The organism is Pedobacter gandavensis (genome assembly GCF_032678745.1).
GTDB lineage: Bacteria > Bacteroidota > Bacteroidia > Sphingobacteriales > Sphingobacteriaceae > Pedobacter > Pedobacter gandavensis_C.
On sequence record NZ_JAVTST010000009.1, the window covers coordinates 57,672 to 173,014 of the forward strand.

The 115,343-nt window shown below is 40.1% G+C and carries 94 protein-coding genes and 1 tRNA gene (2 of these 95 cut by a window edge); 40 read left to right on the forward strand and 55 right to left on the reverse strand.

The window, feature by feature from the left end:
• The 10 genes from R2S10_RS21545 to R2S10_RS21590 all read right to left on the reverse strand — a co-directional run.
• Window positions 1–2,809 carry the 5' portion of a CusA/CzcA family heavy metal efflux RND transporter gene (locus R2S10_RS21545; protein WP_316842487.1) on the reverse strand. 1,577 nt of this gene lie to the left of the window's left edge, so the window shows 2,809 of its 4,386 coding nt (coding positions 1–2,809); its start codon is at window positions 2,807–2,809; the stop codon falls past the left edge of the window.
• Window positions 2,810–2,877: 68 nt separating this feature from the next.
• Window positions 2,878–3,198 carry a DUF6660 family protein gene (locus R2S10_RS21550; RefSeq protein WP_316842488.1) on the reverse strand — a complete coding sequence of 107 codons (321 nt, stop codon included), beginning with the start codon at window positions 3,196–3,198 and terminating at the stop codon, window positions 2,878–2,880.
• A 103-nt stretch (window positions 3,199–3,301) separates the two neighbouring features.
• A complete protein-coding gene (gene arsB / locus R2S10_RS21555) occupies window positions 3,302–4,420 on the reverse strand; it encodes an ACR3 family arsenite efflux transporter (RefSeq protein WP_316842489.1) in 1,119 nt (372 codons plus the stop codon).
• Window positions 4,421–4,440: 20 nt separating this feature from the next.
• A complete protein-coding gene (locus R2S10_RS21560) occupies window positions 4,441–4,857 on the reverse strand; it encodes an arsenate reductase ArsC (RefSeq protein ID WP_316842490.1) in 417 nt (138 codons plus the stop codon).
• Between the two features lie 26 nt (window positions 4,858–4,883).
• Window positions 4,884–5,453 (reverse strand): DUF6428 family protein, encoded by a 570-nt coding sequence (locus tag R2S10_RS21565; RefSeq protein WP_316842491.1) that lies wholly within the window; start codon window positions 5,451–5,453, stop codon window positions 4,884–4,886.
• A gap of 37 nt (window positions 5,454–5,490) precedes the next feature.
• Window positions 5,491–5,820 carry a metalloregulator ArsR/SmtB family transcription factor gene (locus R2S10_RS21570; RefSeq protein ID WP_316842492.1) on the reverse strand — a complete coding sequence of 110 codons (330 nt, stop codon included), beginning with the start codon at window positions 5,818–5,820 and terminating at the stop codon, window positions 5,491–5,493.
• A gap of 125 nt (window positions 5,821–5,945) precedes the next feature.
• A complete protein-coding gene (locus R2S10_RS21575) occupies window positions 5,946–7,508 on the reverse strand; it encodes a SulP family inorganic anion transporter (protein ID WP_316842493.1) in 1,563 nt (520 codons plus the stop codon).
• 80 nt (window positions 7,509–7,588) lie between these two features.
• On the reverse strand, window positions 7,589–8,263 hold the full coding sequence (locus tag R2S10_RS21580; RefSeq protein WP_316842494.1) for an SOS response-associated peptidase: 675 nt from the start codon (window positions 8,261–8,263) through the stop codon (window positions 7,589–7,591).
• 37 nt (window positions 8,264–8,300) lie between these two features.
• Complete coding sequence (locus R2S10_RS21585) at window positions 8,301–8,588, reverse strand: chaperone modulator CbpM (protein ID WP_316842495.1); 288 nt, start codon at window positions 8,586–8,588, stop codon at window positions 8,301–8,303.
• A gap of 10 nt (window positions 8,589–8,598) precedes the next feature.
• Window positions 8,599–9,501 (reverse strand): J domain-containing protein, encoded by a 903-nt coding sequence (locus tag R2S10_RS21590; protein ID WP_316842496.1) that lies wholly within the window; start codon window positions 9,499–9,501, stop codon window positions 8,599–8,601.
• A 282-nt stretch (window positions 9,502–9,783) separates the two neighbouring features.
• On the opposite strand from R2S10_RS21590, the gene R2S10_RS21595 reads away from it, so the two are divergent.
• The 8 genes from R2S10_RS21595 (at window position 9,784) to R2S10_RS21630 (ending at window position 22,139) form a co-directional block, all read left to right on the forward strand.
• Window positions 9,784–11,055: a Gfo/Idh/MocA family oxidoreductase gene (locus R2S10_RS21595; protein WP_316842497.1), complete on the forward strand. Its 1,272-nt coding sequence runs from the start codon at window positions 9,784–9,786 to the stop codon at window positions 11,053–11,055.
• A gap of 38 nt (window positions 11,056–11,093) precedes the next feature.
• On the forward strand, window positions 11,094–14,519 hold the full coding sequence (locus tag R2S10_RS21600; protein WP_316842498.1) for a DUF1080 domain-containing protein: 3,426 nt from the start codon (window positions 11,094–11,096) through the stop codon (window positions 14,517–14,519).
• Window positions 14,520–14,557: 38 nt separating this feature from the next.
• Entirely contained in the window at window positions 14,558–16,015 is a 1,458-nt protein-coding gene (locus tag R2S10_RS21605; RefSeq protein ID WP_316842499.1) for a Gfo/Idh/MocA family oxidoreductase, read from the forward strand.
• Window positions 16,016–16,026: 11 nt separating this feature from the next.
• The gene (locus R2S10_RS21610) at window positions 16,027–17,112 is read left to right on the forward strand and encodes a Gfo/Idh/MocA family oxidoreductase (RefSeq protein WP_316842500.1); all 1,086 of its coding nucleotides are present in this window, start codon (window positions 16,027–16,029) and stop codon (window positions 17,110–17,112) included.
• A gap of 397 nt (window positions 17,113–17,509) precedes the next feature.
• On the forward strand, window positions 17,510–18,373 hold the full coding sequence (locus R2S10_RS21615) for an RNA polymerase sigma factor RpoD/SigA (protein ID WP_316842501.1): 864 nt from the start codon (window positions 17,510–17,512) through the stop codon (window positions 18,371–18,373).
• Between the two features lie 225 nt (window positions 18,374–18,598).
• The gene (locus tag R2S10_RS21620; RefSeq protein ID WP_062547595.1) at window positions 18,599–18,775 is read left to right on the forward strand and encodes a hypothetical protein; all 177 of its coding nucleotides are present in this window, start codon (window positions 18,599–18,601) and stop codon (window positions 18,773–18,775) included.
• Window positions 18,776–18,872: 97 nt separating this feature from the next.
• A complete protein-coding gene (gene dinB, locus R2S10_RS21625; protein WP_316842502.1) occupies window positions 18,873–19,970 on the forward strand; it encodes a DNA polymerase IV in 1,098 nt (365 codons plus the stop codon).
• A gap of 141 nt (window positions 19,971–20,111) precedes the next feature.
• A complete protein-coding gene (locus R2S10_RS21630; protein ID WP_316842503.1) occupies window positions 20,112–22,139 on the forward strand; it encodes a response regulator in 2,028 nt (675 codons plus the stop codon).
• A 57-nt stretch (window positions 22,140–22,196) separates the two neighbouring features.
• Here R2S10_RS21630 and R2S10_RS21635 read toward each other — a convergent pair whose 3' ends face one another.
• Window positions 22,197–23,696: an acyl-CoA dehydrogenase gene (locus tag R2S10_RS21635; RefSeq protein WP_316842504.1), complete on the reverse strand. Its 1,500-nt coding sequence runs from the start codon at window positions 23,694–23,696 to the stop codon at window positions 22,197–22,199.
• A gap of 562 nt (window positions 23,697–24,258) precedes the next feature.
• Between R2S10_RS21635 and R2S10_RS21640 the strand changes: the two genes are divergently transcribed.
• Complete coding sequence (locus R2S10_RS21640) at window positions 24,259–24,861, forward strand: GNAT family protein (protein WP_316842505.1); 603 nt, start codon at window positions 24,259–24,261, stop codon at window positions 24,859–24,861.
• A 135-nt stretch (window positions 24,862–24,996) separates the two neighbouring features.
• Window positions 24,997–25,302 (forward strand): hypothetical protein, encoded by a 306-nt coding sequence (locus R2S10_RS21645; protein WP_316842506.1) that lies wholly within the window; start codon window positions 24,997–24,999, stop codon window positions 25,300–25,302.
• Window positions 25,303–25,450: 148 nt separating this feature from the next.
• Here R2S10_RS21645 and R2S10_RS21650 read toward each other — a convergent pair.
• Window positions 25,451–25,524, reverse strand: a tRNA-Arg gene (locus R2S10_RS21650).
• A 174-nt stretch (window positions 25,525–25,698) separates the two neighbouring features.
• Here R2S10_RS21650 and R2S10_RS21655 point away from each other — a divergent pair.
• Window positions 25,699–26,169, forward strand: coding sequence for a YciI family protein (locus R2S10_RS21655; RefSeq protein WP_316842507.1), 471 nt, complete (start codon window positions 25,699–25,701; stop codon window positions 26,167–26,169).
• On the opposite strand, the gene R2S10_RS21660 is transcribed toward R2S10_RS21655, so the two are convergent.
• Window positions 26,166–27,536: an exonuclease domain-containing protein gene (locus tag R2S10_RS21660; RefSeq protein ID WP_316842508.1), complete on the reverse strand. Its 1,371-nt coding sequence runs from the start codon at window positions 27,534–27,536 to the stop codon at window positions 26,166–26,168. The two genes, R2S10_RS21655 and R2S10_RS21660, sit on opposite strands and share 4 nt — an antisense overlap.
• A gap of 101 nt (window positions 27,537–27,637) precedes the next feature.
• Complete coding sequence (locus R2S10_RS21665; RefSeq protein WP_316842509.1) at window positions 27,638–28,042, reverse strand: OsmC family protein; 405 nt, start codon at window positions 28,040–28,042, stop codon at window positions 27,638–27,640.
• Between the two features lie 176 nt (window positions 28,043–28,218).
• Between R2S10_RS21665 and R2S10_RS21670 the strand changes: the two genes are divergently transcribed.
• The 3 genes from R2S10_RS21670 to R2S10_RS21680 all read left to right on the forward strand — a co-directional run bounded on the left by R2S10_RS21670 (window position 28,219) and on the right by R2S10_RS21680 (window position 33,262).
• A complete protein-coding gene (locus R2S10_RS21670) occupies window positions 28,219–28,455 on the forward strand; it encodes a hypothetical protein (RefSeq protein WP_316842510.1) in 237 nt (78 codons plus the stop codon).
• A 132-nt stretch (window positions 28,456–28,587) separates the two neighbouring features.
• Window positions 28,588–31,812 carry a SusC/RagA family TonB-linked outer membrane protein gene (locus R2S10_RS21675; protein ID WP_316842511.1) on the forward strand — a complete coding sequence of 1,075 codons (3,225 nt, stop codon included), beginning with the start codon at window positions 28,588–28,590 and terminating at the stop codon, window positions 31,810–31,812.
• Window positions 31,813–31,822: 10 nt separating this feature from the next.
• Window positions 31,823–33,262 carry a SusD/RagB family nutrient-binding outer membrane lipoprotein gene (locus R2S10_RS21680; RefSeq protein ID WP_316842512.1) on the forward strand — a complete coding sequence of 480 codons (1,440 nt, stop codon included), beginning with the start codon at window positions 31,823–31,825 and terminating at the stop codon, window positions 33,260–33,262.
• 92 nt (window positions 33,263–33,354) lie between these two features.
• On the opposite strand, the gene R2S10_RS21685 is transcribed toward R2S10_RS21680, so the two are convergent.
• From R2S10_RS21685 to trpS, 13 genes are all read right to left on the reverse strand, one after another.
• On the reverse strand, window positions 33,355–34,302 hold the full coding sequence (locus R2S10_RS21685) for a glycosyltransferase (protein ID WP_316842513.1): 948 nt from the start codon (window positions 34,300–34,302) through the stop codon (window positions 33,355–33,357).
• A gap of 3 nt (window positions 34,303–34,305) precedes the next feature.
• Window positions 34,306–35,820 (reverse strand): glycosyltransferase family 39 protein, encoded by a 1,515-nt coding sequence (locus R2S10_RS21690; RefSeq protein ID WP_316842514.1) that lies wholly within the window; start codon window positions 35,818–35,820, stop codon window positions 34,306–34,308.
• A 30-nt stretch (window positions 35,821–35,850) separates the two neighbouring features.
• Window positions 35,851–36,219: a GtrA family protein gene (locus R2S10_RS21695; RefSeq protein ID WP_316842515.1), complete on the reverse strand. Its 369-nt coding sequence runs from the start codon at window positions 36,217–36,219 to the stop codon at window positions 35,851–35,853.
• Window positions 36,220–36,350: 131 nt separating this feature from the next.
• Window positions 36,351–37,622, reverse strand: coding sequence for a nucleoside recognition domain-containing protein (locus R2S10_RS21700; protein ID WP_316842516.1), 1,272 nt, complete (start codon window positions 37,620–37,622; stop codon window positions 36,351–36,353).
• A 191-nt stretch (window positions 37,623–37,813) separates the two neighbouring features.
• Window positions 37,814–40,666, reverse strand: coding sequence for a prolyl oligopeptidase family serine peptidase (locus R2S10_RS21705; RefSeq protein ID WP_316842517.1), 2,853 nt, complete (start codon window positions 40,664–40,666; stop codon window positions 37,814–37,816).
• Window positions 40,667–40,816: 150 nt separating this feature from the next.
• Window positions 40,817–42,619, reverse strand: a complete 1,803-nt coding sequence (yidC, locus tag R2S10_RS21710; protein WP_316842518.1) for a membrane protein insertase YidC — start codon at window positions 42,617–42,619, stop codon at window positions 40,817–40,819.
• 20 nt (window positions 42,620–42,639) lie between these two features.
• Entirely contained in the window at window positions 42,640–44,256 is a 1,617-nt protein-coding gene (locus R2S10_RS21715) for a CTP synthase (protein ID WP_316842519.1), read from the reverse strand.
• A 158-nt stretch (window positions 44,257–44,414) separates the two neighbouring features.
• Entirely contained in the window at window positions 44,415–45,176 is a 762-nt protein-coding gene (locus tag R2S10_RS21720; RefSeq protein ID WP_316842520.1) for a GLPGLI family protein, read from the reverse strand.
• Between the two features lie 3 nt (window positions 45,177–45,179).
• Window positions 45,180–47,960 (reverse strand): outer membrane beta-barrel protein, encoded by a 2,781-nt coding sequence (locus R2S10_RS21725; RefSeq protein WP_316842521.1) that lies wholly within the window; start codon window positions 47,958–47,960, stop codon window positions 45,180–45,182.
• Window positions 47,961–48,663: 703 nt separating this feature from the next.
• The gene (locus R2S10_RS21730) at window positions 48,664–49,212 is read right to left on the reverse strand and encodes a hypothetical protein (RefSeq protein WP_316842522.1); all 549 of its coding nucleotides are present in this window, start codon (window positions 49,210–49,212) and stop codon (window positions 48,664–48,666) included.
• A gap of 13 nt (window positions 49,213–49,225) precedes the next feature.
• Window positions 49,226–49,957 carry a 3-deoxy-manno-octulosonate cytidylyltransferase gene (gene kdsB / locus R2S10_RS21735; protein ID WP_316842523.1) on the reverse strand — a complete coding sequence of 244 codons (732 nt, stop codon included), beginning with the start codon at window positions 49,955–49,957 and terminating at the stop codon, window positions 49,226–49,228.
• 1 nt (window position 49,958) lies between these two features.
• Window positions 49,959–50,573 (reverse strand): deoxynucleoside kinase, encoded by a 615-nt coding sequence (locus R2S10_RS21740; protein WP_182955057.1) that lies wholly within the window; start codon window positions 50,571–50,573, stop codon window positions 49,959–49,961.
• Window positions 50,574–50,622: 49 nt separating this feature from the next.
• A complete protein-coding gene (trpS, locus tag R2S10_RS21745; protein WP_316842524.1) occupies window positions 50,623–51,621 on the reverse strand; it encodes a tryptophan--tRNA ligase in 999 nt (332 codons plus the stop codon).
• A gap of 140 nt (window positions 51,622–51,761) precedes the next feature.
• Here trpS and R2S10_RS21750 point away from each other — a divergent pair, with 140 nt between their 5' ends.
• From R2S10_RS21750 to R2S10_RS21775, 6 genes are all read left to right on the forward strand, one after another.
• Window positions 51,762–52,496, forward strand: a complete 735-nt coding sequence (locus tag R2S10_RS21750; protein ID WP_316842526.1) for a lysophospholipid acyltransferase family protein — start codon at window positions 51,762–51,764, stop codon at window positions 52,494–52,496.
• The gene (gene gatC / locus R2S10_RS21755; RefSeq protein WP_187666921.1) at window positions 52,493–52,783 is read left to right on the forward strand and encodes an Asp-tRNA(Asn)/Glu-tRNA(Gln) amidotransferase subunit GatC; all 291 of its coding nucleotides are present in this window, start codon (window positions 52,493–52,495) and stop codon (window positions 52,781–52,783) included. Before R2S10_RS21750 ends, gatC begins: the two co-directional genes overlap by 4 nt.
• Window positions 52,784–52,848: 65 nt before the next feature.
• Window positions 52,849–53,607, forward strand: a complete 759-nt coding sequence (locus R2S10_RS21760) for an ABC transporter ATP-binding protein (protein WP_316842528.1) — start codon at window positions 52,849–52,851, stop codon at window positions 53,605–53,607.
• A gap of 9 nt (window positions 53,608–53,616) precedes the next feature.
• The gene (locus R2S10_RS21765) at window positions 53,617–54,165 is read left to right on the forward strand and encodes a cob(I)yrinic acid a,c-diamide adenosyltransferase (protein WP_316842529.1); all 549 of its coding nucleotides are present in this window, start codon (window positions 53,617–53,619) and stop codon (window positions 54,163–54,165) included.
• An 86-nt stretch (window positions 54,166–54,251) separates the two neighbouring features.
• On the forward strand, window positions 54,252–54,473 hold the full coding sequence (locus R2S10_RS21770; RefSeq protein WP_008240955.1) for a DUF2795 domain-containing protein: 222 nt from the start codon (window positions 54,252–54,254) through the stop codon (window positions 54,471–54,473).
• Window positions 54,474–54,638: 165 nt separating this feature from the next.
• Window positions 54,639–54,800 (forward strand): lmo0937 family membrane protein, encoded by a 162-nt coding sequence (locus R2S10_RS21775; protein WP_265840187.1) that lies wholly within the window; start codon window positions 54,639–54,641, stop codon window positions 54,798–54,800.
• Window positions 54,801–54,844: 44 nt separating this feature from the next.
• On the opposite strand, the gene R2S10_RS21780 is transcribed toward R2S10_RS21775, so the two are convergent.
• Both R2S10_RS21780 and queA read right to left on the reverse strand, forming a co-directional pair.
• Window positions 54,845–55,519: a 2-C-methyl-D-erythritol 4-phosphate cytidylyltransferase gene (locus R2S10_RS21780; protein ID WP_316842530.1), complete on the reverse strand. Its 675-nt coding sequence runs from the start codon at window positions 55,517–55,519 to the stop codon at window positions 54,845–54,847.
• Between the two features lie 99 nt (window positions 55,520–55,618).
• Window positions 55,619–56,668 (reverse strand): tRNA preQ1(34) S-adenosylmethionine ribosyltransferase-isomerase QueA, encoded by a 1,050-nt coding sequence (queA, locus tag R2S10_RS21785; protein WP_316842531.1) that lies wholly within the window; start codon window positions 56,666–56,668, stop codon window positions 55,619–55,621.
• 341 nt (window positions 56,669–57,009) lie between these two features.
• Between queA and R2S10_RS21790 the strand changes: the two genes are divergently transcribed.
• Window positions 57,010–58,251 (forward strand): ABC transporter permease, encoded by a 1,242-nt coding sequence (locus tag R2S10_RS21790; protein WP_316842532.1) that lies wholly within the window; start codon window positions 57,010–57,012, stop codon window positions 58,249–58,251.
• Between the two features lie 368 nt (window positions 58,252–58,619).
• Here the strand turns inward: R2S10_RS21790 and R2S10_RS21795 are convergent, their stop codons facing one another.
• The gene (locus R2S10_RS21795; RefSeq protein WP_316842533.1) at window positions 58,620–59,813 is read right to left on the reverse strand and encodes a pyridoxal phosphate-dependent aminotransferase; all 1,194 of its coding nucleotides are present in this window, start codon (window positions 59,811–59,813) and stop codon (window positions 58,620–58,622) included.
• 189 nt (window positions 59,814–60,002) lie between these two features.
• Between R2S10_RS21795 and R2S10_RS21800 the strand changes: the two genes are divergently transcribed.
• From R2S10_RS21800 to bioA, 3 genes are read left to right on the forward strand one after another with little or no spacing between them, the layout of a single operon-like run.
• Complete coding sequence (locus R2S10_RS21800; protein WP_410479016.1) at window positions 60,003–60,926, forward strand: cation diffusion facilitator family transporter; 924 nt, start codon at window positions 60,003–60,005, stop codon at window positions 60,924–60,926.
• Window positions 60,923–61,360, forward strand: coding sequence for an NUDIX domain-containing protein (locus tag R2S10_RS21805; protein WP_316842535.1), 438 nt, complete (start codon window positions 60,923–60,925; stop codon window positions 61,358–61,360). Before R2S10_RS21800 ends, R2S10_RS21805 begins: the two co-directional genes overlap by 4 nt.
• A gap of 2 nt (window positions 61,361–61,362) precedes the next feature.
• Window positions 61,363–62,631, forward strand: coding sequence for an adenosylmethionine--8-amino-7-oxononanoate transaminase (gene bioA / locus R2S10_RS21810; protein ID WP_316842536.1), 1,269 nt, complete (start codon window positions 61,363–61,365; stop codon window positions 62,629–62,631).
• Window positions 62,632–62,650: 19 nt separating this feature from the next.
• Here the strand turns inward: bioA and pdeM are convergent, their stop codons facing one another.
• Genes pdeM through R2S10_RS21830 form a run of 4 tightly spaced genes read right to left on the reverse strand, consistent with a single transcriptional unit; the run spans window position 62,651 to window position 68,422 of the window.
• Window positions 62,651–63,286 (reverse strand): ligase-associated DNA damage response endonuclease PdeM, encoded by a 636-nt coding sequence (gene pdeM / locus R2S10_RS21815; protein WP_316842537.1) that lies wholly within the window; start codon window positions 63,284–63,286, stop codon window positions 62,651–62,653.
• On the reverse strand, window positions 63,283–65,826 hold the full coding sequence (locus R2S10_RS21820; RefSeq protein ID WP_316842538.1) for a ligase-associated DNA damage response DEXH box helicase: 2,544 nt from the start codon (window positions 65,824–65,826) through the stop codon (window positions 63,283–63,285). The genes pdeM and R2S10_RS21820 overlap by 4 nt, the downstream gene beginning before the upstream one ends.
• A gap of 5 nt (window positions 65,827–65,831) precedes the next feature.
• Window positions 65,832–67,424 carry an ATP-dependent DNA ligase gene (locus R2S10_RS21825; protein WP_316842539.1) on the reverse strand — a complete coding sequence of 531 codons (1,593 nt, stop codon included), beginning with the start codon at window positions 67,422–67,424 and terminating at the stop codon, window positions 65,832–65,834.
• Entirely contained in the window at window positions 67,421–68,422 is a 1,002-nt protein-coding gene (locus tag R2S10_RS21830) for a ligase-associated DNA damage response exonuclease (RefSeq protein WP_316842540.1), read from the reverse strand. Before R2S10_RS21830 ends, R2S10_RS21825 begins: the two co-directional genes overlap by 4 nt.
• Window positions 68,423–68,558: 136 nt before the next feature.
• On the opposite strand from R2S10_RS21830, the gene R2S10_RS21835 reads away from it, so the two are divergent.
• From R2S10_RS21835 to R2S10_RS21845, 3 genes are all read left to right on the forward strand, one after another.
• Entirely contained in the window at window positions 68,559–70,886 is a 2,328-nt protein-coding gene (locus tag R2S10_RS21835; RefSeq protein WP_316842541.1) for a TonB-dependent receptor, read from the forward strand.
• A gap of 12 nt (window positions 70,887–70,898) precedes the next feature.
• Window positions 70,899–71,690, forward strand: coding sequence for a DUF4249 domain-containing protein (locus R2S10_RS21840; protein WP_316842542.1), 792 nt, complete (start codon window positions 70,899–70,901; stop codon window positions 71,688–71,690).
• A 233-nt stretch (window positions 71,691–71,923) separates the two neighbouring features.
• The gene (locus tag R2S10_RS21845) at window positions 71,924–73,120 is read left to right on the forward strand and encodes a GAF domain-containing sensor histidine kinase (protein ID WP_316842543.1); all 1,197 of its coding nucleotides are present in this window, start codon (window positions 71,924–71,926) and stop codon (window positions 73,118–73,120) included.
• 6 nt (window positions 73,121–73,126) lie between these two features.
• On the opposite strand, the gene R2S10_RS21850 is transcribed toward R2S10_RS21845, so the two are convergent.
• Complete coding sequence (locus R2S10_RS21850) at window positions 73,127–73,999, reverse strand: aldose 1-epimerase family protein (RefSeq protein WP_316842544.1); 873 nt, start codon at window positions 73,997–73,999, stop codon at window positions 73,127–73,129.
• Window positions 74,000–74,049: 50 nt separating this feature from the next.
• Between R2S10_RS21850 and R2S10_RS21855 the strand changes: the two genes are divergently transcribed.
• The gene (locus tag R2S10_RS21855; protein ID WP_316842545.1) at window positions 74,050–76,407 is read left to right on the forward strand and encodes a PAS domain S-box protein; all 2,358 of its coding nucleotides are present in this window, start codon (window positions 74,050–74,052) and stop codon (window positions 76,405–76,407) included.
• Window positions 76,408–76,466: 59 nt separating this feature from the next.
• Here R2S10_RS21855 and R2S10_RS21860 read toward each other — a convergent pair whose 3' ends face one another.
• From R2S10_RS21860 to R2S10_RS21935, 16 genes are all read right to left on the reverse strand, one after another.
• Entirely contained in the window at window positions 76,467–77,885 is a 1,419-nt protein-coding gene (locus R2S10_RS21860) for an efflux transporter outer membrane subunit (RefSeq protein ID WP_316842546.1), read from the reverse strand.
• Between the two features lie 2 nt (window positions 77,886–77,887).
• Complete coding sequence (locus tag R2S10_RS21865) at window positions 77,888–81,043, reverse strand: efflux RND transporter permease subunit (RefSeq protein ID WP_316842547.1); 3,156 nt, start codon at window positions 81,041–81,043, stop codon at window positions 77,888–77,890.
• Between the two features lie 25 nt (window positions 81,044–81,068).
• Complete coding sequence (locus R2S10_RS21870; protein ID WP_316842548.1) at window positions 81,069–82,253, reverse strand: efflux RND transporter periplasmic adaptor subunit; 1,185 nt, start codon at window positions 82,251–82,253, stop codon at window positions 81,069–81,071.
• A 133-nt stretch (window positions 82,254–82,386) separates the two neighbouring features.
• Window positions 82,387–83,145 carry a LytTR family DNA-binding domain-containing protein gene (locus R2S10_RS21875; protein WP_316842549.1) on the reverse strand — a complete coding sequence of 253 codons (759 nt, stop codon included), beginning with the start codon at window positions 83,143–83,145 and terminating at the stop codon, window positions 82,387–82,389.
• 11 nt (window positions 83,146–83,156) lie between these two features.
• On the reverse strand, window positions 83,157–84,251 hold the full coding sequence (locus R2S10_RS21880) for a sensor histidine kinase (protein WP_316842550.1): 1,095 nt from the start codon (window positions 84,249–84,251) through the stop codon (window positions 83,157–83,159).
• A 243-nt stretch (window positions 84,252–84,494) separates the two neighbouring features.
• Complete coding sequence (locus R2S10_RS21885; RefSeq protein ID WP_316842551.1) at window positions 84,495–84,692, reverse strand: YtxH domain-containing protein; 198 nt, start codon at window positions 84,690–84,692, stop codon at window positions 84,495–84,497.
• 140 nt (window positions 84,693–84,832) lie between these two features.
• Window positions 84,833–85,828: an MlaD family protein gene (locus tag R2S10_RS21890; protein WP_316842552.1), complete on the reverse strand. Its 996-nt coding sequence runs from the start codon at window positions 85,826–85,828 to the stop codon at window positions 84,833–84,835.
• Window positions 85,829–85,832: 4 nt separating this feature from the next.
• Window positions 85,833–86,606, reverse strand: a complete 774-nt coding sequence (locus R2S10_RS21895; RefSeq protein WP_316842553.1) for an ABC transporter ATP-binding protein — start codon at window positions 86,604–86,606, stop codon at window positions 85,833–85,835.
• 10 nt (window positions 86,607–86,616) lie between these two features.
• On the reverse strand, window positions 86,617–87,426 hold the full coding sequence (locus R2S10_RS21900; RefSeq protein WP_316842554.1) for an ABC transporter permease: 810 nt from the start codon (window positions 87,424–87,426) through the stop codon (window positions 86,617–86,619).
• A gap of 155 nt (window positions 87,427–87,581) precedes the next feature.
• Entirely contained in the window at window positions 87,582–89,756 is a 2,175-nt protein-coding gene (locus R2S10_RS21905) for a S9 family peptidase (RefSeq protein WP_316842555.1), read from the reverse strand.
• 2 nt (window positions 89,757–89,758) lie between these two features.
• A complete protein-coding gene (locus R2S10_RS21910; RefSeq protein ID WP_316842556.1) occupies window positions 89,759–91,519 on the reverse strand; it encodes an LTA synthase family protein in 1,761 nt (586 codons plus the stop codon).
• Window positions 91,520–91,635: 116 nt separating this feature from the next.
• Window positions 91,636–92,313 (reverse strand): DUF4412 domain-containing protein, encoded by a 678-nt coding sequence (locus R2S10_RS21915; RefSeq protein ID WP_316842557.1) that lies wholly within the window; start codon window positions 92,311–92,313, stop codon window positions 91,636–91,638.
• 54 nt (window positions 92,314–92,367) lie between these two features.
• Complete coding sequence (locus R2S10_RS21920; RefSeq protein WP_316842558.1) at window positions 92,368–93,147, reverse strand: enoyl-CoA hydratase/isomerase family protein; 780 nt, start codon at window positions 93,145–93,147, stop codon at window positions 92,368–92,370.
• Window positions 93,148–93,237: 90 nt separating this feature from the next.
• Window positions 93,238–95,052: a ComEC/Rec2 family competence protein gene (locus tag R2S10_RS21925; RefSeq protein WP_316842559.1), complete on the reverse strand. Its 1,815-nt coding sequence runs from the start codon at window positions 95,050–95,052 to the stop codon at window positions 93,238–93,240.
• A gap of 3 nt (window positions 95,053–95,055) precedes the next feature.
• A complete protein-coding gene (locus R2S10_RS21930) occupies window positions 95,056–97,089 on the reverse strand; it encodes a helix-hairpin-helix domain-containing protein (protein ID WP_316842560.1) in 2,034 nt (677 codons plus the stop codon).
• A gap of 53 nt (window positions 97,090–97,142) precedes the next feature.
• Window positions 97,143–97,478 carry a MerR family transcriptional regulator gene (locus R2S10_RS21935; RefSeq protein ID WP_062547648.1) on the reverse strand — a complete coding sequence of 112 codons (336 nt, stop codon included), beginning with the start codon at window positions 97,476–97,478 and terminating at the stop codon, window positions 97,143–97,145.
• Window positions 97,479–97,596: 118 nt separating this feature from the next.
• Between R2S10_RS21935 and alaS the strand changes: the two genes are divergently transcribed.
• Window positions 97,597–100,299: an alanine--tRNA ligase gene (gene alaS, locus R2S10_RS21940; protein ID WP_316842561.1), complete on the forward strand. Its 2,703-nt coding sequence runs from the start codon at window positions 97,597–97,599 to the stop codon at window positions 100,297–100,299.
• Window positions 100,300–100,600: 301 nt separating this feature from the next.
• On the forward strand, window positions 100,601–100,786 hold the full coding sequence (locus R2S10_RS21945; RefSeq protein WP_316842563.1) for a hypothetical protein: 186 nt from the start codon (window positions 100,601–100,603) through the stop codon (window positions 100,784–100,786).
• A 159-nt stretch (window positions 100,787–100,945) separates the two neighbouring features.
• Here R2S10_RS21945 and R2S10_RS21950 read toward each other — a convergent pair whose 3' ends face one another.
• Window positions 100,946–101,182, reverse strand: coding sequence for a hypothetical protein (locus tag R2S10_RS21950; protein ID WP_316842564.1), 237 nt, complete (start codon window positions 101,180–101,182; stop codon window positions 100,946–100,948).
• A gap of 77 nt (window positions 101,183–101,259) precedes the next feature.
• A complete protein-coding gene (locus tag R2S10_RS21955; protein WP_316842565.1) occupies window positions 101,260–101,691 on the reverse strand; it encodes a VOC family protein in 432 nt (143 codons plus the stop codon).
• A gap of 147 nt (window positions 101,692–101,838) precedes the next feature.
• Between R2S10_RS21955 and R2S10_RS21960 the strand changes: the two genes are divergently transcribed.
• On the forward strand, window positions 101,839–102,498 hold the full coding sequence (locus tag R2S10_RS21960) for a hypothetical protein (RefSeq protein ID WP_316842566.1): 660 nt from the start codon (window positions 101,839–101,841) through the stop codon (window positions 102,496–102,498).
• A gap of 11 nt (window positions 102,499–102,509) precedes the next feature.
• Here the strand turns inward: R2S10_RS21960 and R2S10_RS21965 are convergent, their stop codons facing one another.
• On the reverse strand, window positions 102,510–103,817 hold the full coding sequence (locus R2S10_RS21965) for a HAMP domain-containing sensor histidine kinase (protein ID WP_316842567.1): 1,308 nt from the start codon (window positions 103,815–103,817) through the stop codon (window positions 102,510–102,512).
• 119 nt (window positions 103,818–103,936) lie between these two features.
• Between R2S10_RS21965 and R2S10_RS21970 the strand changes: the two genes are divergently transcribed.
• Window positions 103,937–105,505 carry an ATP-binding protein gene (locus tag R2S10_RS21970; protein WP_316842568.1) on the forward strand — a complete coding sequence of 523 codons (1,569 nt, stop codon included), beginning with the start codon at window positions 103,937–103,939 and terminating at the stop codon, window positions 105,503–105,505.
• 12 nt (window positions 105,506–105,517) lie between these two features.
• Here the strand turns inward: R2S10_RS21970 and R2S10_RS21975 are convergent, their stop codons facing one another.
• Window positions 105,518–106,912 carry an MFS transporter gene (locus tag R2S10_RS21975; protein WP_316842569.1) on the reverse strand — a complete coding sequence of 465 codons (1,395 nt, stop codon included), beginning with the start codon at window positions 106,910–106,912 and terminating at the stop codon, window positions 105,518–105,520.
• Between the two features lie 132 nt (window positions 106,913–107,044).
• Between R2S10_RS21975 and R2S10_RS21980 the strand changes: the two genes are divergently transcribed.
• The 8 genes from R2S10_RS21980 to mgtA all read left to right on the forward strand — a co-directional run.
• Window positions 107,045–107,536 carry an Lrp/AsnC family transcriptional regulator gene (locus R2S10_RS21980; RefSeq protein WP_316842570.1) on the forward strand — a complete coding sequence of 164 codons (492 nt, stop codon included), beginning with the start codon at window positions 107,045–107,047 and terminating at the stop codon, window positions 107,534–107,536.
• Window positions 107,537–107,647: 111 nt separating this feature from the next.
• Window positions 107,648–108,085 carry a MarR family winged helix-turn-helix transcriptional regulator gene (locus R2S10_RS21985; protein ID WP_316842571.1) on the forward strand — a complete coding sequence of 146 codons (438 nt, stop codon included), beginning with the start codon at window positions 107,648–107,650 and terminating at the stop codon, window positions 108,083–108,085.
• Window positions 108,086–108,104: 19 nt separating this feature from the next.
• Window positions 108,105–109,100 carry an NADP-dependent oxidoreductase gene (locus R2S10_RS21990; RefSeq protein WP_316842572.1) on the forward strand — a complete coding sequence of 332 codons (996 nt, stop codon included), beginning with the start codon at window positions 108,105–108,107 and terminating at the stop codon, window positions 109,098–109,100.
• A gap of 62 nt (window positions 109,101–109,162) precedes the next feature.
• Window positions 109,163–110,323, forward strand: coding sequence for an iron-containing alcohol dehydrogenase (locus R2S10_RS21995; RefSeq protein ID WP_316842573.1), 1,161 nt, complete (start codon window positions 109,163–109,165; stop codon window positions 110,321–110,323).
• 193 nt (window positions 110,324–110,516) lie between these two features.
• On the forward strand, window positions 110,517–111,200 hold the full coding sequence (locus tag R2S10_RS22000; RefSeq protein WP_316842574.1) for a response regulator transcription factor: 684 nt from the start codon (window positions 110,517–110,519) through the stop codon (window positions 111,198–111,200).
• 22 nt (window positions 111,201–111,222) lie between these two features.
• Entirely contained in the window at window positions 111,223–112,590 is a 1,368-nt protein-coding gene (locus R2S10_RS22005) for a HAMP domain-containing sensor histidine kinase (RefSeq protein WP_316842575.1), read from the forward strand.
• A 206-nt stretch (window positions 112,591–112,796) separates the two neighbouring features.
• Window positions 112,797–113,507 (forward strand): MgtC/SapB family protein, encoded by a 711-nt coding sequence (locus R2S10_RS22010; protein ID WP_316842576.1) that lies wholly within the window; start codon window positions 112,797–112,799, stop codon window positions 113,505–113,507.
• A protein-coding gene (gene mgtA / locus R2S10_RS22015; RefSeq protein ID WP_316842577.1) for a magnesium-translocating P-type ATPase crosses the window boundary here: on the forward strand, window positions 113,504–115,343 show its 5' portion. 845 nt of this gene lie beyond the right edge of the window; only the first 1,840 of its 2,685 coding nucleotides appear in the window; it begins with the start codon at window positions 113,504–113,506; the stop codon falls past the right edge of the window. Before R2S10_RS22010 ends, mgtA begins: the two co-directional genes overlap by 4 nt.

Sequence of the window (115,343 nt, forward strand, 5' to 3'; positions counted from 1 at the left end):
CGATGAAGCCCACTCCGGCGGAAATGCTGAAAGGCATGTCTCTAAGAATCAAGGCAAAAACACCACCAATTGCTGAAAGAGGGATGGCCGTAAAGATCAGGAGGGTTTGGCTAAAGGACTTAAATGTCATATAAAGCAAGCCCATGATCAGTATTAAGGCGATAGGAACGGCAATAGACAGCCTGTCTTTTGCTTTCGTTAAGTTTTCAAACTGGCCACCATAGGTTAAGTAATATCCGGAAGGCAGCTTTAGCTTCTCATCGAGGATCCTTTGAATTTCTGCTACGGTACGCTCCACATCTCTGCCTTTGACATTAAATCCGACATAGATTCTACGTTTTCCATCTTCTCTGGAGATTTGTGCAGGTGCATTTTTTAAAGTAACGCTGGCGACCTGGTTGAGCGGTACTTTATTACCGGATGGCAAAGGAATGTAGAGGTTTTCAATGCTGGAGATGTTCTCACGGAGGTCTCTTTCTAAACGAACCACCATTTCAAATCTTTTTTCTCCTTCAAAGATTACACCTGCGGTATTACCTGCAAAAGCGGTTCTGAGCAGGGTATTTACCTCAGAAATACTCAGTCCATATTGTGCGATTTTATCACGATCGTATTCTACAACAACTTGTGGAAGACCGGTAACCTGTTCTACAAAAGGCTCATTGACACCTTGTACTGGCGCAATCAATTTGGCGATTTTATTTGCCTGTTGGGTCAGGATATCGAGATCTTCTCCATAGATTTTTATGGCTACATCCTGGCGGACACCCGTCATCAGTTCATTGAAGCGCATTTGCATCGGCTGGGTGATTTCTATGTTCACACCTGGCAGGATGGATAATGCTTCTTCCATTTTTTCGGACATTTCCTCTTTAGTTTTTGCGGAAGTCCATTCTTCTTTAGGCATCATGGCCACCATCATATCACCTCTTTCTACAGGCATAGGGTCGGTAGGAATTTCGGCACTACCAATACGGGTAACCACTTGTTTGACCTCTGGGAATTGATCTTTTAAGATTTTCTCGGCCTTGCCAAAGGTTTCTACTACCTGGCTTAGGGAAGTTCCCTGAGACATAGATATTTCTACGGCAAGGTCACCTTCTTCTAATTGCGGAAGGAATTCGCCACCCATGCTATTGAATACCCAAAGTGTGATTGCAAACATTAAAACAGCTGCAGCTACGGTTAGCTTTTTGAATTTCAATACTGCTTTTAAGGCGGGTTGATAGACGCTGAGCATAGCGTCCATGATTTTATCGGAGATATTGCGTTTATGCGTGGTGTTCTTGCTTAAGAATAGGGCGGCCATCATTGGAACGTAGGTCATGGATAAAATGAAAGCACCTACAATTGCGAACACGACCGTTTGTGCCATCGGTTTAAACATTTTACCTTCAATTCCTACCAATGTCAATAGGGGAAGGTATACGATAAGGATAATAATTTCGCCGAAAGCGGCGCTGTTTCTGATTTTTGAAGAGGCAGTATATACTTCTTTATCCATTTGTTCGCTGCTTAGCGGGAGGTTATCCTTGCCTTGATTTCTGGTGGTTAGTCGGAAGATAATTGCTTCAACAATAATCACGGCACCATCTACGATCAGTCCAAAATCTATGGCGCCAAGGCTCATTAGGTTCCCTGATACGCCAAAGAGACGCATCATCGCAAATGCGAACAGCATAGAAAGTGGGATCACAGAGGCTACTATTAATCCTGCTCTCCAGTTACCCAGTAGTAGTAGCAGGACAAAAATAACGATCAAAGCACCCTCTATCAGGTTTTTTTGAACGGTACTGATGGATCTGCCTACCAATTCGGTACGGTCAATGAAAGGTTCGATTACGACACCTTCAGGGAGGGATTTCTGAATTTGGGCAATGCGTTCTTTTACATTTTTAATCACTTCATTGAAATTCTCTCCTTTGAGCATGAGCGTGATACCGGCCACTACTTCGCCTTCTCCATCACGGGTTACGGCACCGTATCGTGTGGCTGAGCCAAACTGTACGGTGGCTACATCACGAATGAGGATGGGAACGCCACCCATGTTTTTTACGACGATCTTTTCAATATCGGCAAGGCTTTTCACTTGTCCGACACCACGGATGGTATAGGAATTACTTTGTTGTTCTATATAGGAACCTCCGGTATTTTCATTGTTGTTTTCTAAAGCTTTATAGATGTCCGCAATGGTAATGTTGAGGGAGTTTAGTTTATCATTATCGAGGGCGATTTCGTATTGTTTCACATATCCACCCCAGCCACTTACTTCGGCTACGCCTTTAGTACCTGCAAGTTGAGTTCTAACTACCCAGTCTTGTAAAGTCCTAAGGTCGGTGGCGTTGTATTTCTTTTCATATCCTTTTTTGGTATGCAATACATATTGGTAAATCTCTCCCAATCCAGTGGTGATGGGAGCGAGTGTAGGTTCGGCCAGTCCTTTTGGAATATTGGCTTCTGCTTCTTTTAGTTGGGCGCTGACTTGTTGACGTGCCCAGTAAATGTCGGTATCATCTTCAAAAACGATGGTGATAACGGAGATTCCAGATCTGGAGATCGAGCGTTTTTCGATCACCTGTGGAATGTTGGCCATGGCCAGTTCTATTGGTGCTGTAATGAATTGTTCTACTTCCTGGGCGCCTAAACTTGGGGCCTGGGTCATGATTTGTACCTGGTTATTGGTGATGTCGGGTACCGCATCTATGGGCAATCTGGTTAGTGAATAAATGCCCCAGATGACCAGGGAAAGTGTCATTAAACCAATGGCCAGTTTATTCTTTATAGAGAATAAAATAATCTTATCAAACATAAGGTTTTGTCTTGTTGCTAAAAATAATCAATACATGAATTCATCAATGTTGATGAAATGGGTGTAGATTATCCTAACTGAGGGGGTTGCCAGATATCACCGGCAAAGATGACAAGCGGGGTAGTAGGAAGTTCAGGATAGCTGACTTCTTTTTTAGAGAATAATGTGGTATTGATCAGATGACTTGGGCTAGGAATAGCGAAAGCCTGACAAGTACTGCAATGGAAGAAAGGGGAGCAAGTATGTGGACCTGGGTCCTGATCACAAGGGATTTCCTGTACTTCGCTGATGTGCGTTTGTTGGGTGCTGATTTTAGCTTCATCGTCGCAACATGGCCATACAGAAAGGGCCATGATGACAATCGTAAATATATAAGCTAAATACCTCACCTCGCAAACTTATTGATTTTTTTAAAATACTGGCTATCTTTTTGACTTTTTTTTACTTTAGAGAGATATCTGTTACTAAAGCTGTGACAGTTTTAAGGTTTTGTTATCTATTTAATTGCTGCTGTCTGTTTTCCTGAACCTGCCGAACAGGTGATGTGTTGCTGTTAAAGTATTTTTTCCTGAACCAGAAGGATACATTCACCAATGCAATTAGCGCAGGTACTTCTACTAATGGTCCGATTACTCCTGCGAAGGCTTGTCCGGAGTTAATTCCAAATACACCTATCGCCACTGCAATTGCCAGCTCAAAATTGTTTCCGGTAGCGGTGAAGGCAATCGCTGCACTTTTGGAATAATCTGCACCGAAATACTTGCCAGCGAAGAAGCTCAAAACGAACATTAAGGCGAAGTAAATGGCTAATGGGATGGCAATACGAATTACATCCAATGGTATCTGAACGATGAGTTCACCTTTTAGGCTAAACATAATTACTATGGTGAATAGCAAGGCAATCAGGGTAATGGGTGAAATGAAGGGAACAAATTTTTCCTGGAACCAGGCTTCACCTTTTAATTTGATGAGACTGTATCTGCTGATGATTCCCATGGCGAAAGGGATTCCTAAATAGATGGCTACGCTTTCCGCAATCTGGCCGATGGTAATGGAGACTTCCAGTCCTTTTAGTCCGAATAAAGGAGGGAGTACGGTGATGAAAACGTAAGCATAAACGCTGTACAATAAGACCTGAAAAATACTGTTTAGGGCGATTAGTCCAGCGCTATATTCCCGGTTTCCTTCCGCCAGTTCATTCCAAACGACTACCATGGCAATACATCTGGCCAGACCGATCAGGATCAATCCAATCATGTATTCCGGATAATCTCTTAGAAAAGTGATGGCTAAAAGGAACATCAACACTGGTCCTACGACCCAGTTGAGCAGTAATGAGGTACCGAGTACTTTGCTGTCTTTAAACACTGCGCCCATGTTTTCATATTTCACTTTTGCCAGTGGCGGATACATCATCAGGATCAGGCCGATGGCCAATGGTATATTGGTTGTTCCGCTGGAAAGGGAATTGATGATTCCAGCGGAGGCAGGCATAAAATAGCCCATGCTAATACCAATGGCCATGGCCAGGAAGATCCATAAAGTCAGGTAGCGGTCTAAAAAGCTGAGCTTTTTTCGCTCCGCTACAGGTGTACAGTGATTTGCAGACATTTTGTGGGCGTATTTTTTTGTTAGTGTAAGTTTTCCTGAACAAAGTTCTGGCAGTAGTTTTTGATCAGATCACGGACTTCTGCAAACGGTGCTTTGATTTCAGCTTCAGTCCCTGTGGCCTTTGCAGGATCTGGGAAATTGTAATGAAATTTTAGCGCGTTTGAAGGGAAAAATGGACAGCTTTCTTTGGCATTGTCGCATACTGTAATTACGAAATCGAAATCAATGTTTTTATACTCGTTGATGTTGTTCGAGGTATGTGAAGAAATGTCTATTCCATCTGCCTTCATTGTCTCAATAGCCCTTGGATTTACCCCATGAGTTTCTATCCCTGCACTATAAATTAGTGCTTTATTGTTTGCAAAATGTCTTAAATAACCTTCTGCAATCTGACTGCGACAGCTATTTCCTGTGCAGAGTACCAGTACTTTTTTCATCTGTTATTATTTTATAGAATGGGAGTTTAGCAGCATCCGGATCCTGGCGTACATACCTCGCCTTCAGCAGCAAAATTGATCAATTGAATTTTTGGTTTTTCTACAGTTGGGGCAGGGGTACAGCATTCTTTACCTTCATCATTGGTGCCACAACTGCCTCCACGATTGATGGCTTTACATTGTGTGGCATCTGGGATCAGGTTGACCACCAGATTCTCATCTACAATGTTGATTTCTCCCGGGTACATTTGTCTGGTATCAAACCCGGAGTTTCCGAACTCGATCTTTACGATTCCTATTGGGTTTAAAGGCAATGATTTCTCTACCAATTCTACAATGGAGAGGGCTTTTTTTACCTGCATTGCTCTTTCACTTTCTTCTTCTGAAGGCTCCCAAAGTTGTACAATGATTTCCGTCCAGGAGTTCATTACACCGCCACAATCAACAGATACGATTGGTGCCTGTTTAATTTCAGTGATGTGGTAGGAAGCATCTACCCATTTATCTGCAGCATATTGGAATTGTAATGTTAATTCCGGGTTTTCCTGAAGCTTTGTTTTAAAGCTTTCCCAGGTCATAAGTGTTGTAGTATTCATAATATTGCAATTTTACGATTGATGTAGACAATTTTTTTTAACAGCAGGGGATTTCACCTTTATAAGCGCCTAGGAATGCACCTAATTGGTTTTCCATCATTTTCCAGGTTTTAGGATTGATGCAATAGCATACGCTAACGCCTTCAATGGTACCCTGTATGAGTCCTGCGTTTTTTAACTCTTTCAAGTGTTGTGAGATGGTGGCTTGTGCCAGTCCTAATTCTTCTACCAGATCCCCACAAATACAAGTGTTGGAGGCCAGGATTCTTTGTAGGATGGCAATTCTTGCCGGATGTGCCATTGCCTTCAATAGTTGAGACAGCTGGTTTTGTTCATCGGTAAATATCTCTGATTTAGTAAGTCCCATAGTGGTATTGATTAATACATTGCAATAATACGATTGATGTTTTTATTTTCCAAATCTTTAGGATTAGAAATCGAAATTATGACAGTAGCTGGACTAGGGAAAGGGAAATGAAATGGTACCTGGAATTAAATAGTTGTTCCTTTTTCAGTAGCAACTTTGTAAATGGGGTCTTCCATAATATTAACTTCAATTATGGCTTCTGCATCCTTTAATAGGCTCCTACAATCTTCACTTAAATGGGTTAAATGAATGGTTTTGCCTGCTTTTCGGTAGCGTTCGGTCAATTTGTTGATGGCATCAATGCCAGACATATCAGCAATTCTACTGTCTTTGAAGTCAATGATTACTATTTCAGGATCTGTGGCTGGTTCAAACTTTTCCATGAAATTATGAGTCGAGCCAAAGAATAGCGGGCCGTAAATTTCGTAGTGTTTGGTGCCATTTTCATCGATGTATTTCTTTGCACGGATTCTTTTGGCACTTTCCCAGGCGAACATTAATGCCGAAACGATCACACCTATGAGTACAGCAAGCGCAAGGTTGTGTAGCCATACGGTAATTCCTGCTACGAGAATACCTACAAAAATATCTTTACCTGGCATTTTATTGATGACTTTGAAGCTCATCCATTCAAATGTTCCGATTGCGACCATGATCATGACACCTGTTAAGGCGGCCATAGGGACTTTTTCTATCAGCGGAGCGCCAAAAAGAACGATCACTAATATGGTAATGGCAGCTATAATTCCCGAAAGTCTGGCTCTGGCACCTGCGGAAAGATTAACTAATGTTTGCGCGATCATTGGGCACCCACCCATTCCGAAGAAAAAGCCGTTGAGCATATTTGCGGTTCCTTGTGCGATACATTCGCGGTTGCTGTTTCCTTTGCTTTCGGTGATTTCATCTACGAGGTTTAGGGTGAGCAGTCCTTCTGTTAATCCTACTGCTCCCATGATCAGGGCATAAGGTAAAATGATTTGCAGGGTTTCCAGGTTAAATGGAACCTGAGGTATATGAAAAGGCGGAAAACCACCGCTTACAGCAGCAATATCTCCCACGGTTTTGGTGTTGATGTTAAATCCTAAAACGATAAGGAAAACCACAATAATTGCGACTAATGAAGCCGGAATCGCTTTCGTGAATTTCGGTAATATCAGTACAATGGCAATGGTTAAGGCCACGAGGCCGGCCATCAGGTACAATGCAGGACCACTAAGCCAGACCATTTCTCCATTGACTACCGTTTTAAATTGTTCCAGTTGGGCCATAAATATGATAATTGCCAGTCCGTTTACAAAACCAAACATGACTGGTTGTGGTACCAGGCGGACAAATTTGCCTAGTTTAAACAAGCCAACGCTAATTTGGAAAATACCAGCGAGTACTACTGCTGCAAAGACATAATCTAGTCCGTGTGATTTCATTAAGGCGATCAGGACAATCACTGTGGCACCTGCTCCACCAGAAATTAGACCAGGTCTACCGCCAAATACTGCGGTAACCAATCCCATAATGAAGGCCGCATACAAACCTGTAAGTGGAGGGAATCCTGCCAGAATAGCAAAGGATAGTGATTCTGGCATCATTGTCATGGCTACTGTTAGCCCTGCAAGGATTTCAGTTTTATAATTAATCTTTTTAGAAAAGTCGAAAAGTTGAATAAAAGGTTTTTGGAGGTAGGGCTTCATTTGCCGGTAAAGTTACGCCAGAATTAGCTGGCTTTACAGGGAGGATATGAAAAATAATAGCTTTCCATCAGGGATCAGCTCTAGATAGGTAGGTAGTTGTTAATTGGTTTTATCAGACTTGGATCGTTGAGGCTGCGGTCGGCAATATCCTTGGTTACCTGAAATCTGGTCATAAGTTCTGTAGGATATATATTACAAAGCTCCATTATTTCCTCTTCTTCGATGGTTTTACTGAGCCATGCTTTTTCCGTTTCAGGTGTTAAAATGACTGGCATAGATTTGCCTATGCTTGTAATCAGGTCATTCCCAGGGATGGTGACCAGGCAGAAGGATTCGTAGCGTTCTTTGGTGATGGGGTCTATCCAGGCGGACCAGATTCCGGCCATGGAGAAAATTTTGCGGTCTTTTAAGGTAAAACGGAAGGGGTATTTTTCTGCATCGAATCTTTTCCAGAGGTAAAAACCATCTGCCAACACCAGACAGCGTTTATGCGTTACCATAAGTTTTCTAAATAGCTGTTTGGAGAAGATTTGTGTATGTCTGACGGTACACATGGTGGATTTACGGTCTTTAAAGAAAAAGGGAACCATGGAGAAGTGCATCTTTTTAATCAGCTGAGGTTGATCAGCAGTGATCACCAGACCGGGCATGTAAATACTGATGTTGTAGGTAGGAGTATAGGCTTCTTCCAATTCATACGGATAGTACTGTTGTATGACAGGGAGTGCTTCTGTAAGGGAAAAAGATAAACTCATAGGCTGAAAATAATGTTTCTTTTCCAATTGGGCAATATTACTTATGCAGGTGGAGTTCGTGTTGCAATTCTTTAATCTCCTCCTGCATATCGTGTACGCGTTGTAGCAGGTGTCTGATGGCATCAATACCTTCTATATTGATCTGGAGGTCGTAATGTAAATGAATATACTTATCCAGTTCTGCGAGTTGATCCGTGTGGATACATTTTTCTTTTTCAACGACTGGGAAGCGGACAATGTCTGATTCTTCCAGTGAGACCATAAAAGAAGGGTCTATGTGGTAATTGATACAATATTCAGTGATGGTGATGAATTCTGTTTCCATAGCTGTAGGGTTAACTCAGGTTTTGTAGTTCTCTAAACAGTTCTTTTTGTTTGTCAGATAAGTTCTCTGGAAGTTTAACATTGTAGGTAATGAAAAGGTTGCCAAATTCTCCATCTTTTTTATACAAAGGGAAGCCTTTGTTTTTTAAGCGGACTTTAGTTCCATTTTGTGTACCTGGCGGGATTTTAAGTTTTACTTTTCCGTCGAGGGTTTCCACCATTACTTCTCCACCTAAAACAGCGGTGTATAAATCAATATCTTGTTGCAGGTATAGGTCGTCATGAAGTCTTTTGAACGTTGGATCTTCCTGAACATTAATTGTAAGGTATAAATCACCTGCAGGACCACCGTTTACTCCGGCTGCACCAAGGCCTTTTAATTTTATGATCTGTTCATCAGCAATACCTGCGGGTATGGTAATTCTTATTTTTTTATCATTGATGGTGAGGGTTTGTTTGTGTGTAGTATAAGCATCTCTAAGACTGATGCTAAAACTTGCATTGTAATCTTGTCCTTTATATTTCATGCTGCCTCTTCCAGAGGATCTTCCGCCACCACCAAACATAGATTCAAAGAAGTCCGAGAAATCTCCGCCACCAAAGTCAGATGTACCTTGTCCTGATCTGCCACCAGCAAAGGGGTTTCCTGAATTTCTGGATTGTGACCTAGCCTGTTCAAACTGATCTGAATTTTTCCAGTGTTCTCCATACTCGTCGTATTTTTTTCGTTTTTCAGGGTCACTTAAGGCCTCATTTGCTTCATTGATCTCCTGAAATCTCTTGTTCGCTTCTTTGTCGTTTGGGTTCAGGTCAGGGTGATATTTTCTTGCGAGTTTCCTGTATGCTTTTTTTATATCCTCTTGTGAAGCTTTTTTGTCAACGCCCAGAATCTTATAATAGTCGATAAATGCCATGTCAATAATTGGTCTATCCTCAAATTTAAGCTATTATTTTTATCATTCCTCAATTTTCAGCCAATTGCGTTAAGTTAGTGTTACAATTACACCGATTTTCTCAATAATAATAATAAATTTGAGAATGAATCATTTACGGCTGACCACCTAAGTGATGACCCAAATGTAACCAGTTCCTGTAGGAGTCCATCTTTTTTATAGATGCGTACCTCCATGTGTCGTTTCGGATCGTTTTGAGTTGCGTTTGATTAGTGCTGAAATACATTAATACACAAACCATATATGAAACCAGATCAATCAAACTCTAGAAGAGATTTTATTAAAAAGGCTGCAGTGGGTGCCGCTGCATTCACAATTGTCCCCAGGTATGTGCTTGGTGGTACAGGATTTATTGCGCCCAGCGATCGATTGACTAAAGCAGTAATCGGTGTTGGTGGAATGGGAAGAGGCCATTTCGACTATGATGGAACACAGGTTGTGGCCATTTGTGATGTAGATAAAAGGCATTTGGATATAGCAAAGCCGATGTTGGATAAAGGTGTAAAAACTTTTAGTGATTATCGGGAGCTGATCAAATTGCCGGAAGTGGATATTGTACACATTGCGACACCTCCTCATTGGCATGGAATTATGTCTGTTGATGCAGCAAACGCTGGAAAAGACATTTGGTGTGAAAAGCCAATGACACATACTATCGGAGAGGGTAAGCGTGTAATGGAGGCTGTTCAAAAGCATGGTCGTATGTTCCGTCTGAATACCTGGTTCCGTTTCAAGGATAATTTCTATGGAATGGGGACTACCGTAAAACCGATTAAAAAATTAGTAGATAGTGGGATGTTGGGCTGGCCATTGAAGGTGACGGTTAGTAAGCATACCGGCTTTGACTGGAAATTTTATTGGGTGGGTAAGGACAATTTACCTGTTGAGCCTGTTCCGGCAGAATTGGATTATGATGCCTGGTTAGGTCCGGCGCCATTTAAACCATATAGTACGCACCGTGTACACCAGACTTTTAGAGGATACTGGGATTACGATGGTGGTGGTTTAAGTGATATGGGGCAACATTACCTGGATCCTATTCAATATTTCCTTGGAAAAGATGATACCAATCCTGTTTCTGTAGAAATCGATGCTCCGCAACAACATACTGATGCTGTGGGTATCTGGAGGAGGATTACCTATACTTATGCTGATGGTTGTCAGATTATACTTGATGGAGAAGGAAAAGATGAGAAGGCGGCTTATATTGAAGGCCCTAAAGGGAAACTTTATGCTGGATTTAAGTCGGATATTCCTGATTTGGAGCGTAAACTAGCTGCATTCCCTGATCCGGAACCACAAATGACGGATTTCATCACCTCTGTGAAAACCAGAACTCAGTTTGCTTTAAATGAGGAGAATGGACATCGTTCCTGCAACATCATCAATATTGGATTGGCGGCTTTACGTTTAGGTCGCTCGCTGAAATTTGACCCTGTGAAACAGGAGTTTATCGATGATGAGGGTGCAAACAGATTGATTAATCCGGTGATGCGCGCTCCTTACACCATTTAAAAAGCTAATTATAATCAATTCTCAAATTTATAGATATAATGATGAAAAAGATATTCTTTATCCTTTTGGCGAGCCTTGCCTTCCAGGGAATGGTGATTGCACAGGATAAAAAAGACCAGCGTACGCAGACCACTCGTATTGCTGATTTGCTGGCACAGATGCCTGCAAAAGATGCGGCCCAGGCGGGTATTAATGTAAATGATATTGCTGCTCTTGGTGAAAATGGTTACCTGGAGTTGATCGGGATGCTATCTCCGGCAGGAAAAGGTAATAATGCCCTGATTGAGTATGCTATTGGAGGATTTACTGCTGCATCTACAAAAGCAGGAAAAGAAAACTGGAGAAAAATGAGTGTAGCTGCGCTAGGTAAAGCTTTACAGAAGCTTAGCGATCCGCAAAATAAAGCCTTTATTATGAGTCAGCTGGATGGAGTAGCGCAGGATGATGCGGTTCCTTATCTGGTTGCTTCTTTGAAGGATGTACAACTTTCAGATCCGGCAGTTAGGGTGTTGGTGAAAATCAATACGCCGACAGCAAAACAAGCCTTATTGAATGCTTTGGCATCAACATCAGGAAAAAGCCGTTTATCGGTTGTAGAAGGTTTAGGTGATAGTCGTGTTAAGGCAGCGGTACAACCTATTGCTGCGTTAGCTACAGGTTCAGATCAGGATTTAACCAAAATGAGTCTTTATGCTTTAGCGAAAATCGCTGATCCTTCTTCGGAAGAGCTGATGGCTTCGGCGGCAGCAAAAAGTAATTTTAACTATGAAAATACAAATGCGGTTGCTGCTTATCTGGATTATGCTGCAAATCTTTTGTTAGCGGGTAATCCTGCTTTAGCACATAAAATTGCCCTTCAATTATTGGATAAAGCAACTGCTCCGGATTTGGTGTCTGTTCGTACAGGTGCATTGAAAATCCTTTCAGACGAGAATAAAGGACAGGATATTTCTATTCTTTTGGCAGCAGTAAAAGATCCTTCCATTGCCTATAGGGCAGCGGCTTTGAAGTTCGCTCTGCCTTATTTGAACCCAGCGACTACCACTTTGTGGTTACAACAATTGAATAAGGTAAAACCGGATGTACAGGCAGAAATGGTGACGATGCTTGGTGATGGAAAGTCTAAAGAGGCACTTCCAGCGGTATTGAAGTTAATAAACCATAAAAACCAAGACTTGAAGTTTGCTGCAATTGAGGCGGCCGCAAAAATTGGCGGGGTAGAGGTGTTGCAAGATTTGTTCAAAACTATGCAAAAAGGTGACGATGCGACTGTGCAAAAGGTGGCTGATGTGCTGTTGAGAATCAAAGGAGCCGGTTTGGCGGAGAACATTGCAAAGGTATTGCCAGCGATGCAGCCTAATGCACAGGTAGCTTTAATTGCTGTACTTGCTGCACGTGGTGGCCAAGGACAGATCAGTAGCATTTATGCTTTGCAAAAGAGCAAAAATCCATTGGTAAGAAAAGCAGCTTTTGCAGCTTTACGTGAGGTGGCTACTAAAGCAGATCTTCCGGAATTGTTTGCCTTGTTGAACAGTAAAGAGATCAGCGACGAAGAATCGGTAATGGTTCAGTCTGCATTAATTGCTGCTTTAAAAGGTACAGCAACGGAAAATGATACTGCAGTTGTTTTACAGAAAATGACAGATGCTAATCCTGAAAAGAAAAAGTTCTTTTATAAGGTGTTGGCAAGTCTGGGTGATGCTCAGGCATTAAAAGCTGTCAATAATGCTTTTAATACCGGTGATGAGGAAACAAAAAAACTGGCTTTGGAGGCTTTGTCTTCCTGGGCAAATATAAGTTCTTTAGAAAGCTTGCTTTCGATCGCAAGAACAACGACTAATGCTGCTTTCCAGCAGGAAGCAATTACTGGTTATTTACGCTTGGTACGTTCGGCTCCTGAACCTGCTGCACAAAGATTATTGATGTTGCGTGATGCGATGGATGTGGCTAAAACGGAACAACAACAGCAACAAATTTTAACGGATCTACAGGGCGCTAAAACATACAATGCGGCTGTGTTTGCCGGTAATTATATGGATAGTCCTGCCTTGCAACAAGCTGCGGCAAGAGCTGTGATGATGATTGTTTTGTCGGATAAATCTTATGAAGGAGAGCAGGTAAAAGGCTTGTTAAATAAGACCATTCAGGTGCTTAAAGGTGGTGACAGCGAGTACGAGAAACAAGCGATTCGTAAATATCTTGCGGAAATGAAGGGCGGTTCAGGATTTGTTTCCATGTTTAATGGAAAAGATTTGAAGGGTTGGAAAGGCCTGGTAGGAGATCCTTTGAAAAGAGCTAAGATGGACGCTAAAACTTTAGCTGGGGCTCAGGAGAAAGCAGATGCTGAGGCTTTGAAAAGCTGGGTGATAGATAATGGCGCTTTATTGTTTACCGGAAAAGGGGATAACCTGGCTACACTAAAAAAATATGGTGATTTCGAAATGCTGGTAGATTGGAAAATCTATGATGATGGTAATAAAAAAGGTGATGCAGGTATCTATCTACGTGGTAGTCCACAGGTACAAATCTGGGATACTTCAAGGGTAGAAGATGGTGCTCAAGTTGGATCTGGAGGTTTGTATAACAATCAAGTCAATGAAAGTAAACCTCTAAAAGCGGTAGATAATAAATTAGGGGAATGGAATAATTTCCACATCATTATGAAAGGTGATCGTGTAACCGTATACCTGAATGGGGTATTGGTGACCGACGATGTGATCCTTGAAAACTATTGGGATCGCAAGCTTCCGATTTTTGCAGAAGAGCAGATTGAATTGCAGGCGCATGGTTCGAGAATTGCCTACAGAGACATTTATATTAAAGAGTTGGAACGCCCGGCTCCTTTTGAGTTGAGTGCTACAGAGAAAAAAGAAGGTTATAAAGTGTTGTTTGATGGTACGAATATGCACCAATGGACAGGAAATACCTCTGCCTATACCGTTGCAAATGGAAACATGGAAATTAATCCTAAACCTGGTAAAGGTTCTGGCGGGAATTTATTTAGTAAAGATGATTACAGTGATTTTGTGTTTCGTTTTGAATTTCAATTGACTCCTGGGGCAAATAATGGTTTGGGAATTCGTGCCCCATTAACCGGAGATGCGGCTTATGAGGGCATGGAACTACAAATCCTGGATAATGATGCAGACATTTATAAAGACCTTCACGTGTATCAGTACCATGGTTCTATTTATGGTGTTCAAGCTGCGAAAAGAGGTTCTTTAAAACCATTAGGGGAATGGAATTATCAAGAGGTGACGGTAAAAGGACCAAAGATAAAAGTGGTGTTGAATGGGGATGTAATTCTGGATGGAGATATTACAGAGGCTCGTAAAAAAGGCGCTTTAGATGGGCAAAGTCACCCAGGTTTACAGCGTGATAAAGGCCGTGTTGGTTTCCTTGGTCACGGATCTGTAGTGCGTTTTAAAAATATCAGAATTAAAGACTTGAGCGTATCTAAATAAGCTCGAGTAATGGTGAAATTGAGTTAAAATTGTAAAATATGACTGAAGAAATTAAGGATTCAGCAGGAAATAGTTCAAGAAGAAACTTTCTAAAAACGACTGCACTTGCTGCTGCGGGATTTATGATTGTACCCAGACATGTATTGGGTGGTAAAGGATTTTTAGCACCTAGCGACCGCTTATTGGTTGCCGGAGTTGGTGTTGGCGGAAAAGGTCAAAGTAATTTAAGTAACATCTATAAAGGGGGGAAAGCGGATATTGCTTTCCTCTGTGATGTAGATGATCGTAGGGCTGCTTACTCGGTAAAGAATTTCCCGGCAGCTAAATACTATAAGGATTATAGGGAGATGTTGGATAAGGAGGCTAAGCATATTGATGGGGTAGTAGTTTCTACACCAGATCATAATCATGCGATCATTGCTATGGCTGCGATGCAACTTGGAAAGCATGTTTATGTAGAGAAGCCTTTATCGCATGATATTTTTGAAGCGAGAAAGCTGACTGAAGCTGCCAATAAATATCAGGTGGTGACTCAAATGGGAAATCAGGGCTCTTCAGGAGATGGTGTAAGACAATTGCAGGATTGGGTGGATGCTGGTGTAATTGGAAAAGTTGAGCGGGTGTATTGCTGGACGGATCGACCATCTTGGCCACAAGGAATAACCTGGCCTTCAGCAAACGGCTCGGTTCCTAAGGAGCTGGACTGGGATCTTTGGTTAGGAACGGCGCCTTATAAACCATTTGTCGATAAACTGGTGCCTTTTAATTGGCGTGGCTGGTGGGATTATGGAACGGGTGCGATAGGTGATATGGGTTGTCATTTGGTGGAGCCGCCTTTCCGCATCCTGGGACTGGATACTCCAATAGATGTACAATGTAGTGTAGGTAGTATTTATGTGGACGAATTTAAACGTGGGTATTTCCCGGATAGTTGTCCGCCTTCAAGCCATGTTATCATGACTTTCAAAAAGACAAAAAAGACAAAGGATGACCTTCAGATCCACTGGATGGATGGGGGAATTAAACCGGGTAGGCCAGCGGAATTGGGTCCTAATGAGTCTTTTGGTGCAAATGGGGTGCTGTTTGAGGGAACAAAAGGAAAGATGATGTGTGATGTATATGGTGCAAATCCGAGGTTATTACCTTTATCACGAAATGAAGAAGTTAAGATAAAACCTGGCGTAGAAAGGGTTATTGGCGGGGTAGATGGGCATTACTGGGATTGGGCGGAAGCATGTATCGCAGGTTATGGTAAGAAAAAACTGAGCTCTCCTTTTGAAATAGCCGGTCCGTTAACGGAGACCTTGTTGATTGCCAATCTGGCGATTAGAGGTACGGATATCCAAAAACCTAGGCAAAGTGGTAACGGATTTGATTATCCGGGTCGTGATATTAAACTGCTTTGGGATAAGGAGAATTTGAGGGTAACTAATTTTGATGATGTGAACCAGTTTGTGCGCAGAGAGTATCGTAGCGGTTGGAATCTGGGAGGATAATATTTATATAGATGAGTTTAGATCATAAAAAGATTAAAGTATTGGTGGTAGGCTGTGGGAATATGGGGAGTTCTCATGCTATGGCTTATCATCAGTTGGAAGGTTTTGAAATTTGTGGAATTGTCTCCAGAGGAGATAGTAAGGTGGTGTTGAATGAAAAGCTGGGTGGTGGTTATCCATTGTTCAGTGATTTTGAAACGGCCTTGGCGGCTAGCCGTCCGGATGCAGTATGTATTTCAACCTATCCGGATACCCATGAACCTTTTGCAATAAAAGCAATGGAACAGGGTTGTCATGTGTTTATAGAAAAGCCATTAGCAGATTCTTTAGCGGCAGCACAGCGTGTTGCTGATGCGGCCAAGCAATACGGTAAGAAGCTGTTGGTTGGGTATATTTTACGTTACCATCCTTCCTGGATGCGTTTTATTGAATTGTCTCAGGAAATGGGGAAACCATTGGTGATGCGCATGAATTTGAACCAACAAAGTCAGGGAGCAAAATGGAATGTGCATAAGAATTTAATGAATAGTTTGAGTCCGATTGTGGATTGCGGAGTTCATTATATTGATGTCATGTGCCAGATGACCCGATCTAAGCCAGTGCAGGTAAGCGCAATTGGAGCAAGATTGACAAATGATATTCCTGAGGATAATTATAACTATGGGCAACTTCAGATTCGTTTTGAGGATGGATCTGTGGGTTGGTATGAATCAGGATGGGGACCAATGATGAGTGAGACTGCATTTTTTGTAAAAGATGTGGTTGGACCAAAAGGGGCGGTATCTATTTTGGCAAAAGAAGCTTCGGCAGCAGGAAAGTCTGATTTGATTGATGCACATACGAAGACAGAATCTATTAAAATTCATTATGCAGACCTGGATCAGGATGGTCATTTTTCAAGAGCTGATGAATGGGTTGATTTGAATGATGAGCCTGATCATTTGGAGCTGTGTACGAGGGAGCAACGACATTTCCTTCAGGCTATTTTAGAAGATTTGGATCTGACGATACCTACTCAGGATGCGCTAAATAGTTTAAGGGTAGCTTTTGCGAGTGATGAATCTGTTCGGACAGGTGGAATCGTTAAGTTGCTCTAATATTTTTATAATTCATCTTATTTTTGAAAGCCTGCTCACAGCAGGCTTTCTTGTTTTACAAATTATTTTAATCTTGATCATAATTTTTACTTAGTGTATTTAATTTTTTTAATCTCCACTCTTAATTGCAGTTTATTTGGTGTTTTTGAAGGTTTTATCGGCAATAAATATTTTTATAATATGTGCTTAGTGTATATTATTTTAATATTTTTGTTGCTGAAGGTGTTGGTTTTTATTTGGGAGCCATCTTCTTTAACTTTATTTGCGATGCTGCTGGAGGATAGATTACGCTCTTAAAAAATGTAAGCTGTCTATAGGTTTTTTGGAACCTGAGCTTGTTCAGTTTTAACTCGCATTTGGTTAAAATCAATTATAAAATTAACTATTGATCCATTGTATGAGAGCTTTAAAGATATCACAAAGTATCACCAACAGAAAGAGTGATTCCCTGGAAAAGTATCTGAATGAACTTGGGAGATTCGAGCTATTGAAAGTCGAGGATGAAATTCAGTTGGCCATGCGTATTGCAGAGGGTGATGCAGCAGCATTAGAAAAATTAGTCAATGCGAATCTTCGTTTTGTGATTTCCGTTTCCAAGAAGTACCAGGATAAGGGGGTTCGGCTTTCCGATTTGATTAGTGAAGGGAATATTGGTTTAATAAAGGCTGCTAAGCGCTATGACCACACTAAAGGTTTCAAATTTATATCTTTTGCGGTGTGGTGGATTCGGCAGGCTATTTTATCTGCTATTTCTGATCAGCAAAGAATTGTTCGTCTGCCAGGCAATCAGATTGTTGGGAATACGGCTATAAATAAGGCAACAATGCGCTTGGAGCAAAAACTTGAGCGGATGCCTACTGCAGAAGAAATTGCGCTGGAAGTAGGGTATAGAGAGGACCGGGTTTTGGACTATCAGTCTAATGCTGCTTTGTCTATTTCTTTGGATAAGCCGATAAATGAAGAAACCGGATTCAGTTTATTAGATAAGATTGCCTCAACAAGTGTTGATGCAGTAGACGAGGAGCTGATGAAGCAATCTTTGTATGAGGATTTAAAAAGGTGTTTGATCATTTTACCTGAAAGGGAGCAGAAAATTTTGTCACTTTACTATGGATTGTATGATTGTTCTGAGACTACACTGGACGATATGGTTTGTATTTTTGACTTAAGTAAAGAAAGACTGCGGCAGTTAAAAGACAAAGCATTGAAGACTTTGCGCAACAGTCCAAAATCCCAAATGATCAGGGAATATTTGGGCTAATTGAGAAATGGAGGGGCTTTTTAAAATATGGTTTAGTCGTATTTTGTTTAAAGATTTAGGGGTTATATTTAAACGAAATAGCAGATTATAGGTATTTTATGCAGAAAAGGGCTTTTTTATTGAAAAAAAGAGCGGCATCCTTAAATATTCATTTGGTGGAAATCCAATAATTATTAACTTTAAAGCGTTATATCATATATTTAAAATCTTAAACGAAAGAAAAACATGGAAAAATTCTCGAAACTTAAAGAACTTATTGCAAGCGTTGAAGCTGATGCAGACAAATTTTATAATTCAGGTAACGGTGCAGCTGGTACAAGAGTACGTAAAGCAATGCAGGATTTAAAAGGCCTTGCTCAGGACATCCGTACTGAAGTGACTGAGAAGAAAAACACAAAGTAATCTACTTTGAATGTCATGAGAAGGGCCCGCTTAATGCGGGCCTTTGTCATTTATAGCTATTGAGGTTTTTATTTTTTAATTTTAAGGCCTCAGCCTTATGAACTCTCCAGAGCAACCATCACCTCGTAAGATCATTCACATAGATATGGATTCTTTTTATGCTTCAGTGGAGCAAAGGGATGATCCTTCGCTTGCAGGTAAGGCTGTTGCTGTGGGTGGCTCTCCTGACGGCAGAGGTGGCGTGGTTGCTACAGCGAATTATGAGGCAAGGAGATTTGGTGTACATTCTGCGATGTCTTCCAAAAAAGCACAGCGCTTATGTCCACATCTGATTTTTCTTTATCCTAGATTTGCGGTTTATAAAGAGATTTCCAAGCAAATTCGAGAGATATTTAGTAGGTATACAGACCTGATCGAACCTTTGTCGCTTGACGAAGCCTATCTGGATGTAACTGAAGATAAGTTAGGAATTGGTTCTGCGATTGATATTGCCAAAGAAATTAAGGCTGCTATAAAGGCTGAACTAAACTTAACTGCATCAGCTGGGGTTTCTATTAATAAATTTGTCGCAAAGGTGGCTTCCAATATGAATAAACCTGATGGTTTGACTTTTATTGGTCCATCGAAGGTGGAGCGATTTATTGCTGCATTGCCTGTAGAGAAGTTTCATGGTGTGGGAAAGGTAACAGCGGAGAAGATGAAAATTCGGGGCTTGCATAAAGGCGCAGATTTAAAAAAGCTTACTGAAGCTGAGTTGGTCTACCTTTTTGGAAAGAGTGGGCATTTCTTTTACCGGATAGTGCGTGGAATTGACCACCGTAAAGTAGAACCGAATCAGGAGACCAAGTCAATTGGTGCAGAAGATACTTTTTCATATGACCTCAGTGAGTTGGAAGAAATGAATTTGGAACTCGAACGCCTTTCGGGCATTGTGTTTAAAAGGATGAGTCTTTATCAATTGTTTGGGCGGACTTTAACCATTAAAATTAAGTTTAGTGATTTTAGGCAGATTACCAGAAGCAGGTCATTCCCGGCTGCACTGACGGAATTGGAAATGATGGTGGAAGTGGCAAAATCTCTATTGGATGCTGCACAGTTGGAGGGAGGGAAGGTCAGATTACTTGGGGTTTCGATCTCTAATTTTAACAGTACAAGGGAGCAGGGAGAGTGGTATCAAGCCCGACTTTTCCCTTAATTTCAAATATCGAGGGTATATGTTTTTTCTGGAGTTTTAACAGCTGAATTATTAAGTTGTTTAAAATATATGAGGGAATAGGAAATGATTTTGGGTTAATTATGTAAATTGACGCTAACATCCATCGTAAAGTATAGCCCTATGGAATCCTTATCAAAGTTTTTTGATCCTGATTTGCAGCAGCCTGATATGGCTTTTCTGAATAAACTATTTGAATTTCAACAAGCCTATTATTCTAGTGATGCTAAAATGAAAGCATTAGAAGGATTGCTTCAAGAATTATGTGTGAGGACACAAAGTTTGGCTGCAGGACTGTTTGATGTTGATATGACAACTGCTATTGAAGTAAAGAATGCTCCTGTTGATCTTGATATGCTGCGCGATTTTATATTAAGCAATCCTACTGTAATTTCTGCTCATTATGATGTAAATAGTGTTAAAGGCTATCAAGTCTTCATTTGTCCACTTAGCGATGATCTGGGGAAAGAAATGAGGTTGTGCCTGGTGAGGTCTACCGATGCTTATACGGTGAGAGACTACTATACGGTTAAACCGGCTTTGCCAATCTTAAATGGGATGCTCCTTTATCAAAATTTAGCAGGGGAAATTGCTGATCAGCATCGCGAAAGGGCTCGTTTACAATCGCTCATTGCTTCACTGGATGATATCATCATTGAACTGGATGAAAATATCGTGATCAAAAAGGTCTGGGTGAAAGATGCTACAAAGCTTTTTATGCCTCAGGAATTCTTTATTGATAAAACGATGGTAGAGGTGATGGGCACCTTTGCGAGTATTTTTGTGGACTGCATCGAGAAGTTACTTTTAACCGGCGAACGTCAGGAGTGTGTTTATCCGGATTTTAATCCAGATAAGAAATCCTGGTATAGTGCTAAATTTCAGAAAATTGACCCGGTTTCTGAGGAAGCTGAGGTACGCTTGATTTGTGTGATAGAGGATATCACGGCAAAAAAAATGATGAGTGATCAGTTGCAACATCAGACTTTAGAATTGATTGCAGCGAAGAATCTTGCAGAGCAAATTGCGAGAAAGAGGACAGAGATCCTTTCTATTATGAGTCATGAAATTCGGACTCCATTGAATGGGATTATAGGGATTTGTAATTTGCTTCATCAAGGTACTTATGCAGATCCACATATCCGGGAGTATATTGATCATTTGAATTTTTCTTCGAATCATTTATTGAATTTGGTGAATGATATTTTGGATCTGGAGAAGATTGAGAATAAGAAAATGGAGCTAATGGAGAGTGAGATTCGATTAGTGACTTTTGTTGGGAATATTCAAAAGCAGTTTCAGTCTCTCGCTAAAGCTAAAGGATTGGGCCTTAGTTTTTATCATGATGAGGATATTCCTGAACTCGTTAATGTTGATGATTTGAGGTTGGGGAGAATTCTGAATAACCTGATTGGGAATGCTATTAAATTCACGGATAGCGGTCATGTTTCCATCTTTTTGACAATAATAAGTCGGACTGCCGAAAAGGTGAGGTTGTGTTTTAAAGTTGAAGATACTGGGATTGGCATTCCTGAGCATTTACATAACCTGGTTTTTGATAAGTTTCATCAGGTTCAACAAGCTAGTCACCGACAGCAACAAGGAACCGGGCTTGGTTTAAGTATTACTAAAGGGCTTGTAGATCTTTTTAAAAGCGAAATCGTATTAAAAAGTAAAGTAGAAGAGGGGACGAGTTTTGAATTTGAAATTGACTTTAAAATTGTCTCGAAATCTGAGGATTATTTAAATCTGGTGGAGGTTGTTATTCCAAGCCGGGTATTGCCTGAGTTGAGGTTACTAGTGGTGGATGATAATCCGGTAAATTTATTAGTTGCAAAAAGGCAGCTGAGTCGTTTTGGGCTCAATGCGGAGCAGGCTGATAATGGAATTACGGCTTTGGATATTTTAAAAGATAGGGAGTTTGATGTGATTTTGATTGACCTCCATATGCCAGGTATGGATGGCTATGAATTGGCAAGAAGGGTGCAGGTTTCACACCCAGGTGTCAAGGTGATTGTTTTCACGGCAGATATTCTGGAAGAAGTTAGAACACGTTTATGGAATATGGGTATTAAACATGTCTTGTCAAAGCCTTTCAATCCTGATGAAATGCATCAGCTATTGCTTGAAGTAATTGGTGCTGATCATTAACATAAAAGGCATTCATCTATCGATGAATGCCTTTTATAAATGTTAGGATTTATTTGGTTATGCGAAATCTAACCAAGAGCTGTTCGTTGAATAATCATCGATAGCTGTTACATTATTTTCGAATTGAAGAGAAGCGATTAACGCTGAAACTTCTTGTTTAACCATTGTAATACAGTTTTCAACTAAATCTTTTCTGTATCCTTTTTCTTGTAATTTAAGGACGTATCCTACGCAGATTACTCTTGCTATTATTTTACCAAGATCTACCATTTTACGTTGAGAAAGGTTTTCCGACAGTTGGAAAGACAATTCCTTTTTAAAATAAGCAACAGGTTGAGCTGTAATTTTAAATTCAGCAAGGAAATCAAATAGGTTAGACTGTTTTTGTTTCTTCATTGAACGGGTGATCATATCTGCTGTCTGGTTATATAGCATTTCATTAGATCCTTCAAAAATCTGGAATGGGCGACTGTCCATGATTCCACGACCACCGATATGGCTGGTTCTGTAACCTTTGGCTCCTGAGAGTTGTACCAATAATTGTGCAGATTCCTGCATCAAATCGGTCACTACAGCTTTCATAGTATTAGCTTCCAGGCCTTCCATAGCTAAATTGTGCTCAATTCCACTAATTTCACTACTGTGCGCGCACATGGCAGAACAGATGGTGTAGGCAGATTGAATTCTTGACAGTTGGAATTGTACATTGTCTATAGCCATCAAATTACCGGTGCCCACGATGCGGGTACGGCAATGTTGCATTGCTTCATCTAACATTCTTTTGATGAATCCCATTCCCATTCCTGGGAATTGCATCCTACTTCTATGAAGAATATCCAACATCATTTTAATTCCGGTAGTTTCCGGTTTTAGTCTGAAGTTTTGTGGAACAACAAGGTCGAGTTGGTTTAATCCGTAAGGGATCATGTACAAACCTGGGTTGTCATAAAGCTCTTCTACTACAATGTGCTGTTTCGGTTTAGTGATGTCGCAAAGGAAAAAATCGATGTCTCGGCCTAAATCACCATTCTCATTTTCATTTCTTGCTGCGATGATCCAGTAATCAGCCATCCCAGTAAGTCCTTGCCAATGTTTTGTTCCTTTAATTTGGTAGCCCTCAGGAACAGCTTTACTAGCTGTTTTCATATTTAGCGCATCACTACCATAATCTGGTTCAGTGATCATCAGACCACCCATTTGTCCTTTTTCTAAAAAGTTATCGAAGATCCCTTTTTTAACGGAGTCATCTGCATATTTTGAAACAGGCTCTAAGAAAAGGGCGATATTGATTCCAAAAGTTAAAGATAGGGGCAGAGATTCATAAGAAGCTGCGGCTAAAAGGCCAAGGCATTCTTTAACGATGCTTCCACGTCCACCATATTCGGTAGGAATTGCAACAGAAAGTGGTTTTTGATCCATAATTCCCTTAAGAATTTCTGGTGGTAAGCCTCTTTCCAGGCTCAGTTGATCAATGTCGGCCTGCACATGAAATAAGTGTTTCAATGTTTGCTCGAAGTCTCTGATGTAATCAGAAAACTTGATGTCGGTTAATGTCATATATAGAATACAAGTATTTTAAAAAGATCGTTAAGCAAATAAGTGAATATTTATCTAGAATCTTTATAAATAATAAACAATTTTTGCTGAACATCGAATTCAAAATAATGACAATCCCGCGAAACATAAAATGATCACGGTCACATTGATTTGATTAATTATGGATGCGAAGGTCCCTCTTCCCTCTTACACAGCTGTTTAATCTAATTCGAGCAGGGATAAAAACGAAAAATCGTTTCGTTGTGCCCAAGATAGTACCGAAATATACGGTTTATGCCTATTTAATAGGTTAAAAATAAAAAAAATAACTGAATAGCAGTATGATTTTGGTTTTGGCTGTTAAAATCTGTGAAAATTATTTAGTTGCATGGTAACTTTATTGTCTTCTATTGAAGGTGCAGTGTTGAATTATGATGGGCTAATTAATAATTACTTATCCTTTGTTTGTCCTTTTGTTTTCTTTCTGCCGAAAGAGATTTCGGTGTAAACTATGCTCTTGCTGAGCAAAAACAATCAGTTCGTTTAGTAGTTTTCTGTAGCTTTATCCAATATTTATTTAAGTATGTTATATATTTTTGATTCTGAAACAGATTATATCCTGGAAGATGAATATGTCTTGTTACGTCCAGTACGGACTTCTGATTTTGAGTATTTGAAGACTTTTGCGATCAATGAACCCGATTTGTGGACTTATTCTTTGCAGAATGCGGGGACTGAAAGCGGAATGAAGCTGTATATCGAAAAGGCACTGAAAGCTAAAGATTTGGGTTCTGCTTATCCTTTTGTGGTATTTGATAAGGTAAAACAACAATATGCAGGGACAACCCGTTTGTACGATATTGATTTATCCAGTAAATGCTTGTCGCTTGGCTATACCTGGTATGGCAAAGAATTTCAGGGAACCGGGTTGAATAAACATTGTAAGTATTTGCTGTTTGAATTTGTATTCGAGCAGATGGGGATGGAAAGGGTAGAGTTTCGTTTAGATGCTCGAAATGAGAGAAGTATGCGTGCAATAAAAGGCTTAGGTTGCAGTTTTGAAGGCGTATTAAGAAGTAATGGTTATCGTCCAGATGGCAGCAGAAGGGATTCAGCAATATTGAGTATGCTTAAAGAGGAATGGTTTTCCGAGGGAAAGCAACTGTTGAGAAGTAAATTGCTGTAGCGCGCGGTTGTTTTTCTGGTTTTGTCAGCTCACCGTAACATGACTGGTAATCCCTATATGCAGGATCATTTTTTCATGTAGCTATGGATAAGAATATGTAAATTGGCAATAATAGATGATGCTTATCCATAAGTGATGCAAAAAACAGAGAAGTTCGTGTTAAATTTAGAAGTCGATCCAAATAAACTGGATTCGAAGATTAAAAGTTTTGAATACAATGGCAATCATTACCTGTATGTATGCCATATAGATAAGTATTCTGATAAAGCAGGTGGTCATCCAGACGACCGCCCGGATCAAGTGAAATTGCTGATAAAAAGCTTTTATGGCAAGTATTTGAATATGGATGTCCCTTTGAAAGACCTGAATACAGCGGCTTTTAATGATCAATTGATGGAATCGATAAATCAACATTTACTATCTACCGAGCCTAGCTATTAAAGTGTAACTGTCTTTCTTGTAAAAGACCTTACTTTCGTATGAAATAATGCGGGATTAGGGATCGGTGTGTGATTAATCAAAAACCTTTTAAACAAAAAAAGACGAAGTCTGGAGCAACTTCGCCTTGATTTAAGAAATAAATTTCTTGTACACCCAATAGGATTCGAACCTATGACCTACGGTTTAGAAAACCGTTGCTCTATCCAGCTGAGCTATGGATGCATTTCCCTTGTTGGTGCGACAAATGTAGGAGTAATAATGAACATCTACAAATCTAATTTGCATTTTTATCGCCTCTAATGCGCATTTGCCTGCTTTTAAGCATGATACAGTGTGAAAAATAATGTAAATTAGTAAAATGAAAATATTGAGGATAAAGCCTCTTTTTTCAATACAATGAGAAATAAACTAATGTTTTGCGTGTTAATCTGTTGCACTGTAGGTTTTTATACCAATGTTTCAGCGCAGCAAACCAATAATAACTATGATGAGAAGCTGGCTAAAGAACTTCAGGCCGATGAATACGGAATGAAGACTTATGTGCTTGCTATTTTAAAAACAGGGACAGAAAAAAGTTTTTCTAAGGAAAAGCAGGATAGTGTATTCCGCGGTCATATGATAAATATTGGCAAATTAGTGGAAAATGGAAAGTTGGTAGTTGCCGGACCACTGGGTAAAAATGACAAAAGCTATCGTGGAATTTTCATTCTTGATGTACCTACCATTGCAGAAGCCCAGCAATTAGTAGGGACAGATCCTGCGATTCAATCCAGGTTATTGGATGCTGAGTTATTTATCTGGTATGGATCTGCAGCTTTAAAAGAAACGCTGAAAATCCATAGTAAAATAGAAAAACGTAGCCACTAGATGGTAATTCTCTTTTGAGGATGTAATTCAGTGTGTGCCAAAATCAGGTGCATGATATAATCATTAGAAGGGAAAGGCTGCAATGCTGATTTGAGCATGGCGGCCTCTTTCACATCCGAATATTGAGAGATATAACCCATTCCGTATAGTTTGCCCTGTTCTACAAGGATACAGCTTTGTTCGTCTTCTGTTCTTCCTGAATCTAAAATTGCAAAGCTGGGTAACATAGCTTTCAGCTGCTCAATGGCATATTTTACCCGTACATTATATGCAGGTGCAGATTCCTTACCTACACACGCGCCGCTACAATTACCTTCTTCATGACCTGTACAAGCCAGTCGCTTGTTTTGGATATAGCAAAGCTTTTCACATAAGAATTGGTCTTTGATCAGAACTTTAAGCACATGATGTCCTTCCAATATCGTATTGAAGCTGTACAATACCGGCATATTCTTTTTGAAAGTATCGAGGCCTAATCTGAGGTAACCTTTCTGATCTTCGAAAGCATATAGCGCATATTTTTGTTCGTAACGTTTCAAGGCACGATTGTTTTCCGGCCATAGTCTTTTGATTTCTGTAGCTTCCAGAATGAATGCCATAAGTTCGGTTCCACATATCTCAAAATCTACGCTATATATATCTTTAAGGAAATTCTGACGTTGCTTTCCCGTATTATTTCCTGTAAAATGAGAACAAACTCTTTTCTTCAGACTTTTCGCCTTTCCGATGTAAATCACTGTGCCTTTTTGATCTTTAAAATAATAGACCCCCGGACTTAAAGGAAGTCGATCAACCTGTGATTTAGGTAGGTTAGGAGGGAGTGCCTGCTCTTTAGAGCTAATTTTAAGGGAAGCCTGGATGATCCCATCCGAATCACTCTGCATTAAAAGGCTAAACAGTTCTGCGGTTGCAGCAGCATCGCCACCAGCTCGGTGACGGTTATTTAAGGAAATCTTCAAGGCTGCACATAACTTACCCAGGCTATAAGAGGCGTGCCCAGGTAATATTTTACGACTCAACCTTACGGTACATAACTTTTTACATTGTAAATCGTAACCAGCAACACTCAGGTTGTGCTTGATAAATGAAAAGTCGAAATTCACATTGTGTGCAACAAATACCTTATCCTGTAACATGTTGTAGATGACTTCTGCTACTTCATGAAACATCGGGGCCTTTTCTACCATATCGTTACTAATGCCTGTTAAGGCTTCAATATGATCTGGGATATATTGTCCTGGATTGATCAGTGTTTCATATGAATCTACCACAGAAAGACCGTCATGCACCAGGATGGAAATTTCAGTAATCCCATTTCCTGAAGCATGACCGCCAGTGGTTTCTATATCTACAACAGCGTACAGCATAATTTCTTTAAAAGAGTGATTTTAATCCGTAAATATGCTAATAAATTTAGTATATTATAAAATAATTCAAATAAATGACTCAATTAGAAGAAATTAACCTTCTAAAAGCTGGTTTCGATTTTTATAGGATTACTAAGAATCTTATGAATTGGGCATTTGTCTGCAATTTGCATCAATCTATCATGTTCTTGTGAAGACAATTCGCCTGTAAAAGTGATCTTTCTAGTAATGGTCGTTTCCTTACTCATTTCTTCTTCATTGCAAATAGCGAGTTCCACCTTAATCGTTTCCAGTTTCATCTTTTTACGATCTGCATACATCCTGATCGTAATCGCAGTACAACTGCCTAAGCTTGCCAGTAATAAGGCGCCTGGTGCCATACCTTCATCTGTTCCTCCCAACTCTTCCGGTTCATCGGCATAAATGAAATGCCCATCTGCATATATTTTTGTTTTGTAATGTGACTGGTCTAATTCTGTAACTGCAGTAATTTTGTTTGCTGACATATTGGGATAAATAAAAAGATAAATATGGGTTATGAATATTGCAACAATTCAATGTTTAAATCGTTTGTTCTGATACAATAAATCGTAAGTTATTTTTACAATATAATATCAATTCCTTAAAACTAGCTAAACATTTCAAACTTAGATTTGTTATAACACTCCTAACCACTATTAATATGCTAAGCACTTATCTCAACTTTCAGTTTGATATTCAAGGCAAGCCTGTGAACGGTTTCTGCATGAGAATTCAAGACGATTTCCATGAAACTTACGCAGTAGTATTAGATGGGTATCATTCCTTCTGTGTATGGCTAGATTCTTCCAGTACCTGGAGGTCTTCCAGGCATACGAGTGTAGAGCCAAGAATATTGGAGCAAATTATTAACCGGTTATCCATCAGCAATCTGCGGTAATTTACCTTATAAACCTAATCCTGTTCATCATTTTGAAATACCTATGTATCAAATACATGGGTGCCTTCCAAAATATTGACTTTCTTGTCAATTTTTAGTATTTTCCTGTATCAAACCTAAATACTAACCCACATGAACAAAAGATTTACCCTCATTTGTTCCTGTTTCATTTTATTCGCTTTCAGTGGTTTTGCCCAACAAATTTTGAAGGGAAAGATCAGTGACGCCAGTAATGGAACAGGGATTCCAGGCGCCAGTGTCCTTATTAAAGGCAGCAGTTCAGGAACCTCCTCTCAGCCGGACGGTAGTTACAGCATCACTTTACCTGCCAATGCAACCACACTCGTGGTAAAATACCTGGGTTATTTAACGCAGGAAGTCCCAATCAATAACAGAACTACGATTAATGTTGCACTGGTACAGGATGAACAGTCGCTGGGCGAGGTAGTAGTCACCGCACTTGGCATTAAGCGAAGTGAAAAATCTATTGGTTACGCTACACAAACCTTAAAGGGAGATAACCTGACCATGACGAAAGAGCAAAATGTACTAGGTTCTCTTGCCGGTAAAATTGCTGGTGTACAGGTAGTCGGCTCTTCTGCAGCGAGCATGGGGGGAACGCAGAAAATCAAAATCAGGGGAGTCAATTCCCTAAACGGAGATGGAGCCCCCTTGATTGTGGTGGATGGAACGCCTATTTCTGATGCTAATTTTAGCACCTCATCAGGGAATGGAGTGGATCTCGGGAACATCTCTCAAGACATCAACCCGGAAGATATTGAATCACTTAATGTCTTAAAAGGGCCAACGGCATCCGCTTTATATGGTATCCGAGGACAAAATGGGGTGATCATGATCACCACTAAAAAAGGAAAAAAAGGACCGAAAGCGGTGGAAGTTCGCTTCAATTCAGGGTTTTCTATAGAGAAAGTGAGCAATTTTACACCCTTACAAAATATATATGGTGTAGGGAACAATCAAACTTTCCAGACTTTGGCCAATGGTGAGAAATATGTGAATGGAAATGATGAAAGCTGGGGGCCTAAAATGGATGGGACGCCGGTAAGGATGTTCTATAGCTTTTACGCTCAGGATCCGGATTTTGGAAAAGCAAGCCCTTTTGTACCACAGCCCAATAATATAAGAGACTTTTATGAGACGGGAATGAACATCAATAATAGCTTGTCAGTTTCCGGAGGAAATGAAAACTCTGCCTTCCGATTAAGTTATAATAATGCCTATATCAATGGAACTATCCCAAATACATGGTTGAAACGAAATAACCTGAGCTTAAGTTCGGATCTCAAATTAACCGATAAGCTAACCATAGGTGTGAATGGTAATTATGCGAACAATAGCGGTCAAAGACCAGTTCAAGGCTATCAAGGATCATTTACCGGGGCAACGCAATGGTTTCAACGGAACATAGATTTGAACAAGTTGCGCAATTACAGTTATCCTGACGGTACGATTCTGAACTGGAACGTGAATCCAAATACGACTACGGGAATGATTACCGCTGATAATAATAAGCCAAGCGATTGGAACAATCCTTTTTTTGATGCCTATAAAAGCTTAAACAATGACAGTCGTGACCGCCTTTTTGGTGATGTAAATCTTCATTATCAGGTATTGCCGGAATTGAAATTAAGTGCTTTCGCTCGTACAGATCGCTATATTCAGAACATCACACATAAAGAAGCACTTGGAGGACGTTTGGATGATGGATATTCGGTAGGTAAGTATCAGGGAATCGATAACAATTACGAATTCCTGGCACAGTACAACAAGCAATTTGGGGATTTCTCTATCAATGCGAATTTTGGTGCCAACCTGTATACAGAAAAATTCACTTCTACTTTTCAGGCTACGGTGGGCGGCTTATCCAGCGTTGATTTTTACAATATAGAAGGCTCTGTTGACCGGCCAGACAGTAGATCATTTGAAAGAAGAAAAGAGATCAGGAGTGCCTATGCTATGGCTTCTTTTGGATATAAAGACACTTATTTCCTCGATGCCTCGATTAGAAATGACAACTCTTCTACTTTGCCAAAAGACAACAATTCCTATTGGTATCCGTCTGTTTCCGGGAGTTTTGTGTTTAGTCAGCTGACCAATTGGGAAGCGCTTTCTTTTGGTAAATTAAGAGCGAGTTATGCGGTTGCAGGCTCAGATCTTAAACCTTATCAAATTGCTTATACTTATTCTCCAGGAAGTGTTTATAAAAATACAACGACCAATATCAACACGCTTTATGTACCCGATAAATTGAATAATCCGAATGTAAAACCTGCTTTCGCGCATTCTTTGGAAATTGGTACAGACCTGAAATTTCTGGACAATAGACTCGGACTAGAATTCAGTTATTACAATCAAAAGAATAAAAGGCAGATCATAGATTTATCAGTTTCCGGAGCCAGTGGTTTTACTTCTAATGTAGTGAATGCCGGAATGATTCAAAACAAAGGGATTGAGTTTTCCCTGACTGGAACACCGATTAAATCGAAGTTATTTAGTTGGGATGCCACCATCAATTTCAACAGAAATAAGAGTGTGATCAAAGAGTTGTATAAAGATTTAAAAGTCTATCAGTTAGATGTAAACACCTATTCCAGTGTAAATATTTACTTGAATGCCACGGTTAATGAAAGTTTTGGCAGTTTAGTCGGACAAGCTTATCAACGAGATCCACAGACGGGAAAAATTCTATTAGGTGCGGATAATATGCCGCTCGTAGAAACCAATCATGATTTCGGTAGCGTTTTACCAGAATTTACCGGTGGTTTCATGAATAATTTCAAAATTGGGAAGTTCGACATATCTGCGATGATTGATTTTCAGAGCGGTGGACAATTCTTTAGCTGGTCAAAAATGTTGGCGGTTAAATCCGGACAGGCTGTGGAAACAGCCGTTTTGAATGATAGGGGAGCGAATGTGCGTGATCCATTGGCCAATGGTGGTGGAGTAAAACTCAACGGAATCTATGGTCCGGGTACCATGATAGCTGGTCAGAATGTAGGCGGACAAGAGTTTAACGGTTATGTGGATGCCAGGACTTATTTCAGAAATAATATTGGTACCAAAATCTATGAGGAGTGGCTGTATGATGCTTCTTACATCAAATTAAGAGAAGTTAGTATAGGTTATAACCTTTCAGGAGAGTTTCTGAAGAAAACGCCGTTTAAGTCGGCAAAGGTGGCCATTGTTGCTAGAAATCCGGTGATGATCTGGCAAAAAGCACCTAAAGGATTAGACCCTTCGGAGCTGTCTACCGGAAGTGCTTCTATCAGTTGGCTGGAAAAAGGAGAGTTGCAAACGGTTCGTTCTTATGGTATTAACCTAAACCTTACATTTTAACCTTAGAAAAATGAAACAAATAAATAAACCCATATACCTGATCTTCCTGCTCGCCGCATTTACAATGAGCTGCAATAAGTTTGATGATGCAATTAACAGAGATCCGAATAAAGCAGTAAAGGCTGGAGCTACGCAATTGATTGCCAATGCGCAGTTAAGTCTGGCGGATATTGGGACTACTTTTGATAAGTCCGCCTCCATTTATGGCGAACATTATCCTCAATATCTTTCCAATACTTCTTTCACCGACAATAGCCGTTACAATACGGTGAACTTTAGTTTTTATCCGATCTATGTGGGGCCATTGATGAATCTGGAAGAGGCAATTACCATTGCAAACAATCCCAATGAAGGTCCGATCGTTAACCAGATTGCAGTCGCCAAGATCCTGAAAGCATATTTTTTATGGCATATTACCGACCGTTGGGGACCAATTCCTTTTAGTCAGGCCTTAAAAGCAGCTGGGAATTTCACACCTGCTTATGATTCGCAACAGGCAGTTTATGATGGACTTTTTAAACTTTTAGACGAAGCGAATACAGCCTTTGTGCCTGGTAATATTAAAAATGATATCATATATGGTGGCGACGTGGCCAGATGGAAAAAACTGGGCAATACCATTCATTTACTCATGGCTTTAAGGCTTACTAAGGTGGATGCCGCTAAAGGAACTGCGGAGTTTCAGAAAGCATTGACCAATGGGATTATGGATAAAAACAATGATAACCTTACCTATAATCACCTGGCGGATAAAGTCAACGAGAACTATTGGTACACCTCATTTACCAGATTAAATAGAAAGTGGTTTGCGGTGAGTAAGCCAATTGTTGACTATATGCTGCCTTTAAATGACCCAAGATTACCTGTTTTTGCGGATAAAAATGTAGCAGGAAATTATGTGGGCTTAGAATATGGATTGCCTGGATCAGTATCCGTGGTGATCAATAACGTCTCATTATTAGGTACTGCACTTCGTCAGCAAAATTCAGCGGTATACCTCGTTACCTATGCACAGGCTTTATTTGCGAAGGCAGAAGCCGCAAAAATAGGCTGGATTCCTGGAGGTGATGCGGTTGCAAAAACAAATTATGATCTGGCAATTGAGCAGTCGATTTTGCAATGGAATAACAATACCGCTCCAGGATTAGCCGTGTTTATGGCACAGCCCGCTATGGTATATAATCCAGCTACTGCATTGCGCCAGATCGGAGAACAACGTTGGTTACATCTTTTTCTCCATGGCTATGAAGGTTGGGCGGAATGGAGAAGAACGGGCTTTCCAGTTTTAAATCCTGCACCGAACAATAACAATTTGCCCATTCCTAGAAGGGAGGGTTATCCTACACAGGAAATTACCAATAATGGAGCCAATTATAGCGCCGCTGTTGCTTCGTTTCCATACGGTGGAGCTGATAACCTGAATTCAAGAGTATGGTGGGATAAGCCCTGATGTAAGCTTCATATCTAATGAAAAGCGCCTAAAATCATAAATTTTAGGCGCTTTCTTTATGCTGATTTTCCTTTGTTAAAGGAAGGTATACGTTAGTTTTGATTTAGCAATTCGCTCTTTTCGGCAAGCTTTACGAAGATCTCAGTTTTGTTCTGATTTCTTCTGGAGATCATGTTTAGTAGCAGGATGCCCATTACAAAAAATCCAACACAGACTAGTGCAGCAGTGAATAAGTTTACGGTCATGGTACTTGCCCAACCAAGAATAGCTTCGTCGGTGAATAATTTTTTATACAATACCACGCCGATAATTCCAAAGAACAACAAGATCACCAGGATAAAGATTCTTAAGAAAACCATGAGCAATTCCTCTGCATATTCTACAAAGGATTTGAAAGCATGATGTACCAGGCTGGTCAGGTTCATTTTAGACTTTCCATCAATACGTTTTAACCTGTTAAAGGTGATACTGGTAGATTTTACCTTTTGTTTCGAAAGATGCGCCGCAAAATGAATAAAGGAAGTATGACAAGAGGTTTCCAATACTTTCTTTTTGATCATACAGAAATTGCCGAAATTCAGAATCTTACCGGTAATTATTTTGAAAATGAAGCGGTAAACATAGTAAGAGATCTGAAAAGAAATACTTTCTTTTCGTCGTCCTCTGGCCACATTTACAATGTCATAATCATTGAATTTTACCAGTTCTGCAATCGCTTCCGGGTCGTCTTCTCCGTCAGAATCCATGATGATGAATTTGTCGGCATCTAAGTGTTGTGCATATAATAGGCCCTGGTAAATGGCAGACTGATGTCCCACATTAAACCTTAATGGCAATATAGTAAGTGTAATATTTTCGGATACAAAGGAAAATTTCTGAAGCATCGACAGCGTCTGGTCTGATGAGCAATCGTCAACTACTATTACTTCGAAAAGAAATGGCAGCTTGCCGGCTACCTCCTCAATTTGTTTTAAAAAAGCAATAACGGTGGTGTTTTCATTAAAGCATGGAGTGATGATCACTACATTTTCTTTTTTCATAGCCTATTGTACGTTGAATTTGTAAATTACATACCCGTCGATTTCTTTTACAGGTTTAAAATTGGTGTTTTTGATGGTTTCCAGTTTGTCAATAATGGAGAATTTTGACTTCGGAAGAGATTCAATGATAAACTCAATTTCTCCGCTTTGCATCATGTTTTCTATTCTTTTATAGTCAATTATCTTTAAGGGGCCTGTGGAATATTCCAGAATATCCATTTGAGGAATGATACAGATATCAAAGAATTCATTGTTGATTTGTTGTCGGGAAGGAAGTGTAGAATCTGTAGATAAATTAGCAAATAAGCTTCTTCCGCTATGTTCTACCCGGTTATTCCTGATGTATTCTACAACTTTTCTTGCAGCAGCTCTCTGTTTTTCAAGATAGGGGTTATGGTCAAAATTCCGGATGATCTTAACGTTATGGGCCGCATAAACGAAAACAACCAATATCAGGTAGGTCTGAAATAACGTGTTAATCTTTTTCCCTTCGAAGTTTTTGGCGATGATCAATAGAGAAAGGTTGATGAATATGATAAAGTACTGAACAGTAGAGCCCATTTTTAAGGCGGTTACGGCAGCAAAAATCAAGCTTCCCAATGCGGCTAATGATAATAATCTTTCCGTTGCATTACCCTTGAATATGGTATTGTTTTTAATAAAAATGTATAGGGTAACGAGGATTAGTGGCCAAACGGTAAGGATGAATATGTTTCTAGTGAGGATAAATTTGATGTAATTGTCAATGTTGATTCCATTTGCAACGCCACCAAAAATGTTGTGTAAAAAAGAAGGGTACATGATACGGAACAAAAGCATCAAAGCACCATAAATAAGAATACTGACTAAGCTTAGTTTAAGGAAGGTTCGCCAATCTTTGTTCAGGATACTGAAGCCCAAAAAGATGATGATGAACTGCAATCCACTTTGTTTGGCAAAAAATGAAATCGCACTGAGTGCTACTGTTAAGGCCAGTAAAAGGAAACTATTGCTGCCTGAATCACGCTTTTTGTAGTAGCACATAAAACAGTAAATCGAAGCAATTCCCATCATATCCTGCAAAGAGTCTGGTCTCACCGCAAAATTATGAGCAAAGCCATAGACAAAAGACATTAAGAACAGCAGATAGGAGGTGTTTTTACTCAGCTTTAAGAGGTTACTGGCTATTTTAAAAATGAAAATCGCGGTAATTAGGTTGAAAATCATACTCCAGATCCTTCCGATAATATATAGGGAAGGGATGTCTGAAGCATTAAATCCTAATATTTTAGCGGTAAAACCACAAAGGTAGTAGTAAACAGGGGTATATTGTGTAATAGAGAAGGGAGCATCTGAGGGAAATAAATACAGCTTAGCACTATCCATAAATACCTGCGTACTATAAATTACATTCTGCTCGATTCCGGCGATATCGGTTCCTTTAGAAAAGATAATCAAGACCCTTAGGACACAAAAGAGGAGAAAAACAGAGCCAATAAAATAGGGCAGAAGCGCCGGTAATTTAGATTTCAGATTCATGCTGAGTATTCAATGAATAGTTAAATAGTATTATGCTTTAAAAACAATATGCTTTTTGGTTACGTAGCTGAAAAAAGCCACCATAGCGATCGCAATGGCCTTACATAACCTTACATCAAGCTTTATAATGTCTACTAAAAACCACAGGATGAATTGGTTGAGTAGGAGCGCCAACAGAGAGAAGAAGAAGAAAGAGAGCATTTCATTTGTTTTCGAATACCTGCTTTTTTGAAAAACAAAAGCTCTGGAAAGCACATAGTTAATCGTTACTGCAATAATAATGGAAATGACATTGGCCACCAGGTATTCTAGCTTGAAGAAATCTATCAGAATAAAAAAGCTGATAAACTCTATCCCTGCACAGAAAGCTCCAGCAAGGGCGAACTTGAAAATTTGCAACTTTAAGAGATTCTTAATGTATTCCACGATGGCGTTAAATTGTAATTGTCGTCACTAAATATAATGCATTTTACTTCAACTAAAAGAGCATCATTGATTATATTAGTTAACAGCGCTTTAAATCGGTTTGATTACCCGAAAAAGAGGTAACATAAACCGATGGCTGTACATACGCCTACTAAATCAGCCAATAACATTGCACCAATTGCATAACGCGTATTCGTTACGTTTACTGCACCGAAATACACGGCGATCACATAAAATGTGGTATCCGAGGAGCCTTGTAAAATACTGGATAATCTGCCGGCAAAGGAATCTGGGCCATGAGTGTTCATGGTATCAATCATCATCCCTCTGGCTCCACTTCCGCTTAAAGGCCTGATTAGCGCTGTAGGAATGCCATCAATGAAGCGTGAATCCATACCTATTGCAGTACAAACATGTTTTAAACCATTGATCACGATATCGAAAGTACCACTGGTACGAAGTAAGCTGATGGCAACCAGCATGCCTACCAGGTAGGGAATAATTCTTATTGCAGTATCAAAGCCACCTTTTGCACCTTCTACGAAGGCGTCGTACACGTTAATTTTTTTATACAATCCACCTAAAACAATCAGGAGGAAAATCAGTAGCAATAGTCCATTGCTCAGGATTCCTGAGAACTCTTGTAAGCCAGCTGTACTCAGACTGGTGAGGTACAGCACCAATAAACCGATTACTGAGGAAAGACCTAATACCCAAACCATGATGACCGGCTGGAAAACATTGATCCTTTGTTTAAAAGAAACAATAAACATCGCGGCCATGGTGGCTACAAACGTAGCGATCATGCAGGGGATAAATATATCTGTTGGATTAGCAGAATTCAATGAAGCACGCACGGCGATGATACTTACCGGGATTAAGGTTAATCCTGAGGCATGCAAACAAAGGAACATAATCTGTGCATTGGAGGCGGTGTCTTTACTAGGATTCAGTTCCTGTAGACTTTCCATTGTTTTCAATCCGAAAGGAGTGGCCGCATTGTCAAGTCCTAATAAGTTGGCGGAAAAATTCATGACCATATGACCTGTTGCCGGGTGACCTTTTGGTACATCAGGAAAAAGCTTGGAGAAGAAAGGGCTAATGATTCTCGATAATAAGCGGATACCACCTGCTTTTTCTGCAATGGTCATGAAACCCATAAACAAGGCCATAATACCAATTAGTTTTAAGCAGATATTTACTGCAGTCCAGCAGGTTTCAATGACTCCGTCTACCTTTAATACATTACTAGGATCACTGGCTTTTCCAATGATCATGAGGTTGAAAATTTCCGTTTCTCCAAAAAAGAAACACTTAATACTAGCTACTGCAATTGCAATGATAATAAACGCAGACCAGATCCTACTTAGGGCCATTAAAACAAAATTAGTTGAACGGTTAAATTTATAGTTTTGATTCTAATAATCGCGTGTTGAACCAGAATAATTATTGCTTTAATACCTTTTAGGAGGAATTCTATATTTAAAATAGCAAAACGGCCACATCACCAGTTAAGGGATGCGGCCGCTTCATTTTTACTTAAGGAATATTTAGTGCTTAATGGTCGTTAAGGTTTATCGTCTGTGAGTTCAAAACCCCAGGTTTTTCCTTTTTCTATAGCAGGAATACCAGAGGTCATCCATGCTGGAGCTTTAGTACCTTTCAGATAATAATCGAAAAATTGTTGTTCTCTGATTTGAATGTCTTTTCTATTCTGACGTTGGATCAGGTTGTGTGCTTCACCATTGTAGTTTAGCATCCATACCGGCTTACCTAAACGTCTCAGGCCGCTGAACAATTCAATACCCTGGTACCATGGTACGGCACCATCAGCATCGTTTGCCATGATCACTAAAGGTGTATTTACCTTCGGTAAGAAAAATAAAGGAGAGTTCTCGATATATAATTCTGGTTTCTCCCAAAGGGTAGCACCAATTCTACTTTGAGTTTTCTCATATTGGAACTGTCTGTTCATTCCACTTTCCCAACGCATTCCACCATAAGCAGACGTCATGTTGGCAACTGGAGCACCAGCCCATGCCGCGGCATACATATTGGTACGTGTAATCAGGTGTGCCGTTTGATAACCACCCCAGCTTTGACCCTGTAAGCCGATTTTGCTACCATCTACCCAAGGGTTTTTCTTTAAAGCTTCTACGCCAGAATTGATATATTCTTCAGCAGATTTTCCCGGATAGCCAGTTTCATAAGAAATGTCTGGTGCGAACACCAAATAACCATTACTTACAAAAAATGAAATGTTCAATCTGGAAGGAGTAGGGGCAGGGGCCTGATAAGAATACAAACCATCAGAAAGCTTCTCATAGAAATATACGATCATTGGGTATTTTTTAGCCGGATCAAAGTTCTCCGGTTTGTATAAGATACCTTCTGCTTTATATCCTTTAGGTGTTTCCCATTTCACTAATTCTGCAGTACCCCAGTTATAGTTTTGCTGCTGAGGATTGGTATTGCTCAATTTAATCTCTGTTTTCAGATCTTTTGAAACATAGACATTTGGCGAAACGCTATAGTTTCCTTTATCGTAGATATACATTTCTGCATCTTTAGCTTTTGCTAAATCAGAATACTTGTATTTTGCCATCACGATCAGTTCAGGGTTTTTCTGATCACCAACATTGGTTTTATAGAAACCATTTTCTTTGGTGGTATTGTTAAAAGCATCCATTAAAATGTGTTGCTTTTTTTCCAGAAAACGGCTTTCCGGATCTACTTTCTGATAACGGAAAGTCAGCTTGTTTTGTCGGCCGAAACCATTGGTGACATTTTTTGCAGGACTTTTCCCTTCAGGAGAGAACTCCCAAATGTCATACCTATCGTAGATTAAAACTGTTTTATCATCTGCTGTCCAGGCAGCAACCCCATAAGCAGAAGGGCTATCCGGAACATCATTTTCTTCATCTACCAGTTTCACTGCTAAACCGGTATTCAAAGGGCTCAGCTTGCCGGTAGCCACTTGATATGTGGTATAAATACCTGTCTTTTTATCGAAGAAAAGGACATAATTTCCTCCTGGAGAAACCATAGCTGAACCTGAAAGACCTTCAATGATCTTCTTTCTGCTGCCCGTTTTCAGGTCAACTAGGTAATAATCTTTGATAGTACTCGCTGTCCATTGTTGTTGAACCCTATTACCGAAATCGGTAGAAGCCAATACAAAAGGAGCATTACCTTCATTCATCAATACTGCATCAGGTAGTTTGATATCCGTCAAAGGAATGATTCGTGGATCACTGTTAAAAATATCAATAACAGTCAGGTAACTGCGTTTCGAGTCCCTATCGGCATTTTTCAATTGCATAGGCTGCAGATAATCGTCTTTATAACCCCAAACGTCTAGTTTCGCATTTTCAAAATCGATCAGCGTAGTGTCTTTTTGTGTTTTAACAGGGGCGATGCCGAAGAATAACTTTCTGCCATCCTTACTGAAATTAATACGGGAATCAGCACTGACAGCCCATTTTGCAGGCATACCAGGAATCGCATTGTCTACCAGAATCTGTGCGGTATCTAAAGAAAGAGAGTTGTAATAAACATTGAAGTTTTTGATCTCTGCTTTCTCCGGACTTTGTTCACCAACGAAAGCTAAATACGCTCCATCTTCATCAAAAACAAAGTTTTTAAAGCTTCCTTTTCCTTTGACCAGTGTTTTCAAAGTTCCTTTTTCTGTATTCAAAACAAAAACACCTGCCTGGGCTGTTTTGTCCTTTTTAGCACCAGTACAGGCAAAGATAAACTGTTTGCCATTTTTACTAAACGCATATTCAGACACATATTTAAAAGTACGTTCTACACCAGTGTTCAGGTTTTTAAAGATCAGATCAGTTCCTTCAGTTTTGCTGGAGGCGCCTGCTGCGTCATCGTCTGCAAAAAAGTCTTCGCTGTCTTTTTTCTTATCTGTACCGGCTGGGGCAGGAGTTTTCTTTGTTGCTGTATCTAATGGTTTCTCTAATTGATAAGCGAGGAAACCCGCAGATTTTTCTGGCATCTTAAAGGACTTTACCCTTGCAACTTTCAGGATTGCCAGACTTGTTAAGTTGGCGATCCCTAAACTATCTTTAGGCTGGTCATCTGCTTTTTTCTTTTTAATCTTTGCCTGACGTATATCCTTTTGAAAAGGTTTAATGGCAAATACTGCATATTTGGAGTCTGCACTGAATTGTGCATTTGTACCGCGGTTTACTTTGATTTTAGAAAGGTTAACCAGATTATTCAGGTATAAGTTGGCATCCCCTTCTTGTTGGTTAATTCCAAACATGGCCCATTGGCCATTATTACTCAATTGTTTTGACCCCACAGATTCCCAGGTATCATAAACACTGTGGTCCACTGGTCTTTTCTGCGCATAGGTTGCGCCGGCAAACAAGAGGAACATTAGCGTAAGCTTTTTGTGCATCATAAAGACTAATTTTAAATATTGATTTCTTCAGCGTTAAATTTCTGGTTTTTTACCAAATATTCGCAATACACACCAAATTATTACAATAAAAATCGACCTTAAACACAAAAAGCACCTCGAAAGGTGCTTTTTGTAACGTCTTTATAAAGACTATTTTTTCTTTGCCTGAGTAGCTGCTTGTTGCTGCTGACGCATATAGTCATCTAATCTCGATTGGAATTTAGATTTCTTTTTAGTTTCCACAGGTTTTGTTTTGTTCTCTTGTAAAGTACGGTGAATCTTTTCATCATCAACCATAGATTTAATCATGAACTGCTGAGCAAATGTCAACATATTCGCAAGGAAGTAGTAATAGTTTAATCCTGAAGGATAGCTATTCAAGACACCTAAGAAAATGATCGGCATGATGTAACCAATGTATTTCATTTGGCCTGTTGCACCAGAAATCTGGTTATTGAAATAAGTGTAGATCAAGGTCGAAATCGTCATCAACACACACATTAAACTCAAGTGATCTCCGATAAATGGAATAGTGAAACCAAATTTGATGAAATCATCATAAGTAGATAAATCTTTCATCCATAAGAAGCTTTCTCCTCTTAACTCAAATAAATTCGGGAAGAAGAAGAAGAAGGCCATTACAAAAGGCAATTGAAGTAGCATCGGTAAACAGCCACCCAGAGGGTTTACGCCTACCTGCTTATACAATTTAAGGTATTCCTGTTGTAATAGTGTTGGGTTATCTTCGCCTACTTTAGCTTTAATCTCATCCATTTCTGGTTTAAGAATTCTCATCTTAGCCATAGAGATGTATGATTTATACGTCAATGGAGACATCGCAACTTTAAGAAGAATCGTCAGGATCAGGATGATCAAGCCATAGTTCCATCCAAAAGCTTCCAGGAATTTAAATACTGGCAATACGACAAATCTATTGATGTATTTTAAAGGCCAGTAGCCCATATCTACTAATTTCTCAATTTCATGCCCTTGTGCTTTTAACACAGAGAACTTATTGGTTCCAAAGTAGAAATCCATCGCATAGGTTTGATTAGCCACCTGACCGAAATGCATTTTCATATCGGCATCGTAACGTTTGATCAAACCTGGCTGAGTAGCTACTGTTACGGCAAGTTTACCGCTTTCAAAAGCATTTTTAGGAATCAATACTGCAGAGAAAAACTGTTGTTTGAAGGAGAACCATTCGATCTTTCCTTTTTTCAATTCTTCAGTTTCATCTTTAGCAACGCTCAAATGATCCGGACTAGCGTCTGTATATTTGTAGAAAGGAGCAGAGTGTTCTTTTTCTTTAGCAGCAGATTTTTCTTGCTCTAATAACGTTGCAGACCAGTTTAATACGATAGAGTCCGTTTGAATCACCTGATTTAAACCATTCAGATTAATGTTAAATGCAACATTATTCGATTTTGGTTTTAGATCGTAAGTATATTCAATGTATTTATCACCTTGATAAGTGGCACGCATGCTCACCATATTGCCTGTTACTGTTGGCGTAAAATAAAGATCATCAGTATTTAATATTTTACCGTTGATGTTCATTTTTAAACCAAACTTATTCTGGTCACCGTCAAATAAAATAACCGGTTTTCCATTGTAAGTTTTCTGATCTTTTACCTGTACAGATAAGATCTTACCACCTTTATTGGTTAGCGTTAATTTTAAGTTCTCATTTTCTAAAACAGTAGTTTTAGCTGTACCTGTGATGCTGCCACCAAATGGTCCTGATAATGTTGCTGAGTCAACAGCTGGTGTTGCTGCTGCTGCGATTGCAGGAGCAGTAGTTTTTGTGGCTGCATTAACTTTTTTCAAAGAATCTGCGGCAATTCTTTCCTTTTCTTTGGTGATTTCAGTCTGACTGGGACCAAAAAAGTAAAAAGAACCGGCCAAAACGATCATGATCAGGAACAGGCCTGTAAACGTATTTCTATCCATTATTGTTATTTAAACTCGTATTATTTGATTTTTTTCTTTGCAAATTCCATCGCAGCGGCGACAAATTTAACAAAAAGTGGGTGAGGATTAGCAACTGTTGATTTTAATTCTGGATGAAATTGTCCACCAACGAAGAAAGGATGGTTTTTAAGCTCCACAATTTCTACTAAATGGCTATCAGGATTTAATCCTGAAGCAATCATTCCTGCTGCTTCATACTGCTCTAAATACGCATTATTGAACTCATAACGATGTCTGTGACGCTCAGTGATGTGTACTTTTCCATAAGCTGCATAAGCTTTTGTGCCTTTTTTAACATCACATGGATAAGAGCCTAAACGCATAGTACCACCTTTATTGGTAATGGTTTTTTGATCTTCCATCATATTGATCACTGGGTTCTCTGTGTTTTCATCGATTTCAACCGTATTTGCATTGGTTAATCCCAATACATTTCTACCGAATTCAATTACTGCACATTGCATACCTAAACAGATACCGAAGAAAGGAACATCATTTTCACGAACATATTTAATCGCATCAATTTTCCCTTCAATACCACGGCTACCAAAACCTGGAGCAACCAATACACCGTCTAAGTGTGCTAATTTTTCTTTGGCATTGTCTGCATAGATCCCTTCAGAATGGATATATTCTACTTTTACTTTACACTCATTTTTAGCACCTGCATGTACAAAAGATTCAATAATCGATTTGTAAGCATCAGGAAGCTCTACATATTTACCAATCAGACCGATTTTTACTTCTGAAGTAGGGTTTTTCAAACGACCAAGGAAGTCTTTCCAGCTTTCCATATCCGGTTCGTTTTTCTGTGCCAATTTCAATTTGCTCAATACCGTTTTGTCCAATTGCTCTTTCATCATCAACAATGGCACATCATAAATCGTAGAAGCATCAATAGATTCTACTACTGCATTAATGTTTACATTACAGAATAGGGCGATTTTCTTACGAATATCTGCATTGATATGGTGTTCAGTACGACAAACCAAAATATCTGGCTGAATACCGTATTCTAATAATGCTTTTACCGAATGTTGTGTTGGTTTTGTTTTCAATTCACCTGCAGCAGCAAGGAAAGGAATCAAGGTCAAGTGAATTACAATTGCATTGTTTGCACCCTCTTCCCATTTAAACTGACGTACAGCTTCAATAAATGGCAATGATTCAATATCTCCAACAGTACCACCAAGCTCAGTAATTACGATGTCGTATTTACCAGAGTCACCAAGGATGCGCATGTTGCGTTTGATCTCATCAGTGATGTGTGGAACTACCTGAACCGTTTTTCCAAGGTATTCACCCTGTCTTTCCTTGTTGATTACATTTTGATAAATCCTTCCGGTGGTGATGTTATTCGCTTGTGAAGTAGGGATGTTTAAGAAACGCTCATAGTGACCAAGGTCAAGATCTGTTTCAGCACCATCTTCAGTCACAAAGCATTCGCCATGTTCGTATGGATTTAATGTTCCCGGATCGATGTTGATATACGGATCAAATTTTTGAATGGCTACACTGTAACCTCTTGCTTGTAATAATTTGGCTAATGAAGCGGAGATGATGCCCTTACCTAATGAGGAAGTAACACCGCCCGTAACAAAAATATACTTAGTCATGTTTGTGAGTTTCTGAATATAAAGGCAGCTTTATAGGCTACTTTTATTGTTTTTGTACGGGATACAAAGTTAGCAAATAAAACGGAAGCTGAAGGGCTAATTGTGGAAATATTGTTGATGTTACAAAATCAGGACATAAGCACTTATGGTTGATAAAGTTAGAGTACGAAACCATAGAGCCGCTTTTTTATCGCTTCTGGTTTTTGTTTTTGAAGTTCATAATTTCTGGAATAGATTTCTATTAATTTCTTGAAATCTTTCTCTGTTTCCGTCTTTTTTCCTTTTGGTGGAGGAATAATCGCAAGGGATTGCTCCGTGTAGGGCGTTACTTTGGTTGCAAACCATGTACTGAAATAGCGGGGGATTGCCAATCCGAGGATCATACCTGGTAAACCACTAAAACCTTCCGGACCGCCTTTTAACAGAATTTCATCTGTATAAAAAGCGACTACATAAACAGAATCATTGATCACGCCGATCGCTTTCCTACAATCATAGCCCGCAATATTTCGAACTTCATGCATAATTTTCCAGTCTATCTGAGGGATGGTGTCGTTCAACAGGTAATCGTCGCCCATGATGTTCTTTTTAAGGATACGTTTATCCAAATGATAATTCGTATACAGCTCATTTTCATTTTCCAAGGCCCCACCGAAAATAGAAAAATCGGCGGATTCTTCTTCTTTTTTCAAAGGACGGAAGATGGATTTTGAGGCATCAAATGACAATTCCCAATAGTTGATCTTGTACTTTTTCATCCTTTCCTTCATCTCATCAGAAAGACCTAAGTCTGCCAGACTGCGTTGCAGATTCACCTTTTTCTCAAAGATGATCGTCCCATTCGGAATGAAAAGCTGTTGCGCCTTTACCGCGGTAAAAGAGATGGAAAAAAGTAAAAGACAAGCCAGTTGTTTCATCATCAATTATGGATTAGCGGGGGCTTTAGTAAAGTTACCACTTAAATTCCAGTTTATCCCAATCAAAACATAACGTGGAATATAGCTGAATGTGTTTTCAGAGATGATATTTCCACCTACAAAACGGTTGTAACCAATCTTTTGATTGAGGATATCCGTTGCCGTTAGTTTCAGCTCAAAAGCCTCGTTTTTCCCCAGTTTAGTGGCCAGGTAACTGTTCAAGATTACCACATTCAGGTCTGTTCCAAAAGAAGAATTGGCTGGTCGCATTGAAACGGATAAGGTGCCATTAAACTCTGTGCGGTAGGGCAGTTGTACAGTTCCAGATAGTTCATGGTTATGAATGATACTTTTCCCATCATTAATTTCTCCGATAGAAGAGGTGCCATACATCACAGAGGCAGAAGGGGAGTAGGAAATGTCTATTTTGGAGTTGTTATAGCTGAAACTGCCTTTGGCATTGTATTGCGTATTGATAGATTTGTTTTGTACACCATTGATCTTCGCGAGATTAGCAGATCTGTAAAAACTCATATCCAGCCCCATTCTTAAATGAAGCTTTGAAAAGCCTTTGGCGTAATACACATTTCCACTCAGGGAATTATTACCATTTAAATTGATAAAGCTGGCGGTCCTTTTGTTATAATCATCTACGATTTCTGAACTTACAATGGCATTATTTGTGAATCCATAATTCAGGGAACCAGAAAGGAATTGATCTGAATTCATCATAAAACTTGTATACGAAACCGAAAAATTATTGGTAAAAGAAGGTCTTAAATTTGAATTACCAATCACCTGATATAATGGCGTATTAATTTGTGTAACAGGCTGTATCTGTTCAATACTAGGTTGTTGAGGAAAGCCATTATAATTTAAGGCCATACTCGTATTATTGTTGACCTTGTAAAATAGATTGGTGCGGGGGGAGAGGTTCAGGTAGTTTCTTTTGAAAATACTGGCTTTATCCAAATCCTTTAGCTGAAAGTTCGTTTGTGTGGCTTCCAGACCGCTGGAAATGGAAAAACTTTTCACTTTATACTGAAAGATCAATTTACCAATATTGGAAAAATTAATGAATTTGAAATTATTACTCAGGGAATCAATTTTTTGAATACCGTTTGCGCCTGCATCAAATACTAATTTGTTGCTGCTGGAAGCAATGGTTTTGAAGGTGTAGCCAGCTTCCATCGACCATCGTTTCGTTAGCAATTCGGCATAGCTGATTCGGGTACCAATAGAATTCTGTTTGCCTGAGTTGTCTTTAATCAGATTGATGTCTTTACTGTAGTCCCATTGCCCTTGTGGATTGAAATATTCGGTATGGTTTAAACTATTTTCCTTACTATCATTACGCTGACTTTCCGGCTGAATGTCTATCGACAATGCCCGTCCTTTTTTCTTAAACTTTGTTGACCAGTTGATGTTACCGTTAAATAAGTCGCCGGAACCATTTCCAATATTGGATTGATTATTCTTGCTGAGCTGGGTGCCAAATTCATTGGTACTCCCATTCAGACTGGTGGATTCGTTATAACTGCGGTTCTTTTTTAGTCCAAATGATACTTTTAAGACAGATAAAGAGTCGGTATGGTAAGTGTAAGTGCCACGAATATTTTCTCCGGTTACATTAGAATGGTCGTCTGTATTGCCAGTACTGATAAATTGCTGCCCGGAGGGGAGTTTTTCCTGTGAATAGGAGGTCTTATTATTGGTGTTCTGGTTGTTAAATACCTTGAAATTCATTTTTAACCCCATTTTATTGCGGTAAAATTTATCAGAATAATGCGCGCCAAGGTTAATGTTGCTTGGGAGTCCTCCGGTAGAGGAATAATAGTCCTCATCATCATCACCGCCAGAAGAATACATAATGGAACTGCCATCATCTCCAATCTCAATCATATCATAATCTTCTCCTTTGAGCTTCCGCATGGAATTGTTGATTTTAGAATCGTTATCCAGATTGGAATAAGTACCAAAGACGGCCATTTTTAACTTACTTTTAAATGCGCCAATCATCCCCCCATAATCCTGAAAAGCATCGGTTCCGGCATTGCCATCTAAGGTAGTCAGGTACCCATTTTTCGCGTTGTCTTTGAGTTTGATATTAATGGTTTTCTGCTTGATACCATCATCAATTCCAGTAAGCTCAGCGGTTTTGCTCTTTCGTTCATATACCTGAACTTCATCTACGGCATTTGCTTTTAGGTACTTGGTAGCGAGCAAGGGGTCATCGCCAAAAAACTCATCACCATCTACCAGCACCGTTTTCACTTCCTTTCCCTGGGATTTGATCGCGCCATTTTTATCTACCTCAATTCCGGGAAGCCTTTTGAGCAATTCTTGAACATTGGCATTGTTCCGTACTGCGAAACTATCCGCTTGAAAAACTAAGGTATCACCACGCATTCTAATGGCTTTTTTGGTAGCAGCAATAACGACTTCATTCAGTAATTTGGATTTTAACTCCATATTAATTCTTCCGAGGTCAATTACTGTATCTGCTACAATACTGATATTGCGGATATAATCGGCCATTTTAGGGTAACTGATCAGCAGCTGATAATTGCCTTTTTGAATGTTTCCCCATTCGAAACGTCCATTCTTGTCACTGCGTGCTGTTTTTACTAATATAGAATCCACAGACCTGATTAACAGGACTGCAGTATTTTCAAGACCTTTTTTTTCTAAGGTATCAGCAACTAATCCTTTAATGATAGATTTTTGTGCGAATGCCGTGAATGAAAATAAAGTGAAAATTATATAAGTGAAAATTTTTTTCAGCATAGTTTATCCACTAGCCCTCCTAGTGATTTCCTAAATCTAACAAGATTTTTTTTGTCTCTATTAACTTTTAATCATATTCTTTCAAGAATTTAAAATCAAAAAGCGTTAGGCGTTAAATTTTTAAAATAAACGATTGATCGTTACCAGGTTAGTTTTTAAGGTTTAAAGCGAAAATCGGATACTTGAATAGCAAACACATAAGTGTTGTTGAGTACATACACAAGCTATTGCTGGAAGAATTGGAATAAAACCTTAGTACTGCCTCAATCTGGTCAGGTTTCTTTAGGCTATTTTTGGGGTTGTAGTAGGGCTTTGCTAGGGGCAGATATCTAAGGAACCCGCTGTAATGCCCTGCTAACTGTCAAGCGTATCCTGAGCCTTGTAGTTGTATGCATGGCGGCAGTACTGGGGCTTCATTTGGATGTGTAGATTTTGAATGGAGTTGGGGAGGAGCGGACTAGGAAAACTTCCGGGCATAAAAAAGGCCCGAATAAAATCCGGGCACTTTTGTTAAAGTATATTTGGTTAGAATATGCAGGTTTGGGTTGTTATTTCTTTGTTTATGTTTCTTTGATTATTTAAATATAATGCAAAATATAGTTTAATCACAATATAATTTTCAACTTTTTTCATAAAGCGAATGAAAATATCAGATTATCCCGCTTTGCAGGCTTTTCGAAAGGATATCAGGAAGGATTTAATTTTACTTGCAACAGCTATAATATGGTAAAACCTGTTTTTTTTGAGCCGACCAGGCGATGTAAACTTCAGTCTCATTAGACAAGCGGTATTTAAATCCGTTTAGTCCGGTACGTTTTAGCTCATTATAAAAGTCCTTGTCTGGTGTATTTTTATCAGGGTTCTCATTTTCAGTCACCGCAGGTTCCAGAAAGTTCTCCTCATCCAGAAACAATTTCAGTTCCTGCTGCATAAATTCCAACTGTTTTGCCTTCTTTTTCAGGTCAAGCGTAGAGGAGTAATTTTTCAACAGTTCCGTTGCTTTAAATTCCTTTTGATAAATCTGCTGGCCATCATGAGCGGTAATGGTAAAATTCATGATCATATCCGCCGGTTTCTCTCCTTTTAAGACCACTTTAAAGGTGTCCAGGAGCAAAGTGTCGCTGAAAGCTTTTAATACGGTGTGACCTTTTAAATTGTTTTTTAAATCCTCTGCAGAAACAGTGGTTTTATTGCCTTTACAGGCAGCAAGAACGCAAAGGAATAACAGAAGGTAAGCGTAGTGTTTCTTCATAAGGAGGAATTAGTTAAGATCCCAGTATCTTTTTAAGGTCTTCCGGAGTATCTATTGCAATCGTTTCAATAGCAGTTACCCTGGTTTGAATCGCATAGCCGTTTTCTACCCATCTCAACTGCTCCAGACTTTCGGCAATTTCGAGCGAAGAGGGAGGTAGTTGGGTGATTTCCTGTAATACAGACGCCGTATATCCGTAAATGCCAATATGTTTATAGAACAAATGTGCTTTCAACCAGTTTTCTTTTTCTGAATTTCGAAGATAAGGAATGGTCTGGCGACTAAAATAAACGGCTTCCTTTTTCGCGTTCAATATCACTTTGGGCAAGTTGTGGTTAAACAACTCTGCTTCGGTATGGATTTCTTTAATCAAGGTAGCCAGTTGTACTTCCGGATCTGCAAAGCAGGATACCAGGAGGTCTATCTGTGCCGGGTCAATGAAAGGTTCATCGCCCTGGATATTGATCAGGACATCAAAACCTGGAAGTTGTCTGGCAACTTCTGCACAACGGTCCGTACCGCTTTGGTGCTCCGAACCAGTCATGATGTACTCGCCACCAAAACTTTTCAACTCCTCAGCAATACGCTCATCGTCTGTAGCCACTACCACTTTGTCTAGCCCTGTCGCTTTAAGCGCCTGTTCATAAACCCTGCGGATCATGCTTTTCCCCTGAATATCCACTAATGGTTTTCCGGGGAAACGCGTAGAAGCAAAGCGGGCTGGAATTACACCAAGTACCTTCATCTTAGAATAAACCGTTTATTTCTGCATCAATAGATCGGATAATACTGCCCAGATCTTCTGGGTTATTCGTGAAATCAAGCTTATTCTTATCAAGAATCAGTAATTTCCCCATATTGTAATCTTTAATCCAGGCTTCATATTTTTCATTCAGCTTCGATAAATAATCAATTCGGATACTGGCTTCATACTCACGGCCACGGCGCTGGATATTATTTACTAGCGTAGGAACCGAGGCACGCAGGTACACCAATAAATCCGGTGGTTTGATAAATGAGGTAATATTCTCAAATATGTCACGGTAATTGTTGTGATCCCTGGTGGTCATTAAGCCCATTTCATGAAGATTCTCTGCGAAAATATGCGCATCCTCATAAATGGTTCTATCCTGAATTACATTACGCTTATTATTTTCAATGTCTACAATCTGCTGAAAACGACTGTTTAAGAAGTAAATCTGTAAGTTAAAGCTCCATCGTTTCATGTCGCTATAAAAATCTTCCAGATAAGGATTGTCCTCAACTTCCTCGTACAGCGCCTCCCAGCCATAATGTTTGGCAAGTAATTCTGTTAATGTGGTTTTACCGGCACCAATATTTCCAACTATAGCTATATGCATATTTTAATAATTTATCTAGCTTCCGTAGCTATATGATCTAATTTTAAGACTAAAAGGATTTGAATCCGATCAGTTCTCTTGCTTCTTTAATGGTTTTTTGTGCGCTTTCTCTGGCTTTTAATGCACCATGTTTCGCTACCTGACGTAAATAAGAAGTGTCTTTAGAAAGTTCTTCAATTTTTTCACGGATAGGGGTATTGAAAACGATCATGTCTTCTGCAAGTTGTTTTTTGAAATCGCCATAACGAATCTCACATTTGTTATATAGACCATCGAAATGAGCCATAGTATCTGCCGGAGAAACGATTTTCATTAAATCAAATAAGTTTTGAATCGCCTCTGGTTTTGGCTGATTGTCTTCCGTTGGTCCACCGTCTGTTACTGCACGGGAAACTTTTTTACGGATAATTTCAGGGCTGTCAGCAAGGTAAATGCAACTTCCTTCACCAGAAGATTTACTCATTTTTCCTTTTCCATCTAATCCGGGAACTTTTACCAGGTTCTCTGAATAGTTGAAAGCAAATGATTCAGGGAAAAGGTCTGTCTTGTACATTCTGTTGAAACGATTTCCGAAAGTACGGGTCATTTCCAGGTGCTGTTCCTGATCTTTTCCTACTGGAACTTTAGTCGCTTTGTGGATCAAAATATCCGCAGCCATTAAGGTTGGATAAGTTAATAAACCAGCATTTACATTGTCTGATTGTGATCTGATTTTGTCTTTAAAAGAAGCACTGCGCTCCAATTCGCCCATATAGGCATTCATATTCAAGTATAAATACAACTCTGCAACTTCAGGAACGTCAGACTGAACATAGATGGTGGTTTCTTCCGGATCAATTCCGCAAGCAAGATATTCTACTAATACATGTTTTACATAACCATGAAGATCGTCAGGAGTTGGGTGTGTGGTTAAAGAATGAAGGTCGGCAATGAAAAAGTAGCAATTGTAATCGTATTGCATCTTCACAAAGTTTTTAACCGCACCAAAATAATTTCCCAGGTGTAATTTTCCTGTAGGACGTATCCCGCTAACTACCGTTTCTTTCATGCAACGAAATTAAGAAAAAACAGGTATTGGGGAGGCCTATAATTTCATTTTTATCTTTTATAAACTGCTTTAATAAGGAATTTACATTGGAATGAGGATTTTAGCAGTGCTGTCTTTAAAAAAATAGTAGCTTTGAATCAATGATCCGACTCTTAAAGCATAGCCATCGAATCTATTCTATCTTTATTATCCTGTCGCTTTCGGTAGTATTTTATCCTTTTTACTATGCCGCTGCACAGTCTCCGAAAGGATATCTAACGCTCAACAGGCTACGAAAAGCCAATAGCTTTCTCAGTAGCTGGCTCACGGGCTTCTTTTTTAGGTTCACTTTTGAGCAGCCTTTAGACAAAAATCAGACCTATATATATTGCGCCAACCATACGTCCAACCTGGACATCATGATTTTTTGTATCCTCGCACAGGGGAAATTTCATTTTATGGGGAAGGAGGCATTGTTGAAGAATCCGATGTTGAAAATCTTTTTTAAAACGATCGATATTCCGGTAAACAGGGATAGTAATATTTCGGCTTTTAGAGCTTTTAAAAAGGCTGGAGAGCGACTGGAAGCGGGTTGGAGCCTGATTATCTTCCCGGAAGGAGGGATTGACGGACATCATTATCCGCCTGTTCTGCAGTCTTTTAAGAATGGTCCATTCCGCCTAGCCATAGAGAAAAACCTGTCTATTGTTCCCGTAAGTTTATCCGATGTCTGGAAAAAGATGTGGGATGATGGCTCAAAATATGGTAGTACGCCGGGAATTTGTGATATTTACATCCATCAGCCGGTTGATACCGCTGATTTAACGATAACAGATGCAGATCAGTTAAAAGAACGCATCTTTGATTTAATAAATAGTAAACTGCTTAGCGCATGACCATAGATAAAGAAACCATATATAAGGTGGCCGACCTGGCCCGAATCGCCATTGAAGAGAAAGAAGTCGATAGCCTAATGGGGGATATGAATAAGATTCTTACCTTTATGGAACAGCTCAATGAGTTGGATACCAAAGGGGTAGCGCCATTGGTGTATATGAATGAAGAAGAGAATGTTTGGCGTGAAGATGTGGTGAAACAAGAAATTTCTGTGGCAGATGGATTGAAAAATGCAGCGAAACACAATGAAAACTTCTTTATGGTGCCTAAAATCTTAGAAAAATAAAGCCGGATGTAACATTCGAGGGTAGGTTGCCGTCTAAAACAAAAACCAGAATAATTTAGCTACCAATGGAAAAAGCGTTAATCAACATCAAAGATATAGGCCGTAAATACGTGATCGGATCAGAAGTGATCCATGCTTTAAAATCAGTTTCATTGGATATCCAAAAAGGTGAATTTGTAGCATTAATGGGGCCATCAGGTTCCGGGAAATCTACCTTGATGAATATTCTGGGTTGTTTAGATACCCCAAGTAAAGGTACGTATGTGCTAAATGGGATCAATGTAAGTCAGATGACAGAGAATGAACTGGCAGAAGTTCGTAACAAGGAAATCGGCTTTGTATTCCAGACTTTTAATTTATTACCACGCTCTACTTCCCTGGATAATGTGGCTCTGCCATTGATTTATGCAGGCGCAAATAAAAAGGAACGTGATGCAAGAGCGCACAAGGCATTGGAAAATGTAGGTTTGGGAAATCGTGTAATGCACAAGCCAAACGAACTTTCCGGTGGTCAGCGACAAAGGGTAGCCGTAGCTAGAGCTTTAATCAATAATCCTTCGATAATCCTTGCCGATGAACCTACAGGTAACCTGGATACTAAAACATCAGTAGAAATTATGGGCCTGCTAGAAGAAATTCACAGCAAAGGAAATACAATTATTCTCGTTACTCACGAGGAAGATATCGCACAACACGCCCACCGTATCGTACGTATGCGTGATGGTTTGATTGAAAATGATTACCTGAATACAGATATCAAAACGGTTTCTCCACGCCTTGTTAAATTAGAGCAAAGTGGTGATGACTTCGAAAAAATTGGTTAATTTTCCAATATGAAGATATATACCAAAACCGGCGACAAAGGGTTGACTTCCTTAATTGGTGGAACCCGTGTGCCTAAGTTCCACTTACGCATCGAATGCTATGGAACGGTAGATGAGCTGAACTCTTATATCGGACTCATCATGTGCCAGGAAATTGATCCCCACCATCAGAAAGTGTTGAAGGAAATTCAGGACAGGTTATTTACGGTTGGCGCTGCATTAGCTGCTGATCCTGAAAAATCGAGAATGAAAATCCCGGATCTCCACGATGCGGACATTACCCTGCTCGAAGAGGAGATGGACAATATGAACACATTGTTGCCAGAATTGAAACATTTTGTGTTACCAGGAGGTACAACAGTGGTTTCCTATTGCCACTTAGCCCGTTGTGTATGCAGACGTGCTGAACGTTTGACTGTACATTTGGCGTCTGAAAGCTTTGTTGACGAAAAAATGACGATATATTTGAACCGTTTAAGCGATTATTTATTTGTTTTGGCACGTAAACTGAACTTAGACGCAAAAGCAACGGAAAACATCTGGATTCCAAGGCTCTAAAAATGGTTGAAAAAAAGTTTGTTTTGCTCAGGTTTTTTAATATACTTTTGCGAAACGAATAGAATAACTTAATTAGGATAGGAAATATGTATTGGACACTAGAACTCGCATCGCATTTGGAAGACGCTCCATGGCCTGCAACAAAAGACGAATTAATTGATTACGGGATAAGATCAGGCGCACCAGTAGAGGTGATTGAAAATTTACAAGCTTTGGAAGATGATGGGGAACCATACGAAACCATCGAAGAAATTTGGCCAGATTATCCTACTAAAGATGATTTCTTCTTCAACGAAGACGAATACTAATCTTCAAGGAAGACGATATTTTTAACTGTAAAGGTCCTGTAAACACAGGGCCTTTTTTTTGTGCCAGAACTTTTTTGGAATGATGATTGTTTATGTAATGTCATGGGTTGTAAAAATAACCTCAATTAATTTCATCTAAAAATACAGATCTTAAAATCAAACGTTATGGGAAATTTACTTTATTTAGTAGCAGTCGTATTAGTGATATTATGGGTGATTGGGTTCTTCTTTCAAGGATTTGGCCCTAATGTAGGTAGTCTGATTCATGTTCTTTTGGTGATTGCTGTGATCGCTATCATTCTGAAAATTATCAACAGAGCAGCTTAATTTTCTTATTTATTCTTTAATATAGTTAGAGGCTTCTGAGAAAATCAGAAGCCTTTCTTTTTTAAGATCGAAGCAATTTCCAAATCCTCAGGATAGGTAATCTTTATGTTTTCCCTGGCTCCTTCAATCACCTGGATCTGATAGCCGGCATACTCCACTACGGAAGCATCATCGGTGAATTCATTTCTGAAAGGTTGCTGATAAGCTTTCCTCAATAGCTCTATTGCAAAGGTTTGTGGGGTCTGGATCATGAGCAGGTTCTCGCGGTTTAAGGCCTCAGTCTTACCTTCTATATTGATGATCCTCACAGAATCTGTAGCCTTTACGCCGGCAACGGCATTGCCATTCGCTTCGGCAGCAGCAAAAGAACGTGAAATCAGAGCCGAAGAGACCAATGGGCGAACGGCATCATGGATAGCCACGATTCCTTTGCCTTTAATGGCCTTTAAACCGTTTTTAACGGAGTGAAAACGCTGTTCCCCACCCTTTACTACTAAATGCTTAACGCTAAAGCTGTGGGCTTTGCAGAGTTCTTCCCAGTATTGGTGCTGGTGGATGTTTAAAACAAGCAGTATTTCAGGTTGTAACTCAGCATTCGCAAAGGCCTCCAGGGTATGCATCAGGATAGGTTTGCCATCCAACAGCAAAAACTGCTTGGCAATATCGCTCTGCATTCTTGATCCGGAACCTCCTGCGACTATAATTGCGTAATACTTCATGATTGGGCTAAAAAAGATGTTGGGAATGGTGCTAAACAAAAATAGGAGATCCAAACCTTAATGGTTCAAAATCTCCTATTTTAATCGTTATATTTTTAATTAGATGATCAACATCGCATCTCCATAACTGTAGAAGCGGTATTTTTCTTTTAAAGCTACTTCATAAGCATTTCTTACGTAATCGTATCCACCAAAAGCACTTACCATCATCAGTAGCGTAGATTCAGGAGTGTGGAAATTGGTAATCATTGAATTCGCAATGCTGAAATCATAAGGAGGGAAGATGAATTTGCTCGTCCAGTCGTTTGCTGGTTTTAACAATTTTCCTGAAGAAACAGCAGATTCAATCGCACGCATAGAAGTTGTCCCTACCGCACAGATTCTTCTTTTTTCTTCAATCGCTTTGTTTACGATATTCGCATCTTTCTGCTCAATAATGAATTGCTCAGAATCCATTTTATGTTTCGTTAAGTCTTCTACTTCCACAGATCTGAAAGTACCTAAACCTACATGTAAGGTTACTTCTGCAAAGTTTATACCTTTCAGTTCCAGACGTTTCATCAACTCTCTGCTGAAGTGTAATCCTGCTGTAGGAGCTGCAACCGCACCTTCATGCTTAGCGAAGATGGTTTGGTAACGCTCTTTATCCTGAGCAGTAGCTTTACGCTTGATATATTTTGGAAGTGGAGTTTCTCCTAGAATTTCAATGTTTTTTCTGAACTCTTCGTCAGTACCGTCAAATAAAAAACGAATGGTACGTCCGCGGGAAGTAGTATTGTCTACAACTTCTGCAACCAATAGGTCGTCATCACCGAAGTATAGCTTGTTTCCAACACGAATTTTACGAGCAGGGTCTACTAAAACGTCCCATAAACGCAACTCTTTGTTCAATTCACGTAGCAAAAATACTTCAATCGTTGCACCAGTTTTTTCTTTATTGCCGTATAAACGTGCAGGAAAAACTTTGGTGTTGTTTAAAATCATGACATCCTGGTCGTCAAAATAACTTAAAACATCCTTGAATATTTTATGTTCAATTTTGCCACTATCTTTATGCAAAACCATTAAACGGGCTTCGTCCCTATGCTCTGAAGGATTATTGGCAACTAATGATTCAGGTAGATTAAACTTAAATTGAGATAACTTCATATTTTTTCGATGTGATAATTAAGGGCGCAAATTTACGAAATATAATTTTGTTTTCCACAAATAATCCGCAGAGTATGTCCCTGAATTGTTAAATATTCAATGCCTATCCGGTTTTTTTTAAGGTCACCGACTATTTAAAGTGCTTAGTCAACTGAATTTATTTTGGATGATAAATCAGTTTTATTATTTAATATTAAATTTATTAATAAATATTGTAATATTTAAATGGTTCAATTGGTTTTTTGACGGTATACATCTATTTTTAGTACTACCGTGTATTTTTTATATTATATAAGATTTCACTGTAACCTTTTTGGCTATTTTTGGTCTAAACCCTAATTATGATTATTCTCAGACTAATAGGCGAAAGTTTTCGATTTGCACTAGATGCGCTACGCCAAAATAAAACGCGTACCATGCTTTCCTTATTGGGAATCACCATCGGTATATTCACCATTATCTTCGTTTTCTCTGCTGTAGATACCCTGAGAGGTAAATTGCAGGCGAGTATTGATAAACTAGGTTCCAGTACGGTATTCGTGCAAAAATGGCCTTGGGGTGGATTCGGTGATTACCCATGGTGGAAATATGTGAACAGACCTGAACCATCATTGAGGGATTATGAAGGACTGAAAGATCGTTTGGAATATGTAGAAGGTGTTTCCTATGAAATTTCTGCCAATGGTAGAACCATAAAATATAGAAGTAACTCCGTAGAAGGTGGTGCCATCAGGGCCGCTTCGCAGGATTTTAATAAAACCTGGAATCTGGACTTTCAAGAGGGTAGGTATTTTACAGAAAGTGAAGGGAAATCCGGCTCACCGGTGGTTATTATTGGTGCCGATATCGCCGATGGTTTGTTTAATGGTGAGCCTGCGATCGGTAAAGCGATTTCTGTAATGGGAAGAAGATTAACCGTTGTGGGCGTGTTTAAGAAAGAGGGAGAAGATATGATGGGCATGTCCCAGGATAAAAATGTCCTGATGCCGATCAATTTTGCCAAAGGGATTATGGATGTTGAGAGTGAACGATATGATCCTACAATCACGGTAAGAGGTAAGGATTATGTCGCCCTCGAGGAAGTGGAAAGTGAGATCAGAGGTGCATTAAGAGCGATTAGACGAACTAAGCCAGGGGCAGAAGATGATTTTGCACTGAATAAAAGTACCATCGCCTCCAATCAGCTCGATCAGATGTTCGGTGTGGTAGATATCGCAGGTTGGGTAATCGGTGGTTTCTCGATCCTTGTCGGAGGTTTTGGTATTGCCAATATTATGTTCGTTTCTGTGAAAGAACGGACCAATATTATCGGAATTCAGAAGTCGCTGGGCGCAAAGAATTATTTTATTCTGTTGCAGTTCCTGTTTGAGGCAATTGCACTGTGTTTATTAGGAGGGGCTTTTGGATTGTTATTGGTTTATTTGCTGACACTCGGACTCACCGCAGGCGGATTTGAAATGACACTGTTTATGAAGAATATTATACTTGGATTTACGATATCAGTAGTGATAGGGGTGATTTCAGGCTTTTGGCCAGCATATTCGGCGTCGAGACTAGACCCTGTTGAAGCAATTCGCTCGTAATTAGGACTTGTGCCTGTTACAATGCAGGTCGATACTCCTCAAAGGCTGAAACCTTTTCCGCTGAAGGGCGGAAAACTTTCTAGGCCTTTTCCGAGATCAATCTGCACTGTAACGATGTTCCTTTGGGATATTTACTCGCTACACTAAATAGCATGATGGAAAGCATGGTGGATAGCATGGTGGATAGCAATAAAATGGACATCTAGCTTTGAAGACATTCGAATGTTTGCCCTTCAGCAAAGATTCGGGGATGAAAAGCGGATGGTTATTTTATTTACTTAATTATTTAAATAATTGATGAGTTTTATAAGGCACAAAAAAGCCGGTTTCTGTTTAGGAAACCGGCTTTTTTTATGAAGTATGTTATCTTAGCTTAATTTTGATAAAGCATTTTTGATTCTCAATACAGCATCTCTTAATTTATCTTCCGCAGCAGCGTAAGAAATTCTGATACAATCTTCGTTACCGAATGCTTCACCTGTTACTGTAGAAACATGAGCTTCGTTTAATAGGTAAAGACAAAGATCTTCTGCATTAGTGATTTTGTAATCGCCAGTGCTAGTTCCGAAATAAGCTTTAACCTCTGGGAAGAAGTAGAAAGCACCATCAGGAAGGTTTACTTTGATGTTTGGAATCTCTTTTAATAAAGAGTAAACGATATCTCTACGGCTTCTGAATTCATCTACCATCGCGCTTACAGATTCTAAACCACCTTGGTAAGCGTGTAAAGCAGCACGTTGTGCAATAGAAGAAGTTCCCGAAGTTACTTGTCCCTGCATTTTATCGCAAGCATTAGCAATTTCTTTGTTGGAGGCCATATAGCCTACACGCCATCCAGTCATTGCATAAGATTTTGAGAAACCATTGATTAAGATCACTCTGTCTTTGATAGAATCAAATTCAGCAATCGAAGCATGTTTTCCTACAAAGTTAATGTGTTCGTAAATCTCATCAGAGATGATATAGATATTTGGATATTTCTCAAATACAGCAACCAGGTCAGCAAGTTCTTCTTTCGAATAAACAGATCCTGTAGGGTTACATGGAGAAGAGAACATGAACAATTTGGTTTTAGGCGTGATTGCCGCCTCCAATTGTGCACCAGTAATTTTAAAGTTGTTTTCTACGGTAGCATTGATAAATACTGTTTCGCCTTCCGCAAGTTTGATCATTTCTGAGTAAGATACCCAGTAAGGAGTAGGTACAATAACCTCTTCTCCAGGGTTTACAAGACACATTACCGCATTGGCCAAAGATTGTTTTGCGCCAGTAGAAACTACGATTTGATCAAAACCATAGTTTAGTCCATTTTCTCTCAATAACTTATCAGCAATTGCCTTACGTAATTCAGGATAACCTGATACAGGAGTATAATAAGAGTAGTTTTCGTCCACAGCGATCTTCGCTGCATCCTTTACAAACTCTGGAGTAAAGAAATCTGGTTCACCGAAGCTAAGGTTGATTACATCGATCCCTTTTGAGGATAGCTCTCTACCTAACTTTGCCATTTTAATGGTCTGTGACTCTGAAAGGTTATTGATTCTGTTGGATAAAAATGTCATAATATTTTGTGCGCAAGCAAATATAATTTTGTGAGAACGCAAATATATAAACCTAACGGAATTATAAACTAAAAAAAATACTTTTTAATGTAGTTTGCTGGTTAAAACGTATTTTTGACGGCTAAACTCTGCCAATTGTTACCTCAGAAAAAAGCAATACTCGTTTCCTTATGCATTAGTGTCATTTTGATGCTCGCTAAATTTGGAGCGTATTTTATGACACATTCCAATGCCATCCTTACGGATGCGGCAGAAAGCATTGTCAATGTTCTGGCCAGCGGTTTTGCTTTTTACAGCATCTACCTCGCCACACTCCCGAAAGATGAAAATCATCCCTATGGACATGGGAAAGTTGAATTCTTCTCCGCTTTTGTGGAGGGCATACTGATCGCCATCGCCGGATTAATTATCGTTTTTAAATCTAGTTACGACCTGGTTTTTCCTCGCGAAATCAAACAGCTTTTTGAAGGAGCAATCATTATCGGTGTTACCGGAATTGTGAACCTGCTGGTAGGCCTTTACCTGATTAATACCGGTAAAAAGCATCGCTCCATTACATTGGAAGCCGATGGGAAACACCTCATGACCGACGCGATTACCAGTGCCGGCCTGGTGGTAGGGATCATTTTAATACAAATCACACAGATATTCTGGCTGGATAGTGTCATCTCTATTCTACTCGGATTATATATTATCTATAACGGATACAAGCTCACCAGGAGATCGGTAGGCGGATTGATGGACGAAAGTAATGTAGAGCTGGTCAAAGAAATTGTAGCCATACTACAGGAAAATAGACAGGAATCCTGGATTGATGTCCATAATTTAAGGGCACAACAATATGGCGCAGATCTTCACATTGATTGTCACATTACTTTACCTTATTATTTTGACCTTAATCAGGTTCATCATGAAATATCTGCCATTGATCAATTGATCAATGTGAATGCAGCACATACTACAGAACTTTTTATCCACGCAGATCCTTGCTTGCCGGCATGTTGCAACTATTGCAAGATGAAAAACTGTAAGGTCAGACAGGAAGAGTTCCGCAAGGAAATTCCATGGACAGTGGACAATGCAACAAAAAATCAAAAACATTTCGATCAATGAGTTATTTTAACGTAAGGGTATACGGCCTGCTTATTAATGCTGACAATCAAGTACTGATCAGTGATGAGCAGTCTGGAGGGAGGATTTTTAGTAAATTCCCTGGTGGTGGACTAGAGCTGGGTGAAGGCCTGATCGACGCACTCAAAAGAGAGTTTATGGAAGAGTGTAATGCCGAAGTAGAAGTACTGGAGCATATTTATACCACCGACTTCTATGAGCAATCGTCCTTTAATGACAGTCAGATTTTAAGTATTTATTATATGGTAAAAGAGGTTCAGCCCTTATTACTGGATTTTAAAACCATCCCTTTTGACTTTGATGGGGATAGCTTGCAGGCTTTCAGATGGGTAGATTTAAAAGACCTTAAAGTGGAAGATGTTACTTTTAAAACAGATCAGAAAGTAGTTGAATTACTAGTCAACAAAAATATTTAAGCATGACTTTAGCAGAAAGAGATCAGAAAGTAATCTGGCACCCTTATACTCAAATGAAAAATGCTTTACCGCATATTCCAATTGTTAGGGGAGAGGGTGTATACCTATTTGATGAAGATGGGAAGAAGTATATTGATGCTGTTTCCAGCTGGTGGGTGAATATTCATGGACATGCACATCCCCATATTGCTAAAAAAGTAGCAGAGCAACTGAATGTGTTGGAGCATGTGATTTTTGCTGGCTTTACTCATGAACCAGCAGTGTTACTGGCTGAAAGATTATTGGAAATCCTTCCTGCAGGCCAGGAAAAGGTTTTTTATACCGATAATGGATCTACAGCAGTTGAAGTGGCCCTGAAAATGTGTTTGCAGTTTTGGTCTAACAGCGGAAGTACCACACGTACTAAGATCATCGCTTTTAAAGATGCTTACCATGGGGATACCTTTGGTGCAATGTCTGTAAGTGGTCGTAGTATTTTTACCGGACCTTTCAGTTCTATGCTGTTTGATGTGGAATTTATCGATCTTCCTACTGCTGCGAATATTGAGCAGATCAAGTCTAAAATCAATTACCTGAGTAATGAGGTAGCTTGTTTCATCTTTGAACCGATGGTGCTTGGTGCCGGAGGGATGCTGATGTATGAGGCTGAACACCTGGATCAACTGATTGAAACTTGTCAGAAGCATGGAATTTTGACCATCGCTGATGAAGTAATGACAGGTTTTGGTCGTACAGGAACTTACTTTGCCTGTGAAACCTTAACCAACGCTCCTGATATTTTCTGTCTTTCTAAAGGACTTACCGGTGGTACGATGCCATTAGGTGTAACCACTTGTAATCAGAAAGTATTTGAAGCATTTTTAAGCGAAGATAAACTGAAGACTTTATACCACGGACATTCTTTTACGGCCAATCCAGTGGCTTGTGCCGCTTCTTTGGCCAGTATGGATATTCTGCTGAGTCCGGAAACTTTGCCAAATATCCAACGGATAAAAGCAAAGAATGAGGCATTTGCAGCGCAGATAAAGGACCATCCAAAGCTTAAAGATGTGCGTCAGAAAGGGACTATTCTAGTGATGGAATGGGAAACAGGAAACGATACTTCCTATTTAAGCGGATTGAGAAATCAACTTTATCTTTATTTCCTGGATAGAGGAATTGTGTTAAGGCCTTTAGGAAATATTATATACATTTTACCTCCATACATCATCAGCGATGAGGACCTGGATTATATTTATGAGACCATTACCCAGGCCTTAGACGAAATTTAAAAGCGCGATCATTCCAGGCCTAAACTTCAATGATACGGCCTGGGCTGATGGCATAAAAACGATCTCCTTGTTGTGGCTTGAGCATACTTAATCCGGTAAAGGCGCTAAATGCAGGTAGCACTGCATAGGTTGAACCAAAGTAAAAGCAAGGTAGGTTTAAACTTTGCCTTGCTTTTCCATATATCCTAACTCCCGGATGGATATGTCCTGAAATCGTATAGTATTCGCTTGCAGCATCGGGCCGATCGTGGATAAACCGGAAAGGCGGACAAATCATTTCTTTTTCATAGACTTCAATTCCTAAATCTTTGTAATCCTTCTCTAGTAACCTATCGTGATTGCCTTTAATCAATAGGAATTTAGTTGTATTAAAGGAGGCTTTCCAAGCCGAAAACAGGTCTACATCACTATTGAGCTGATCATGAAAAAGATCTCCGGTAATCAACACTGTGCTGGGTTTATAAAGATCAATGAGGCCTGCGAGTCGCTGTAAATCCTGGTCGCCAAGGGTAGAAGGAACCTGTATTCCATGCTTACGGAAATGTGCAGGCTTCCCAATATGTAGGTCGCTGATGACCAATAATTGCTGCTCTGGCCAGAAAATTGCCCTTTCAGTGTTCAGTATCAGGGTCTCTCCGCTACAGGTTATGTTCATTTTTTAGCTTTAATTTTACGGAATATACTTTTTTTATCTGCTTCAAGAGTCATCCTTTCAATTCTTTGCCCTAGTTCTTCGGTACTCATATTTTCCCTTAGACTATCTACTTTTATTGGGAAACATAATGGCGTATAGCTTTCGGGTTTAGTTATAATGATGGTACTTTGCTGGATGCGTTGTAAGGCCGCCAACAATCTGGGTTCTTCAATTTGCTGGTAAAAAGCCTCTTCATAAGCCTGACGCAACAATAGATTGTGTGGATCATAATCACTAAAAACACTGAAAAATAAGGAGGCAGAAGATTGTAAATGCTTGTTGGCGGTATATTTGCCCGGGAATCCCTGAAATACCAAACCGGAGATACAAGCGATATCTCTGAACTTTCTCCTGGCCATTTCTGTCGCATTGATACTGCTTACAATGTCTTCAGCTAGATTTTCTGGACTAAATAAGGTTTTGATGTTCTTTTCATCTAAAGGAATGGGGTGTTCTGCCAGTAATTCAAAACCGTAATCATTCATGGCAATGGAGAAGCTAATCGGGGTATGAAGACTAAGACGATAGGCAATCAATGCGGCCATTGCTTCATGAACCATACGACCTTCAAATGGGTAGGTAAAGAAATGATAGCCATCTTTGGTATGGATCAGTTCCAGTAAAAATTCATCGCTTTTCGGAACATGAGACACCGCTGCCTGTCTTTCGAAAAGTGGCATGATGATGTCCAGTTCTTCATCCTGGTGGTTTTTATCAAGGGCTTCATTATATTTTTTTCTTAAGATACTCCCCAGATTGGCGCTCAATGAAATCCTGCCGCCCATCCAGCTTGGGCTGATTGCTTTCTTTGCTTTGCTACGCCTCACCAGGGCTGTCATCTCCTTGATCATTACAAATTCGAGAATTCTCCCGGCAAGGGTAAAACTATTCCCTGCTTTTAATTTGGCGAGGAAAGACTCTTCCACCATACCAATGTAGCCACCGCTAAGGTATTTTACTTTGATCATGGCATCGCTCACAATTGTCCCAATGTGAAGGCGGTGGCGCATGGCGATTTGTCGGCTTTCCACCTTCCATAGCCCATCCGATTTAACGACTTTCTTAAATTCGTTGTAAGCCGTAAGGCTGTCGCCACCAGTAGTGATAAACTGCATGACCCAGCTCCATTCTGAGGCTAAGATTTCCTGGAAAGCATGCGTTTCTTTTATTTCTTTAAAAATCTCCTGATCGTCAAAACCATCGCCAACAGCCAGCGTAACCAGGTATTGAACAAGCGTATCAAAGGCCATGACTACTGGCTCCCGACTCTCTATCTGTTGTGTTTTTGCAGCTTCTTTAATGGCCGCGGCTTCCACCAATTCCAGTGCATGTGTGGGCAGAAAGTATATCTTTGAGGTTTCATTTGGAGAGTGGCCACTTCTTCCTGCACGTTGCAAAAACCTGGCTACTCCTTTTGGGGAACCAATCTGGACTACGGTGTCTACCGGTTTAAAATCTACGCCAAGATCAAGGGAAGAGGTGCTGATGACCGCTTTTAGTACACCTGAATGTAACGCATCTTCAATCCAGTTCCGCAATTCATAATCAATAGAACCATGGTGTATAGCCAATACTCCCGCGAGGTTTTCATCCAATGCCAACAAATTTTGATACCACAATTCTGCCTGTCCACGGGTATTGGTGAAAATTAGGCTCGTCTTGCTTTTATGGATGATAGGTAACAATTTATGTGCTAATTTGTGGCCCAAATGGCCTGCCCAGGGCAACATATCAATGTGATCAGGAAGGATAGATTTGATGATAATCTTTTTTTCTAGGTCAGTTTTGATGATGATTTTTAGCAAATCGGGATAGGGCACCAATACCTCCATGGCTTGTTCCAGATTTCCTATGGTGGCAGAAATGCCCCATATTCGAAGTAAGCGTTCTGGATGTTGCACTTTGAGGATGCCCTTGATTCTGGAGATGGCCAGCTCTGCCATTACCCCACGTTTACTCCCCATCAATTCATGCCATTCATCGGCAACAATGCAACGCAATTGATGAAAATGAGTAGCATTGTTTTTCTGTGCCAGTAGTAAATGCATACTTTCTGGTGTGATGATCAGCACTTCCGGCATTTGCTTTTTCTGCTTTAGTTTTTCCGTGGCAGTAGTATCGCCGTTCCTAACGGAAATTTGCCAGTCCAGCTCTAATTCCAGACATACTTCCCGCATGGCCCGGGCAAGATCTTTTGCCAAAGAACGCAATGGGGTAATCCAGATCAGTTTTAACCCTTTACTGTGCTTTACCGGTTTTTCCCTGCCTCTTTTTAATCCTGACTTCAATCTGTTTTCTTCCTGCTCATTCAATTCCTCGATCAGTACTGCGAGGAATAGAGAAAATGTTTTTCCAAATCCTGTAGGCGCATTGATCAATCCGCTATATCCTTCAGCATAATATTGCCAGGCATCACTCTGAAACTGGAAAGGTTTTCTTTTGCCAGTTTTTAGCCATCGAATGACTTGTTTGTATCCCTTGCTCTGCTCTAATAAGCCCATATCTTTTATAATGTAGAATGTAACAACTGTCTTAAATCAGCTAAAGTGTTGATATCTTCTGGCTTTTTATCCTTCCTCCAACGGGCAATTCTAGGGAAACGCAGGGCGAGGCCAGCTTTATGTCTTTTACTCTCCGCAATGCCTTCAAAAGCAATTTCAAATACCAGTTCTGGTTTAACTGTACGTACCGGACCAAATTTTTCTATTGCATTTTTCTTTACGAAAGCATCCACCTCTTTAATCTCTGCATCCGTTAATCCGGAATAGGCTTTAGCAATGGTGATCAGCAGATCACCATCACGTACGGCAAAAGTGTAATCTGTGAAGAATCCGGCCCTTCTGCCACTCCCTTTCTGGGCGTAAATCATCACGGCATCGACGGTGTAAGGATTGATTTTCCATTTCCACCAATCTCCGCGTTTTCGACCGCTATGGTATAATGAATCCTGTTTTTTAAGCATCAGACCTTCGCTGTTCATGGCTCTGGAATCTGCCCTGAACCCGGCAAGTTCCTGCCATGTTTTTGCTTCGACTAGCGGAGATAGTAATAGGGTTTCTTCTGCGGGGATTTCGGAAATGAGCGCAGCTAACCGTTTTCTTCTGTTTTTAAGGGGTTGATCACGCTGGTCTGTTCCCTGATATTCGAGCAAGTCGTAGCAGTAAAAGCCGATAGGTGCATTTTCCAATTGAATCTTGGCAATAGTTTTACGGTTGAGGCGCTGTTGTAATACGGAGAAAGGCAATACTTTTCCTGCTTTTATGGCTAGAATCTCTCCGTCTAGCACCGTTCCATCGGGTAATGCGTCTTTTAGGAAATGAAGTTCAGGAAATTGATCGGTCACCAGTTCTTCCCCTCTCGACCAGATGAATAATTCTCCGCCACGTTTTACAATTTGGCCGCGGATGCCATCCCATTTCCATTCTGCCTGCCACTCTTCTAAATCCCCTAATGATTCCGGGGGCTGATCTAAGGCATAAGCCAGACAAAATGGGTAGGGCCAGGAGTTGTCGGTATTAACATGGACGCCTGCAATCAGCTCCTGATAAGTAATCTCTTCGGGATTCCATTTGCCCATGATGCTATGCATGATTTGGTTGGCAGGGGTATCACTCTGTTTGGCCAAAGCATTGACCAGCATCTTACCGGATACACCGATTCTGAAATTGCCGGAAATCAGTTTATTAAACACAAAGCGCTCCTGGATATTCAGGCTGTCCCAGGAATTGGTAATGAATTCCTTTTTGGAAGCATCATCAAGTCCGTTAAGGGCAGATAACCTCTTGATCCATTCTGTTAATTTAAGGTCGCTCGGTCTACTGGGAGGCGGTAATATCAGGGCAATCGTCTCACTCAGGTCACCCACATTATGGTAGCTTTCGGTAAATAGCCATGCAGGGATGCCACTTTTCTCGATGGCCCATTCTTTAAGTAGTGCAGTGCTTACCGGACGCTTTGGTTTTTTTCCGGTAAACATCGCAATCACATACGGCTTATCCTGGTCGTCGGCCTCACTGAAATAAGCGACCAATGCAGCCAATTTATCATTGGTTTTATTGCTGGTTTCCAGCTGAGCGATGAGTTCGGTGAAGCGTCTCAATTGATCACCTCCTCATCTTCCGCTCCATATTGCGTTTTCACTTCTTCTGCGGCAATGCCGATTTCATTTAGGTATTTGGAAAAAGTGGCAGTGTAGCCATGTGTAACATATACTTTTTCCGCTTCAGTGGCTTTAATTGCTGATAACAATCCCGGCCAATCGGCATGGTCGCTCAAGGCAAATCCAGCGTCAGAACCTCGCCATCTACGTGCTGCGCGTACCTGCATCCAGCCAGAACAAACTCCCATTACCGGGCGACTTAATGTCTTAATCCAACGGCCTTCGGCTACTGCTGGTGGAACAATCAGAATTCCTTCCTGAAGTTCCGCTTTGCTGATTTCCGGACTGATCCTGATGGTTTCCGGAAGCTCCACACCAGCCTTAATGAAAGCTTCATTCAGGTTGGCTATAGCAGCATGAACATATATTTTCTGACCGGTGCCACTCAATCCTTTAATCAGCCTTTGTGCTTTTCCAAGACTGTAAGCGGTTAGTATACTTGTTTTTTGTTGACGCTGATTGTTGCTCAGCCAGCTGCTGATCTGATCGAAAACCTCTTGCTGTGGCAGCCAGTTATAAATAGGTAAGCCAAAAGTGCTTTCGGAAACAAAGGTATGGCATTTTACAGGTTCAAAAGCAGTACTGATGCCATCGTAGGCTACTTTGTAATCACCGGATACTACGCAGATTTCTCCTTTATATTCCAATCTTACCTGAGCAGAGCCGATCACATGACCGGCAGGAAATAAACTAAGGTTTACGCCATTGATCTGGATCTGTTCCCCATAAGAAAGCGTTTGAATCTTTAAATCGGGACCCAATCTATGGAGAAGAATAGGTTTTGTTAGCTCATGACATAAATAGGCCTGATTGCCTGCTTTTACATGATCTGCATGACCATGGGTGGTTACAGCTAGCTGAACAGGTTTCCAGGGGTCAATGTAAAAGTCGCCTTTTGGGCAGTATATGCCCTTACTTGTAAATTTGATTAAAGCCATCCTTCTTTGAACAATTGCGAAGAAGATAAAGTTTGATGTCAATATTTCTGAGGAAAATACGTAGTATTCAGTATATTTAACCAGCCTTGCCCGTATTTGTTGCAGGCTTTACGGAAGAATATACCTGATTTTTTTTATGCCTATTACCATTAGACTTGTACTGATTTCCCTACTGTGTATTATTTTTCAGTATTCCAGTGCCCAAAGTAAAAGAACCATAAGTGGCAATGTCACTGATGCAAAAACAGGAGAAACCTTGATTGGAGCGAGTGTCAGGATCAGTGGTGGCAGCAATGCCGCCAGTATGAGCAATGCTTATGGCTTTTATTCCCTTAGTATTCCTGAAGGTAAATACGAGATAGCAGTAAGTTTTATCGGCTATAAAACTACACTGAAGGAAGTTCAGATCACTAAGGATTTACGCCTAAATTTTGCGTTGGACGAAGACAATCAATTGAATGAAGTCGTTATTTCGGCAATTAAAAAGAATGAAAATGTAAGTAGTCCGCAGATGGGATTGCAAAAGCTCAGTGTCCGGGAAATTAATGATGTTCCGGTATTACTTGGAGAACGGGATGTCTTGAAAACCTTGCAATTATTGCCGGGAATTAAATCTGCAGGAGAAGGAAATAGCGGGTTTTATGTAAGGGGAGGGGCAACAGATCAAAACCTGATCCTCTTAGATGAAGCTCCGGTATACAATGCTTCCCATTTACTGGGTTTTTTCTCCACCTTTAACTCCGATGCGATTAAAGATGTAAGCGTGTATAAAGGTGGAATGCCTGCACAATATGGTGGACGTTTAGCTTCGGTGCTTGACCTGAAGATGAATGATGGAAACCGTAAGGAGTTTACTGCCGAAGGTGGGATAGGCTTAATCTCTTCCAGATTGAAAGTAGAAGGACCTATTGTAAAAGATAAAGGCTCTTTTATGGTTAGCGCCAGAAGAACGTATATGGATCTTTTCTTTAAGCTTTCTTCGGATAGCAACATCAATAGCAATACCCTTTATTTTTATGACCTGAATGCCAAGGCAAATTACCAGCTGGATGATAAAAACACCTTATACATATCTGGTTATTTTGGTCGGGATAAACTCGGCCTTGCCGATACATTTGGCTTCAACTGGGGAAACGCAACAGTGACCTTGCGCTGGAATCACTTGTACAGTAATAAGTTGTTTTCCAATACTTCCCTGATCTATAGCAATTACAACTATGTAATTCAGAATATGATGGAAGACAATAATTTTAAAGTGAACTCTTCTATTAAGGATTTTAATTTGAAACAGGATTTTGATTACCGTTTGAGTAATGACCATAACCTTAAATTTGGACTCAATGTAATTCACCATACCATTGCGCCAGGAAAACTCAGTGCCGATGAGAGTTCCAGTGTCAATCCAACAACTTTTGAAAACCGGAAAGGTCTGGAATCTGCAGCGTATGTATCTGATGAATGGGTGGTAAACGAGCGATTCAACCTGGTTTATGGCTTGAGATTGAGCAGCTTTTCTTTATTGGGGCCGGGGAATTTTAAAAGTTATGATGCCGATGGGAATGCCATTTCCAGTAAATATTATGGCTCAGGGGCAGTTGTTAAAACCTATTTTAACCTGGAGCCGCGGGTATCCGCTAGTTATCAGTTGAACGCTTCCAGCGCCATTAAGGGGGCTTATACCAGGAATGTGCAGAACATCCACCTAATGTCTAACTCTACTTCTACATCACCAACGGATTTGTATATCATGAACAGCAATAACGTGAAACCGGAAATCGCTGATCAGGTAGCAACTGGCTATTTCAGGAATTTTAATGATGATAAATACGAGTTCTCTGCAGAGATTTACTATAAATGGATGCAAAATCAAATTGAATACCGTAGTGGAACAGATTTGAGAGGAAATGCGAATGTGGAAGCAGATTTGCTATTTGGCGATGGCCGAGCCTATGGTATAGAATTGTTTTTGAAGAAGAGATTTGGCAAGTTTAACGGTTGGATTGGTTATACTTTTTCCAGAACAGAACGACAGTTTGATGCCATTAATGAGGGGAAATGGTTTTATGCGAAGCAAGATCGAACGCACGATATTTCATTGGTAGGTATTTATAAAGCAAGTCCACGTTGGACTTTCTCTTCCGTATTTGTTTACAATACCGGGAATGCAGTGACTTACCCAAGTGGGAAGTATGAAATCAATGGCAACACGGCCTTTTATTATAAAGAGAAGAATGGTTACCGGACACCTGCTTACCACCGACTAGATGTGGCAGCTACTTTGGAAGGAAAACCTGGAAAGAAATTACAGTCCAGCTGGTCTTTCGGAATTTACAATGTGTACAACAGGCAAAATGCCTTTGCAATTGATTTTAAGGACAATCCTGATGATCCTACGCGGACTGAGGTGGTAAGAACCACTTTGTTTGGAATTATCCCATCTGTTACCTGGAATTTCAAATTTTAATCATTGAGCGCCATGAAGAAAATGAATATATATAAAGGATTGGGATTGATCATGGTCCTTCTTTTTACAGCTTGTGAGAAAGTAATCGAGCTAAAACTGGATAATGCAGCACCAGTGGTAGTAATTGACGGGGGGATCAGCGATCAGAATGAAGTCCATCGGATTAAAGTTTCTAAAACCTATAGCTTCACCGAACCCAATAAGTTTAATGGAGTAACTGGTGCAAAAGTAATTCTTAGTGTAGATGGTACCGGCTCTATTGTATTTTCTGAGGTTTCTCCAGGAGTATATCAGAGTGTAAAGTTTAAAGGTAAATCGGGTTCTAAATACGACCTTTCTGTTAGCCTGGAAGGGCAAACCTATCAGGCCAGTTCCGTTATGCCAGCCAGAGTACCCATGGACTCTCTTACTTTTAAAACCTATACTCTTTTTGGAGATTCTAAAAATTATGTGGCAGTGAATTTCAGAGACCCTGCCGGGATTGCCAATCAATATCGTTATATCTTGAAATTTAAAGGAAAAGTGGAGAAGGATGTGGTTTCTGAAGATCGGTTTGATGATGGAAACAAGGTAACAAATGTGATCTTTTATGAACTCAATGATTTGATTAAAGGAGATAGCATTCAGGTGGAAATCCAATGTATAGATAGAAATGTATACCGTTACTTTTATAGCCTTGATCAGAATTCTGGAGGAGGTGGCCCACCTGTGGCTCCGGCAAACCCGCCTTCTAACTTTAGTAATGGCGCATTAGGGGTGTTCAGTGCGCATACTTCCAGCATTAGAACTGCATTGATTAAGTAAAGCATCAAGATTCTCATCCAGATTGGGAGCTATGAACCATGAATCTCTGAAAGACCTTTAAATATTGCTTTTTTTCTTAATGATGAAATATATATACTGAAAACAAATGTTTTTTAATTTAGCTATTTTTAGGCGTAAAACTTTATCTTAAGTCATATTGTTCGCATATAAATGATCGTAATTTGTTTTCTGCTGGAAACATTGCTAACTTTATATTTTTAATGTAAATCTCAATGGCTACTCAAATAGATCTGGATACTGCAACATCAGAAGAAGAAAGAATTAAAACCTTAAAAAGGTACAGTATTCTTGATACGCCACCAGATGGCTCATTTGATAAGCTCACTAAACTTGCGGCAACATTACTTAAGGTTCCAATTGCAATTGTGAGTCTTGTAGATACCGATCGTATATGGTTTAAATCAAAATATGGTATTGATGCTCAGCAGATTGATAGAGATGAAGGCCTTTGTGCTTCTGTGATTTTTGCTGACGAACTATACCTTGTGGAAGATGCCAGTATAGATCCAAGAACGCTGGCCAATCCATTGGTAGCCGGAGCGTTTGGTTTGCGGTTTTATGCCGCTGTTCCACTTCGTACCAGAGATGGCTTTAACCTCGGGACCTTCTGTGTGATTGATAAATCGCCAAGAACATTAAATGAAGAAGAGGAGCAGATTCTTAAAGATTTAAGAGATATCGTGATGGATCAGATCGAGTTGAGGCTGGCTTCCAGAACTAGTTTGGCACAACACAACCAGATTCTGAATACTACGGCCCATGATCTTAAAAACCCATTGACCACCATTCCCGTTCGTGCAGATCTGATAAAGATGAAGAAAGATAATCCAGAAATGGTGGATACCCTTTGTGATCAGATTAAAATTGCCAGTCTGAATATGGTGCGCATTATTGATGAATTGTTACAGGTGGGCAGCATGGAAGCCGGAAAAATACACCTGCTTTTAATCAAAGTTAATGTTTCTTTTTTAGTGAGTAACGTGGTCTCGATGAACCAGCCATTAGCAGAAAGAAAACACCAGACCTTGCACTTTAGTTATGAAAAAGACCTTTATGTAAATGCAGATGAAGGAAAGCTAACCGAAATCATAGACAACCTCATCAACAATGCCATTAAATATTCCCCGGTAGGTAAGCAGATCTTTATCCGTGTAAAGGAAGTTGCCGGTAGGGTACTGATTGAAGTGGAGGATCATGGATTAGGACTAACGCAGGAAGATAAAGGTAAATTATACCAGCGTTTTACCCGTTTAAGCGCACAACCAACTGCTGGAGAGAACTCCACAGGCCTGGGCTTATCTATTGTGAAAGTATTGGTGGAAGCACATGACGGAACCATTCGTGCAGAAAGCGAAGGAAAAGACAGAGGCTGTAAATTTATCGTTGAATTGCCTGGTAGGAATGCTTAGATCTTATTAAAAACAGGTGACTTCCCAATGTCTGAACCATTCATTTCCAGGCGCTAATTTGGTCATACCCTCTTTTTTAGTTAAGTCCTGATCATGATGAACACCATCGGCAATGCCACACCAAGGCTCCAGGCACACAAAATCAGCATCTTTGGCCGCCCAGATTCCAAAAAATGGGAAAGCTTCGAAATGAAAATCAAGGCCATGGGGATCTTTGTCGCTTTTTAAGCTGATCTTATTGCTTTTCAGGTCTTTGAAAACCAGGGCGTCATGATAAAACAATGGGTGATTTAATGGAAGCTGACCTTCGGATGTTAAGGGAATGCTTTCGGTTTCTTCTTCAATCAGGTTGTTACTGACCTGATGTGCATTTAATTGCTGATCCTTATTGAATTCCAGATAATAATCATCATAGTTCAGGCTCGAATTAAGTGGCACACTAAATGCCGGATGGCCGCCTATTGAAAACCATAAATCTTTATCTCCGCTATTTAGCACCTCATAACTGCAGCGCAGCGTATTTTCAAGGAGCTGGTAACGTAAGCCCAGCTGGAAATTAAAAGGATAAACTTTTAAACTTTCTGCATCATCTTTCAGTAAGAACAAAACCTCATTTTCTCCAATTTTATGGGCTTCAAATTCACGATCCCTGGCAAAGCCATGGCGTGGTAGCTGATAAGCCTTTTCCTCAAAAAAATAAGTATCCTCCTTTAAGCCTCCAACAATAGGAAATAAAATCGGACTAAACTTTCCCCAGAATTTAGAATCCCCGTTCCATAGGTACTCCAAGCTGCTTTGCTTGCTTTTTAGACGTTGTAACTCTCCGCCCTTAGTGCTGAAGGAAGCAGAAATTTGTGCGTTTTCCAGGGAAATGATCATAGATAAAAGTAAAAATTAAATATTACATTTAGGCTCTGTTTGGCAACAAAATGAACTTAGAGAAAAAATTATCTTCCAGTACCAATATTTTATTTAAAAGACCCAAAGTAACCGGAGCGGTTATTTCATTGTTGCTCATTACACTGATCCTTTATATTGCTAATCAGCGTTACCAGATGGTTAAAGATGACCAGCGACTGGAAATGAACCGCGTACTGAACGTGGTGCGGTATAATGTAGATCAATCGCTTAAAAACAGTTATACGGCCGCTTTAACCCTGGGCTTAACCATCAGTGGGGATGGCGTTCCGAATAACTTTGATGTAGTTGCCGCACAGTTGATCAATTCTAATCCCAACTTGCAGGCGGTAGAGCTGTTACCAAATGGTGTTATTAAATACATCTATCCTTTAAAGGGCAACGAAGGCGCTTTAAATGTGGATATTTTTAAGCTCTCCAAGGAGATCCGCATGGACGCCATAAAAGCGATAGAACATCGGAAAATGTACTTTGCCGGGCCCATGAAACTCAAACAGGGAGGAGTTGGTATTGTAGGTAGGATGCCCTTGTTTTTTAATGATAAATTCTGGGGCTTTTCAGCTGTAGTGATCAAACTGGATACTTTTTTAAAAGATGCAGGAATTCGTGAAGTAGCCAATAACCGTTATGCATTTCAATTGTCTAAGCTGAATCCTACAAATGGAACGGAAGAGCTTTTCCTGCCAAAAATAAAAACTACTCCTGATGCAGTTCAGGAAAGTGTGACCTTTTCTGATGGAAACTGGAAGTTGTATATGATGAGCATTCCGACTTATAAGCCTTATATGAAGATCATATTGCCTACCATTTTTGCTGTTTTTCTTGCAGCGCTTAGTGGGTTTTTAGTCTCTTTGGTGTTTAAGAGGCCAGCAGAATTGCAAGAACTGGTGCATGAACAAGCCAGTATGCTTTTGGAAAATGAGTTGAAATTTAAGACCATATTCGATCAGGCTGCTATTGGAATTATGGAGGTAGATTCTAATACCGGGGCTTTACTCCATGTCAATTCCCGTCTTTGTAAAATTCTCGGTTATTCAGCGGAAGAACTGGAAAGTAAGCGCTTTCCCGCGTTAACTCATCCCGATGATATTGACAATGACCTCAACTATTTTGAACGCATGAAAACGGGGGAGATTTCTGAATTTGAATTGCTGAGAAGGTATATACATAAAGACGGCTCAGTAGTTTGGGCAAACCTAATGATCACACCATTGTGGTTGCCTGGAGCAAAGCCTACCAGTCACATTACCATTTTAGAAGATGTGACTGCGAAAATTGAAGCCGAGCGCATTGCTGTAGAATATCGACAACGCTTAGAATCCTTGATCAATACCATTGATGGGATCGTTTGGGAAGCAAATCCTTTTACTTTTGAATTTGCTTTTATAAGTGAAAAATCTAAAGATATTCTTGGATATACGAGTGAAGAATGGTTGTCTTCGCCAACATTCTGGGTAGATCACATTCATCCCGATGACCGCGAATACCGCCTTCACTATTGTTATTCCTTTGCAGACAAGTTAGAGCAACACGATTTCGAATACCGTATGATTGCTAAAGATGGCAGTATTGTTTGGCTCAGAGATATTGTTAACGTAGTGATTGCTGAAGAAAAGGTAATTATGCTGAGGGGGATTATGATCGATATCACGAAGAACAAACAAGCAGAAAAAGACTTAAACCATTCTTTTGACCTGGTGAATGAGCAAAATAAAAGGTTGCTGAACTTCTCTTATATTGTTTCTCATAACCTTCGTTCCCATACCAGTAACATTCAATCTATTTCGACATTGATTGAATCTGCAAGTTCTAATGAGGAAAGGAATGAAATGGTGGCCTTATTGAAGACCGTTTCTAACTCTTTAAATGAAACCTTATTGAACCTGAATAAGGTAGTTAACATCCAGACCAATATCAACGTAATCGTAGAGCCATTGGCACTTCGGGAATATATCAACAGAACACTAGACGTATTGCACGATCAGATTGTGCTGAAAAAGGCACAGATTATCAATAAAGTTGGGGAAGAGGTGCTGGTGAGTTATAATCCTGCCTATCTGGAGAGTATTTTGCTCAATTTCATCTTTAATGCCATTAGGTATTGCCATCCGGAACGACTTCCTCTGATTGAACTGAGCTGCGAACAGAATGGGCAGGTGGTTTTAAAAATCAAAGACAATGGAATAGGGATGGATCTGGAGAAGCATGGTTCAGAGTTGTTCGGCATGTATAAGACCTTTAATGGGAATGCAGATTCCAGAGGAGTAGGTCTGTTTATCTCCAAAAATCAGATCGATGCAATGGGAGGAAAAGTGACGGTAGAAAGTGAATTTGGTACAGGAACAACTTTTACCATTTACTTTAAATAAAAACTGCGATGCCTTTGTTAAAGCATCGCAGTGGGTATTGTTATTTAATTTGGGGGTATTTATTCGTAATTACCGCCACCTAAAGCGGTATAAAGTACCACATCGGCCGCTAGTCGCTGGCGTTTTAAATCGCTCAACTCTAACTCGCTTTGCAGTAAACTTCCTTGTGCGAGAATAACTTCCAGATAGGTTGCCATACCGCTTTTATATAACATATCTGCATTTTTGATGGTCGATCTTAAGGTGTTTACCCGAGCTTCTGCCAGTACTAATTGCTCTTTTAAGCGGGCAGAAATGGTTAAAGCATCTGCTACTTCGGTTACTGCTAAAAGAACGGTTTGTCTGAATGCCAATACCGATTTCTCTCTTTCTAACTTCGCGATTTCGAATTTGGTTTTAAGCATCCTACGCTGAAAAAGCGGCTGAGCTACTGATCCTGAAACCATTCCAAATAGAGAACCAGGTATGTTAAACCAATTGCTGGACTTAAAAGAGTTCAATCCACCCTGAGCAGTAATGTTTAGGGCAGGATACATGCTGGCCTGGGCAATACCAACGGCTTCGTTGGCGGCACGTAAGGTATACTCACTTGCTTTTACATCCGCACGATTGTTCAATAAGGCTACCGGATATCCGGCCGGCATTTGAGCCGCAGGATTGATTTCATTCAGTTTTTTTACGCGGTAAATTGCAGCAGGAAGGGTACCAGTCAACTGACTTAAGGCATTTTCCTGAATGCTGATCCCTTGCAATAAAGCAGGAACCAGTTGCTCAGAGCTAAGTTTTTGTGCTTCGGCCTGTTGAACAGCAAGGATGGTCGTTAAACCTGCATCCCATTGGAGCTTTGTCATCTGTAAAGTGCTGTCATTTAAAGCGACCGTTCTGTTGGCAATACGTAATTGCTCATCCAACATCAACAGGTTGTAATATCCCGTAGCTACACTGGAAACGAGTTTACTGCGGATCAGTTTAGAGGCTTCCTGACTTTGCAGGTATTCAGATAATGCTTTGGCTTTCATCCCTCTTAATTTACCCCATAATCCGATTTCCCAGGATAGATTAAGGGCAGCATTATAGTCTTGAACTGTAGTGGTGCCTAAAAACTGCCCCATACTTAAACCATTCAAACTATTTTTTGAAGGCTTGCTTGTATTGGCCTGGATGTTTACACCCAGCTCCGGCAGGAAGTTAACTTTTGCTTCACGTAGACTTTGATCTGCTTCTTCAATGTTTTTAAATGCAATGAGCAGATCGTAGTTTTTAGTGTTGGCGCTGTCAATTAATTGCTGTAAAGCGGCATCATTAAAGAAAGCTTTGGTACTCAATGCAGCTACACTGATGGAATCAGTGGAAGTTTGAGTAGCACGGTATTGTGCCGGCAGATCAGTCGCCGGTCGCACATATTCTTTGCCTACCTTGCATCCTGCAGACAGGATGGCAAGGCTTGTAATGGCATATAATTTTGTGGTGTGATTCATGATTAATTAGATTTGACTTGTGGGTCGGTGTCTAGTCCCGGTTTTCCGGTTATTTTTTCCTGTAAAGATTGGAATACAACGAAGAGTACAGGGATAATAAATAGTCCCAGCACTACTCCGGCAAGCATACCACCGGCAGCACCGGTACTGATGGAGCGGTTACCCATGGCAGATCCACCGGTAGCAACCATCAATGGGATCATACCCGCAATGAAAGCCAGGGAAGTCATCAGAATAGGTCTTAAACGTAGTCTTGAACCTTCTAATGCTGCAGGGATTAAATCCATACCTTCTTTACGACGCTGTAAAGCGAACTCAATAATCAGAATCGCATTTTTTGCCAATAAACCAATCAACATGATCAATCCGATCTGTACATAGATGTTATTGTCGATTCCAGCAATCTTAATGGCGATAAACACACCCAATAGACCCGTAGGGATCGATAACATCACTGCCAATGGTAAAATGTAACTCTCATATTGAGCAGCAAGCAGGAAGTACACAAATAATAAACTCAATGCCAGAATGAATACGGTTTGTGATCCCGAAGATTTCTCTTCTCTGGAAAGACCATTCCATTCATAGCTATAGCCATTTGGTAGTTTTTCTGCCAGTAATTTCTCTACCTCTTCCATAATCTTTCCATTGCTCACGCCTGGTTTGGCGATCGCATTAATGGTGATGGAATTGAATAGGTTATAGCGGTCTACTGATTCTGGTCCGTAGACTTTTCTTACCGATACCAGCTCACTTGCAGGAACCATATCGCCCTTGGCATTTTTCACAAAAACCATGTTCAGTGATTCTTTATCCGTTCTGTAAACGCCATCAGCTTTTACATTGACACGGTAATATTTACCAAAACGGTTAAAATCTGAGGCCTGAGAACCGCCATAGTACACTTGGATAGTACTCAATAATTCACGAACACTTACGCCCAATTGCTTGGCTTTCTGATCATTTACTTCCAGCTCAAATTGAGGATAATCTGCTTTGAAAGTGGTAAATGCTACAGCTACGCCATCCAATCCGAACAATGCACCAACAATCTGATTGGCCACCTGGCTGAATTTCTGCAGGTCACCACCTGTTCTGTCTTGCAACACAAATTCTACTCCACCAATAGCACCATATCCAGCAACCGGAGGCATACGGAATACACTAACGGTTCCTTCTTTCAGGGTAGCCATTTTTGCATTCACCATACCTAATACGGCGTCCATATCCTGTACTTCACCTCTTTCTTTTGGCGCTTTCAACTTCACAAAGCCCAGTCCATAAGCAGGACTTGAAGAGTTACTCATGATATTAAAGCCAGATACACTGGTCGTCGTCTTTACGGATTCAAAAGTGTTGAATGTGGAGTCTACCTTTTTGATGAACTTTGTGGTGCGGTCTAAACCGGTACCGGAAGGCATCGTTAAGGAATAGATCATAAAACTATCGTCCTCCATTGGAACAAATCCTTTAGGCGTTGTATTCAACATCCACAGGGTAATCCCGGTAACTACTGCCAATCCACCTAAACTCAGCCATTTGAATTTTATTAACCATTTCAGACTCCCAATATATTTTGAAGTCATGCGATCAAATGAGGTATTGAAAGCCTGGAAGAAGCGTTGTGAAAATCCAGCTTTTTTACCTTCTTTCTCTGCGTGTGGATTCTTTAAGAATAGCGCACATAAAGCCGGACTTAAAGTCAAGGCATTAACCGCAGAAATTAGAATCGCAATGGCCAGGGTAAAGGCAAATTGCTTGTAAAAGATTCCTGAAGAACCTTCCATGAAACCAATCGGCAGGAATACCGCCGCCATTACCAGCGTAATCGAAACGATGGCTCCGGTGATTTCACTCATTGCCGAGTAAGTTGCTTCCCGAGCTGTTAAATCAGAGCCTTCCATTTTTGCATGGACCGCTTCCACCACCACAATCGCATCATCGACAACAATACCGATGGCGAGAACGAGTGCGAATAGGGTCAATACATTGACGGTAAAACCAATCAGCTGTAAGAAGAAAAATGTACCAATAATCGCAACTGGAACGGCAATCGCCGGAATCAATGTAGACCTAAAATCCTGTAGGAAGATAAATACCACAATAAATACGAGGATAAACGCTTCAATCAAGGTAGTTTTTACCTGACTAATTGATTCGTCTAACCTTTCTTTAGTACTCTGAATAATTTCATATTTGATGCCTTTAGGGAAATCTTTGGCGGCTTTAATCAAGGATTTACGAACCGCAATTTCAATTTCATTGGCATTGGAACCACTGGCTTGCAAGATGCCTAAAGTAACGGCATCCATACCATCCATTTTGGTATCACTCGAATAACTTGCTGCACCAAACTCTATCCTGGCTACGTCTTTTAAACGAAGTACACCACCATCCGCAGTAGATTTGATGATCAGGTTTTCATATTGTTCAGGTAAGTTTAACTTTCCTTTATACTTTACTACATACTCAATAGCTTCTTTAGATTCCTCCCCGAATTTTCCCGGAGCGGTTTCTAAACTCTGATCCGAAATGGCTTCTGTAACTTCTCTTGGTGTTAGGTTATTGGCCGCCATTTTCTGCGGATTTAACCATACGCGCATAGAGTAATCTTTGGAGCCAAACATCTGTACCTGACCCACACCCTGAATCCTTTTTAACTCTGGAACAAGGTTGATCTTGATATAGTTTTGCAGGAATTTCTCATCATATTTTGTACGGTCTTCACTATAAATGTTGAAGTACATCACATTACTATTCTGCTGTTTCGAGGTACTAATCCCTGCCTGTAATACTTCTGGTGGCATCTGACTATTGATCTGAGCCACACGGTTTTGTACGTTTACTGCGGCCTGATCTGGATCTGTTCCTTGTTTAAATACAATGGATACTGAGAATGAACCGTCATTACTGGCGGAAGATTTCATATAATCCATATTTTCCACCCCATTGATGGATTCTTCCAGCGGAGTGATCACCGAACGAATTACAGCTTCCGAGTTTCCACCCGGATATACGCCAGAGACGAAAATAGTAGGAGGGGCGATGTCAGGAAACTGGGTAATCGGCAAACGGGTAAGTCCCACTATCCCCAGGAGTACCAGGAGGACAGAGATGACCGTAGCCAATACCGGTCTTCTTATAATTGATTGTAACATTTGTTTCTTTAATTAATGTGGTAAATTATTGGGCACGGTATACGCTATCTGCATTTAATGGTTTGGGCTTAATTTCTGCCTCTTCCGCTAAACCATCCAGTCCTGAATACACAATGGTTTCTCCTTTTTTAAGGCCATCTTTAATCAGGTAATTGTTGCCGCTTTTGCCGGAAATTGTGATCGCTCTGCGTTCCAGTTTATTTTTTGGTCCCACTAAGTACACGAAAATCTTATCCTGTACATCCATAGTGGCTGCTTTAGGTACCATGACTACTTGTTCATGCTGCTCTTCTAGGCGGATTTTTCCGGTATTTCCAGAACGCAACAGTCCTTGTGGATTAGGGAAAACTGCCCTCAGACTAATGGATCCGGTGTTTTTATCGAATTGTCCATCTACAATCTGAATCCTTCCTTTTTGAGGATAGGTAGTTCCATCTGCAAGTACCAAACTAACCGGAGGCAGTTTTTTTAGCTTTTCAGTCATGTTTGCTCCTTTAGTCTGCGCATTGAACTGTAAGAATGCAGGCTCACTCATAGAGAAATAAGCATATACTTCTTTGGTGTCAGATAGGGTGGTCATTGGTTCCGCATCGCTCTTGCTCACCAAGTTGCCTACTCTTTTAGGGATTTTACCGATGAATCCGGAGATTGGCGCTTTAATCAGCGAAAAACCGATATTGATCTTTGCTGAAGCAATGGTTGATTTTGCCTGAGAAACTGCGGCTTGTGCCTGACTATAATTAGCCTCTGCAGTACTCAATTGTACTTCAGAAACTACTTTATTTTGTACTAAAGGCTTGATTTTGTTGACTTCAATCTGTGCCGTACGCAAGGTTGCCTTTGCCGCTTCCATGGCTGCATTTGCCGTGTTTAATTGCTCCTGATATACGCGATCGTTGATTTTGAAAAGCGGCTGACCAGCTTTTACATAGGCGCCTTCATCCACGAAGATTTTGTCCAGGTAACCATCCACCTGCGGGCGAATGTCTACATTAACTTTGCCTTCAATGGCTGCACTATATTCGTTGAAAGTAGTCGCAGATTGTTCAAGAACAGCAATCACTGGAATTTCTGGTGCTGGTGGCGGAGTTCCGCCTGCTTGTTCCTCACTAGCCTTTGATCCACAGCTGCTTAAAATTGTAGCGGGGATGAGCAGGGATAATAGTAAGAAATATCGGGTGTTGTTTCTAAATTTTGAGGGGAAAAACATCTTCATTAGGGTTTATGTTCATTTAAAATGTCTGCAAACTTAAAATCTATCTCGCGCGGTAATGGTATTAATTGACCGAAATGGATATTTTAGTTGCTGAAACGTAGAAAAACAATAACCGAAATGTTATGGATTAGCGATCCAGCCAGGCTTTAAACTGCCCGGATTTTTCCTTACTAATGATGATCTCACCAGCACTTTTGCTTTTAAGAATCACCTTCAATTTACCATTGAAATAATTATGTATAGAGAAAATACTGTTGATATGAATCATGTGTTGTCGGTTGGCCCTGAAAAAACACACCGGATCCAGCTGGTCTTCCAGTTCATCCATTGTGAATGGCACAATCAGATCCGTCTGGTCATCTAACACGAGGTGGGTGATTTTATGCTCCGAATAGATGTAATCAATAGAAGAAACGAGAATGGTTTTATAGCCATCTTTATACGGCAGAAGAAATCTGGAGCGGTAAATGACAGACTTAGATTTGATGTAATCTACCAGTTGATCCAATGCTTTATTAGGATTGGTTTCCTGAACAATTTGGTCGTAAAGGCTTAAGGCTTCTTTTAACTCGTTCTTTTCAACGGGTTTCAGCAAATAAGCAAGGCTATAAATTTTAAAAGCACGCAAGGCATATTCATCGTAAGCGGTGGTGAAGATGACCGGGCAATGGAGTGTAACTTTAGGGAATATTTCAAAGCATAAACCGTCTCCTAGTCTGATGTCCATCAAAATTAGGTCTGGTTGTGGTTGTTGTGTCAGGTAGTTTACACTTTCTTCTACACTTGCCAAAACGCCCAGGATGTTCACGTCTGCTCTCAGTTCAGCGAGTAGTTTAATGAGCCTGTTGGCATTCGGTTGTTCGTCTTCGATGATTAAAATGTTCATATTTCAGGGGACTATAGTGGAAGTAAAGGTAAGTGAACAGCAAAGGAATGGTCATTCTCTATCACATATGGGAGGTCTTCCGATAACAGGGCATACCTGCTTCGGATATTTTGCAAGCCAATGCGGGCAGAAGGAATAGATAATTTAATTCGCTGTAGGTTATTGCTCACCACAATATGAGATTCGGTATTGTAGATTTCGATCAGTAAAGGACTGCTTTTGGTTGCGGCATTGTGTTTAATCGCATTTTCAATGAGAAGTTGTAAAGTGATGGGAGGGATCCCACGGTCATCATCATTATTGATGTCTACAGAAACAATCACATTTTCACCATATCGGATTCTGATCAGGTATAAATAGGCATCTACAAATTTGAGTTCCTCCTCCAGGGAGACTATGTTTTTTTTCAGGTTTACGATCATGTAACGGTATACCCTCGATAGGTTCCGAAGAAAGACTTCTGCTTTTAATTGATCTTCTGAGATCAGCTCAGAAAGGGTACTGAAATTATTGAACATGAAATGAGGATCGAGCTGGAGTTTCAGTGATTCCAATTCTGCCTGCATGGCGATCTCTTTAAATTCTGCTGTTTTCAATTTCAATTCCGTTGCTTCCATCATGGTTGCAGTCCATTTTTGCAATAGGAAGTTCCCAGTAGTCACCGCACTGATCAGGATCCCCATAATGACACATACATACACAAATTGAATGCTGTTCAGCTCCTCTTCAAAAGTGGGTTTCTCTTTATATGTGTACACCAATGATCCGATATAATACAGCAGGATCATTAGTACGATCACGAAAACGATTTGGCTGAGCAATTGGATACTGAAACGCATAAAGGGGCGCTCTGTCCAGGGAATTACTTTATCCAGCATCGAAGAATTGAATACGCTCAATTCAAAAATCAACACACAAAAAAGCATGGTTAAACTGGCGTCCGTTATAATTTCCAGTGCAGGTCTATCAAAATACTGCTGGTAATAAGGGCTGTAGGGATTTAGGAAATAAGATAATAGGTTCAGCACCACAAATATCAATGGGATCGTTATGAAACGGAGGTGTCTGTTTAATGGTTTTGAAAGAATTGTGTGGGTTTTCACCATATTTCCTTTATTGTGCTTTTAAGGCAAAATTACATAAAATGAGCTTTATAATGGAGGAGGGGATCGGTATGTCGCGTTTATATTCCACAAAAATAAGAAATAGGGGCTGTCGCTATTTAATCAATTTCACTCAGCTGACTAAATGGGCAACTCAAGCGGAGAAATGAATTACCCAAATGACCATAAAAGAAAAAATCCACTATTGGTATTAGTGGATTTGTTGAAATGAACAGGTAGGACTGTTTATTCTTTGTAAGGATCTGTTGTTGCACGGTACTGTTGTTTCAGGTCATTTCCAAACTCTTTTGCTTTGTCCAGCCATTCCGGAGCCTGTTCTGTCAATTCGTCGACAAGGGATTTCCCATTTGTGCCTTTTTTTGTGGCATATTTTACAGCCCCAAAAACTGCCGCACCGATAAGTAAAGATTTTAGTAGGCCCATAATAGTATATATTTAATAGATTAATTGCTTCCTTTTAAAAACAAAAGTACCTCCTAATAGTTTTGCCTTTTACAAAAAAAGACCTGCTCCGAATGTTCGAAAACATAAGGAGCAGGTCTTTTGATAAGGTGTATCAGAAATTAAGGTTGTACCGGTGTTTTTGCCGCTTCAGCCTCTGCTTTCGCTTTTTTCTTGAAGAAACCTCTCAACAAAAAGTTATGTTGTAAAGCTTCCATATTTTGATCGAGTTTCTTACTGCTACCTTCCAGATTTTGCATGATCACTCTAATCTGCTCTGCTGCTTTCTGGTCGTTTAATAACAAGCCAGCGGCATTGTCACTCTGGTTTAATTTAGAACTTGCTTTGTTCAGGTTATCTGTTAATGCTGCAGCAGAACTTGCTGTTTTCTTCAACTCATTAACTGAAGCCTGCAATTGAGAAAATACCATGGTATCGGTCAGCATTTTATCTGCCAATCCACCTTTGGTATTCATTTTTCTAGTGAAAGTATTTAAATCCAATGCCATTTTATTAGCAGCTTCTGTAGTCACTTTTAAGTTCTGAACGATCGCCTTAAAGTTATCCGCAATTTGCTGATCCGCTAATAAAGCACCGGCAGCACCTTTTCCTTCTACCAGGTTTTTAGAAAGAATTTTAAAGTCTGAAGTCACATCTACGAGATTTTTATTGTTTACCTGAAAAGTTTTCATGATGTCATCCGTAGATAATGCATTGCTGGCTTTTAAACGATCACCCTCTTCCACAAATGGAAATTTCGGTGAACCACCAGTTACCACAATGATCTTATTACCGATCAAACCATCCGAACTGATGGTTGCTGTTGCATCTTTATGGATATATTTATGAGCTTCCTCTTCGATGCTTAAAAATACCTGTACCTGTGAAGTACCGAAGAATTGAATCTTTTTGATGGTTCCAACTTTTACGCCTGAAAACCACACATTATTTCCCGCTTTTAGTCCCTGGATATCATTAAAAACAACATCAACAGTAAAGCTTTTTACAAATGTCTTTTTCTGGCCTCCCAACGTAAAAACTCCTAATACAAAAATGAGTAGTCCAAGGAATACGAATACTCCTACTGTTACTTTGCGACGCGTGTCTGTTACCTGCATATTGTTATTGTATAAAATTATAATCGTAAAATGGTTTTACCCGTTCATCATCGGTATTGAATACCTCATCAAAAGTTCCCTGACGTTCAAATTTTCCGTCAAGTAACATTGCCACCCGGTTGCCTACTGCTTTTGCGCAGGTAAGGTCATGCGTGATGACGATAGAGCTGGTATGAAAACGTTCCTGTACTTCATTGATCAGGTTATTGATCTCTAAGCAGGTGATGGGATCTAATCCCGCGGTAGGTTCATCATATAACATCACTTCCGGTTGAAGGATCAATGTTCTGGCGATACCCACCCTTTTTCTTTGTCCACCGGAAAGTTCTGATGGCATTTGATTGATGGTTTGAAGAAGCCCGACTGCATCGAGTACGCGCTCCACTGCAATATTAACTTCTCCTTTTGTCAGGTTCCGCTGGTTCCTCACCAAGGGGAATTCCAGATTTTGTCGTACCGTCATACTGTCGTATAGCGCGCTGTTTTGAAAAGAGAAACCAACTTTTAACCTTAAGGCCAAAAGTTCTTTGTAACTAATTTCATCTACAAGTTGGCCAAGTACCTTCACTGCGCCCTGATCGGGGGTAAGCAGGCCGACAATAATTTTGATCAACACTGATTTTCCGGTTCCTGATTTCCCAAGAACCACTAAGTTTTCTCTTTTATGTAGATCCAGATCCACGCCTTTCAGCACGTCATAGGTCCCAAACGACTTATATAGTCCTTTGATCTCTATTACTTTTTCCTGATCCATATTGGTGGGTTTCTTTTGTTCCATTATTTTAAGATCAAGTTCTGAATAAACCAAAGAATTGTACAGAGATTACCTCTTCAATAAAGATGAGGAACATCCCGATGACTACCGCCGAGTTGGCTGCTTTACCTACCCCTTCTGTACCTTTAGAAGAATTATAGCCCTGATAACAACCGACAATTCCAATGGTAAATCCAAAAATGATGGCTTTAACTGTGGATGCGGTAATGTCTAAAAAGGTAATTTGTTCTAATGAAGCTTGAAAAAATGCTCTGGCACTGGTATCCTCAAATAAAGAAACATTGAGTAATGCGCCTAACATTCCTACCATTGCGGTGTAAAAAGTAAGGATAGGAATAGTAATCGTTGCTGCGAGTACTCTGGTGGTCACTAAGAATTTAAAAGGATTAGTGGCGGATACTTCCATAGCGTCGATCTGTTCGGTTACGCGCATAGATCCCAGCTCTGCACCAATACTGGAGCCTACTTTTCCTGCTGCGATGAGCGAGGTAAGGAGGGGAGCAAGGGTTCTGAGTAAGGCAATGCCGACCAAAGAGGGCAACCATGAAGTGGCACCAAATTCTGCCAGTGAGGGTCTCGATTGTTTTGTAAATACTATGCCGGTGATGAATCCGGTTAAGGAGATCAGGGCAAGCGAACGATAGCCGATGTCGTAACATTGTCTCATCAATTCTTTTCCCTCGTAAGGAGGAAGAAATCCTTCTTTGAAAAACCGGGTGACGAACTGACATACGTCATAAAGTGTCAGGAACATCCTGGTGATTTTCCCAGGTGGCTTGGCTTGTTTTTGTAAAATGGCTGGACTTTCAGCTTTGTTATCCATTAATGTGTATCGATGTGTTCAGATAATAGGTGTTATAACAGAGATGTGCAACGCTTATCAAAATTTGCGCCATATTAACGATATTCTCCGAATTATGGTGTTTTAGTAAAAAAAAATGGCCTGTACATTACAGACCATTCTTTGAATATTATTGGTTATTTGCCTCCCGGAGGACAGTTTTTCTTTAGAAAGTCGGTGTAAGTCAGTGATAAATGCTGAAAAGTTCCATCTCCTTCGCTAATGCTGTGTGTCCTGTTTGGATATGACATCATTTGAAAGATTTTTCCAAAGCGGATCAATTCGTTAACCAGCATTTCGGCATTTTGATAATGTACATTGTCATCTCCAGTACCATGGATATACAATAAGTTACCTTTTAGATTTTTTGCATGGCTAATTGGTGATCCTTTTACATAAGCTTCCGTAGTTTTCAAAGGAGAACCCATATAACGCTCCTGATAGATATTGTCGTAAGTAAGTTGATTGGCAACCGCTGCAATGGCAATTCCTGTTTTGTAAATTTCAGGATATTGGAAAAGTAGGTTTAAAGTGGAAGATCCACCACCGCTCCATCCCCAAACGGCAATCCTGTCTTTGTCAACAAATGGCCATTCCATGATTTTCTTTGTCGCCATCGCCTGGTCACGGATATTCAGGGTACCAATGTTTTTATAAATACTTTTACGCCATTCTCTGCCTTTTGGAGCAGGTGCACCACGGTTTTCTAAAGAAATATAGATGTAACCATCTTTTGCCATATCTCCGTTGTATAAGAAATTACGTCCGGCACCATAGGTATCTGTTACGGTTTGTGAAGCAGGCTCGCCATATACATAAAACACTACAGGATATTTTTTTGTGCGGTCAAAATTGTCAGGTTTTTTCATCCAACCGTCCATAGTAACACCATCTTCGGTAGTCACTTTAAAGAATTCTACTGGGTTTTTCTGTGCCCTGATTCTGCCCAGTTGGTTGGTGATACTACCTTCCATAGTGAAAGGATTCAAGGTGGTCAGTTTCATCCATTCTGTAATAGGAGGGACAGTTCCACTTGAAAAACTATGGCGTGCAAATAATCCATTCGGAGAAATCTCGTAATTATGAGTACCCGGCAGGATAGAAGGAGTCACCATTTCTGCTTTTCCACCACCACTAAGTTTGGTTTTATACAAGTATTTCTGTGTGGCATTATCCGGGGAAGCCATGAAATATAGCTGGTTGTTTTTCTCATCCACCAAGGCAGTTTCGATGACATCGAAATCACCTTTTGTAATCAATGTTTGTTTCTTACCATCTTTACTAATGCGGTATTGATGACGCCAACCGTCTTTTTCTGAAGACCAAAGGAATTCTTTTCCTTCATTTACCCAGTTCCAACCCTGACCAACATCGATCCAGGCTTTATCTGTTTCTGTATAGATGTTTTTTACTGCGCCTGACTGTGCATTTGCAACAAACAGTTTGCTTTCATTTTGTTCTCTATTCAACTGTTGAAGGATCACCTCATTAGAATTAGGAATCCATTCCATTCTAGGAATGTAATGTTGGATCTGATCTCCGGGAACATCCAGCCATTTGGTACTAGCTGTATTGATATCTACGATACCTACTTTACAAGCAGAAGGATTTTGTCCAACTTTTGGGTACTCAACGGGGATATTGAAAGAATAAATAGAATCCGTATTATTGATCATCAGGAAGTTCCTGATATTACGGGCATCTAATTGCCAATAGGCGATCGTTGCGCCATCGGGGCTCCATCTGAATCCATCTCTGCAATCAAACTCTTCCTCATATACCCAATCAAATGTTCCATTGATCATGCGATCGGTACCATCAGTGGTTAGTGCTTTTGTGCTCCGGCTAGTCAGGTCATCTACATAGATATTGTGCTTGCTCACATAAGCTACTTTATTACCATCCGGAGAAAATTTAGCAAACATCAGTGAAGAAGCTGGTCTGTCTTTTCCGATTTTGATCAGTTCTTTTGTTTTCAGATCAGCTACAAAATAGTCACCTCTGGTTTCATATCTCCATACTTTTTTGCTATTGGTATACAACAAAATTTTAGTGCCATCTGCAGAAATTTCAAAATCTTTGATGGCCCCAATACCTTTATTGGCATTGGCATATAAGAAACTGGGGTCTAGAATGATCTTTTCTTCGTTTTTAGGAAGACTGATCGCTACAATACCTGATTCCTTGATCTGGTAATATGCATTACCATCTTTTGCCCATCTCAGGTCAGATTTTTGCTGAGCAATACTTTGTCCGTAACTTCCCAGAATCAGAAGGACTGCCAGTTTAAAAAAGAGTTTGTTAATGTTCATTTTTAGAGTGCTATAAATTGCTGATATACTTTTTGAAGGTAAGCTTTCGCCAGGTCTAACCGCTTTTCGGTTCCTTCTTTGTCCTTGTCATTACTGTTGAATAAAGTCATTTTACCCACATTATCGAAGGTAACACATTGCTCGTTATCAATAAAACCCATACCATTGTCCCAACTAAAATAAGCGAAAGGTTTAGTATATGGATTCAAGAGATTTTTGCTCCAGTTGAATTCTTTCGATGGAATGTTCAATTGAGCCAATAGGGTGGCTGCAATATCTACTTGTGAACCAACATTATTGTATTTTTTACCTCTGAATTCCTTTTTAATCACCTCTCCGAAAAACAACAATGGAACATGGTAACGTCCAGGTGTGGAAATGTCATGAATTTGCTTAGGCAATATATGGCCATGGTCTGCTATAAACACAAACAGGGTGTTTTTGTACCAAGGTTGTTTTTTGGCGTTGTTCAAATAGGCATTGATACAGGAATCTGTATAATAAGCGGTGCTTTTAAACTGTTCTACATTGTTGGCATTGCCAAATTTTGATTTCCCCGGAAGGGTATAAGGCTCGTGATTGGTGAGCGTGAGCAAGGTCGAATAAAAAGGTTGTTTCTCTGTATTCAATTCTTGCAGCTGTCTGTCAAATACGGCCTCATCATATTGTCCCCAGAAAGATTTTGGGGCATTCCCTTTGAAATTGTTCTTATCGATGAGCTTTTTATAATCATGACTGAGGATAAAAGCTTTGTAATTGTCGAATTCTGATTCCCCTCCATAATAGAAAGAGGTATGGTAACCGTTTTTTGCCAGAGATTGAGAGATGGCAGGGAGTTTTTGCATTTTCTCCGGGTATCTGACAATGCTGCCTGCAGCAAGCGTAGGGAATCCCGCCAGACTGGCAATAATCCCTTTGTCTGTGCGACTCCCGGAAGCATATAAATTGCTAAATAGTACGCCCTTGTTCATTAAGGAATCGAAATGTGGCGTAATGCCGGTTTCATTTCCCAATGTTTGCGTCAGGTCTGCAGTGAAACTTTCAATGATCACCATGACCACATTGGGTCTGTTGGTGGTTAAAATAGAAGTAGTGCTGTCCTTTTCTGTCGTATACAAATCCTGAATCAATTGGTCTGCTTTTTTAGCATCCAGATATACATAAGGATTTTTACGGGTCATTTTCTCCGAAAGTATGCTCCTGATCAGGTTCCATTCTGTGTTTACAGCAGCATGGTTGAGCAATTGCTCCTCAGAAAAATAGGCCATACTTTGCGTAATAGGTGAACCTTTAATTCCTCCCCGGATAAACGTAAAGTTGAAAACGATCAGGAGAACGGTAATTAAAGCCTTCAACCAGATCGGTGATTTCTCAAAAGTAAGCGTTTTTGGCATCAATCGTTTTTGCAGGAAGTAACCGGCAATGATCAGGAATGCGAGTATGCTTAAAGATAAAAGGATCGGGGAAGAAGCACCTGATGCTGCGGCTTCTCCGGGTGAAGAAAAGGCAAAACCAAAGGCTTTGGCATTTACTTTAGTACCCCATTCGCGGTAAATATTAAAATTGACAATTGAAATGATGCTGAATAAAACCAGCAATACTAAATTATAAATAGAGATCCATTTGATGTTTACGGATTTCCAACCACTGAATAACCAGAAAATAAAGCCTAAAACAGGAATGACAGCAAGATATGCCGTCATCGATAGGTCTAATAGTAAGGCGTGATAGAAAGTAGCCATGGTTTCCGATAAGGGAACCATGGCCAGCTTTTTATGATAAATTAGAAGGAATATCAACCGGTCGGTAAAGAAAAATAACAACCAGAAAATATAGAATCTGAGGAAAAAAATAAGGCTTCTAAACATTTTAGCTAACGCTATTGACCTCCACCTTGCATTTGCATGATTTCTTCCATTGTTTTCACATCATAACCTTTTGGTACATCTAAACTGAAAGGACCAGTTTTTTCTTCTACCAGGCTTTTTAAAGTTGCTGTAGACTTAACACCTCTGTTGAATGTGGTAAATACAATTGGCGTTCCTTTAACCCCTGTGAAATCACGACCGATCAAACCTGCAGGAAGTTCAATATCGTTCGTTGCCCACAATTCGTAAGTACTACCTTTATCATCTTTGTAAGTGTATTTCTCTGCACTGTAGGTTAAGATTGTTTTTTTCTCTCCAGTAGCTTTGAAATCGCTGAACTTAGGATCATTTGCTTTTTCTTTTTCGTAATCTGCTTTGGTACCTTTTACTGCGTATTGCAATTGTGCAACTGGCACATCAATAAGTACCAATGAACTTAAGTCTGAAATGTTAGCAAGAACAGTAATGGTAGCTGGTCCTTGTTGCATTTCCATTTTCGAAATGTTCCCGTTGAACTTGATCTTCGATTCTGCAGGCAACATTGCAGCCATAGGTTCTTGTTCTGGAGTTAAGGAATACTCCACTCCGAAAGTGACTGTTCCTTCAGTAATTTTCTTTTGAGCATGTGCGAAGATGGCTGTACTGACAAGAATTGCAGCTAAAACTCCGGTTTTGATAGATTTTAACATATAGTAGTTTTTAGTATTTGTGCAGTGTTGATTTGTATGGAATGAACTGATAATTTACCATTGTATTTTCTCTTTGCTGATAAAGGCAGCAATACCTTTTTTGAAATCTTCACTATCTCTCACTCTTGCATTGATCTGAACGGCCAGTGATAGACAGCTTTCTAATTGCGGGTTGGTAGTTTGACCAATCAACTGCTTGGTCACCATTAACGAATTTGAAGAAGTTTCAGTACACAAACTTAATGCAAATTCTTTTACTTTAAGATCAATATCTTCCTTGTTTGTTACAAAAGTGATCAATCCATAGTCCAGCGCCTGCTGTGCAGAGAACAACTCTCCGGTTAACAGAATTCTTTTGGCAATTGTTTCAGAAGTTTTTCTGAGTAAAAAGCAAGAGACGATTGCAGGTACAAAACCTAGCTTTACCTCGGTATAACCGAAATTAGCTTCTGGAACTGCAAATGTAATGTCACATACTGTAGCGAGCCCACAACCACCCGCAATGGCATGGCCTTCCACCTGTGCAATAACTACCTTCGGTAAATAATAGATTGTGGTAAATAAGCGTTTTAGATTCTCTGAATCAGCCAGGTTTTCTTCATAACTGTTTTGTTGCAGCTGCTGTAAATAGGCCAGGTCGGCACCCGCACTAAAGGTATTGCCATTCGCTTTTAAAATGATGACTTTCACCTCATCATCTTCGGAAGCCTCAATTAATGTTTCTCTAAGTAAGGTAACCAGCTCCGGATTCAGGGCATTTCGCTTTTCCGGGCGATTGATAGAAATAGTGGCAATACGTTGCTCAACAGAGTATAAAACCAATGGCGCTGTCATAGAGTTTGGGCTAAGTTTCTTGTGCTTTCTAATCAAAAGTAAATAAAAAGCGAATCATTGTGGTTAAAAGGTATAGAAATGAATGAAGGATTATGGGGGAAGTGGTCTGATCTTTACTGAGCGGATTTGATGGTAATCTAATATGGGCTGGATCGCATAAAGGAAAGCAGGATCTCCCTGTTTTAAATGAGTGTAAACAGTAGCCTGATGGCCAAAAAGGGAAACAATGGTTTGGCGTTTTTGAACCTTGAAATGAATTACCTGCTGCTGCTGATACCTCATAATGGATTTGTAGCTTATAGATAGCTGAAAGGGTAAAAACAGGCTAAAGGCTGCCAGCAACAATTTCCAATTGTGCTTTGCTAAGGCATGTATTCCTAAAGCCAAAGAAATAGAACCTAGGATCAGTTCTAATTGATTGATCCAGATCCCTGTTAAACTGGAATAAGGCAGTGCTGCAAGGTATTGCAATCCTGAATTGTTGAATTGAATTAGCCAATTGACGATGGGAGCAAGGAAATCAAAACCGGGGATCAACAGTAATATCCCTGTATACATGATCAAAGTAATGGGAATCAGGATGAATAGGTTGCTTAGCAAGAAGTAAAGTGGAAATTGATGGAAATAATACAAGGACAAGGGGCTGCTGAAAAGTTGCGCTGCAACAGACATGGCTATCAGCGCCCATAATTTACGACCTACTGTGTTTTCTATTCGCCAGCAACTTTCTAATTTAGGTTGCAGGTAAAGAAGACCAAAAACGGCGAGAAAGGAAAGCTGAAATCCAATATTCCAGATTAAGAAAGGGTCATAAAGGAGCATGGAAAATGCCGCGAAGAACAGGATGTTATAACTGTTTGCAGGTCTGGAATACGTTTGTCCGATTAAAAGTACGGAAAGCATAATCACCGCTCTAAGGACAGCGGGCGCACAACCGGTTAGTAAGGTGTAGCACCATAATAAGCTGAGGATAAGGCCTAGCTTTAAGATTTTCCAGTATTTCCCCCGGTTTAGGAAAGTAAGGGTATGATTTAGAATGAGGTAAATCAGGCCTACATGCATTCCTGAAACAGAGAGTGCATGGATCGTTCCGGTTTTCGAATAGATCTCCAGTAAAGCTTTACTGAGATCTGAACGATAGCCAAGAATAAGTGTGGAGGCCAATGCTACTGATGCTTTATCTTGCAAGAGTTTTTGATAACGCTGCACTTGTTTAACCCTGAGATTTATTGCAAAAGCAAGTATTGGATTCCCGGCATTTGCGTTTAATTTTAATAGCTGGTGTTGTGAGAAAAAGCTTTGGTGATGAATATTTTGTGTGGCCAGCCAGGCTCGATTGTCAAATATTGCAGGATGAAATGGCGGGCTGATCGCTATGAAACGAGCAGGAATCAATAGCAGCGTTCCGTACTTAATGGTTAAAGGATGTTTAGGATCCAGCTGAATAGTCAGCTTCATTTTTCCTGAAGCTTTTTTAAATTTTAAGGCTTTACCTGGCTTAGGTTTGCTATTGTCAGCTTCATAAATGGCTTGAATTTCTACGCTACCAGTCAATCGCAGTCCCTTTTGCTGCGGTTCGTCGATCACTTGAACCTTTAAGTAACGAGCCTTTGATTTTGAAAAGTGGTCTTTTTTTAGATCTGTTTGATGATGGTAACACAATAATCCTCCAAAAAAAAATAATAAAAAATGAAGTATCAAGCCGATGCTGGATTTAAAATGGTAGGCTTTAATTTCCTGGTAATAGTGGTTGATGAGGATTAACAACAGTAAAAGAACCAGGTTTATACCCAGCAACAATGCCAAAAAACCTGGATATTTAAAATGATAAAAAGCAACAATTCCTAAAGTGTAGGGCAGGAGAACTCTAAGGAAAATCTGCGGCGGCTTTTGGGGAATGCTCATATTTTAAAACTGATGACGAATTAACAATTTGAGTTCTGATTTCTTGTTGCCTTGAATTTCATCCAATCCGGAGCTGATTACCTTTTGATGGGGATAGTAATAGATTGCATAGCGAGTCCATAAGTCTAATTTTTTCCGCAAACGGTACCTGAGATTTAAGAAGCTGCGGACACCCTGACCATAGTATCCTCCAGAGCCCGAGCCGTATAATACATCCGCTTCATAAGCATAAATGCGGGATTGGTAGGAGGGTGTGTTAAAATAAGCCACACGTATATTGGCTGAAAGCCTGGTATGCATAGGGGCATAATCCAGGTCCTGATAAATAAGGAAGCCAAACTCTTTAATCAGACTTCCCTTTTTATATTGTATCAGTTCTAAGCGCTGTTGACTGCTGAATTTTTTAGATGATTTCCAGTTGCATTCTAACCTAAAACTGGTTTTCAGGACTTTCTCTAAAGAGAGGTCATTTTTAACGGCGGAGTTTTGTTGCTTTGTTTCGGTTTTAAAACGCGTAGTTATTTTTAATTTTTTAGAAGGGGTATAGGTCAATTGTGCCAGGACTTCAAATCCGGAGGAAGCAGTATCCACCCTGTATTTTTTTTCAGGAAATTTAAAGTAATCGAGATAGAGAGCGAATTTCCAATAGGGATTGGGGAGGTAATTTAAGCCAAGGTATAGCCCTTTTTCATTGCTGGTTTCTGTGTTTTCTCCAATCGCCTGACTAAAAAAGCTATGGTGATCTTTGTCATATTTACGGTAAAGTAACACCAGGGCAATTGATTTGGAGATACTGGTCATTGCACCTTGCAATCCTGCCCAGCCACCTGAAATACTTTTAGCCAGCTCTCCATAAAAGTAAATGTTCTGAAAGGAAGTGTCGTAATGGAAGCCAAGGTTACTTAGGTTTTTACCTTCAAAGCTGTATTTTTTGTAGGTGGCATTATCTCTTGTAAAAGCATGACTATACCTGCTGTGATAGGCAGAGAATCCAAGATTTAGCGGTTGACTCAGGTATTGTAAAGTAGCGCCATAAACGGTTTGGGAAAGGCGCTGTCTGTTCCTGATCTCGGAAGCGGTTCGGTGCAAACCACTTTCTGAGATGGTGGATAAGGAAAGCTCGCCATCGGTATCCGATTTTAAACTTGCGTCACGTTTTCTGAAGGAGTAAAAAGGACTGAAATATAGTTTTGCAGGCAACTGGATGGTACTGGCAATGCCACGGAAAAAGGCGCTTTCATTGGAAGAAGTGTAAGGTTTTAAACCCAGATCCTTACTGGCTACGCTGGTTACATCAGGTCCTTTTCCTAAGGAAAATCCAGACCAAAGATTGAGTCCCTGTCCAAATTGTAAGGTGTAATCTCCTAGAATCAGCTTTTGAATGCGGCGGTAATTGAATAGCGCAATATTCCCGGAAAGGAAGTCGACAGGTCTGTCCTTTGTGCCAAAGGTCTCCCCGGCATCTTTTTTCATTAAGAGAGAGACCGCCCCGATTTTGGGATATTGGTATTTATAGCTGAATAATAGCTTATCTGCAGTGCCTAGATAACGGCTTCCCGGCAAATTTCTGAAGCCCTTTTGTTGCTCCAGGGTTCTGCCATATCGAAATAACAATTGCTGTTCGGCTTGTCGGTAAAGGTCTTTAAGTTTTATGGCGGTATGTGGAACAACCTGATTAAGGCTAACAAATGGTTGTATTTTAGCGATTGTTTCCGCATCAAAGCCAGCGATAGATTGTAGTTCTAGAAGATCTAGTAATTTTCCATTGACTAGCAGGTGCTGTAAAAAGCTGCTGATTTGGAGTGGAGAGAGGGAGATGAGTTTTTTTAACTCTTCTGCCGTCGTATGGTTCAGGTCTATGGGATGTTTCCTGAAATAATCCAGTTGTTCTTCGAAGACAGATAAATCTTCCTCCTCCTTTCCATTTTCGGAAAGGTGTTCTCTCAGGTCTTTTACCTGTTCTGCTTCCTGCGCAATAGAGCGGCCTGCAACACTGAGCAGAAGGATAGCACAAAAAAATAGTGAGTAGGACATCATATTGCCTAATCACTATATTATTAATCGTAATAAATAATTATTTAATAATTAATTTATATTTCTTCGTTTAACTTTAGTAAGAAGTCTTTCAGTTTCTCTAAAGAAGCAATGATCTTCTGATTTTCTTTTACTTCGGAAGTATTGTTTTTTAAGTGTTCTTTAGCTCCTTTAAGGGTGAAGCCTTTATCATCTACCAGGTGGAAAATGATCTTTAGATTTTCAATGTCTTCAGGAGTGAATAAACGGTTACCTTTTTTGTTTTTCTTAGGCTGTAGTACATCAAATTCTTTCTCATAAAAGCGGATCTGAGATGCATTTACGTTAAACATTTCGGTCACTTCGCCCATCGTATAATACATTTTATTAATTTCCCGTTCTTTGTAAGGCATAGTTTGATCTTGATTATTAGTGGTTTACGGCATTTATATAAAGTGTTCAAATGTAAAGGGATTTTAGTAGAATACCGCAATAAAATTTTAATTTTGTTCACCACTAATATAGAGAAGGATGACAGCTAAGGAAATCAGACAGGCATACTTAAAATTTTTTGAATCAAAACAACATCATATTGTTCCATCTGCACCAATTGTAGTAAAGAATGACCCTACATTGATGTTCACCAATGCGGGAATGAACCAATTTAAGGATTTGTTTCTGGGTGAAACACCGATCAAATATCCACGTGTAACAGATACACAACGTTGTTTACGTGTTTCTGGTAAACACAATGACCTGGAAGAGGTGGGGATTGATACCTATCACCATACCATGTTTGAGATGTTAGGAAACTGGAGCTTTGGAGATTACTTTAAAAAAGAAGCCATTTCCTGGAGCTGGGAACTTTTAACAGAAGTATACAAAATCCCTAAGGATAAATTATATGTATCCATCTTCGAAGGAGATGATAAAGAAGGCTTACCGAGAGATACGGAAGCTTATGAACTTTGGAAGCAATTTGTTCCGGAAGACCGGATCATATTAGGAAATAAAAAAGACAACTTCTGGGAAATGGGCGATATGGGACCTTGTGGTCCTTGTTCAGAAATCCATGTCGATTGCCGATCAGCAGAAGAACGTGCAGCAGTAAGCGGAAAAGACTTAGTAAATGCAGACCACCCTCAGGTAATTGAGATTTGGAACAATGTATTCATGCAGTTCAACCGTCTAAAGGATGGTTCGCTACAGCCTTTACCAGCACAGCATGTGGATACCGGAATGGGCTTTGAGCGTTTGGTACGTGTGTTACAAGAGAAATCTTCTAACTACGATACTGATGTATTCCAGCCAATGATTCAGTTCATCGCAAAACATGCTGGCGTAGTATACGGTGCTGAGGAGAAAACAGACATCGCTATGCGTGTTATGGCAGATCATATCCGTGCAATATCTTTTGTAATTGCAGATGGTCAGTTGCCATCAAATAACAAAGCAGGTTATGTGATCCGTCGTATTCTTCGTCGCGCAGTAAGGTATGCTTATACTTTCCTGAACTTGAAAGAACCGTTTTTAAATCAATTGGTGCCAATTTTAGCCGATCAGTTTAAAGGAGTTTTTGAGGAGCTTTCTTTACAGCAGGATTTTGTACAAAAAGTAGTATTAGAGGAGGAAGTTTCCTTCCTTAGAACTTTGGCTACAGGTATCCAGCGCTTTGAAGCTTATACAAAGAAACAAGGTGAATTGTTAATGTCTGAAAATGCCATTGATATTGAGAAATCATTTGATGACAATTGGGTGTATAGCATCTTAAAAGACCAAATGGTAATTTCCGGAGAATTTGCTTTCGAGCTGAATGATACTTACGGATTTCCGATTGATTTAACCGAATTGATGGCCAGAGAAAAACGCTGGACTGTTGATATGGAGGAATATAATAAGGCTTTAACCCTGCAGAAAGAAAGATCAAGAGCAGCAACGGCAGTAGATACCGGCGACTGGATTATGGTCAATTCTGATCTGGAAACGGATTTCGTAGGTTATGATGATTTTGAAGTAGAAACGAAAATTATAAAATACCGTAAAGTTAGTGCAAAAGGAAAAGAGCAATACCAGATTGTATTGAGTAAAACTCCTTTCTATGCAGAAAGCGGCGGACAAGTTGGTGATACAGGTAGATTAGAAGACCACAGCAGGTTGTTCTTTGTAGAGGTGACCGATACGAAGAAAGAAAACGGAGTGATCGTTCATTATACAGATACTTTACCAGCGGATTTAGATGGTCTGTTTTGGGCAGTTATAGACGAAGACAAGCGTTTATTATCTCAGGATAACCATACAGCTACTCACTTGCTGCATGCAGCTTTAAAAAAGGTGCTTGGAAATCATGTGAACCAAAAAGGTTCATTGGTGAATCCAGACTACCTGCGTTTTGACTTTTCACATTTCGCAAAGATCTCTGAAGAAGACCTGGCTCAGGTGGAGCATTTGGTAAACCAAAAGATCAGAGAGAATATTCCATTGAAAGAACAAAGAGATGTGCCTTATGAACAAGCCATTTCCAGCGGTGTAACTGCATTGTTCGGAGAGAAATATGGTGATTTTGTACGTGTCATTACTTTTGATGATCACTATTCAAAAGAGCTTTGTGGAGGTACACACGTGAAGGCTACTGGTCAGATTGGTTATTTCAAGATCATTTCTGAAAGTGCTGTAGCGGCAGGTGTTAGACGTATTGAAGCGATCACAGCTGATAAAGCAGAAGCTTTTATTTTAGAACAGAATAGAGAACTGAATGAACTGAGAGCCTTATTAAAAGGTAATAAAGATCTTAAAGCTGCAGTATCTTCTTTATTGGAAGAAAATGCCAAGCTGAAAAAAGAGGCAGAAAAAGCGGTGGGAGAGCAAAGTGCTAACCTAAAACATGAAATTGTTCATCACATGAAAACCATTAATGGTATAAATGTGATTGCAACCCATGTAGACCTTCCAAATGCAGATGCCGTGAAGAATCTGGCATTCTCGGTGAAAGACCTGGTAGATGATCTATTGCTGGTATTTACTACACTAATCGATGATAAGCCGGGTATTACCGTAATGCTTTCAGAAAACCTGATTAAAGACAAAGGTCTGAACGCTTCAAATATGGTTAGAGAATTGGCTAAAGATATCCAGGGTGGTGGCGGTGGCCAGCCATTCTATGCTACCGCTGGTGGTAAGAACAAGGATGGTTTAGCTACAGTATTAACTAAAGTAGAAGCGCTAATCCCAGCATAAATTAGCATTGCCTTCTGAGCAAAAGAAAAGGAGCTATCTGAAAAGATAGCTCCTTTTCTTTTGCCCGGATTTTTGCCCGGATTTTTGTCCAGACAACGCTCTGGATTAGGTACTAAATAGAAAGGGTATACCCTTACTATACCCTTTCTATTTTGTCGCTTAAAGTGTTGTTATACAGTTTTCTGTATGAGTTTTATGATTGTTGAATAAAAACAATAGATTTGGATAAGACATTCAAAAATGAGACATCTTTCCATAATTATATTATTTAGCTTCATGACTTATTTTTCAACAGCTTCGAATGGAGCTTTGGTCAGTAAGGAAGGGGAGCATTGTGCAACCTGTAGTCCAAATGGCAATTGCAGGGCCTGTACGAGCTGCAATTACTGTAAGCATTGCAATGCAGGAGGATCTTGTAGTGTGTGTGCTAAAGGGGCTAAAAGTAGCCTTCCTGAAAAGAGAAGTGTTAAAAGTGATTCAGGAGTAAGCGCTGCCTGTAAAGCAATAACAAAGAAAGGTGCCAGATGTAAAAGAATGGCTAAAGCTGGAAGCTACTGCTGGCAGCATAGTAAATAGTAAAACAAGAACCTACAACTCTCTTCAAAGCAGGTTAGCGATTTAGAAAGTTATAGGTGCTGATTTCTTATTAAGTTCCTTTTTTAGGGGCAATTCCCTTATCTACATCTAGCGTAAAAGATGCTTCTGAAGCATCAAATGCTTGTTTTAGTAAATCTATTTCTGGTTGTTCAACCTCTTTTGGTTTGTCAAAATCTTCATCGAATCCATTGGAATGGATGTCTTTCTGACTTTGCTGATCCTCTGCTTCTGAGTTTAGCGCATCATCTAGGGGAACATTGTCTTCTGGGTTTTTTGGGATAGCCATAATTGCGTATTTAAGTATATACCCATAACAGCAGATCTTTCTGCTTGTTTCATCAGCGCAAGCAAAATTTAACCAATTTAGGCTTCCGGCCAGTGAAATACCAAGGGGAAGCCATCGGGATCGCGCACATATAAAGCTTTAAAACCGTAAGAAGTACGGGATGGGGGAGTTACATCAACTCCATTGGATTGCAGGTATTGATATACATGATCTAATTCAGAACAGCCAAAATGGATAGACATATCATGGCGCTCCAGCCAGTCATGAGCAGTAGCTGGTTTCGGACATGTTTTTTCTCCTCGGGGTTCCAACAACAGTTCGATGCCATTCAGACTCAACCTTGCCCATTTGAAATTATCCGGCCTTTCAGGGATATCGGATGTTTCTACCAAGTCAAAACCGAGTAAGTCCCGGTAAAAACGTACTGATGTGGGCATATTGAAAACCGAAAGTAAAGGCGTAAATCCCTGTATTTTTATCGGTTTTACTGTAGTGGTATCATTTGACATAAATTTCTCCTTTTTTACTGGTTAACAGATCATTCCATTAAGATAATAGAATATTTGGATTCGATCAATTATAGGAGACATTAATTATTGTTCCTATGTTTCCCAACCATTAAGGTTTAGCTTTGTTCTGTACAAAAAGCGATTGTTATGGAGATTAAGGAATTACAAATCATTACGACTCAGTTAGCAGAAACGGAAACGTTTTATAATCAGATATTAAACCTGGATACCCATGATAAAACGGAAAATGAAGTGTCTTTTTTAATCGGAAGGACTAAACTTTCATTTGTACTGGAAGCGACAACAGCTCAACCCGTTTATCATATGGCCTTCGACATCCCTAAGAATAAACTGATGGAGGCCTATGAATGGCTAAAAAAAAGAATTAAAATCATTTCAGTAACACCGGAGACAGATTTTTCCAGCTTCGAACTTTGGAATGCCAAATCCTTCTATTTCCATGATAATAATGAAAATGTGCTGGAATTCATCTGCCGTTACGACCTTGACAATGAATCGGACTCCGATTTTGGGGGTTCATCGATATTGGCAGTTACTGAAATCGGACTCGTATCCGAGGATGTTCCCTTTTTAGCAGAAACAATTATGAGTAAATACGGACTTGAGGTTTATGAAAAGCAGCCAGCCCGGGATAATTTTACAGTATTGGGCGATGAACAAGGATTGCTCATTCTGGTAAATGAGGATAGAAATTGGTATCCTACAGATCAAAAGGCAAAATCATTTCCTATAAAAATGATATTTAACAATGGAACAGCTGAAGATCAGGAGCTGAGTATTTCTTAGTTTTCCTGAATTTATATCAATGGGAGGGATACATAAAAAACGGTTCCTTCCCCTTTTTGGCTTTCAAACCAGATTTTTCCTCCCTGAGCCTGGGTATATTCCTTGCAAAGGAATAATCCGAGACCAATTCCCTTTTCATTTGCCGTGCCGAAGGTCGATTGTGCTTTCAATGAGAAAATTTCTGATTTATTTTCTTCTGGAATGCCATTTCCAGTATCCCGGATGGCAATCAGGCAGTTTTTTCCATACCTGCTCGCATTCAATTCTATTAAGCCATCGGTTGGGGTGAACTTGATGGCATTTCCAATGATATTTCTAACAATCAATTGCAACATATGTACATTGGAAAACAATTCCAGGGAAGGGTCGATCTCTGCTGTAAAGGTGATTTTCTTTTCTTTTGATGCGGCCTTTTGAATTGTAATTACGGAATCCAATGCTTCATGCAATTTGTTGATTTCCATAGCAGCCTTTCCATCATTTAGTTCAGCACGAGACCAGGAGAGCATGTTGTCTAACATTTCCTGAGTACCACTAATGGCCTTACTGAGTTTTTTGTCCATCATCTCTTTTTCCTCTGCACTAAGGATATCCAGGCGGAAAAGCTCCATATAGCCTTGTATAGAAGCCATTGGGGCGCGAAGATCATGGGCAATGATGGAGAAGAATTTAGTCTTTTCATGGTTCATTCGCTCCAGAGCTGCTGTTTTTGCTGCAGCATCCTGCTTTTCATGAAAATAGGCAGTTTTGAGATAAAATAGGCCAATAAAAGTAACCAGTATGGTAATGATATAAGTGGAGGCACTATCCGCAAATATAGAAACCCTGTCTCTATAGGAGGAAGCAATGGATTCCGGGTATTTGTATTCAAAAAATAGCAAGCCTAATCCCGCAGCCAAACAAAGTATAGACCATAACCAGTACTGATTTCTTGGTGAAATGATCATGATCATGAAAAATGCGATAGAAAATGAGAGTAGAGAAGGTCCCTGAATGCCACCATTTAAAAAATAACCACATGATAAGACGATTAAAGTCATGAGGGAGGACAGGACAATGCTGTATTTGAATTTTTTTTTGAATCTGGAAAGGTAGTAGGTGAAACTGAGTACCACAAATAAGATAGCGAATAGGCTTGCCATGGTGCCCATTCCATTGTAATAATTGAAAGGGACATCATAGCCAATAATGATCATGGCAGTGATGCAGATGGCATTAAACATCTGATTTTCAAGTTTAAAATGCTCATCTGGTCCGATAAGGAAATGGACCAGCCTTTTAAAACCACTGATGATGCGGGAGATGATTTCTGGTATCATTACCTAAAAATAAGCAAAGTAATTGATGTTGTAGAAAATAATAGCACTATCAAGAATGATTTTGAAAAAATCTATTCTTTATTTTGTGGTATGAGTCTTGTGCATGGGGAAATGAGAATATGGAACAACTAGTTGTACTACCTGCCGAACTGTTAAAAACGTATGAAACCCTGCCTGGTGCTTATTTGGTGCTTTCACCGGAATTATCAGTACTTACAGCCAGTGATGTTTATTTAGCTGCACATGGTTTAGTAAGGGCAGAAGTAAAAGGTAGAAATTTCTTTGAGCTCTTTCCTCAGGAGGCGTCAATTCCATTTGAATTGGGCTTTCAGGCCTCCTTTCAGCAAGTTTTTTATACGCGAAAGCCTCATCAGCTACCACTTTTGAGATTGGAACTTCCAGATCTGGATCTCAATGATCAGACCATCTCAAAATACTGGGACGTTACCCATACTCCATTCTTTGATGACAATGGAAATATCCAGTATATTATTCAGTACAGTTATGACGTCGGTAACCTGATCTCCGCCAGGAAAAAAGGAGAACAAAGGGAGAAAGAAGTAGCTGCCAGTGAAAAACACCTGGAATTTTTACTGAATTCGATGCCTCAACAGGTTTGGACAGCCAATGCTCATGGAATTATCAATTACGTAAATGAGATTTGTTGTCGTGATTTTGGGAAAACATTAGAAGAATTGAGAGGTGTTGGATGGCAATCTTTCGTCCACCCAGATGATTTGCCAGCCTGCATTAGGGCATGGAGTTATGCCTTAGGACAGAATTCAGAATACAGTGTAGAATTTCGCCTGAAAATGGCGGATGGAGCATATAAATGGCATTTGGGAAGAGCCATCCCATTAATCGAAAGTGGTGAACTTAAAATGTGGATGGGTACCAATACCAATATCGACGTCCAGAAATCCAATGAACAGCGGAAGGATGAATTTCTGGCCATAGCCAGTCATGAGTTGAAAACACCCTTAACTTCCATAAAGGCCTTTAATCAATTGATGAAAAGGACCAATGACCCCGAAAAATTACATGATTTTGTAGAGAAATCTGCTAGTAACATCTCCCGTTTGGAGCAGCTAATCGCTGATTTACTCGATGTAACGAAGATCAATTCCGGGAGTATGAGCTTTGAGAAAGAGGTGTTCAGTTTCAATGAAATGATGGCCTCAGCGGTGGCTACGGTTCAGGCCGTATCGCCGGATCATGAGCTATTGCTTACACAGGGAACTGCGGTCTCTTTTAATGGCGATCGGGATAGAATAGAACAGGTTCTACTTAATTTTTTATCGAATGCAGTTAAATATTCCCCAAATGGGGGTAAAATCATCATAAAGGGGGAAATTAAGTCTGATAATATTGTCGTTTCTATTCAGGATTTCGGAATAGGTATTGCCGATTTTGAAATGCAAAGGTTATCTGAACGGTATTACCGGGTAGATAATGAAGAATTGCGGTATGAAGGTTTGGGCCTGGGACTGTTTATCTGTTCCGAAATATTAAAAGCACACCATGGTAGTTTTTGGCTTGAAAGTGAGTTGGAAGTAGGCTCTACGTTTTATTTTAGACTGCCGATGAAGCAAGATGTGGCGATAGATTGTCAGGTGGAAAGGCATCATTATTATAAAGATGATAGTTTGACTTACAGAGATCCAGTCTGCCGAAGACTGGATCAATAGCAATTAATATTTTTATTCTGCGGTTCCTGCAAGACTAGGTCTTTGCACAGCAACGTGTTTCTTAGTATAAGAAGCCAGCCAAACCAGTGCGGCAATTGCATAAACACACAAGACCAGGATCGAAGTATTACTTACTGAATTTCCGGTTTCATGTGTGCTGATAAATAAGGAAAGGATGGATAGTCCGATTCCACCACCCAGGAAATAAGAGGTTGAAGCCAAACTGGAAGCCAGTCCATAATGCTGTGGCGGAATTCCTTGCACTGAAATTACCGATAAACTAGTATAACAGATCGTCATGCCCAATCCGGACACACAAGCTGCAGAACATAGTAATAAAATAAGGTTATGATCCATTAGTACTGATCCCAGTAGGAAACCAGCACCACCAACCATTAAAGACATCCCGAAAACTCCTGTTTGCCATACATTCAGTCTTCTCATTAAAGGAGGAAGTACAAATTTTGCAAACAAAGCAGAAATAATACTGAAAGGAACTAAGGTAACACCCGCTTTAGCTGCACTGAAATTCATATCTTTCTGAATCAATAAGGACAGTAAAAACATATATCCGGTAAAATAGGCACCTAATAAAAAGAAGACTCCGATTCCTGTGGTTGTTGCTTTAGAGCGGAATAAAGAGACTTCTATTAAAGGCTCTGCCTGAACTTTTAATCGGTGTTGAATGATTTTGAAACCGGCAATAACTGCAATAGTAAGTCCGATTAACATTAGATAATGCTCGCGGATTCTTCCTAGCTCATGAACGCCATAACTCAACATCAACAGGACAATCACTAATAATATGCCTGATAAGAAATCTGGTCTGGATTTCGATTTTTTTAACTCATCTGGTGCAAGATAGTACCAGGCAAGGGCGATAATGATAAATAAAACAGGTACGTTAACAAAGAAAATCCAGTGCCATCCCCAATAGGTGGTGATAATTCCACCCAGTGCCAGACCACTACCTGATCCGATGGCGGCAAATGAACTGAAAATACCGATAGCTTTTGCGCGCTCACGTGTTTCTGTAAAAGTATGGGTAACAATAGAGAAGGCGGAAGGCATAATCAATGCGGCACCAATACCTTGTGCTGCGCGGAAAAAAGCAAGCATCTCGAAAGAGCTGGAAAGTCCGGCACCTAAAGAGGTCAAAAGGAAAATAGCTGAGCCGGCCATGAATATGTTTTTCTTACCTACAAGGTCGGATAATTTACCCCCAATGATTAAAAATCCTCCATACAACAACACATACAGTGTTTGTAGCCATTGCACTTTGTCGCTGCTTAGCCCATAATCTGATTGAATAGATGGAATGGCCAGGTTGACAATGGCAATGTCCAATGCTTCTATAAAAATACCAATGGAAGCTATGGCAAGGATGAGATTTTTTCTTTGAGTCATAAAATGTAATGGGGGAAATTTTCCTTACAAAGGTAACTTTCATAACACAGACTAAAAATAAGTTCTGCTTATTTAGAACAAATGGGTATTATTATCTAATTTAACAGAACAAATGCATTATTGATCTTAAATATGGCTCCTCAAACAGAACAAGTCCGCCAGGCTCCACTGGTTCTAGACGATAAAGATTATGAAATTATGCGCTTATTGCAGGAGAATGCAAAGCTCACAATTCGGGAAATCGCGTCTAAAGTACACTTAAGTCCAACTCCCACCCATGAAAGAATCAAAAGAATGGAACGGGAAGGGGTGATCAGAAAGTATGTGGCTTTATTGGATAACCGAAAAATTAATAAAGGAATTATCGTGATTGTCCAGATCTCTTTAAAGGTTCACAATAAAAAAGCAGCACAGGAATTTATCGATGCGGTATTGGCCTTTAAAGAAGTAACTGAATGCTACAATATATCCGGAGATTTCGACTTTATGCTCAAGATTGTAACCGAAAGTATGGAGAGCTTCCATTCGTTTTCTATGAATAAACTGAGTGAAATTCCTGGGATCGCACAAACGAAAAGCATTTTTGTGATGGATACGATTAAGGATACTCATCACTTGTTATAGCATTTCTAAAATGACATTTTTCAGGCAATTCTATATTTGTATCCCTTGGAATTATAATCCATGGATGCTAATTTTGTATTCGATCCCAATAACGCCTTATAATTTATACTCATGAAGATAGAAGAAGAACTAAAACATCAATTTCTGACCTCCCAGCAGCGGGCGGCAACAAACATCATTTTTACTTCTAACTGGATTCTTAATAAGATTGCAGTAGCACTAAAACCAACTGGTTTATCGCTGCAGCAATTTAATGTATTGAGTATTTTATATGGGCAGGAGGGACAAACGGCTACCGTTAACCTGATTAAGGATCGTTTGATAGACCGGATGCCTAATGTATCCAGGTTACTCAATAAACTGATGGAAAAGGGATTAATTGTGAAAGAACGAAACTTATCGGATCAGCGTGTGGTTTATGTTAAGTTGAGTCCGGAAGGAGCAAAGTTGAAAACTCAGGCGAGGGCGATTATTGATCAGGGGGTGTTGGATCTCAATACTGAAGATGCGGACCTGTTGAATGATCTCCTGGAGAAATTAAGAAAGTAAAATTGTAAAGAAAATGGCTATGAATAAAGTAATTCTTTTGAACGCAAGACCGGTAGGAAAACCGGTGTTAAGTGATTTTAAATTTATAGAAGAAGCAATGCCAGTGGCTAATGATGGACAGGTATTGTTGAAAACAACATATGTTTCTGTAGATCCCTATTTAAGGGGCAGAATGAATGACTCGGAATCCTATATTCCAGCTTTTGAATTACATAAACCGATGTCTTCGGGTGTAGTTGCCGAAGTTATAGATAGTAAATTGACAGGTTTTGAAAAGGGAGACTTTGTTTCCGGAAACCTGGAATGGAAAGAATACCAAAGCCATGATGGAAAGGGCTTGATTAAAGTTGATCCTAAGGCTGCAAATCTAAGTGCTTATCTGGGGATTTTAGGTATGACAGGGTTAACAGCTTATTGTGGTTTGCTGGAAATCGGTAAACCAAAAGCAGGAGAAACCATTGTGGTTTCCGGTGCTGCGGGTGCTGTTGGATCGGTTGTAGGTCAGATTGGTAAGATTTTAGGCTGCAGAGTAGTGGGGATTGCAGGTTCCGATGAAAAGGTAGAATTGCTAAAATCTAAATTTCACTTTGATGAAGCCATCAATTATAAAACGACTACAGATATAACAGCCGCTGTAAAAGCCGCTTGTCCGAATGGTGTAGATGTGTATTTCGATAATGTTGGTGCTGCGATTTCTGACGGTGTATTGGCCAATATCAACAGGTATGCACGTATTCCGGTTTGTGGTGCGATTTCATTGTATAACAATACCAAAGCAGATGTTGGACCTCGTATTCAAACTACGATGGTCATTAAAAGTGCTTTAATGCAGGGTTTCATTGTATCTGTTTTTGCAGATAAATTTCAGGAAGCGATTGCTCAAATGAGTACCTGGTTGAAAGAAGGAAAACTGACTTACGCAGAAACTGTAGTGGAAGGGTTTGATCAGATTCCACAAGCCTTTATGGATCTTTTTGAAGGTAAAAATGAAGGTAAAATGATAGTTAAAGTTTAAGACTTTATCAAACCCTCAACCGAAAGAAAAAACTATTATTAAAATAAAATAATCCAATCAAGATGTTAAATTTTGAATTTAAAAACCCAACCAAGATCATTTTTGGAAAAGGTGAAATAAAAAAGATCAGTAAAGAAATCCCTGCCGACGCTAAAGTATTAGTGCTTTATGGTGGTGGTAGCATCAAAACTAATGGCGTGTACGATCAGGTCATAGACGCATTACAGGGTTTTGAAGTATTGGAATTCTCGGGAATCCCTGCAAATCCTGAATATGAGGTTTTAATGGAGGCACTGAAAGTGATCAAAGCCGAAAAGGTAACTTATATGTTGGCTGTTGGTGGTGGCTCTGTGATTGATGGGGTGAAATTCCTTTCTGCAGCAGCATTGTACGATGGTGATCAACCTTGGGATATCCTGACACAAAATATCAGAACAGAGAAAGGTTTACCTTTTGCTTCGGTATTGACTTTGCCGGCTACCGGATCAGAAATGAATTCAGGTGCGGTAATTACACGCAAGGAAACACAGGAAAAACTGGCTATGGGCGGTCCTGGTTTGTTCCCGGAATTTTCTATCCTGGATCCTGAAGTGATCAGGTCAATTCCTAAGCGCCAGTTGGTGAATGGGGTGACGGATGCCTTTACGCACGTTTTAGAGCAGTATATGACTTATCCTGCAGGGGCACACTTACAAGATCGCTTTGCAGAAAGTATCCTGCAAACTTTGATTGAAGTAGGTCCGAAAGTGATTGAGAATCCTGAAGATTATGAATCTGCTGCTAACTTTATGTGGAGCTGTACGATGGCCTTGAATGGATTGATTCAAAAAGGTGTACCTACCGATTGGGCGGTTCATGCGATGGGGCATGAGTTGACAGCATTGTTCGGAATTGATCATGCGAGAACCCTGGCGATTATTGCACCAAGTCATTACCGTTATAACTTTGAAGCGAAAAAAGAAAAACTGGCGCAATACGGTCAGCGTGTATGGGGAATTACTTCTGGTAGCATCGATGATATCGCTAACGCAGCAATTGCGAGAACTGAAGATTTCTTCCATTCAATGGAAATTAAAACTTCTCTTTCTGAATATACCGATGATTTCGAAGGAACAGCACAGAAGATTTCGAAACGTTTTACAGATAGAGGCTGGTTAGGATTAGGTGAGCATAAAACACTTGCTCCAGCTGATGTAGAGAAAATTGTAGAAATGAGCTATTAAGCTTTCTTGAAGCTAAATCAGGCAATGCCGGGTTCTTGAAATTGTTTCAGGAATCCGGCATTTGTCGTTTTAAACTTTATGTCCTGAGCTTTCCTTAAAAAAGCTTTACCTGCCGGAATCAGAAATAATTCCGGATATTCGCTTTCAGCCTTCTTCGGAAGTATTTCAGGATAGATAAAAAAGGATGATAAATATGGAGTTGCTATTAGTCGAAGACGATCTTCGTGTTTCAGAACTCGTTAAGAGGGGGCTAGAAGAACATGGGTATCAGGTAACGCTGGCTTATGACGGGATGATGGGTAAAAAGCTAATGATCTCCAATCGTTATGATCTGATCATTACTGATATTGTACTTCCATTGATGAATGGAATTGAACTTTGTCAGGAAATCCGGAGTGTATGGCCAGAAATTCCAATCCTCATGTTAACAGCATTGGGCACTACAGAAGATAAGCTCGAAGGCTTTGATGCCGGAGCTAATGACTATCTGGTGAAGCCTTTTGATTTTCGGGAACTTCATGCCCGTATAAAGGCCTTGCTGAACCGCAATCAGAAGGCATTGCAGTTGCCAATAGTCAGGGTATTAAAATATGCAGATCTGGAAATGGACCTTCAAACGAACACAGTATACCGCATGGGCCTCGAGATTGCCCTTACCCCTAAAGAGTTTAAATTGTTGGAGTATATGTTGCGCAATAAAGAGCGGATTTTGACCCGTACAGAAATCGCTGAAAAGGTCTGGGATACTCATTTTGATACCGGAACCAATTTCATTGATGTCTACATGAACTACCTGAGAAAAAAGATTGATAAGAACTTTGAAAACAAATTGATTCATACCAAGACAGGAATGGGCTTTATCTTTAGAGAAAGCTAAAACTGTATTAATCTGCAAAGCTGTGAAAATCCGTTATAAGCTGACTCTTCTGTTTACACTTCTTTTTACATTGATCATTTGTGGCTTTGCTTTTTTCATCTATTATTCTTCAGCAGAGAATAGGGAAGACGAGTATTTTAAGCGTTTAAAGCAATTGGCCATCACCAAAACCAATCTTTTACTGGATGCTAAAGTGGCACCAGACGTCTTGCAATTGATCTATAAAAATGCGCCAAATAACCTTTTTCAGGAAGAGGTGGCCGTTTATGACACCGCTTTTCATCTCTTATACCATGATGCAGTGAACATTGATAAGATCAAAGAGACAAAAAGTATGATCGGCGAGATTGTGGCTAAAGGGGAGATTCAGTTTAATCAGGGGCAGTTACAGGCCGTAGGTTTTTTGTACCCCTATAAAGGCAGGGATTATGTGATTACGGCCGCTGCAAAAGATGAGTACGGCTTGGCAAAGTTGAGTAAGCTTCGGTTTATTTTAACGGTATCGGTTCTTGGAAGTCTGCTGCTGACCATTTTTGCAGGCTATTTTTTTGCAAAAAGAGCCTTAAAACCTGTGGCAGAAATGGTAGATGAAATTGAGGAACTTAGTGCTAAAAATCTCGATCAGCGTTTAAAAGTAACAGATAGTAAGGATGAAATTGCAGAGCTGGCGCTTACTTTTAACCGAATGCTGGACCGGTTGGCGCATTCTTTTGAAGCGCAAAAGGAATTTGTTGCGCATATCTCTCATGAATTGAGAACCCCTCTGGCTACTGTAATTGCAGAATTGGAGATCTCCCAAAATAAAGAACGGACCGTCTTAGCCTATCAGAATGCGATCGCATTAGCGCTAAAAGATGCTAGGAAATTGGCAAGATTGTCTACGAGCTTACTGGATCTGGCCAATGCCAATTACGACCAGGCCGTGATCAGTTTCAAAGAATTGCGTCTTGATGAAGTTTTGCTGGATGCCAGAAATGAAGTATTGCAGCATCAGCCGGAATATAAAGTGAAGCTGATCTTTGATCAGGAAGCAGAAGATGACGATTTTATTTCTATTCGTGGCAATGAATATCTCTTGAAAATCGCTTTTATCAATCTGATGGAGAATAATTGTAAGTTTTCTGAACATAAGGAATCTACAGTTTCAATCGCTTATGATAGGGATCAAACCATTCTCCGTTTTGTGGATCAGGGAATTGGTATTTCGGAAGCAGACCGCGCTAAACTGTTTGAACCATTTTTTAGGGGTGGAAATCAGCATTATGCCGAAGGGAATGGCATCGGATTGGCACTGACTAAAAAGATTGTAGACCTGCATCATGGCACAATTGTCGTAATTTCTGAACCTGGGGAGGGTAGTACTTTTATCCTGACCCTGAGGCATATCTAACTGCTGTTTTACAGCGCTAATGACTTTCTAATAGCTTTCTAATGTTGTCCTAACGGCCTTTTTCAAAGGCCAGAGGTATTTTTGTGCCATCAAAATAAACAAACCCTATGGATCAGCCCCCGTGTTGTAATTCCTTATTTATTTACTTTCCCTCCTCAGAATAGTTGTTTTTGCTGCTTTCTGAAAAGGGAGCAACAATCGCATCTATGTTAACAACATTAGATTTTAGTAGCCGCTTGTTACTGGCCCTTACTTTAGGGGCAGGCATCGGTATAGAGCGCCAATGGCGCCAACGTATTGCTGGTTTACGGACCAATACACTGGTCGCTCTTGGTGCGGCAATATTCATCACACTTGCCGTGAAAATCGGTGGTGATGCCAGTGGCAGGGTCGCTTCTTATATCGTGAGTGGTATTGGTTTCCTTGGCGCAGGAGTGATTATGAAGGATGGCCTGAATGTAAGCGGCCTGAATACCGCAGCTACCTTATGGTGTTCGGCTGCTATTGGAGCGCTCTGCGGCATGGGCTTTTATCCGGAAGCGACCATTGCAACTACTTTCATCATTCTTGCCCACCTGATCCTTCGGCCTATTGCGGTCCGGCTAGGTCAAATCGCCTTTTATCCTAAAAGTGAATCTGCACAAACTGAATATCTGATCTCGATCAAATGTAAAGAGCGCGTGGAAAATCACATTCGCGTATTGCTATTGCAAAATCTTGGGAATCACGAAAAGTTGATGTTAAGGGCTTTGACCAGCAGCGATAATGGAGATCCGGTCAATGCAATTATTACCGCGGAGATCATTGCCGTAGGAAATCAGGATGAGTTGATGGAGAAAATGGTGAGCAGACTCACCATAGAGGCAGATGTGATGCGGGTAAGCTGGGAATTAACAGGACAACAATCAGAATTATGAAAAGATTAAAAAAGAATCATCTACCTGCTACTGCTGGTTATGATGAAGTAGCGACCACCAAGCTAAGAAATGTGGCCAGAACGGAACCTGTTTTCTTTTATGCGATGCTCAATACGGGGAAGGATGGCTTAGGAACAACCGCTGTTGCGGAAAAGAGAAAGCTGTTCGGTTGGAATGAAATAGATCATGAACAGGGGACAGCCTGGTATGTTCAGTTATTTCAAGCCTTTTTAAACCCTTTTGTTGCCGTGTTGGTGATCTTGCTGCTGATTTCCTTTATAATGGATGTAGCGCTTGCTAATGAAGCGGAGCGGGATTATAAAACGGTTATTGTTGTCGGTTTGATGGTGTTGTTGAGTTCTTTGCTTCGTTTTTGGCAGGAGTTTAGTAGCAATAAGGCAGCTGAAGCCTTGAAAAGTATGGTAAAAACCACGGCTACCGTACTGCGTAAAGGGTTTGGTCGGATGGAACTGGAGTTAAAAGCAATTGTTCCAGGTGATATTGTGTTTTTGAGTGCAGGAGATATGATTCCTGCAGACCTTCGTTTGATTCAGTCTAAAGATCTTTTTGTAAGTCAGGCGATGCTGACCGGGGAATCCCATCCCCTGGAAAAAAGCGGGGAGGCGATATTTGATGCAGACTGCAAATCTCCTTTAGAGCTGGATAATATTTGTTTCATGGGAACCAATGTATTGAGTGGTACGGCAATGGCGGTAGTAGTCAACACCGGAAACCTGACTTATTTTGCTGCGGTTGGCAGAGCGATTAGTGGCAAACGTTCGGAAACAAGTTTTGATAAAGGCGTGAATAAAGTGAGCTGGCTATTGATTCGTTTTATGCTGGTTATGGTTCCTTTGATTTTTGTAGTAAACGGGTTAACCAAAGGTGATTGGTGGGAGGCCCTGCTCTTTGGAGTTGCAGTAGCGGTAGGCCTGACTCCTGAGATGTTACCGATGATTGTGACCGCAAACCTAGCCAAAGGTGCTAAGCAGATGAGCCGCCATCAGGTGATCGTAAAAAGATTGAATGCCATCCAGAATATTGGGGCAATGGACATCTTATGTACCGATAAAACGGGGACGCTGACCATGGATAAGATCATTTTAGAGCGACATTTGAATGTTTTTGGAGAAGATGATGATGAGGTTTTGAAATGGGCTTATTTGAACAGTTTTCACCAGACCGGATTGAAAAATCTACTGGATCTGGCAGTGTTGGAACACCTGGAGCTTCATGACTACCTGAATGTAGCAGCAGATTATCAAAAAGTGGATGAGATTCCTTTTGATTTTCAACGGAGGAGGATGAGTGTGATTTTGGAGCAGCAGAATGGAAAGCACTTGTTGATTTGTAAAGGCGCAGTGGAAGAAATGCTGGATCTCTGTTCCCATACTTTTGAGCCAGGAGAGAACCATCAGTTACACCTGGAAAATGATGCCATTGTGCCCATGAGTCAGCAAATGCGGGATACGGTACTGCATACTTCAAGAAAACTCAATGAAGATGGCTTGAGGGTTTTGTTAGTGGCAATCAAAGAATATGAGCCGCGTCCCTCAGATTATAAGGTTGCAGCAGAGCATAACCTAGTCTTAACGGGTTTTATCGGTTTTTTAGATCCAGCAAAGCCATCAGCCAGGCCAGCAATAGCAGCGCTGGAGGAACTGGGAATCAGTGTAAAAGTTCTGACCGGCGATAATGATATTGTGACAAAAAAGATTTGTAAAGAAGTTGGGATTCCATTTCAGCAGGTGTTACTTGGCCATGAAATCGAGCTGATGGGAGAGGAGGAGCTTGCTGTAAAGTTGCAGTCGACCAGTATTTTTGCAAAATTAAGTC

Bases quoted from the DNA above. Each gene is read 5' to 3' on its own strand.
- arsB (WP_316842489.1), bottom strand. From the start codon at position 4,420: ATGTCTGCAAATCACTGTACACCTGTAGCGGAGCGAAAAAAGCTCAGC.
- R2S10_RS21560 (WP_316842490.1), bottom strand. From the start codon at position 4,857: ATGAAAAAAGTACTGGTACTCTGCACAGGAAATAGCTGTCGCAGTCAG.
- R2S10_RS21565 (WP_316842491.1), bottom strand. From the start codon at position 5,453: ATGAATACTACAACACTTATGACCTGGGAAAGCTTTAAAACAAAGCTT.
- R2S10_RS21570 (WP_316842492.1), bottom strand. From the start codon at position 5,820: ATGGGACTTACTAAATCAGAGATATTTACCGATGAACAAAACCAGCTG.
- R2S10_RS21575 (WP_316842493.1), bottom strand. From the start codon at position 7,508: ATGAAGCCCTACCTCCAAAAACCTTTTATTCAACTTTTCGACTTTTCT.
- R2S10_RS21580 (WP_316842494.1), bottom strand. From the start codon at position 8,263: ATGAGTTTATCTTTTTCCCTTACAGAAGCACTCCCTGTCATACAACAG.
- R2S10_RS21585 (WP_316842495.1), bottom strand. From the start codon at position 8,588: ATGGAAACAGAATTCATCACCATCACTGAATATTGTATCAATTACCAC.
- R2S10_RS21590 (WP_316842496.1), bottom strand. From the start codon at position 9,501: ATGGCATTTATCGACTATTATAAGATTCTGGGCGTTGACAAAAAAGCT.
- R2S10_RS21595 (WP_316842497.1), top strand. From the start codon at position 9,784: ATGAAACCAGATCAATCAAACTCTAGAAGAGATTTTATTAAAAAGGCT.
- R2S10_RS21600 (WP_316842498.1), top strand. From the start codon at position 11,094: ATGATGAAAAAGATATTCTTTATCCTTTTGGCGAGCCTTGCCTTCCAG.
- R2S10_RS21605 (WP_316842499.1), top strand. From the start codon at position 14,558: ATGACTGAAGAAATTAAGGATTCAGCAGGAAATAGTTCAAGAAGAAAC.
- R2S10_RS21610 (WP_316842500.1), top strand. From the start codon at position 16,027: ATGAGTTTAGATCATAAAAAGATTAAAGTATTGGTGGTAGGCTGTGGG.
- R2S10_RS21615 (WP_316842501.1), top strand. From the start codon at position 17,510: ATGAGAGCTTTAAAGATATCACAAAGTATCACCAACAGAAAGAGTGAT.
- R2S10_RS21620 (WP_062547595.1), top strand. From the start codon at position 18,599: ATGGAAAAATTCTCGAAACTTAAAGAACTTATTGCAAGCGTTGAAGCT.
- dinB (WP_316842502.1), top strand. From the start codon at position 18,873: ATGAACTCTCCAGAGCAACCATCACCTCGTAAGATCATTCACATAGAT.
- R2S10_RS21630 (WP_316842503.1), top strand. From the start codon at position 20,112: ATGGAATCCTTATCAAAGTTTTTTGATCCTGATTTGCAGCAGCCTGAT.
- R2S10_RS21635 (WP_316842504.1), bottom strand. From the start codon at position 23,696: ATGACATTAACCGACATCAAGTTTTCTGATTACATCAGAGACTTCGAG.
- R2S10_RS21640 (WP_316842505.1), top strand. From the start codon at position 24,259: ATGTTATATATTTTTGATTCTGAAACAGATTATATCCTGGAAGATGAA.
- R2S10_RS21645 (WP_316842506.1), top strand. From the start codon at position 24,997: ATGCAAAAAACAGAGAAGTTCGTGTTAAATTTAGAAGTCGATCCAAAT.
- R2S10_RS21655 (WP_316842507.1), top strand. From the start codon at position 25,699: ATGAGAAATAAACTAATGTTTTGCGTGTTAATCTGTTGCACTGTAGGT.
- R2S10_RS21660 (WP_316842508.1), bottom strand. From the start codon at position 27,536: ATGCTGTACGCTGTTGTAGATATAGAAACCACTGGCGGTCATGCTTCA.
- R2S10_RS21665 (WP_316842509.1), bottom strand. From the start codon at position 28,042: ATGTCAGCAAACAAAATTACTGCAGTTACAGAATTAGACCAGTCACAT.
- R2S10_RS21670 (WP_316842510.1), top strand. From the start codon at position 28,219: ATGCTAAGCACTTATCTCAACTTTCAGTTTGATATTCAAGGCAAGCCT.
- R2S10_RS21675 (WP_316842511.1), top strand. From the start codon at position 28,588: ATGAACAAAAGATTTACCCTCATTTGTTCCTGTTTCATTTTATTCGCT.
- R2S10_RS21680 (WP_316842512.1), top strand. From the start codon at position 31,823: ATGAAACAAATAAATAAACCCATATACCTGATCTTCCTGCTCGCCGCA.
- R2S10_RS21685 (WP_316842513.1), bottom strand. From the start codon at position 34,302: ATGAAAAAAGAAAATGTAGTGATCATCACTCCATGCTTTAATGAAAAC.
- R2S10_RS21690 (WP_316842514.1), bottom strand. From the start codon at position 35,820: ATGAATCTGAAATCTAAATTACCGGCGCTTCTGCCCTATTTTATTGGC.
- R2S10_RS21700 (WP_316842516.1), bottom strand. From the start codon at position 37,622: ATGGCCCTAAGTAGGATCTGGTCTGCGTTTATTATCATTGCAATTGCA.
- R2S10_RS21705 (WP_316842517.1), bottom strand. From the start codon at position 40,666: ATGATGCACAAAAAGCTTACGCTAATGTTCCTCTTGTTTGCCGGCGCA.
- yidC (WP_316842518.1), bottom strand. From the start codon at position 42,619: ATGGATAGAAATACGTTTACAGGCCTGTTCCTGATCATGATCGTTTTG.
- R2S10_RS21715 (WP_316842519.1), bottom strand. From the start codon at position 44,256: ATGACTAAGTATATTTTTGTTACGGGCGGTGTTACTTCCTCATTAGGT.
- R2S10_RS21720 (WP_316842520.1), bottom strand. From the start codon at position 45,176: ATGATGAAACAACTGGCTTGTCTTTTACTTTTTTCCATCTCTTTTACC.
- R2S10_RS21725 (WP_316842521.1), bottom strand. From the start codon at position 47,960: ATGCTGAAAAAAATTTTCACTTATATAATTTTCACTTTATTTTCATTC.
- R2S10_RS21730 (WP_316842522.1), bottom strand. From the start codon at position 49,212: ATGAAGAAACACTACGCTTACCTTCTGTTATTCCTTTGCGTTCTTGCT.
- kdsB (WP_316842523.1), bottom strand. From the start codon at position 49,957: ATGAAGGTACTTGGTGTAATTCCAGCCCGCTTTGCTTCTACGCGTTTC.
- R2S10_RS21740 (WP_182955057.1), bottom strand. From the start codon at position 50,573: ATGCATATAGCTATAGTTGGAAATATTGGTGCCGGTAAAACCACATTA.
- trpS (WP_316842524.1), bottom strand. From the start codon at position 51,621: ATGAAAGAAACGGTAGTTAGCGGGATACGTCCTACAGGAAAATTACAC.
- R2S10_RS21750 (WP_316842526.1), top strand. From the start codon at position 51,762: ATGATCCGACTCTTAAAGCATAGCCATCGAATCTATTCTATCTTTATT.
- gatC (WP_187666921.1), top strand. From the start codon at position 52,493: ATGACCATAGATAAAGAAACCATATATAAGGTGGCCGACCTGGCCCGA.
- R2S10_RS21760 (WP_316842528.1), top strand. From the start codon at position 52,849: ATGGAAAAAGCGTTAATCAACATCAAAGATATAGGCCGTAAATACGTG.
- R2S10_RS21765 (WP_316842529.1), top strand. From the start codon at position 53,617: ATGAAGATATATACCAAAACCGGCGACAAAGGGTTGACTTCCTTAATT.
- R2S10_RS21770 (WP_008240955.1), top strand. From the start codon at position 54,252: ATGTATTGGACACTAGAACTCGCATCGCATTTGGAAGACGCTCCATGG.
- R2S10_RS21775 (WP_265840187.1), top strand. From the start codon at position 54,639: ATGGGAAATTTACTTTATTTAGTAGCAGTCGTATTAGTGATATTATGG.
- R2S10_RS21780 (WP_316842530.1), bottom strand. From the start codon at position 55,519: ATGAAGTATTACGCAATTATAGTCGCAGGAGGTTCCGGATCAAGAATG.
- queA (WP_316842531.1), bottom strand. From the start codon at position 56,668: ATGAAGTTATCTCAATTTAAGTTTAATCTACCTGAATCATTAGTTGCC.
- R2S10_RS21790 (WP_316842532.1), top strand. From the start codon at position 57,010: ATGATTATTCTCAGACTAATAGGCGAAAGTTTTCGATTTGCACTAGAT.
- R2S10_RS21795 (WP_316842533.1), bottom strand. From the start codon at position 59,813: ATGACATTTTTATCCAACAGAATCAATAACCTTTCAGAGTCACAGACC.
- R2S10_RS21800 (WP_410479016.1), top strand. From the start codon at position 60,003: ATGCTCGCTAAATTTGGAGCGTATTTTATGACACATTCCAATGCCATC.
- R2S10_RS21805 (WP_316842535.1), top strand. From the start codon at position 60,923: ATGAGTTATTTTAACGTAAGGGTATACGGCCTGCTTATTAATGCTGAC.
- bioA (WP_316842536.1), top strand. From the start codon at position 61,363: ATGACTTTAGCAGAAAGAGATCAGAAAGTAATCTGGCACCCTTATACT.
- pdeM (WP_316842537.1), bottom strand. From the start codon at position 63,286: ATGAACATAACCTGTAGCGGAGAGACCCTGATACTGAACACTGAAAGG.
- R2S10_RS21820 (WP_316842538.1), bottom strand. From the start codon at position 65,826: ATGGGCTTATTAGAGCAGAGCAAGGGATACAAACAAGTCATTCGATGG.
- R2S10_RS21830 (WP_316842540.1), bottom strand. From the start codon at position 68,422: ATGGCTTTAATCAAATTTACAAGTAAGGGCATATACTGCCCAAAAGGC.
- R2S10_RS21835 (WP_316842541.1), top strand. From the start codon at position 68,559: ATGCCTATTACCATTAGACTTGTACTGATTTCCCTACTGTGTATTATT.
- R2S10_RS21840 (WP_316842542.1), top strand. From the start codon at position 70,899: ATGAAGAAAATGAATATATATAAAGGATTGGGATTGATCATGGTCCTT.
- R2S10_RS21845 (WP_316842543.1), top strand. From the start codon at position 71,924: ATGGCTACTCAAATAGATCTGGATACTGCAACATCAGAAGAAGAAAGA.
- R2S10_RS21850 (WP_316842544.1), bottom strand. From the start codon at position 73,999: ATGATCATTTCCCTGGAAAACGCACAAATTTCTGCTTCCTTCAGCACT.
- R2S10_RS21855 (WP_316842545.1), top strand. From the start codon at position 74,050: ATGAACTTAGAGAAAAAATTATCTTCCAGTACCAATATTTTATTTAAA.
- R2S10_RS21860 (WP_316842546.1), bottom strand. From the start codon at position 77,885: ATGAATCACACCACAAAATTATATGCCATTACAAGCCTTGCCATCCTG.
- R2S10_RS21865 (WP_316842547.1), bottom strand. From the start codon at position 81,043: ATGTTACAATCAATTATAAGAAGACCGGTATTGGCTACGGTCATCTCT.
- R2S10_RS21870 (WP_316842548.1), bottom strand. From the start codon at position 82,253: ATGTTTTTCCCCTCAAAATTTAGAAACAACACCCGATATTTCTTACTA.
- R2S10_RS21875 (WP_316842549.1), bottom strand. From the start codon at position 83,145: ATGAACATTTTAATCATCGAAGACGAACAACCGAATGCCAACAGGCTC.
- R2S10_RS21880 (WP_316842550.1), bottom strand. From the start codon at position 84,251: ATGGTGAAAACCCACACAATTCTTTCAAAACCATTAAACAGACACCTC.
- R2S10_RS21885 (WP_316842551.1), bottom strand. From the start codon at position 84,692: ATGGGCCTACTAAAATCTTTACTTATCGGTGCGGCAGTTTTTGGGGCT.
- R2S10_RS21890 (WP_316842552.1), bottom strand. From the start codon at position 85,828: ATGCAGGTAACAGACACGCGTCGCAAAGTAACAGTAGGAGTATTCGTA.
- R2S10_RS21895 (WP_316842553.1), bottom strand. From the start codon at position 86,606: ATGGAACAAAAGAAACCCACCAATATGGATCAGGAAAAAGTAATAGAG.
- R2S10_RS21900 (WP_316842554.1), bottom strand. From the start codon at position 87,426: ATGGATAACAAAGCTGAAAGTCCAGCCATTTTACAAAAACAAGCCAAG.
- R2S10_RS21905 (WP_316842555.1), bottom strand. From the start codon at position 89,756: ATGAACATTAACAAACTCTTTTTTAAACTGGCAGTCCTTCTGATTCTG.
- R2S10_RS21910 (WP_316842556.1), bottom strand. From the start codon at position 91,519: ATGGTTCCCTTATCGGAAACCATGGCTACTTTCTATCACGCCTTACTA.
- R2S10_RS21915 (WP_316842557.1), bottom strand. From the start codon at position 92,313: ATGTTAAAATCTATCAAAACCGGAGTTTTAGCTGCAATTCTTGTCAGT.
- R2S10_RS21920 (WP_316842558.1), bottom strand. From the start codon at position 93,147: ATGACAGCGCCATTGGTTTTATACTCTGTTGAGCAACGTATTGCCACT.
- R2S10_RS21925 (WP_316842559.1), bottom strand. From the start codon at position 95,052: ATGAGCATTCCCCAAAAGCCGCCGCAGATTTTCCTTAGAGTTCTCCTG.
- R2S10_RS21930 (WP_316842560.1), bottom strand. From the start codon at position 97,089: ATGATGTCCTACTCACTATTTTTTTGTGCTATCCTTCTGCTCAGTGTT.
- R2S10_RS21935 (WP_062547648.1), bottom strand. From the start codon at position 97,478: ATGCCTTACAAAGAACGGGAAATTAATAAAATGTATTATACGATGGGC.
- alaS (WP_316842561.1), top strand. From the start codon at position 97,597: ATGACAGCTAAGGAAATCAGACAGGCATACTTAAAATTTTTTGAATCA.
- R2S10_RS21945 (WP_316842563.1), top strand. From the start codon at position 100,601: ATGGAGCTTTGGTCAGTAAGGAAGGGGAGCATTGTGCAACCTGTAGTC.
- R2S10_RS21950 (WP_316842564.1), bottom strand. From the start codon at position 101,182: ATGGCTATCCCAAAAAACCCAGAAGACAATGTTCCCCTAGATGATGCG.
- R2S10_RS21955 (WP_316842565.1), bottom strand. From the start codon at position 101,691: ATGTCAAATGATACCACTACAGTAAAACCGATAAAAATACAGGGATTT.
- R2S10_RS21960 (WP_316842566.1), top strand. From the start codon at position 101,839: ATGGAGATTAAGGAATTACAAATCATTACGACTCAGTTAGCAGAAACG.
- R2S10_RS21965 (WP_316842567.1), bottom strand. From the start codon at position 103,817: ATGATACCAGAAATCATCTCCCGCATCATCAGTGGTTTTAAAAGGCTG.
- R2S10_RS21970 (WP_316842568.1), top strand. From the start codon at position 103,937: ATGGAACAACTAGTTGTACTACCTGCCGAACTGTTAAAAACGTATGAA.
- R2S10_RS21975 (WP_316842569.1), bottom strand. From the start codon at position 106,912: ATGACTCAAAGAAAAAATCTCATCCTTGCCATAGCTTCCATTGGTATT.
- R2S10_RS21980 (WP_316842570.1), top strand. From the start codon at position 107,045: ATGGCTCCTCAAACAGAACAAGTCCGCCAGGCTCCACTGGTTCTAGAC.
- R2S10_RS21985 (WP_316842571.1), top strand. From the start codon at position 107,648: ATGAAGATAGAAGAAGAACTAAAACATCAATTTCTGACCTCCCAGCAG.
- R2S10_RS21990 (WP_316842572.1), top strand. From the start codon at position 108,105: ATGAATAAAGTAATTCTTTTGAACGCAAGACCGGTAGGAAAACCGGTG.
- R2S10_RS21995 (WP_316842573.1), top strand. From the start codon at position 109,163: ATGTTAAATTTTGAATTTAAAAACCCAACCAAGATCATTTTTGGAAAA.
- R2S10_RS22000 (WP_316842574.1), top strand. From the start codon at position 110,517: ATGGAGTTGCTATTAGTCGAAGACGATCTTCGTGTTTCAGAACTCGTT.
- R2S10_RS22010 (WP_316842576.1), top strand. From the start codon at position 112,797: ATGTTAACAACATTAGATTTTAGTAGCCGCTTGTTACTGGCCCTTACT.